106 protein-coding genes, 1 pseudogene and 4 riboswitches (1 of these 111 running past the window's edge) are annotated in these 108490 nt (G+C 42.0%); of the genes and pseudogenes, 22 read left to right on the top strand and 85 right to left on the bottom strand.

Annotated elements, in window-relative coordinates; genetic code table 11:
• Positions 1 to 337: 337 nt before the first annotated feature.
• From M8E35_RS13915 to M8E35_RS13880, 8 genes and pseudogenes are all read right to left on the bottom strand, one after another.
• The gene (locus M8E35_RS13915; protein ID WP_252469773.1) at positions 338 to 709 is read right to left on the bottom strand and encodes a response regulator; all 372 of its coding nucleotides are present in this window, start codon (positions 707 to 709) and stop codon (positions 338 to 340) included.
• Positions 710 to 1103: 394 nt separating this feature from the next.
• Complete coding sequence (locus tag M8E35_RS13910) at positions 1104 to 1550, bottom strand: hypothetical protein (RefSeq protein ID WP_252469771.1); 447 nt, start codon at positions 1548 to 1550, stop codon at positions 1104 to 1106.
• A gap of 68 nt (positions 1551 to 1618) precedes the next feature.
• Positions 1619 to 1891 carry a hypothetical protein gene (locus tag M8E35_RS13905; protein ID WP_252469770.1) on the bottom strand — a complete coding sequence of 91 codons (273 nt, stop codon included), beginning with the start codon at positions 1889 to 1891 and terminating at the stop codon, positions 1619 to 1621.
• A 575-nt stretch (positions 1892 to 2466) separates the two neighbouring features.
• Positions 2467 to 3672, bottom strand: a complete 1206-nt coding sequence (locus M8E35_RS13900; RefSeq protein WP_252469769.1) for an IS110 family RNA-guided transposase — start codon at positions 3670 to 3672, stop codon at positions 2467 to 2469.
• Positions 3673 to 4326: 654 nt separating this feature from the next.
• Entirely contained in the window at positions 4327 to 5148 is an 822-nt protein-coding gene (locus M8E35_RS13895) for a helix-turn-helix domain-containing protein (RefSeq protein ID WP_252469768.1), read from the bottom strand.
• 267 nt (positions 5149 to 5415) lie between these two features.
• Positions 5416 to 6912 (bottom strand): hypothetical protein, encoded by a 1497-nt coding sequence (locus tag M8E35_RS13890; RefSeq protein ID WP_252469767.1) that lies wholly within the window; start codon positions 6910 to 6912, stop codon positions 5416 to 5418.
• Between the two features lie 529 nt (positions 6913 to 7441).
• The gene (locus M8E35_RS13885) at positions 7442 to 7741 is read right to left on the bottom strand and encodes a hypothetical protein (protein WP_252469766.1); all 300 of its coding nucleotides are present in this window, start codon (positions 7739 to 7741) and stop codon (positions 7442 to 7444) included.
• A gap of 27 nt (positions 7742 to 7768) precedes the next feature.
• Positions 7769 to 8573: pseudogene (locus tag M8E35_RS13880) on the bottom strand (lipid II flippase Amj family protein).
• Positions 8574 to 9229: 656 nt separating this feature from the next.
• On the opposite strand from M8E35_RS13880, the gene M8E35_RS13875 reads away from it, so the two are divergent.
• Positions 9230 to 10045, top strand: coding sequence for a DUF3102 domain-containing protein (locus tag M8E35_RS13875; protein WP_252469765.1), 816 nt, complete (start codon positions 9230 to 9232; stop codon positions 10043 to 10045).
• Positions 10046 to 10725: 680 nt separating this feature from the next.
• Here M8E35_RS13875 and M8E35_RS13870 read toward each other — a convergent pair.
• The 13 genes from M8E35_RS13870 to M8E35_RS13810 all read right to left on the bottom strand — a co-directional run bounded on the left by M8E35_RS13870 (position 10726) and on the right by M8E35_RS13810 (position 19840).
• Complete coding sequence (locus M8E35_RS13870; RefSeq protein WP_252469764.1) at positions 10726 to 11046, bottom strand: hypothetical protein; 321 nt, start codon at positions 11044 to 11046, stop codon at positions 10726 to 10728.
• Between the two features lie 139 nt (positions 11047 to 11185).
• Positions 11186 to 11539 (bottom strand): hypothetical protein, encoded by a 354-nt coding sequence (locus M8E35_RS13865; protein ID WP_252469763.1) that lies wholly within the window; start codon positions 11537 to 11539, stop codon positions 11186 to 11188.
• A 145-nt stretch (positions 11540 to 11684) separates the two neighbouring features.
• Positions 11685 to 12587 carry a GNAT family N-acetyltransferase gene (locus tag M8E35_RS13860; RefSeq protein WP_252469762.1) on the bottom strand — a complete coding sequence of 301 codons (903 nt, stop codon included), beginning with the start codon at positions 12585 to 12587 and terminating at the stop codon, positions 11685 to 11687.
• Positions 12588 to 12829: 242 nt separating this feature from the next.
• Positions 12830 to 13321 (bottom strand): PaaI family thioesterase, encoded by a 492-nt coding sequence (locus M8E35_RS13855; protein WP_252469761.1) that lies wholly within the window; start codon positions 13319 to 13321, stop codon positions 12830 to 12832.
• Positions 13322 to 13692: 371 nt separating this feature from the next.
• Positions 13693 to 14085 (bottom strand): type II toxin-antitoxin system HicB family antitoxin, encoded by a 393-nt coding sequence (locus M8E35_RS13850; protein WP_252469760.1) that lies wholly within the window; start codon positions 14083 to 14085, stop codon positions 13693 to 13695.
• A 202-nt stretch (positions 14086 to 14287) separates the two neighbouring features.
• The gene (locus M8E35_RS13845) at positions 14288 to 14620 is read right to left on the bottom strand and encodes a DUF2726 domain-containing protein (RefSeq protein ID WP_252469758.1); all 333 of its coding nucleotides are present in this window, start codon (positions 14618 to 14620) and stop codon (positions 14288 to 14290) included.
• Positions 14621 to 14634: 14 nt separating this feature from the next.
• Complete coding sequence (locus M8E35_RS13840; protein WP_252469756.1) at positions 14635 to 14871, bottom strand: hypothetical protein; 237 nt, start codon at positions 14869 to 14871, stop codon at positions 14635 to 14637.
• Between the two features lie 293 nt (positions 14872 to 15164).
• Entirely contained in the window at positions 15165 to 15533 is a 369-nt protein-coding gene (locus M8E35_RS13835) for an aspartyl protease family protein (RefSeq protein ID WP_252469754.1), read from the bottom strand.
• 18 nt (positions 15534 to 15551) lie between these two features.
• Positions 15552 to 15797, bottom strand: coding sequence for a hypothetical protein (locus M8E35_RS13830; RefSeq protein WP_252469752.1), 246 nt, complete (start codon positions 15795 to 15797; stop codon positions 15552 to 15554).
• Between the two features lie 240 nt (positions 15798 to 16037).
• The gene (locus M8E35_RS13825) at positions 16038 to 16673 is read right to left on the bottom strand and encodes a class I SAM-dependent methyltransferase (RefSeq protein WP_252469750.1); all 636 of its coding nucleotides are present in this window, start codon (positions 16671 to 16673) and stop codon (positions 16038 to 16040) included.
• 95 nt (positions 16674 to 16768) lie between these two features.
• Positions 16769 to 17938, bottom strand: a complete 1170-nt coding sequence (locus M8E35_RS13820) for a YibE/F family protein (protein WP_252469748.1) — start codon at positions 17936 to 17938, stop codon at positions 16769 to 16771.
• Positions 17939 to 18050: 112 nt separating this feature from the next.
• Positions 18051 to 19538 carry an alkaline phosphatase gene (locus M8E35_RS13815; protein WP_252469746.1) on the bottom strand — a complete coding sequence of 496 codons (1488 nt, stop codon included), beginning with the start codon at positions 19536 to 19538 and terminating at the stop codon, positions 18051 to 18053.
• Between the two features lie 131 nt (positions 19539 to 19669).
• The gene (locus M8E35_RS13810) at positions 19670 to 19840 is read right to left on the bottom strand and encodes a hypothetical protein (RefSeq protein WP_252469744.1); all 171 of its coding nucleotides are present in this window, start codon (positions 19838 to 19840) and stop codon (positions 19670 to 19672) included.
• Between the two features lie 280 nt (positions 19841 to 20120).
• Here M8E35_RS13810 and M8E35_RS13805 point away from each other — a divergent pair, with 280 nt between their 5' ends.
• The gene (locus M8E35_RS13805) at positions 20121 to 20213 is read left to right on the top strand and encodes a CooT family nickel-binding protein (RefSeq protein WP_309446473.1); all 93 of its coding nucleotides are present in this window, start codon (positions 20121 to 20123) and stop codon (positions 20211 to 20213) included.
• Here the strand turns inward: M8E35_RS13805 and M8E35_RS13800 are convergent.
• From M8E35_RS13800 to M8E35_RS13765, 8 genes are all read right to left on the bottom strand, one after another.
• Positions 20210 to 20395 (bottom strand): hypothetical protein, encoded by a 186-nt coding sequence (locus M8E35_RS13800; RefSeq protein WP_252469743.1) that lies wholly within the window; start codon positions 20393 to 20395, stop codon positions 20210 to 20212. The two genes, M8E35_RS13805 and M8E35_RS13800, sit on opposite strands and share 4 nt — an antisense overlap.
• A 175-nt stretch (positions 20396 to 20570) precedes the next feature.
• Positions 20571 to 21026, bottom strand: coding sequence for a class I SAM-dependent methyltransferase (locus M8E35_RS13795; RefSeq protein WP_373887452.1), 456 nt, complete (start codon positions 21024 to 21026; stop codon positions 20571 to 20573).
• On the bottom strand, positions 20972 to 21199 hold the full coding sequence (locus M8E35_RS13790) for a class I SAM-dependent methyltransferase (RefSeq protein ID WP_252469741.1): 228 nt from the start codon (positions 21197 to 21199) through the stop codon (positions 20972 to 20974). The genes M8E35_RS13795 and M8E35_RS13790 overlap by 55 nt, the downstream gene beginning before the upstream one ends.
• Positions 21192 to 21875, bottom strand: a complete 684-nt coding sequence (locus M8E35_RS13785) for an anaerobic ribonucleoside-triphosphate reductase activating protein (protein ID WP_252469740.1) — start codon at positions 21873 to 21875, stop codon at positions 21192 to 21194. The genes M8E35_RS13790 and M8E35_RS13785 overlap by 8 nt, the downstream gene beginning before the upstream one ends.
• Complete coding sequence (locus M8E35_RS13780) at positions 21875 to 23962, bottom strand: ribonucleoside triphosphate reductase (RefSeq protein WP_252469739.1); 2088 nt, start codon at positions 23960 to 23962, stop codon at positions 21875 to 21877. The genes M8E35_RS13785 and M8E35_RS13780 overlap by 1 nt, the downstream gene beginning before the upstream one ends.
• A gap of 119 nt (positions 23963 to 24081) precedes the next feature.
• A riboswitch (cobalamin riboswitch) is annotated at positions 24082 to 24266 on the bottom strand.
• A gap of 201 nt (positions 24267 to 24467) precedes the next feature.
• Positions 24468 to 25331: a metal ABC transporter permease gene (locus M8E35_RS13775; protein WP_252469738.1), complete on the bottom strand. Its 864-nt coding sequence runs from the start codon at positions 25329 to 25331 to the stop codon at positions 24468 to 24470.
• Positions 25315 to 26133 carry a metal ABC transporter ATP-binding protein gene (locus M8E35_RS13770; RefSeq protein WP_252469737.1) on the bottom strand — a complete coding sequence of 273 codons (819 nt, stop codon included), beginning with the start codon at positions 26131 to 26133 and terminating at the stop codon, positions 25315 to 25317. The genes M8E35_RS13775 and M8E35_RS13770 overlap by 17 nt, the downstream gene beginning before the upstream one ends.
• On the bottom strand, positions 26130 to 27059 hold the full coding sequence (locus tag M8E35_RS13765) for a metal ABC transporter substrate-binding protein (RefSeq protein WP_252469736.1): 930 nt from the start codon (positions 27057 to 27059) through the stop codon (positions 26130 to 26132). Before M8E35_RS13765 ends, M8E35_RS13770 begins: the two co-directional genes overlap by 4 nt.
• Before the next feature lie 228 nt (positions 27060 to 27287).
• On the opposite strand from M8E35_RS13765, the gene M8E35_RS13760 reads away from it, so the two are divergent.
• The 3 genes from M8E35_RS13760 to tsaA all read left to right on the top strand — a co-directional run bounded on the left by M8E35_RS13760 (position 27288) and on the right by tsaA (position 28929).
• The gene (locus M8E35_RS13760) at positions 27288 to 27755 is read left to right on the top strand and encodes a Fur family transcriptional regulator (RefSeq protein WP_252469735.1); all 468 of its coding nucleotides are present in this window, start codon (positions 27288 to 27290) and stop codon (positions 27753 to 27755) included.
• Positions 27756 to 28135: 380 nt separating this feature from the next.
• Positions 28136 to 28336 (top strand): CooT family nickel-binding protein, encoded by a 201-nt coding sequence (locus tag M8E35_RS13755; RefSeq protein WP_252469734.1) that lies wholly within the window; start codon positions 28136 to 28138, stop codon positions 28334 to 28336.
• Positions 28337 to 28350: 14 nt separating this feature from the next.
• On the top strand, positions 28351 to 28929 hold the full coding sequence (gene tsaA / locus M8E35_RS13750) for a tRNA (N6-threonylcarbamoyladenosine(37)-N6)-methyltransferase TrmO (RefSeq protein WP_252469732.1): 579 nt from the start codon (positions 28351 to 28353) through the stop codon (positions 28927 to 28929).
• Positions 28930 to 29044: 115 nt separating this feature from the next.
• Here the strand turns inward: tsaA and M8E35_RS13745 are convergent, their stop codons facing one another.
• Positions 29045 to 29869, bottom strand: a complete 825-nt coding sequence (locus M8E35_RS13745) for a manganese catalase family protein (RefSeq protein ID WP_252469730.1) — start codon at positions 29867 to 29869, stop codon at positions 29045 to 29047.
• A gap of 210 nt (positions 29870 to 30079) precedes the next feature.
• Positions 30080 to 30189, top strand: a riboswitch (cyclic di-GMP riboswitch).
• Between the two features lie 67 nt (positions 30190 to 30256).
• Between M8E35_RS13745 and M8E35_RS13740 the strand changes: the two genes are divergently transcribed.
• The 3 genes from M8E35_RS13740 (at position 30257) to nhaB (M8E35_RS13730) (ending at position 34335) form a co-directional block, all read left to right on the top strand.
• Complete coding sequence (locus M8E35_RS13740; protein ID WP_252469728.1) at positions 30257 to 30433, top strand: hypothetical protein; 177 nt, start codon at positions 30257 to 30259, stop codon at positions 30431 to 30433.
• Between the two features lie 314 nt (positions 30434 to 30747).
• A complete protein-coding gene (nhaB, locus tag M8E35_RS13735) occupies positions 30748 to 32268 on the top strand; it encodes a sodium/proton antiporter NhaB (protein WP_252469726.1) in 1521 nt (506 codons plus the stop codon).
• A 117-nt stretch (positions 32269 to 32385) separates the two neighbouring features.
• Positions 32386 to 32490: riboswitch (cyclic di-GMP riboswitch) on the top strand.
• 321 nt (positions 32491 to 32811) lie between these two features.
• Entirely contained in the window at positions 32812 to 34335 is a 1524-nt protein-coding gene (nhaB, locus tag M8E35_RS13730) for a sodium/proton antiporter NhaB (RefSeq protein ID WP_252469724.1), read from the top strand.
• A 190-nt stretch (positions 34336 to 34525) separates the two neighbouring features.
• Here nhaB (M8E35_RS13730) and M8E35_RS13725 read toward each other — a convergent pair whose 3' ends face one another.
• From M8E35_RS13725 to amrA, 6 genes are all read right to left on the bottom strand, one after another.
• The gene (locus M8E35_RS13725; protein ID WP_252469722.1) at positions 34526 to 34816 is read right to left on the bottom strand and encodes a CC/Se motif family (seleno)protein; all 291 of its coding nucleotides are present in this window, start codon (positions 34814 to 34816) and stop codon (positions 34526 to 34528) included.
• 70 nt (positions 34817 to 34886) lie between these two features.
• Positions 34887 to 36326, bottom strand: coding sequence for a carbon starvation CstA family protein (locus M8E35_RS13720; protein ID WP_252469720.1), 1440 nt, complete (start codon positions 36324 to 36326; stop codon positions 34887 to 34889).
• A 159-nt stretch (positions 36327 to 36485) separates the two neighbouring features.
• Positions 36486 to 37295 carry a LytR/AlgR family response regulator transcription factor gene (locus M8E35_RS13715; RefSeq protein WP_252469718.1) on the bottom strand — a complete coding sequence of 270 codons (810 nt, stop codon included), beginning with the start codon at positions 37293 to 37295 and terminating at the stop codon, positions 36486 to 36488.
• On the bottom strand, positions 37292 to 39049 hold the full coding sequence (locus M8E35_RS13710; RefSeq protein ID WP_252469716.1) for a LytS/YhcK type 5TM receptor domain-containing protein: 1758 nt from the start codon (positions 39047 to 39049) through the stop codon (positions 37292 to 37294). The genes M8E35_RS13715 and M8E35_RS13710 overlap by 4 nt, the downstream gene beginning before the upstream one ends.
• A gap of 110 nt (positions 39050 to 39159) precedes the next feature.
• Complete coding sequence (gene amrS, locus M8E35_RS13705; protein WP_252469714.1) at positions 39160 to 40194, bottom strand: AmmeMemoRadiSam system radical SAM enzyme; 1035 nt, start codon at positions 40192 to 40194, stop codon at positions 39160 to 39162.
• Positions 40187 to 41452 (bottom strand): AmmeMemoRadiSam system protein A, encoded by a 1266-nt coding sequence (amrA, locus tag M8E35_RS13700; RefSeq protein WP_252469712.1) that lies wholly within the window; start codon positions 41450 to 41452, stop codon positions 40187 to 40189. Before amrA ends, amrS begins: the two co-directional genes overlap by 8 nt.
• Positions 41453 to 42081: 629 nt before the next feature.
• On the opposite strand from amrA, the gene M8E35_RS13695 reads away from it, so the two are divergent.
• Entirely contained in the window at positions 42082 to 42462 is a 381-nt protein-coding gene (locus M8E35_RS13695) for a RidA family protein (protein ID WP_073030511.1), read from the top strand.
• A 59-nt stretch (positions 42463 to 42521) separates the two neighbouring features.
• Here M8E35_RS13695 and M8E35_RS13690 read toward each other — a convergent pair whose 3' ends face one another.
• The 22 genes from M8E35_RS13690 to M8E35_RS13585 all read right to left on the bottom strand — a co-directional run bounded on the left by M8E35_RS13690 (position 42522) and on the right by M8E35_RS13585 (position 69781).
• On the bottom strand, positions 42522 to 43319 hold the full coding sequence (locus tag M8E35_RS13690) for a methyltetrahydrofolate cobalamin methyltransferase (RefSeq protein WP_252469711.1): 798 nt from the start codon (positions 43317 to 43319) through the stop codon (positions 42522 to 42524).
• A 75-nt stretch (positions 43320 to 43394) separates the two neighbouring features.
• A complete protein-coding gene (locus tag M8E35_RS26735) occupies positions 43395 to 44204 on the bottom strand; it encodes a methyl-accepting chemotaxis protein (protein WP_302049525.1) in 810 nt (269 codons plus the stop codon).
• 84 nt (positions 44205 to 44288) lie between these two features.
• The gene (locus M8E35_RS13680; protein ID WP_252469710.1) at positions 44289 to 45155 is read right to left on the bottom strand and encodes an isocitrate lyase/PEP mutase family protein; all 867 of its coding nucleotides are present in this window, start codon (positions 45153 to 45155) and stop codon (positions 44289 to 44291) included.
• Between the two features lie 151 nt (positions 45156 to 45306).
• Complete coding sequence (locus M8E35_RS13675; protein WP_252469709.1) at positions 45307 to 46731, bottom strand: glutamate mutase L; 1425 nt, start codon at positions 46729 to 46731, stop codon at positions 45307 to 45309.
• 38 nt (positions 46732 to 46769) lie between these two features.
• The gene (locus M8E35_RS13670) at positions 46770 to 47909 is read right to left on the bottom strand and encodes a 2-methylaconitate cis-trans isomerase PrpF family protein (RefSeq protein WP_252469708.1); all 1140 of its coding nucleotides are present in this window, start codon (positions 47907 to 47909) and stop codon (positions 46770 to 46772) included.
• Between the two features lies 1 nt (position 47910).
• Positions 47911 to 49758, bottom strand: a complete 1848-nt coding sequence (locus M8E35_RS13665) for a cobalamin-dependent protein (protein WP_252469707.1) — start codon at positions 49756 to 49758, stop codon at positions 47911 to 47913.
• The gene (locus M8E35_RS13660) at positions 49758 to 50267 is read right to left on the bottom strand and encodes a LeuD/DmdB family oxidoreductase small subunit (protein WP_252469706.1); all 510 of its coding nucleotides are present in this window, start codon (positions 50265 to 50267) and stop codon (positions 49758 to 49760) included. The genes M8E35_RS13665 and M8E35_RS13660 overlap by 1 nt, the downstream gene beginning before the upstream one ends.
• Positions 50251 to 51477: a 3-isopropylmalate dehydratase large subunit gene (locus M8E35_RS13655; RefSeq protein ID WP_252469705.1), complete on the bottom strand. Its 1227-nt coding sequence runs from the start codon at positions 51475 to 51477 to the stop codon at positions 50251 to 50253. Before M8E35_RS13655 ends, M8E35_RS13660 begins: the two co-directional genes overlap by 17 nt.
• Before the next feature lie 20 nt (positions 51478 to 51497).
• Complete coding sequence (locus M8E35_RS13650; RefSeq protein WP_252469704.1) at positions 51498 to 52919, bottom strand: L-serine ammonia-lyase, iron-sulfur-dependent, subunit alpha; 1422 nt, start codon at positions 52917 to 52919, stop codon at positions 51498 to 51500.
• A 26-nt stretch (positions 52920 to 52945) separates the two neighbouring features.
• Complete coding sequence (locus M8E35_RS13645; RefSeq protein WP_252469703.1) at positions 52946 to 53833, bottom strand: NAD(P)-dependent oxidoreductase; 888 nt, start codon at positions 53831 to 53833, stop codon at positions 52946 to 52948.
• A gap of 33 nt (positions 53834 to 53866) precedes the next feature.
• On the bottom strand, positions 53867 to 54445 hold the full coding sequence (locus M8E35_RS13640) for an amino acid synthesis family protein (protein ID WP_252469702.1): 579 nt from the start codon (positions 54443 to 54445) through the stop codon (positions 53867 to 53869).
• Positions 54432 to 55304 carry a UPF0280 family protein gene (locus M8E35_RS13635; RefSeq protein ID WP_252469701.1) on the bottom strand — a complete coding sequence of 291 codons (873 nt, stop codon included), beginning with the start codon at positions 55302 to 55304 and terminating at the stop codon, positions 54432 to 54434. Before M8E35_RS13635 ends, M8E35_RS13640 begins: the two co-directional genes overlap by 14 nt.
• A 674-nt stretch (positions 55305 to 55978) precedes the next feature.
• A complete protein-coding gene (locus M8E35_RS13630; protein WP_252469699.1) occupies positions 55979 to 57466 on the bottom strand; it encodes a ferredoxin family protein in 1488 nt (495 codons plus the stop codon).
• Positions 57467 to 57502: 36 nt separating this feature from the next.
• Complete coding sequence (locus M8E35_RS13625; RefSeq protein ID WP_252469698.1) at positions 57503 to 58663, bottom strand: amidohydrolase family protein; 1161 nt, start codon at positions 58661 to 58663, stop codon at positions 57503 to 57505.
• Positions 58664 to 58748: 85 nt separating this feature from the next.
• Positions 58749 to 59747 carry a xanthine dehydrogenase family protein molybdopterin-binding subunit gene (locus M8E35_RS13620; protein WP_252469697.1) on the bottom strand — a complete coding sequence of 333 codons (999 nt, stop codon included), beginning with the start codon at positions 59745 to 59747 and terminating at the stop codon, positions 58749 to 58751.
• Entirely contained in the window at positions 59744 to 61018 is a 1275-nt protein-coding gene (locus M8E35_RS13615) for a xanthine dehydrogenase family protein molybdopterin-binding subunit (protein ID WP_252469696.1), read from the bottom strand. Before M8E35_RS13615 ends, M8E35_RS13620 begins: the two co-directional genes overlap by 4 nt.
• Positions 61011 to 61505, bottom strand: coding sequence for a (2Fe-2S)-binding protein (locus M8E35_RS13610; RefSeq protein WP_252469695.1), 495 nt, complete (start codon positions 61503 to 61505; stop codon positions 61011 to 61013). The genes M8E35_RS13615 and M8E35_RS13610 overlap by 8 nt, the downstream gene beginning before the upstream one ends.
• Before the next feature lies 1 nt (position 61506).
• Positions 61507 to 62382, bottom strand: coding sequence for an FAD binding domain-containing protein (locus M8E35_RS13605; protein ID WP_252469694.1), 876 nt, complete (start codon positions 62380 to 62382; stop codon positions 61507 to 61509).
• A 194-nt stretch (positions 62383 to 62576) separates the two neighbouring features.
• Complete coding sequence (locus M8E35_RS13600) at positions 62577 to 64034, bottom strand: trimethylamine methyltransferase family protein (RefSeq protein ID WP_252469693.1); 1458 nt, start codon at positions 64032 to 64034, stop codon at positions 62577 to 62579.
• Positions 64035 to 64265: 231 nt separating this feature from the next.
• Positions 64266 to 64901, bottom strand: a complete 636-nt coding sequence (locus M8E35_RS13595; protein WP_252469692.1) for a cobalamin B12-binding domain-containing protein — start codon at positions 64899 to 64901, stop codon at positions 64266 to 64268.
• 945 nt (positions 64902 to 65846) lie between these two features.
• On the bottom strand, positions 65847 to 67373 hold the full coding sequence (locus M8E35_RS13590) for a BCCT family transporter (protein WP_252469691.1): 1527 nt from the start codon (positions 67371 to 67373) through the stop codon (positions 65847 to 65849).
• Positions 67374 to 68173: 800 nt separating this feature from the next.
• Entirely contained in the window at positions 68174 to 69781 is a 1608-nt protein-coding gene (locus tag M8E35_RS13585; RefSeq protein ID WP_252469690.1) for a sigma-54 interaction domain-containing protein, read from the bottom strand.
• Between the two features lie 458 nt (positions 69782 to 70239).
• On the opposite strand from M8E35_RS13585, the gene M8E35_RS13580 reads away from it, so the two are divergent.
• The gene (locus M8E35_RS13580; RefSeq protein ID WP_252469689.1) at positions 70240 to 71565 is read left to right on the top strand and encodes an MFS transporter; all 1326 of its coding nucleotides are present in this window, start codon (positions 70240 to 70242) and stop codon (positions 71563 to 71565) included.
• A 232-nt stretch (positions 71566 to 71797) separates the two neighbouring features.
• Positions 71798 to 72313: a hypothetical protein gene (locus M8E35_RS13575; RefSeq protein ID WP_252469688.1), complete on the top strand. Its 516-nt coding sequence runs from the start codon at positions 71798 to 71800 to the stop codon at positions 72311 to 72313.
• Between the two features lie 97 nt (positions 72314 to 72410).
• On the opposite strand, the gene M8E35_RS13570 is transcribed toward M8E35_RS13575, so the two are convergent.
• Positions 72411 to 72839, bottom strand: a complete 429-nt coding sequence (locus M8E35_RS13570) for a universal stress protein (RefSeq protein WP_252469687.1) — start codon at positions 72837 to 72839, stop codon at positions 72411 to 72413.
• Between the two features lie 198 nt (positions 72840 to 73037).
• Entirely contained in the window at positions 73038 to 73466 is a 429-nt protein-coding gene (locus M8E35_RS13565; RefSeq protein ID WP_252469686.1) for a universal stress protein, read from the bottom strand.
• Between the two features lie 277 nt (positions 73467 to 73743).
• On the opposite strand from M8E35_RS13565, the gene M8E35_RS13560 reads away from it, so the two are divergent.
• On the top strand, positions 73744 to 74007 hold the full coding sequence (locus M8E35_RS13560; RefSeq protein WP_252469685.1) for a hypothetical protein: 264 nt from the start codon (positions 73744 to 73746) through the stop codon (positions 74005 to 74007).
• A gap of 12 nt (positions 74008 to 74019) precedes the next feature.
• Here the strand turns inward: M8E35_RS13560 and M8E35_RS13555 are convergent, their stop codons facing one another.
• The 6 genes from M8E35_RS13555 to M8E35_RS13530 form a co-directional block, all read right to left on the bottom strand.
• A complete protein-coding gene (locus M8E35_RS13555) occupies positions 74020 to 74232 on the bottom strand; it encodes a hypothetical protein (protein ID WP_252469684.1) in 213 nt (70 codons plus the stop codon).
• 79 nt (positions 74233 to 74311) lie between these two features.
• On the bottom strand, positions 74312 to 74833 hold the full coding sequence (locus M8E35_RS13550) for a DUF2179 domain-containing protein (RefSeq protein ID WP_289710826.1): 522 nt from the start codon (positions 74831 to 74833) through the stop codon (positions 74312 to 74314).
• An 89-nt stretch (positions 74834 to 74922) separates the two neighbouring features.
• Positions 74923 to 75462, bottom strand: a complete 540-nt coding sequence (locus tag M8E35_RS13545) for a permease (RefSeq protein WP_252469682.1) — start codon at positions 75460 to 75462, stop codon at positions 74923 to 74925.
• Positions 75459 to 75938, bottom strand: a complete 480-nt coding sequence (locus tag M8E35_RS13540; protein ID WP_252469681.1) for a permease — start codon at positions 75936 to 75938, stop codon at positions 75459 to 75461. Before M8E35_RS13540 ends, M8E35_RS13545 begins: the two co-directional genes overlap by 4 nt.
• A 269-nt stretch (positions 75939 to 76207) precedes the next feature.
• Positions 76208 to 76855 (bottom strand): hypothetical protein, encoded by a 648-nt coding sequence (locus M8E35_RS13535; protein WP_252469680.1) that lies wholly within the window; start codon positions 76853 to 76855, stop codon positions 76208 to 76210.
• A 64-nt stretch (positions 76856 to 76919) separates the two neighbouring features.
• On the bottom strand, positions 76920 to 77771 hold the full coding sequence (locus tag M8E35_RS13530) for a PaaX family transcriptional regulator (RefSeq protein ID WP_252469679.1): 852 nt from the start codon (positions 77769 to 77771) through the stop codon (positions 76920 to 76922).
• A gap of 310 nt (positions 77772 to 78081) precedes the next feature.
• Between M8E35_RS13530 and M8E35_RS13525 the strand changes: the two genes are divergently transcribed.
• The 4 genes from M8E35_RS13525 to M8E35_RS13510 all read left to right on the top strand — a co-directional run bounded on the left by M8E35_RS13525 (position 78082) and on the right by M8E35_RS13510 (position 81626).
• Positions 78082 to 78774 carry a response regulator transcription factor gene (locus M8E35_RS13525; RefSeq protein WP_084110300.1) on the top strand — a complete coding sequence of 231 codons (693 nt, stop codon included), beginning with the start codon at positions 78082 to 78084 and terminating at the stop codon, positions 78772 to 78774.
• Positions 78767 to 80599, top strand: coding sequence for a HAMP domain-containing sensor histidine kinase (locus tag M8E35_RS13520; RefSeq protein ID WP_252469677.1), 1833 nt, complete (start codon positions 78767 to 78769; stop codon positions 80597 to 80599). Before M8E35_RS13525 ends, M8E35_RS13520 begins: the two co-directional genes overlap by 8 nt.
• 44 nt (positions 80600 to 80643) lie before the next feature.
• Positions 80644 to 81114 (top strand): HAD family hydrolase, encoded by a 471-nt coding sequence (locus M8E35_RS13515; RefSeq protein WP_252469676.1) that lies wholly within the window; start codon positions 80644 to 80646, stop codon positions 81112 to 81114.
• 92 nt (positions 81115 to 81206) lie between these two features.
• On the top strand, positions 81207 to 81626 hold the full coding sequence (locus tag M8E35_RS13510) for a YueI family protein (protein ID WP_252469675.1): 420 nt from the start codon (positions 81207 to 81209) through the stop codon (positions 81624 to 81626).
• 67 nt (positions 81627 to 81693) lie between these two features.
• Here the strand turns inward: M8E35_RS13510 and M8E35_RS13505 are convergent, their stop codons facing one another.
• Positions 81694 to 82770 (bottom strand): radical SAM/SPASM domain-containing protein, encoded by a 1077-nt coding sequence (locus M8E35_RS13505; RefSeq protein ID WP_252469674.1) that lies wholly within the window; start codon positions 82768 to 82770, stop codon positions 81694 to 81696.
• Positions 82771 to 82860: 90 nt separating this feature from the next.
• Positions 82861 to 83787, bottom strand: a complete 927-nt coding sequence (locus M8E35_RS13500; RefSeq protein WP_252469673.1) for a LysR family transcriptional regulator — start codon at positions 83785 to 83787, stop codon at positions 82861 to 82863.
• A gap of 279 nt (positions 83788 to 84066) precedes the next feature.
• Between M8E35_RS13500 and crcB the strand changes: the two genes are divergently transcribed.
• The 3 genes from crcB to metA all read left to right on the top strand — a co-directional run bounded on the left by crcB (position 84067) and on the right by metA (position 87275).
• Complete coding sequence (gene crcB / locus M8E35_RS13495; RefSeq protein WP_252469672.1) at positions 84067 to 84441, top strand: fluoride efflux transporter CrcB; 375 nt, start codon at positions 84067 to 84069, stop codon at positions 84439 to 84441.
• A 249-nt stretch (positions 84442 to 84690) separates the two neighbouring features.
• Positions 84691 to 84797: riboswitch (SAM riboswitch) on the top strand.
• A 134-nt stretch (positions 84798 to 84931) separates the two neighbouring features.
• Positions 84932 to 86224 carry a homocysteine synthase gene (locus M8E35_RS13490; protein ID WP_252469671.1) on the top strand — a complete coding sequence of 431 codons (1293 nt, stop codon included), beginning with the start codon at positions 84932 to 84934 and terminating at the stop codon, positions 86222 to 86224.
• 127 nt (positions 86225 to 86351) lie between these two features.
• Complete coding sequence (metA, locus tag M8E35_RS13485) at positions 86352 to 87275, top strand: homoserine O-acetyltransferase MetA (RefSeq protein ID WP_252469670.1); 924 nt, start codon at positions 86352 to 86354, stop codon at positions 87273 to 87275.
• Between the two features lie 521 nt (positions 87276 to 87796).
• On the opposite strand, the gene M8E35_RS13480 is transcribed toward metA, so the two are convergent.
• The 13 genes from M8E35_RS13480 to cooS form a co-directional block, all read right to left on the bottom strand.
• Positions 87797 to 88351 carry a DUF2284 domain-containing protein gene (locus M8E35_RS13480; protein ID WP_252469669.1) on the bottom strand — a complete coding sequence of 185 codons (555 nt, stop codon included), beginning with the start codon at positions 88349 to 88351 and terminating at the stop codon, positions 87797 to 87799.
• 16 nt (positions 88352 to 88367) lie between these two features.
• Complete coding sequence (locus M8E35_RS13475; RefSeq protein WP_252469668.1) at positions 88368 to 88703, bottom strand: DUF6951 family protein; 336 nt, start codon at positions 88701 to 88703, stop codon at positions 88368 to 88370.
• A gap of 57 nt (positions 88704 to 88760) precedes the next feature.
• Positions 88761 to 90191 (bottom strand): MFS transporter, encoded by a 1431-nt coding sequence (locus M8E35_RS13470; RefSeq protein ID WP_252469667.1) that lies wholly within the window; start codon positions 90189 to 90191, stop codon positions 88761 to 88763.
• Between the two features lie 46 nt (positions 90192 to 90237).
• A complete protein-coding gene (locus M8E35_RS13465) occupies positions 90238 to 91095 on the bottom strand; it encodes a methyl-accepting chemotaxis protein (protein WP_252469666.1) in 858 nt (285 codons plus the stop codon).
• A gap of 133 nt (positions 91096 to 91228) precedes the next feature.
• Positions 91229 to 92593, bottom strand: a complete 1365-nt coding sequence (locus M8E35_RS13460; protein ID WP_252469665.1) for an MFS transporter — start codon at positions 92591 to 92593, stop codon at positions 91229 to 91231.
• Positions 92594 to 92831: 238 nt separating this feature from the next.
• Positions 92832 to 92975, bottom strand: coding sequence for a hypothetical protein (locus M8E35_RS13455; RefSeq protein ID WP_200797925.1), 144 nt, complete (start codon positions 92973 to 92975; stop codon positions 92832 to 92834).
• A 20-nt stretch (positions 92976 to 92995) separates the two neighbouring features.
• On the bottom strand, positions 92996 to 94150 hold the full coding sequence (locus M8E35_RS13450; protein WP_252469664.1) for a uroporphyrinogen decarboxylase/cobalamine-independent methonine synthase family protein: 1155 nt from the start codon (positions 94148 to 94150) through the stop codon (positions 92996 to 92998).
• A gap of 1 nt (position 94151) precedes the next feature.
• Entirely contained in the window at positions 94152 to 94790 is a 639-nt protein-coding gene (locus tag M8E35_RS13445) for a cobalamin B12-binding domain-containing protein (protein WP_252469663.1), read from the bottom strand.
• A gap of 111 nt (positions 94791 to 94901) precedes the next feature.
• Positions 94902 to 95714, bottom strand: a complete 813-nt coding sequence (locus M8E35_RS13440; RefSeq protein WP_252469662.1) for a methyltetrahydrofolate cobalamin methyltransferase — start codon at positions 95712 to 95714, stop codon at positions 94902 to 94904.
• 393 nt (positions 95715 to 96107) lie between these two features.
• A complete protein-coding gene (locus tag M8E35_RS13435; RefSeq protein ID WP_252469661.1) occupies positions 96108 to 97958 on the bottom strand; it encodes an ASKHA domain-containing protein in 1851 nt (616 codons plus the stop codon).
• Positions 97959 to 98014: 56 nt separating this feature from the next.
• Positions 98015 to 98713, bottom strand: a complete 699-nt coding sequence (locus M8E35_RS13430; RefSeq protein WP_073030540.1) for a GntR family transcriptional regulator — start codon at positions 98711 to 98713, stop codon at positions 98015 to 98017.
• The gene (locus tag M8E35_RS13425) at positions 98706 to 99386 is read right to left on the bottom strand and encodes a cobalamin B12-binding domain-containing protein (protein WP_252469660.1); all 681 of its coding nucleotides are present in this window, start codon (positions 99384 to 99386) and stop codon (positions 98706 to 98708) included. Before M8E35_RS13425 ends, M8E35_RS13430 begins: the two co-directional genes overlap by 8 nt.
• A 376-nt stretch (positions 99387 to 99762) precedes the next feature.
• On the bottom strand, positions 99763 to 101682 hold the full coding sequence (gene cooS, locus M8E35_RS13420) for an anaerobic carbon-monoxide dehydrogenase catalytic subunit (protein ID WP_252469659.1): 1920 nt from the start codon (positions 101680 to 101682) through the stop codon (positions 99763 to 99765).
• Positions 101683 to 101896: 214 nt separating this feature from the next.
• Between cooS and M8E35_RS13415 the strand changes: the two genes are divergently transcribed.
• The 3 genes from M8E35_RS13415 (at position 101897) to M8E35_RS13405 (ending at position 104498) form a co-directional block, all read left to right on the top strand.
• Positions 101897 to 102244 (top strand): YggT family protein, encoded by a 348-nt coding sequence (locus M8E35_RS13415; RefSeq protein ID WP_252469658.1) that lies wholly within the window; start codon positions 101897 to 101899, stop codon positions 102242 to 102244.
• A 308-nt stretch (positions 102245 to 102552) separates the two neighbouring features.
• On the top strand, positions 102553 to 103827 hold the full coding sequence (locus M8E35_RS13410; RefSeq protein ID WP_073030544.1) for a PocR ligand-binding domain-containing protein: 1275 nt from the start codon (positions 102553 to 102555) through the stop codon (positions 103825 to 103827).
• Between the two features lie 11 nt (positions 103828 to 103838).
• Entirely contained in the window at positions 103839 to 104498 is a 660-nt protein-coding gene (locus tag M8E35_RS13405; protein WP_252469656.1) for a cobalamin B12-binding domain-containing protein, read from the top strand.
• A 312-nt stretch (positions 104499 to 104810) separates the two neighbouring features.
• Here the strand turns inward: M8E35_RS13405 and M8E35_RS13400 are convergent, their stop codons facing one another.
• From M8E35_RS13400 to mtgB, 4 genes are all read right to left on the bottom strand, one after another.
• Positions 104811 to 105470: a DUF1638 domain-containing protein gene (locus tag M8E35_RS13400; RefSeq protein WP_373887451.1), complete on the bottom strand. Its 660-nt coding sequence runs from the start codon at positions 105468 to 105470 to the stop codon at positions 104811 to 104813.
• 111 nt (positions 105471 to 105581) lie between these two features.
• Entirely contained in the window at positions 105582 to 107075 is a 1494-nt protein-coding gene (locus M8E35_RS13395; RefSeq protein WP_252469654.1) for a glycine betaine uptake BCCT transporter, read from the bottom strand.
• Positions 107076 to 107285: 210 nt separating this feature from the next.
• Positions 107286 to 107933, bottom strand: a complete 648-nt coding sequence (gene mtgC / locus M8E35_RS13390) for a glycine betaine-specific corrinoid protein MtgC (protein ID WP_252469652.1) — start codon at positions 107931 to 107933, stop codon at positions 107286 to 107288.
• Positions 107934 to 107967: 34 nt separating this feature from the next.
• Positions 107968 to 108490, bottom strand: the 3' end of a protein-coding gene (gene mtgB / locus M8E35_RS13385) for a glycine betaine--corrinoid protein methyltransferase (protein ID WP_309446472.1). Its footprint extends 908 nt past the window's final position; 523 of the gene's 1431 nt are visible here — the last part of the coding sequence; its start codon lies off the right edge, out of view — the gene reads right to left on this strand; the stop codon is at positions 107968 to 107970.

The raw sequence follows: 108490 nt of genomic DNA, 5'->3' as shown, positions 1-108490 counted from the left end.
CCCTCATTATAAGTAAATAAGCACAAGCATCCAACCCGTAAATTCGGATCGTTTACTTGTGCTTTTATAGTACCAATTGGAAGTTGGCTTTGTGGCGCAACATAGAAAAATGTATAACGTTCAGGGGTTTATGCACGGTCATATTAATTGCGTAAACCGTGTGATGTATGATGGAGCGCGCCTAACAGAATCGACTTAGCCCCCGAGCTTGTCGTGGTAGTTATTCGAAGTAATAAGAGAAAAGACCTCTCTCATAGCTTTAAATTGTGAGGAGGTTTTCTTCTATATCAAATTATGTACAAGGAAACTAAGAAAATATGAAATAAGATTAATCACTTTAATAAGTATGAATCAGTAAGCGAATGGATTCAACCATCTTGTTTATGTCAAAAGGTTTTGACACGCAAAAATTGATAAGACCTTTTTGTTGTGCCACTTTTATATCCTCTTGTTCGGAATATGCAGAGATCATTATTATGGGCAATTCAGGAAACAAGTCTTTTACTTTTTCAGCTACCTTAAGACTGTTCATCCCAGGCATTTTTGAATCTAGTAAAATAACCGAGGGAACACATTTGTGGAATTTTTTAATTGCTTCTGCACCATTGGAGGCAACTTCAACCTGATAGCCGTTGTTCATTGATACTTCTTTGAGCAAACTTCTTACTCCTTCGTTGTCATCGACAATCAAAACTAGGTCACTAGGCATAGAAACCAGCACCTTCCCACAAACAACTTATAAAGTATGTATAAGTTGTCTCTTCTCCACTTAATTCAGAAGTCCTTTAAGTTCATAATCAAATATAATTATCATGCACCTCTTATAATCAAATGAAAGTGTCAAAGAGTGGCTCAAATCTGTGCCACAAGGTACACTTTTCAGTTCACTTATAGCACTTTCATTAATACGTTTATATCAAGGCTTCTAGAATACTAAAATTCGTAGCTGAAGGTTACAAACTTAATTATGAAACGCACTATATCAATCATTGACCATTTGGAGCAGAAAAATATATAGATCATAGTCATAACTTAAAGCTAACTATTACGTTTTCCTGCTTTATCATTCCTTCTGGTATATTATAACAGTATTATCAGAAATTCTATTTCACCGAACTATAGACCCATTTCTTTACAAGAAGTGCTAATATTATTCCAAAAATTGCAGACGTAGTAAAATTTGATATTGCAGTATAGGTCGGAATAATTATCAAATCAGGTATTTTAAAAAGAAATGTAATGAAATAGGTAAATTGAAACGCTCCTATTCCCATCACCATGCCCTTGAGTAAATAATGTTCAAACCCGAGTAGAGGTAAGGCATAAGCAAAAATGATACCGATGGTAGCATTTATACCCAACTGATTAATCAATGCAAAAAGTCCATCTAGAATAGTTACAGGCTTATGTCCATAAATCATTATTGATGTCCAATCGAGATAACGCAAACTTGTGACACCTAAAATAAAAATTGTTAAATTTAGGGTATTTTGGACAGTACCTGCCACTAAACCAGAAATCATACCATAATAGAATTTATCTTTTTTCATCTAGACCTCCTAGTATTTAGGCTTAAATTGGATTTCTATTGCAATATATGGAATTGTCTTAGGTTGGATTACAAAATGGTGTGATGCTCATGAGCAGAAAAAAGATAGAAAATATAAATTCCTCCTAAAAATCCATTCAAAATAATAAAAGAACCAAATGCTGCGATAAAATCTAATTGTCTTTTGTTGACTGTCCTAATACAAGTTGACTCATTGATTGATTCGAGCCATGTTTGTTTAGCAAAGAGCAGAATATAGAAGGAGAAGAAGTTCCAAGCAAGCATACATAAGCTCGCAATTATTCCAGCTATTGCCCCTCTTATCAATCTATCTTTAAACAAAAACGTCACCACCTAATTGTTTTATAAACAATAGTTTTTCTTCTAAACTTCTTTTATGCAAAACTTGATATCATGGCCAAAAAATAACAAGTGGAATCTTTAATCTTAATAATCTTTAATATAGGTCTTGCCCACCACGAATTAAAGGCCCTACCAATCCATATTACACCACCATAGTTTTTCGAAGCGTTTACCCCGAAGAAATATTGACTATTTAGTATCATTACTCAGTATCTAAGGATTATGCGTTTAGTCTACCGTATATATAATCAATAGCCCCAGATTCGTCTGGAAATCTATTACAATATTCTACCTATTAGGTGCGAAATAAGAATAATTAGAAGTTTAGGGTATAGGTCAAGGCTTGAATAACATGCGTTTGCATTAGTCCATTAATTTAAATTGACAAGTAATACCTTCAGCAACAGACTCACATGAAAAACTTAATTTCTCCTCGGGAACATTCCAAAATTTTAAAAGTCAACCATAAATTTCAGGAAATATCAATATAAATATGAGTATAGCAAAGCTGACCAGATACCGAAAGACAACTGGCCGGTTTGAACATTGAGTCATCAGGCTGCAGCATAAACCGCTTTCACTCTAGCATAGTAGATACGTAGGAACTTGTTTAACGCGGCGATTTTGGCAACTTTTTTTGGTTTCCCTTCATTTTCTATCTTAATCATATACTGGTAAACAGCGTCATCTTCAGACGGCTTGCTAATCATTATGTACCTCATGATTTCGTATCCTGTCTTACGCAAAGAAGCTGAGCCACGTTTAGATATGCTTCGCTTTGTAGCTGTGAAGTTGCCTGATTGAAACGGTGGTGCATCAAGACCGGCATAAGCAATGACGGCTCCGGCACTATGAAAGCGTTGTACATCTCCTATCTCTGCTATAATCCTTGGTCCGAGTATCTCACCTACTCCGGGCATTGCCATGACAATATCATATTCCTTCAGCGACTTTGCCAATGCTCTCATCTGTGCTAGAATACTCGCAAGGGTCGTGTCTATCATGTGCAGGACCTTAACTGCTTCCTCTACGAGCATTTTGGTCGATGGCGTAGTGGAAGACAAAGTGGGGATGCCATCCAGTGCAAGTGCGTAGATTTTCTTCGCCTTTTCCGTGCTGGCTCGGTATCCTTTTCTTTTTGCCCAGCTGTTATAGTTATTGATGTATCTGGCCTCAGACATACGCGTGATGTTGTCAAAGTGCCAGTATTCCTTTACAAAGTCGCACAATTTATCCCGATCAGGTACGTCAGAGCGATTCCAAAGGAGCGTTTTTATCCCCGGCATTGTTCGATCCAGCAGATTTGTAAGCGTCTGTTTCGAATGAATACGCATAGATATGTAGCTTAAATATTGGCGGTTGAGTGTTTTTAACTCATCATACACATCAGCCGTTGGCGAGTAGTCTACAAGATGATACCAGTGATCTATACCAAAATTCCCTATCTTAATGGCATCAAGCTTATCTGTCTTGCCTTTGCGGATCGCAACATTAACGTACTTGCTCATTACCAGCGGATTAATAACCGATGTAAAAATACCATGCTCTTTCAGATACGCTAATACTGGGTAATGGTATGCTCCAGTCGACTCCATAACGACACGGGTTTCCTCTGTAAGTGTGTTGATCTGATTTACCAGATGTTTCAAGTCGCTTTCCGTGTGTTTCACCTCAAATGGTTTATGAAGCACCTCCCCATATGGTTTCATAAAACAGACTGTACTTATTCCCTTTGAGATGTCAATCCCGACACTGATCATACTACTCCTCCTAATATTTGTTGGCGTCCATCCTCGCTTATTACCATTCATATTGGTTAGTTACACGAAAGCCTTATCGGTTTCAACCTGCTTAATCGAATGCACATAATAAGGGGATAGCTGACAGATTATCCAACGGATGCGAAATCCAATGCGAAGTACGCCAGGCCATTTCTCCCCTTATTATATTTAAATAAGCACAGGCATCCAACCCGTTCATTCGGATCGTTTGCTTGTGCTTTTATAGTACCAATGAGAGATTGATTATTTCTACTACTGCTCTATCTATATAACTAATCATCAATCTTCCAGCTAATATTCAAATTACATTAAACATATTATTAAGTGTTGTCGTTCATTTGTATTACTATTATCTTTTAGTATTGAGATGTATTTAGAAAAATCGTCTCTTATCTTTGTTAAAAATAGACGCGGATTAAATGCGGGAAGTCACAAGGATAAGTTGTGAACTCACCCCATAAGGCAGACTGAATACGGAAAACACTTCATTTCCGAAGCCATTTGGAAATGAAGTGTTTTGACATATAAACGACGATGAAAACGGCGAAAGTTGTATCCAAAATGAGACGCTATGAATAAAAGCTTAGATTCCACTGCGCTTACAAGCTCACCGCTAATTGGAAATTAGTTTATTTAGCACACTTTAGTTGCAAGAATGGTATCCATACAATGCTTATGTGGTACGCCCGAACTATGACAATCGAATATCTTCTCTTCCATGAAGTCGATTTGCCAATCCTTATAAAACCCAAACAATTCTCCCGATTTCCAGAAGCTCTCGGTTAATTCCCAATCTGGAGGTGTAGGAAGAAAAGATTTCTCTACAAAAACATTAAATATATTGATTGCGCCAACATTGGTATGTGATTGTATGTTCTCAAAGAACTTACCTCTAAACTCCAAAGGAATATATTGTAGAACTCCACTGCCATATACGATATCAAAATTATTTCCTAATTGATAGTCCAAAATATTGGCGTTAAAGAAATTCACCGATACATTACTTATCTGAGCAAGTTTTATTCCTTTATCAATACCATTCTGTGCAATATCAAAGGCGGATACTTTATAGCCATTCTTAGCAATGAATACGGAAGCCTGACCTTCGCCACATCCAATATCCAATAAAGTTAAGGGTCTTACCGGTGGCATCTTTTTTAAAACTTCATAGCAACCGTCCCATACTTGGTTTCCCCAATAATAAGTTTCCGACTGATAATGGTCTTCATACTCTGTTATTTTGATTTTCTGAACTCTATATCCTAACAACATATCAATGCTTATTTGGAAAATTGATGCTAATGGAGGCAATAATTCAATATCGGGGTAAGCCAGTCCGTTTTCCCATTTTGATACGGCCTGAAAAGAAACGCCTATTTTTTTTGCTAATTGCTCCTGTGTTAGATTGCTGGCTTTACGGTACTTTAGTAAATTGATTCTAAATTCATTATCCATTTTGACAAACCTCCTCTGTAAATATTTTAATTACTACGAAACTTTTATACAATAACTCATTTTTCGAAATGACTTACTATTTCAACCATTGGTTGAAATAATGATTAGCTTATTATTTTCCACCATCTTAATGCAAGTATCGACTGGTCTATTTTAGGCATGTGAAGCAAAAAAGCAGGTCGGCTCCTTGCTTCGGAGAGTCGACCTGCGCTACAAACTGGAATTTATCAATCCATTATGCTTATAATCTCTTAGATTAGGTTTATATCAGCTCCACCGTAACATCTTCGCGTCTTTTTTCACCATGCGCCACTCCACATCGTCCACCGGCTCAAAGTGCAGTGCGGAGCAGGCTACATGGAGCTTGCCTTGGCCGCTACCGCCGAAAATGATGGCAGTCGAACCATCTGATCCGCCAATGATGGCGACGCAAATGCTGCCCGATGCCTGGGGCTCATTGGGATTGGTGCGCTTCTGCCGAGGTTGGTCGGAACGAAGGCAATCAGTGACGGTGAATGCACCATCAGACAGATCCGGCGAGAGCGTATAGCTCATCACAGTATAGTGCATCGGGAACTCCTGATTTTGGCTGCCAAAATGCTCACGAGACATTTCCTTCCGCTCATATTCCTGCACGGTCAGCGTATGCTGTGCGCCGGTGGTCGGGTGTGTAAACTTGATGGGCTCACCGGGCGCTGGTACATGGAAGTGCGGTCCCGACATAGCGACAGGCTCCTGCACCAGTGTTACGCTGAGCGTCGTGATCTGCGGTTTGCGTTTCTTCGTCCAAGGAACAGCAGAGCGCCAGATTGCCCAGCCATAGGCAGGATCAAGGCCATAATGCTGGGTCACGCTCTTGGCCTCAAGGCCGTTGCCCTCTGGGAAGCAGGGATTCCATGACAAGCCGCAGCCATGAGAGCCTGAAAGAACAGTCCCGTTCAACACAACTTTCGGATTTATATTGATGGCCAGCGGATTTTCTGCGTCGATCTGCATCCGCTGTTCATCGGTAAAGTCGCTTCCATTGTTCTCAATAGAGAGATTCCACTTGTCCATAAAGGAACGGATGCTCTCAGCTGGAACCTGTATGCAAAAGTCCACGACCAAGCCTTTACTGCAGGTGTAAATCGCTGGGATATGCCAGACTTCATCGTCCCAGACAAACTGCCTATCGAGAGAAATTTCCTTGCCGGCTCTTTCACGTCCATGATGCCCCCAAAAGTTGCCGTCAAAGTAAACCTTCCATTCGGGTATCTTCGGCTCGACAGGAACCCACTCATAATAATCTTCCGTATATTTGAGGCGACTGTAATCAAACTCGGCCTGCAGCTCTTTGATATAAGCAAAGGGCTGCTCCCTAGGCGCGAGCAACATCTTCTCCCGAATGGCATCCAGCACAGCCTGCTGTTCACCGGTGAGAGGATTGTGCTGCAGGAAGGCGTCAAACTGCGCCTGATCCCAACAGTATACCTGCTCCAGTGCCGCAGCATCGCCGCAAGCCAGCAGGAGCCCCAGGAAGTCCATAAAATCTCTCGCCACCGGATGCACATAGTTTCCCTGTGTATTCATCGGGCTGACGGCAAACACCATCTCGCCAAAGCCACGCACGAAGCAATAGTGGATACCATCCACACCGGCCCAGCCGATCACTTTCGCACCCTTGGGCGTGCAGAAGTAGTTGCTTTCGCTCTCGCTACGCTCCAAGCCAACGCGGGAGCCGTCAATATTCAGTTTTAGATATCTTTCATAAGTGGTTGCCATCATGACCTCTCATTCTATGTATTCGCTGACTAATCGGGATTTATCGCAATGTAAGATTTAAGAATAATAATTTAAAGCAAGATTTAGTATCTGATACTGCTTTAATTTCTAAAAGAAATTTTTTCAACTGAATAATAAAATAAGCTAATACCAAATTCTCATCCTGAAGCAAAACATGCCATTCATTTCTGCCGTCAATATCAATTTCATCATAGAGCCACCATGAATTTTCTAATGAAGAGTCTTGTTTTATATATTCGCACTTTCTTACAATTTAACAATGATTGACGTCAAGTAAATTCCACCAATATCCTTTTTCTCTGTCTACGAACCTCATAAATCTCTGGAAGTTAGACGATGGCCAAGCCCCAAATATAAACATGCACTGAACATTAATTTCTGGAATTTCCATTGCTTACTACGGTATTCAAACGGGATAACCAGCTTAATGTCATTCTCATTGCTGTAATCTATGTTGTCTTTACTGGAATAAGCCTTGTAGGAGCTTGGCGGCAGGCAGGGGATATTTCTGTTACTCAATATAAATAGTCCACTTACCGCATTTATTGCACCAATATATAGCGAAGTCTAATGTATCGTCAGCTGCATCTAAATCGAAAGTGAACATTTCTTTATCTTTAATAAATCCTATATTCCTGCGCCAGACACTGAAGCTTTCCGCTTCACATTGCGGACACTCAGAATCACATTTCCCAACATACTTAAAATCATCAATTGTTATCCTGTTATCTTGTAAAAATTGAACGATAGCTTCTTCATAGCCTACATCTGAAAGCTCCATGAAATCTTCTAATTTCAAAAATTCGCTCATGCTTAACCCTCCTGTTAGATGATGTCGTCACGACCCGTAAAAACTAGCTATAACTTTTGCAGCTGGCAAAAACATTATCTGTCCAAGTAACGTGCCAATTAGTTTGGTTGCAATGAGTAAAACTACTAGTGCCTTTACGTCCTCGTACGGTCTGTTTCCTCTTAACGCCTGGTCAGTGATTATAGCAGATTTGGGGTCAATGAACAAAGTTAATAAAATTGTAGCTAGTCCATTGATCATTCCCGATGAACCAACAGCTGCTATCCTCTGGTGCTCAGTAACCAATATTGCAGAATAGTTCGCAGCAAGAACCCCTACTGTATAAATCCCTGTAACCAATGCATTAATAATAAGCAGTCTCTTAGGAATTTCGCGATACCTGAGTCGCTGCAACATCGTTTTAGTTGGTCTCGTTGCACTTTTCATCATTCGCTTGAGGTTACTTACTTGCAATGCTTCGACCACTAAAGACGGAATCGATCCAGTGGTTTCTAGCCGTTTTACTGCAACATCAAATACCCTGAGAAATGTTGGAATCAGAAGAATACCAAATAATGAACCTATTGTTGAAGCAAAAATCACTTTACGCATGTCGTTAATTGGGTCAATACCATAGGAAATGCGTGCATCGATAATACTACCAATTAATGGGGCCTGAAAAGTATTGGCAGTACGTGAGACAAGTACGAATAGGTTGAACAAAGAAAATGACAAGGCAAACTGTGGCAAACTGTCCACTTTTTACCGAGTTCAGCCTAACCGAGTAGGAAAGCGTATCAATAAGGTGGATTACAAAAGTTAAGACCAATAATTCTAATAGAACTTTTTCCACTGAACCACTTCCCTTCTCCGAAATGACGATTTCATCGTCACGTCCCGTGAATTCCCGAAGTCTGGTTACTACTTGCATTTACTCTCAGATTTTAGGAACACTCTGTTTAACCGATGAACCATGCCCCCATATTCAGAGACGACCACGGATGGTAGTCCGCGCATGGGGTCTTTCCTAACGTCCCGAGGGTTTGCGACGCGTCCCAACCACTTTCATCTTTGCTAAGTGTCTAAAAAGCTCCGGTTATCCGATTAAGTAAAAACTCCTATTACTGTAGGAAAACTCTACCGAAAAGTTAATGTAAGTTTAGAATTTGTAAACGACAAACGCACTCCACCTGCCGTGCGGGAATCGACAATGTAGGTTTCAACCGTCTCATATTCGTCGAAAGGTGTTCCAAACATTAAAGATTATTATTTCGTCCCCATATCCATGGACGAGGGTAACCACGGCTGGACAAAGTGCATATAAATATAGAGAACCCCTCTCCGACCAGTCAAAATTCAAAACAAGAGGGAATCTTCGGCAAACAGACCCTTGATCTTCTGCAGTCTAAGGTCCGCTCTTATAGCCCAGAACCCAGCTATGCTGCCGGGAATCTTATGAGAGCTTTTCCTTCAGGAAAAGCTTAGAGATAAAAAGAGGAGATCAGAGATATGAGTAATATACTAATCGACCGGACGCCGCAGGTCATCGCGGCCGAGATTAACAGCATCAAAGATCAGACCGGAAAAATGCTGCTTTACAGTGCCATCGAGATCGGCCGCCGCCTGACGGAGGCCAAGTCCGTGGTCAATCATGGTGAATGGCTAGAATGGCTGGAGAACACGGTGAGTTACTCCAAGAGTACCGCCGAAAACCTGATGCGCATTTTTAAAGAGTACGGGGCCAAACTGCCCGGCAACCAGGACGGCAGTTCAAATTCCCAAACGTTTGGGAATTTGAGCTACTCCCAGGCGGTGATCCTTCTGGGGATTCCGGAGGATGAGCGGGAGACATTTATCTCCGAAAATAATGTAAGCAATATGTCTGCCCGGGAGCTCAAGCAGGCCGTCCAAGAAAAGGATCAGGCCCTCAACGAAAAAGCAGATTTGCAAAAAGCCCTGGATGAGCAAACGGGCGTAGTCACGAAAATAGCTTCTGAGCGCGACGAGCTGAAGAAACAAGCCTCAAGCCTCAAGTCAGTTGTTAATAGTAATAATGCAACTATTCAGACCTTACAAAAGCAACTGGACACGGCCAAGAAAGGCGACGTGTCCGCCGAGAAAATCGCCACACTGGAAAAGGATCTCAAAGCCGCCCGGGTCAGGCTGTCAGCCAACAAGGTGGGCTTTTACTGCAACAGCCTCTCCAAACAAGCCAAAGAATTGTTGCAGGAAATGAATAGGCTAGGCCCGGCAGACCCGGATGCCTATCAGAACTACAAAGCTGAGATAGGTAAGATCGCCGGGACACTTACTGAGGGGCTGTGAGGCATCAGCTGCCGGTAAGAAAATCATATGGGACTGCCAACGAAGTCATCTTCGCAAGCGGTCCCAGGGTGCTGTGATCATCAATCGTAAATTCCCAGCTTCTCTTTCAAGGCTTCCCGCAGTGTCTGAGAGAATTTATATTGATTTTTTTGGCCATATTATCCAGCCACTTGGGAATCCGTAAGCTTCCTGTATCTGCTTCAATTTCCTTGCGTGCATTTCCGCAATACGTTCTCCCCTTTTGGCCACCTGACGGTTTTCCTCCAATGTTGAAGGCTCAGAGGACACCCCGGCTATCCCATTCATTCATCAGCTCTTTACCTGCTCTAGCCAGTGACTTAATGCGTCAGATCACCCTCGAGCTTGTCCCGGTCCGCTTTGAGGTGGGAAAGCTCCTCTTGTTTCATTGCCAGCTGGCGGACAAATCTAAGCAATAATTTCCTTTCGTTATATACTGTTAATTGAGTTTTAGCCTTAAGTGAGAAAGATTGAATTCCCATATACCCCTACTGCTGTCGACACGTTTCAGTACAACAGGAGATTCATGATGTTCTATGCATTTAAAACCAAATATTATTCTTTAAGCACGGATTCACTTATCGCTGGCTTTTTCTATCTATGAACATCATAAATCTCTAAGAGTTATCCGATGCCGCGGCAAAGTATTTCTAGAGTTTACACTATATTCCATTTTGAGTATTGCTCTCGAAATATCTAAAGAGAATAATCAATAACTCACACAATACTTTCCACAATATCGAAAGAACAACAAATGTTACAACTCCACCCAATACACCCAATGGTGCATTATTTATATCTTGAAAACTAAGGATGGGTTGCCCATTATAAATACTTTGTACTTCTTCAGAATAGGTGTTGGTTAGATAAATGAAATTACCCAGAAAATAGGAAGGTACAATTAATGGTATCAATCCCATATAGAACAGAATGGTAATTGCTCGGAATGATGTTGTTTTCCCCAGAATAAAAAGATTCCTCATAGGCTGTCCTCCTTCAGTCAAATATTTACTTCAATATGCTTTATGAATTAGTTATTAATAAATATTAATTATAAGATATTATCCAGAAGCTATGGATAATCAGAAGTCTATTACGGTTCAATTTATCGTTTAATTTCTCCTAGTACAATCCTGTACCCGACATCCGTAAAACAATACGTGTTATAGGTTCTAATGCCTCTTCAAAAGTATCAAACTCCATTTCGCCAGTTACTGTACCTCTCTCTTGATAATAGAAATACCATTTTCCGTTTTCCTCGTAGAAACGAATTCCATCAAAATATGAATTTCTGGTTAGGAACGTTCCGGTCGGAAAGCCATTTTGCCTAACATAATGTACGACCTCCTCAAGGGACACATCAAACACCTCGGAGTAATTGCTATACACCATAGAGGACACTCCCAATTGTTTGCAAGCATATTTAAGTGGATTTCCTGCTAATAGAATTTTTACTTGTACTTCTTTTGGATCCATTATTACTTCCCCCTACGCCGCCACGAAATTATCGAACCCTATTCAATATAGATTTGTGAAGTTCAGCTAAAACTAGAATCCTGCGACAAATGAGAAATAATACGACATATTAGTGTAACTTTTTATCCTATTAATCTCCGTTCAATTATGTATGAGATAATTTTGGAAACATGAATTGCTTGCTTTTAATAAATTGCAGATCTTTTCCCATTGCAAACAGAGTGTCCTCGCCTACAAGCAATATTGTTTCATAAGAAAAAGTATCTTGAGGGGTAAAGAAAAGAACTATTCTTTTTACGCTCTCATTTATTAATGGTTTCAGTATTCTGTTTAATGAAATACTTTCAGTGCAAAAAACATCCATTACTTCCATTGTATTTTCCGTAAAGTCTGCAATTACAACGGCATCATAATTTTCTAAATGGTAAACGTTATGTTTCATAAATAAGGTGCAATAAAACATAATCAGTTCTGCATTATTGCACATAGAAACTATAGAAACTGGAACGGCGTGCATTACCTTGTCAATTACGAAGCTTCTATTGTTCTCATCAGACATATTTAACTTTTTGACAGAAACATTTGCATCTGTATGAATTGAGTCTTCCTTTTTTACACATTGATATTGCTTTAATTCTTTAAATCCGAACTTAGGATAAAAATTCAATACGGAGTTATTCGCAAACAAGTATATTAAATCGCATTTGTCCCGATAGTCAGCAATTGCTTTATTTGTCAGTACTCGTGATAAGCCTTGCTCTCTGTAATCGGGATTGGTCATCACGGTTCCCAGTTGGATATACCGCTTTTCTTCTTCATAGACTCTAAAATTCATTATATTAACGGACACATTTGAAACAATCTTATCTCCATCTATCAACGAATATGGTATATACTGATTTTTCCAATATCCGTCTTGATACCACTGTTCAAAATTGAATCCAAATATTTTTTGTGTTAAATCATTTAAACTCTTTCTGAGTTCGTTATTTTTCCCGTATCCAATAGCAAGTCGATACTCTTTCCCATTGATGTTTATATATTCCATGTGAATGCTCCCCCAACGTGAATATAAATAATTTTTACTGCGCAATATTCTACGAATGTGCTTTGAACCTATGCTTTTGGAAACTTCCAACTATTAAGAATAATTGGAAGCTGAGCAATAAATTGAATTCAGATCCTATAAATTAGGGTATGTCAATAGCACCATCGTTTAAGGTTATGTATTCCCGCAGCGTCTTTCAACATTCCAAACCTTTCGTCATCTTTTTTATGCAACGGTTGGGGTTATCCCACTTTGAAAATCAGACAGGTGCTCACCCCGTGAGCATATAATTCATCATTTCCGCCCTTTATGCGGCCTTCTACAGTGGCTAGTTTTCGTCCTATATGGATGATCCTAGCCTCACAGCGTACTAGTTTGCTTTCAGCACTGACCGGTTTGATAAAATTCACTTTAATCTCAACTGTCGAGCAGGTTATGTTCTGTGGGAGCGTTGTAAGCACCGCGGCAGTCATTGTGGTATCCAGCAGCGTGGAAAGAATTCCCCCATGAACGGTGGCAAAAGGATTATAGTGGTGCTCTCCAGGATGAAGTTCAAATGCCGCAAAGCCATGGTCGACGTCTTTGATCTGGTACCCGATCAGTTTTGCAACCGGAGGCGGGCTGATTTTACCGTCCCTTATGGCCCTCAGATAATCCAGTCCAGAAAGGGATGACACCGCATCCCTTTTGTTTATTTGAGGATCGTCCCAGACGATGGTTCGCTTTCTTTCCATATCCATAAAAACCCCTTTCATGGACAAAATCAAAAGGTTCGTTATTTCATTTTCGTCGATTTACTATGGTCTTTGTTTTGGACAACTAAATGAGTCAACGATTATTTCTTTTCCCATTTAAGGAAAATTGCGTTAATTTAGTATACTCCATAATATCATTCCCGTCATTAAAGTTATGTGCAGCACAAAAAAGGAGTCGGCCCTATATTCTAGACACGCAGGCCATCCAAAGCAGAACCTGCGGGAATATCTGTAGAAAAGGCAACACCTCCTGCTCAGCAGCCGGGAATAGTAATTTAGTCCGAGAAAGATAATTAGATGGGACTGCCAACGAAATCATCTTCGCCGGCGGTCCCAGGCTTCTGTGATCATCAATCGTAAATTCCCAGCTTCTCTTTCAGGGCTTCCCGCAGCGTTTGAGAGAAGTTTATTTTGTTTTCTTTGGCCATATTATCCAGCCACTTGGGAATCCGTAAGCTTTTATTGATTAGTTCGGTGTCAAATATACGCCGGATTTCCGCCAAATCCACTTCTATGGGAATCGTCGCCCTCTGCGTCGGGTTTGAAAAATACTCGTCCTGGGGAATTGGCTTTTTATTTTTTTCCAGCTCATATAGATAACACCCCAGCGCCTTCCAGGCCTCAATAAAAGCTTCCTGAAAATCCTTTCCTTCAGCACTGCAGTCTGGCAAATCCGGAAAGTAAACCTTAAACGTTTCGCTTTCTTCATCCTTCCAGATAAAGGACGTGAAAACATACTTCATATTTATCCTCCCTTGTTGAAATCTCCTGTATTTGCGCCAGACAGGGATGACTGTCTGCCTTGTACATTATATGAAGGGAGGAACAAATGTGTTTTCTGGTTTCTCTATCTTTTATCCGCTAAAGGCTTTATCTTTAAGGCGTTTCTTCATAACCCGGCCAATACATCTTGTCCATTTGTTGAATGTCTGCAGGATTTCCTGATTATCTGTCCTTTAGGTTCGTACTGCTTTCAAAATCCAGCCGGTTTCCAATTTTACCTTCTTCCCCGCTGCCATTAGTGGGCAGCCTCAAAAAACAAAACTCATATTTCCGCAAAATCTCATCCTTCATGGCATCCTTCTCCAGTTGTGAGGGATTATTTTCATGAAAAGCAAATCCATCCACCTCGATAATCAGAACAGCTTGCTTATCCTGCTTATGGAAAATGACAACGTCAACGGATGCTCTATTGTTAACATAGCGTAGTTCCCGAGGGGTAAGCTTCTCCATACTTTTAAAGAGGTTTTTCACCATGACCTCCGTGGTAAAGCTCAAATTATCATACTGCTTTATACTTCTTCAAGTTCTGTTTCATCCGCTGCATTCTCTATTCTTTGCTGGAGGGGAATGATCTGGTCGTCGCAAGCTATTACAGATACCGCTCTAAACTCCAACCCTTTAGCAAGGTGCAATTCTCCCACTAAGTGTTCTAACCCTAAAAGCACACCTAAGAATATGCAAATTATACTAAATCCAATATACCCGGGAATTGGTCTATAATTTCTACCTACCCATACTTTGATCATAAACATCGCCCATGAACCAGCTGATAAAAAACCGAAAAGAACAACTATACAAAATATAGGTCAATATCTTAGAATTTCTCTTCATTGTACGCTCCTCTCTAATTTTCACTTTAAACTTATATCTCTAATTATTAGGATCATGTCTTTAAGTGGACTAAGGTCGTTTCAGTGAATTTTAATCAATGGCTTTTTCTCTGTCTACGAACCTCATAAATCTCTAGAAGTTACACGGAGTTAGGTGCCCCGTAAACCAGAAGCCGCCATAGACGGCGGCTCCTCAAATATCTCCTTGGCTATATGCATCTAATGTTAATGATAATTTTCTTAGATCTATCAGCACCTAGCTCCATAAGCAAATCCAGCCCTAACAGCCCATTAATATTGCCTTGTGGGTCAATAACTCCAAAATCCATTTTAACTTCTTCTAAACTTGCCTCACCCAATTTGACTTTTACGACATTTTTAGAGAAAAAATTATGTAGACTTCCTCCAACACCATAAAATGAATTCACGCTGTCTTCTAATTCAGCAAAAATTCCTATATCTTCAACTGCATCCGGGGATATTATTGTCTCTGCAGCTCCAGTATCAATTACAATATTTTCAATTACTTTTGTATTCCCCACGAAAAGATATTTGGATAGAGGTAAACAAAAGCCCATCCTGAAACTTCATATTCATTAGATTGCTCCTCTAAATCCAAATATTTGTTTAATCTTTACTTCAAGCTTTTCTTTTCCAGTGTGATAAACTAGTTCATCGTCTTTTGTACGTACTAACTCTCTTGTTGCTTCCCTCTCATCATCAAAAGCCTTCACTACTGCCAGATCATCAATGTACCGTACATTATCTTCAATATGAGCCTTTAGTATCTGAATTTTCACAAATCTGTTAGGATATATTTTTCTAACTTCCTCCCATTTCATTAAAATACATCACCTCGTTAATGCAATTTAATCCCATTATACCATGTTACTTACAATCAATGAATCATCTTGTAAAGCCAATCCAAATATTAGGCATGGATGCACGTCCTCCTGCTATCCTATGAGTATAACGCCCTAAATACTACAAAACCCTTTAGCAAAAGCGACCAACTGTAACATATTGGTCGCTTTTGCTTAATTCGGTATGATTTTTTAGTCTTGACAACTCCATTATAACTGTCAGTCCGCATGATCCGGTACGACAAACCGAAAAATATAAGCCTGCTCGTACTCATAAAGCATGCGATGAGAAATCCTTTGAAAAAAACGGTCCGGCTGAGACAGTTCAATAAAACTGTCCGGAATCAACCGCCAAATACCTACAGTGAAGCCCTCTTGCAAAAAAGCATTGGCAATGTCGTCCAGATCATGCAAGATCATGGGTACAGAACCATTCTGATCAATCTTCTTCTTCATCTCCGGCAGGCTGGGATTCCCGTTATAATCCGTATAGGTGGCATAGTATACACCTCCGGGCTTTAAGGCTTTTTTGATTTTCCAGGCATGCTCTTTCAAGTCCGAAATTAAGTAGATGACGGACATACTAAAGGCTAAATCAAAGTGGTTCTCGAATTTTTCCGGCGTAGTGGTTGCCTCATAATAAAGGGGCAGACTCCCCTTGCGCTGATTGGCCACCTCCACAGACTGACGGGCCAAATCTACCCCAATCCCATTCTTAAAAGGGCGCTGCCCATAGAGATAGCGCAAAAAACCACCTTGATTGCACCCTAGATCCAATACGGAATAGCTGCTTAGATCTTTTTCAGTAACCATGTCCAGGATCTTATGCCAAAAGCGCAGATGCATATCTTCCATCGGCTGCTCCCCTTGGGAGGCATCCTGCCACCAAACATCATATAATTGGTCTTTTTAAGCTGGGGAATAAGCTTTCCTGGGCTAAAGACAAAGCTTTACACAGGCCTCTTCGTCAAAAGGATTCCCGAGGCTAGGGCTGTAAAAGGAGCCACTGCCACAAGCCCGAAGCTTCCCACAATAGTGTGCATAATCTCCATGGAGACATACTTTAAATTAAAGATGTCGACAACCGGCGTTCCTTGAGCCATGAAAAACATCAGCAAGGAAATATACCCTCCCGTGTAGGCGAACAACAAGGTTGTCGTCATGGTTCCCACCACGGTCCTGCCTACGTTTAGCCCGGAGAGTATGGCTTCTGCCCTGGTGATATCCGGTTTATTTTCCACCACCTCATGAACAGCGGCGGCAATGTCCATAGCCAGATCCATTACCGCACCTGCTGAAGCGATAAAAACTACGGCAATTAAGATCTGGGTCAAATCTAAATGTGCGTATCCTGCATAGAGCAGGCTTTCGGAATAAGGCAGCACTGCACCATGAATTTTAAAATTGTTGCCAAAAATGATGGCCAAAATAGTGGTGAGCAAAGTTCCTGAAAGCGACCCCAAGACCGCTGCCATAGATTGACGGTTCAGCCCCCCCACCATAAAAATAATGATAGAAGTAGCTGTCACTACAAAATACAAGGAAATAATGATGGGATTCCACCCTTTAAGAAGCAAAGGGACCAGCAGTTTCCAAATCATTAAGACCGTCATTAAAAAAGACAACAGAGCTTTTGCTCCGGTCCATCGCGCAAACAGAATCATGAAGACGGCAAAAATCCCGATGAGAATGCTCTCCAAATTAATGCGGTAATGATCAATCATCGTGACATTTCTAATGTTTTGGTCAGTATAGTCAATGACTGCCAGGGCTTTGTCTCCTTCAGTGAAGGATTTATCCATTTCAAGTCTGCCCGTGAACCGATTGTGAGCAAAGGCTTGCTGCCCTTTAAAGGGACCGTCCAGAACTTCTACTTGACAAACCTGTTCCCCTTCAAAAACAAAACTTACAGTCTTGGAAAGGTTATCGTTATTAACCTCCAATACTTTAACCACTGCCCGCATACTATCCGGATAGGTATTCTCTTGGAATCCCGTTGGCAGGAGAAGCAAAGTTACTACAAAGATTATGACAATAAGGTTAAAAATAAGTTCTCTTAAGGGTATTCTTTTTAGATAAGCAGCTTTCTTCTCTAAAGTCTCAAGAAGTATTCTCTGCAAAACATTCCCTCCCGGCAATTACCAAGGTATCAGTCCTGAGCGGTTTTGACCCGCTCAGGACTGATACCTTATTTAAACAGCTGATTTATGGATTTGACTTCTTTACAGGCGATTACTTCGCCCGTGCGCTTTTGGTGATCGAAGATAGTTTGTAATAAATCTTGGTATTATCATAGTACCCGCCAAACATCTCTGAACCGGTACCTACGGCATAAACCGGTACGGGTACCCCTGTATGGGAATAGGAGGAGAAGCTTAGTCCGGCTTTGTTATTGATGATATGAGAGAGAGTCACAGATAAGGGGTTATAAGTTCCATAAAGGACACTTTCTTGATCATTTGAAGGTTTTGTATCCGCTGACATAAACTTGGCAAAAGCGTTGTTCAACAAGGATGATTCGTAAGAAGTCAGAGTCGCTATATCTAAGCCATAGGCCGCTTTAATCTTATCGCTTAAATCTTCCAGCTTTGGAGTAGCAGGATTGGTTTCTTTGTACTGTTTACTGATTTTGTCAAATTCCTGATAAGACATGGTTACCGGCTGAAGCTTCTCGAAATGGGTGCTGTAACCTGTCAGAGAATAACCAATGGTCATACCGCCGCACTCGTGGTCAGCCGTGACAAGAATCAACGTATCCTTAGGATGGGCATTGTAGAAATCAAAAGCAACTTTCACAGAATCATCAAAGGCGATGGTATCATAGATGGAAGCTGTGGCATCGTTGGCATGGTTGGCCCAGTCGATTTTTCCCCCTTCCACCATCATAAAGAAGCCTTTTTTATTATCCAATACTTCAATTCCCTTTTTGACATAATCAGCCAAGCTCAGTTCCTCTGCCTCGCGGTCGATTTCATAGTCTAAAGCTGTTTCATAATTGTCCGGATCAATGGCCACGACTTTGCCTGAACGGTTATTTATAGCCTGAATTTCTTCTTTAGTATTGGCTATGGTATAGCCTGCTTGCTCAACAATCTCGTATATAGGTTGATCCGTTCCTTTAGGCCCGATTTTTTGATCAAAATCCCCGCCGCCAAAATAATCAAAGCCACTGGCTGCCAGTTGTTTTCCAATTTCATAGGCATCATTTCTATTGGCCACTTTGGCATAGTAAGCTGCCGGAGTAGCGTGGGTGATGGGAACGCTGGTTACAATGCCAATCCTATAGCCTTTGGCCTTCAAATCTTCCGTGATGGGTGTGTAGGCCTTGGTTTTAGTCTCATCCATGTTTATTACGCCGGACAAAGTTTTTTGACCTGAAGCGAGAGAAGTAGCAGTTGAAGCAGAATCGGGAATAAAGGAAGAAGAATCCTGAGTCATAAGGGCCCCGTGAACAGGATACTTAGTGAAGCTCAATTGCTCAGGAGCGAGCTTTCCAGGCAAAGATTTTTCACCCAGATACATTTCAGCGCTGCTAACCTGGGCATAGCTCATGCCATCTCCGATAAACATAAAAACATATTTTGGAGTTTTTCCTTGATAAACCTCCTCCTTCGCTGACTTTGCTATCCCTAGGTTCGGCTGGGCAGCCAAAAGGGATATAAGTACTGTACCAATAACGACTATAGACGCGATACCTTTGGAATGGTTTCTTTTGAACATTCCTATTTACACCTCCGAAAATTTTTCTTAATTGTACAACACTAGTATTAAGCGCTAATTACGTTTTTGTAAGCTTACTGTTATTTTTTTCTATTTTAGCCAAAAAGAAAATGCGCCGGTCTAGAGAATCTCTATCCTCTCACCAACGCATCAATCCCATCTTCATTCAATTCTCTACGGAAGCAAATCCCGTTGTTTGCCGCCCCTAAGCTTTCGCCAACCCTTGCATTCATTTCGTCCCAGTCATTTCCCTTAACCGGCTCATGCTTTCCTTCCAGATAAGCAATAACCCTGTGGGGCATCCTCCAAGGTGATCTCTTCAAACCCCGCCTCAGCAAAGATGGACTTCATCTCCTTCTCCTCCGGCAACAGACAGTTCCGGACTGCACCACCCAGAGACACATGGAGATTATTAATATACTCTCTGCTGTGGGGATGCATTACAGTAACTCGCTGTGTGGAATAGAATAATCATGAAAATACAATAAAAAGGGCCATGGAGGTCTTGACTTGACATAAAGTCGAGTTAGATTTACCATGGCCTTTTTTATTGAGGGAGGATGATTGTAATGTGTGAATCTAATGGACATACTTGGCAGACAGATGTTTGTTCCTGCCAGAATCAGAGCTATGACTTTGCTCAACCACAGAATTATTGTTGAAAAATTACCTTAGAAGTCTCTCTTTCTGGACGAACGCGACAGTTCCTCTAGCTCATCTTCAATATCCATAAGCTGCACAATCCACCGAGAGCGTTGTTCTCTTTCCGACATGAATCTCCCTAAAATCTCGCCTTTTTTATCATGCAACGATTGTCTGCGATCTTCTGTCTCCTGCATTCTGGTTCTTTGTTTCATGGCCTAACCCCTCCTGTTTATTAAAAATTCAAATAAATTAGGTTAAAAGAACCATGGGGCTGACTACCTCTCAATGCCAGACCTCCATGTCTTAATATTTTTACTATTTTGTAATATTATTATTCTACAAAAAATTCAAAATACCTTCTTTATTCTACTATTTTTTAATAAAGAGTTATTTTGTGGCACAAATAGCGAACATTGGAGTTGGATGGTACAAGATTTGTTGAAAGCCGCAACGCCGAAATGCACCATGATCCCATAGTGGCCGCCTTTCAAGGGATAACGGCATTTTCCGAGCAATTGCGTCACTTACTGGCTGCTTGGAGATGATTTTGTCTTGATAACCTTTTTTGATAGCAAGGCGCCGGTACTTATCACATTGTCGTTGCAATTCCGGATTGTTAAGGCGTAGGTACCAATTAGAGTCAAACACCAATACCCTACCGGCGGGTTTTAAAAGTCTAAACCATTCCTGATACACTTCCTTCGGGTGAAGCGAAAGTCCCATGGAATTTCTGGAGACAATCACATCAACACTTTCATTGGGCAGATCAATAGCATGAGCCTCAGCTTTCAAAAAGCGTATGTTCTTTCCTGATGCCTCAACGTTTTTCCGAGCTTGTTCCAACCTATCTGGAGCGGATCTATTGCTGTAACTGAATAATCCAGCCCGGCTAATAATATTGCTAAAAAGCCATCTCCAGTTCCGACATCTAACACCTGAAGGTTTTCCCCTCGCCCAACATATTTAATCAACAATGACTCCCAAGCTTCTTTTTTACGGCAAGTTAGATCAGCCAACTTCAAAACCTCGCAGGAATAAGGCACAGTTTTTGTTATTGTACATAATCAAATTTCTTAAATCCCGTTTTTTCTTAGATGCTTTTGGAAACTCTGTGTCCTTACAGTTCTGAACGACATAATTTGAAGTGATTTCAAAATCTAATATTATGCAGGGTATATCATCAGCTTCAAGATTAGGGCAAAGTGTGGTTCTAAACTCATGCGCAAGCCCGCTGTTTTGGATGATTTCCACACTTTCTCGAATTAGCGATAGCTCCAACCCACCCATCCCTGTAATTTCTTCATATTTATTAAGAGGAGCCTTCAAGTCCATGGCAATAAAATCCAGCAGCTCATCAGCGATCAAGGTTCTCAAAATATCCGGATTAGTTCCGTTGGTATCTAGCTTTACAAGGAGCTTCATGGCTTTTAATTCTTCGACAAAAACCTTAAGGTTACTTTGCAGTGTCGGCTCTCCTCCGCTAATAACTACTGCATCAATCATTCCTTTTCTTTTAGAAAGCCACTGGAAAATTTCTTCAGGTAAAATACCCCTGAAATCTTCCTTAGCTTCTATAAGACTGGCATTGTGGCAATAACTACATCTTAGATTACAACCCTGGGTAAAAACTACAGATGCTATCTTGCCGGGATAGTCGACAAATGATGTCTTCATAAATCCTGCAATCTTCATCAAACCGCCTCCCCAATCACGAATTTTTTCCTTAGATTATATTCTTCCTTTTTGCCAAGATTGTAGTTTTTAACGGGTCTAAGATATCCTGTCACTCTAGACCAAACTTCAGCTTCAGCCCCACATTCAGGACAATTAAAATGCTCTCCACTGATGTATCCATGAGAATCACAGATACTGAAGGTGGGAGTAATGGAGATATAGGGAATCTTATGCCTGTTGAAGATCTTTTGGATAAGCCTCTTGCAGACCTCTGTATCCTCAAGGGCATCTCCTAAATAGAGATGCTGAACCGTCCCCCCGGTATAAAGAGATTGGAGCTCATCCTGTAGCTCTAAAACCTCAAAAATATCTTCCGTATAACCTACGGGAAGTTGGGTCGAGTTTGAATAATAAGGAACTTGCTCACCTGCCGTAATGATTGAATCGTACTTTTTAGTATCCAGCATGGCCAGCCGATAAGAGGTTCCCTCTGCAGGGGTAGCTTCTAAATTATAGACATTGCCCGTCTCCTGCTGAAACTTAACCAGCAGTTCCCTCAAATAATTCATCACACTAACTGAAAACTCTCGGCCTTCATTCGTTTCAATCCCTTTTCCCATGAAGTTAAGTAAGGCCTCATTCATACCAACAATACCGATGGTACTGAAATGATTATGCCAATATTGACCGGTTCTCTCCTTGGCATGTCTCAGATAATAGCATGAATAAGGGTACAGTCCCTTATCTGATTGCTGTTCAATCACTTTTCGTTTGATTTCCAAAGCCGTGCGCCCGATTTCTGCCATATGTTTCAGGCGTTCCATAAACTCCCCTTTTGTCTTGGCTAGATAGGCTAATCTGGGCAGGTTAATTGTAAATACACCGATGGAGCCTGTGAGAGGGTTGCTCCCGAACAAGCCTCCGCCTCTTTTTCTGAGTTCCCCCGTATCCAACCTTAGCCTGCAGCACATGGATACAGCATCTTCCGGCGACAAGTCCGAGTTTACATAATTGGCAAAGTAGGGAATGCCATACTTACAGGTAATTTTCATGAAAGCATCTGCCACAGGGCTGTTCCACTCAAAGTCATTGGTAATATTAAGGGTTGGAATCGGGAAGGTGAACACTCTCCCCTTAGAGTCTCCTTCCAACATCACTTCACAGAAGGCCAGGTTGAACATATCCAGTTCCTCCTGGAAATCTCCGTACTTATCCTCCCTATATTGACCACCGATTATGGCATGCTCATCCTTCAAGGTGGAGGGCACCCGAATATCAAAGGTAAGGTTAGAAAAAGGGCATTGAAATCCCACCCGTGTGGGAACATTGATGTTAAAGACAAATTCTTGCAAACACTGTTTGACTTGGGCAAAGGTTAATTGATCCTCCCGAATAAAGGGAGCACAAAAGGTATCAAAGCTTGACCAGGCCTGAGCTCCCGCGGTTTCACCCTGGGTTGTGAAGGTAGAATTAACGATTTGTCCCAGGAGGGATCGTAAATGTTTAGCAGGGCCGCTTTCAACCTTGCCCGGCACTCCTCCGAATCCATCCATTAGGAGTTGACGTAAATCCCAGCCGGCACAATAGGGCCCGAAAAACCCCAGGTCATGGATATGGCAATCTCCACTTTCATGAGCTTCTCGAACCTCTTGTGGATAGATCTCATAAAGCCAATACTTTTTGGTGAACACCTCTCGGATATAATTATTTAGTCCATTAATACTTTTTTGAGTATTGGCATTCTCCTTAATTTGCCAATCCTTATCCCCCAAGTAGTCAGAAAACATGCCAATGGTTGCCCCGATCAAAGCATCCATTTCACGGCTGTTTTTCCTTTTCTGACGATAAAGAATGAATGCTTTGGCAGTCTTGGCATGTCCATTTTCAATGAGGACTTTTTCAACGATATCTTGGATTGATTCTACATCCGGTTGCTTGTCCATATAATTTCTTTGCAAGAGTACTACAACCTGCCTGCCTATTTCCTCAGCACGCTCATAATCTGATCCTCCACAAGCAGCAGCGGCTTTAAAAATGGCATGCACTATTTTCTCTTGCTTAAAAGTCTCAAGTCTTCCATCTCGTTTAATAATTTCTGATATCATCCTTCAATACCTCCGATTCTTCCCATTTAAAAAGCCTCTTGACGCTGAGCGCCAAGAGGCTGTGTATATCCCTGAATACAACACTTACTTATGGAACCCCCCTATCGCTCGTAGAGTTATTGGTTCATTAAACAAAGGCAGGTCTTCTGACTTTGGTTCATTAATGCTTCACGCCTTCCCGGTATGTACCAGTGGCCAATATGAAACATCTCCCCATTACAGTGGCGGGACCGTGCAGGACTTTTACCTGCTTCCCTTTTAAGCTGTACTCGCAGTACTTAGCACCTTTATTTTCCATTATTCAATTGCTATAATGTTATCGTACATTAGCCTAATGTGTCAACCATTAAGTTTATCTTACCATAGTGCATATCGGCATCCTATGCCATGTGCAAAAGTGGGGGTGTGAAAACAAAGGACATTCCTAAGTTTTAGGACGGCCCCTTACACATAATAGCTACAGGTCTCCCCTTTTAAAGCCTTTTAACGATAAGCGCCAAGGTCTTTAGCCTTGCCCAAGTCTTAATTTCATGACCAAGGTAAGTGCAAAAAATCCCGATGTAATCAGCACAATTGTTGCCCCGGTAGCTGTTCCCCAAAAGTAGGATAAGATTAACCCTGACAGTCCTGAAATAAGAGCAATCAGAACTGAGTAGATATGATATTGTCTCATGTTTTTAGCGATATTTCGCGATGAAGCTGCCGGTATGATCAAGAGAGAACTAATAATCAGGATTCCTACCCATTGTATAGAAATTGTTACGATAACCGCCATTATTATGGCAAATAAATATTCATACTGTTTAACTCTTATCCCTCTGCTCCGTGCCAAAGATGGGTTCATACTCGACAGCAGAAGCTTATTAAAAATCACGACCCATAATGAGATAACTAGTACGAAAACAATTCCAAGTGTCAATAAATCTGATGGGCTAATATTTAAAAAATCCCCAATCAGGTACCCTGAATATTTGTTGAAACCTCCATTGCGAGTAAGTATGACTAATCCCAGGGCGACTGCAGTGGAAGAAAAAACTCCAATGATCGTATCAGTGGAAGCCGTATTTGCTTCCTTAACTACAAGAATAGCTATTGTCATCAACACTGAAAAAACCAGCATTGACCAAATTGGTTTAATCTCCATGAAGGGGAATACATTCCCCACTATGACTCCAATTGCAATACCTGTTAGGGCGGAATGACCTAAAGAATCCGAAAAGAAGGCCATTTTATTATTGACGATCATTGTACCCAACAAACCGAAGATTGGAGTTACCAATAAAACTCCTAAAAGTGCATTCTTCATGAACGCATAATGCATCCATCCAAAAGGAAGTAATAAATCTACTAAGCTATACCATAAGTGCATTGGCCACCCTATCCTTCTCAGCCTTTTGGAAACGTTTAGACCAATCTAAACCAAAGGTTTGAATTACTTTTTCATTAGTAAAGACTTCTTCTGGAGTCCCGCAACATTCAATCGTTTTATTATTAATGAAGGCCACACGATCCGCATACTCTGCTACCAAGTTAAGATCATGTGAAACTAAAATAATGGATAAATCATAGTTTTTGCGCAGGATTGAAACTGTTTGATAGAATAGTTCCAATCCTTTCTGATCAATCCCTGATACGGGTTCATCCAATAGTAGGAGATGCGGAATTGGATCAAGGGCAAGTGCTAATAAGACTCTTTGTAACTCACCGCCTGATAACTCACCTAACCGTTTATTAATTAAGTGTTCCCCATGAGTTCGAGCTAGGCTTTCTCTAACACGTTCTCGTATCCTTTTTGGATAACTAAACCAAATTGGAAGATTGGTATGTGCTGCAGCAAATAAGTCAAGGACACTGGTTGGAGAAGTAGAATCTAACTCGAGTTTTTGTGGAACATAACCTATAGATGGTCTTGTTGTTCCATTATTTTTCGCATCAAGAAATTGGAGTTCACCAGTATGAGAAATATCCCCTAGAATAGCCTTCAAAAGCGTGCTTTTGCCGGCACCATTGGGACCAATAACAGCTGTCAAATCTCCACAATGAATGTGAAGATTGACATCCTTTAATATTTCTACACCGCTGCGTTTAACCCCAAAGTTATTAATTTTGGTACAACATAAATTACATTCACAAGTTTTGCATTCGGAATTGACACATTTAGAATGATTCATTTCAGCGCCTCTTGTAAAGTTATTAGATTACTCTCCATTAGATTAATATAAGCATCTGCCTCCATTGGCCCCGTTACAATTGGATCAAGTGTATAAACTTTAGCCCCCGTCTCTTCGGCAATGGTATCGGCTGCTTTGACAGGATATTGGGGTTCAGCAAATAGAGCCTTTATCTCGAGGCTTTTAACCTGTTCTATGGTTTCTTTCAATTCTTTGGCACTAGGTGCAGAACCTGGTTCACGTTCAATAACCCCTACTGTATTCAAGTTAAATTCCTTTGCAAAATAAGGAAAGGCCTCATGGAAAGTAACAATATTACGTTGTTGTACTCCATCTAAAGTTTGATGCATTTTAGTTCTTAGCGCTTCAAGCTTCAAGATATAGGCTTGGGTATTTTCCTGGTACTGTGAGGCATGAGCGGGATCCAAGGAAGCAAGTTGAGCTCCGATGGTTTTAACTTGGGTAATGGCATCGGTAACACTCAACCAAACATGGGGATTATCTCCTTCATCTCCGTCTCCTTGGATTAAAGAAATACCTTGACTTGATTCAATGACTTTTAGATCTGGAATTTGACTTATAACTTTATCCATAAACGATTCCATTCCTGCCCCATTAATGACTAGGATTTGAGCACCCTCTAAATTCTTCATATCGTCAGGGGTAACCGCATAGTCATGCAGGCATCCGGTCGTAGGCTTAGTCAAACTTACAACATTCACATTAGGGATATCCTTAGTAATATTTAAGGTAAAAATATACATAGGGTAGAATGAAGCTGCTATAGTTAAAGAGCTTTCGGTCTTAGTATCAGTGTTCTGACTGACAGTAGGCTTAGCCTCGTTGTTTGTCCCACACCCACTTAATACCAATACCAGAACGCTAAATAATACCACCCAGACAAGTTTTGACTTCTTCAAATACATTTACCTCCTTCGCCAAATGCAACTGCCTTGCATTTGCATCTTCTAAGTAGATTATACTCTATTATTAATAATTGTAAACCATTATTTTACTTCTTAATCATATATAAATTTATCAAAGTAGTGCATGGTACTGCATTAAATTCCTGAAAAAGTAATTAACTGAGTAAAAATATTGCTAAAATATAAAAAAGGATTAAAATGGACATAGAAAGCAATTGAAGAATAGGAATGATCTTGTTGGACGAAAACTCAAAGTATAAAGAATTGCTGAATCGTGAAGGTATTAAAAGCACTCGCCACAGAAATGCTATCCTTGAACTCCTGGAAGAATCTGAATTTCCACAAACTGCAGAACAACTATTTATAACCTTACGAGAAAAAACTGCCTCAATTGATTTATCAACTGTATATAGAACGCTTGATACCTTTGCCTCGAAAAACTTAGTCATTAAATCCAATAGAGTAGATGACGGTAAAGCGTTATATGAACTAAACCACAATGAGCATAAACACCATATTTTATGCGTGGGATGCCACAAATTAATTTCGATTGAAGACTGTCCTATTGGCGAATTAAAGCAAACTCTAAAAAATAAGATAGATTTTGACATTACAGGACATAAACTGGAGATCTATGGCTATTGTCATGATTGTAAAAAATATAAACTACCTCCTGGAAATCATGACAACTTGTAAATCTCTCTATTTTAAAAGAAGTTTTTACTTTTGTTTAGATTTGCAGGAAATGTTTTTTAGCTGGCGAATAAATTATAAACCGAAGTAAGATATATTCACAAAATAATTAGTACAGAAGGCCTAGAAGTCTGCCAGGATAGCTCAATAGTCTTTTTTACTCTTTTGGAACTCGGCTTGAGACAAGGCGCTGGCATGGCTTTAGTTGAAATTATACTTACCATGGGATGGCCGCGTGCCCCTGTAGCCAAGACTCGAACAACGATGTTCGAAGTTAGTAACACTGCCATAATGGCAAGGTCGTGATGGCGAGAAGGGACCTTCAGAAAGTATGTAACGATAAGTCATACTTCTGTCTAAGACAAAAAGAAGGAGTAATCTATATGTGTGAAGCCAATGCCTATCTTAAAGATGGCGAAAACGAAGTTATGTTCATGGAATCAGTCGATGTTATTGAGCCCTACGAAAATGGCCTAAAGCTTATCGACATTTTTGGAATGCAGAAGTTTATTCAAGCTAAAATCAAAGATATGACCCTTCTTAACCATCGAATTGTATTGGAAAAAGTCGATACCCAACTGTAAGAAAGGGGCTTCATATGTCCATTGCATTTCAATCGATCGGTACAATTCATACACCTTATTTTTCCTTAAATGCCCCTCATCAATCGATCCCTAATGCACCTGGTGATTTCTGGATTACATTACATCCGGACTACGCCTCTGCCCTTGAAGGTTTGCGAACCTTCAACTATATATATGTTATATATCACCTAAATGAGGCGACCTCACCCATAGAACTGCTTACCAGATCCCCTTGGGCTCCTGAAATTGAAATCGGACTCTTTGCCAGCCGTTCTGCAAATAGGCCCAACCCCTTGGGCCTGAGTATTGTTCAGATAAAAGAAATACGCAATAATGAATTAATTATTTCTGGAATTGATGCCTATAATGGAACTCCCTTAATTGATATTAAGCCGTATATTCATTTCCTCGACAGCAAAGAGGACGCAAATAATGGCTGGTTAGACGCTCTTCCTGAAAGAAAACATGCAATGGCTCATGCTCTTGGGCTTTCTCATAACCACCAAACAGTACAAGATGACAATCAGCACACTCATGATCATCACGATCTCTTACATAGACAAACTAAGCATCTTCACAATCATAACGATTAAAATAAACTAGCTTTTCTCAATTTAATCAGCTCTAGGTTAACCCCCAAAAAATATAGAGACTGATAATTATCAGTCTCTATATTTTTTGGGGAGGACCTAAATTCCCAGAGGGGTATTAATGTTGGTTAGGAGTAGGATTGGGATTTGGAGTAGGTTGAGGTTGAGCATACTGCGGGTTATTTCTCGTATGGTCATTATACCCTGGCTGAACTTCCTTGGCTCCCGCTGGTTGAGGATCTTTACCATACTGTGCAGGACCGCCATACTTTTCATTAGGGTTCTCTTCATACGAAATCTCGTTTCCTTGGTTCCAAGGGCCTCTGCTATCTCCCGTGCCTGTCGACATATTCATATACTTCTTGGAGAAGTCAGAATCACGGAAGTCTTTATTCACTCCGCTGCCTTGCAGAGTATTGATCGCTTGCATGAAGGAGAAGTTATGTGATTCCTCACGACTTAACAGGAAACGGATCATGTCTTTAACCCCTGCGTCGTCTGTTTGTTGGAGAAGACGCTCATAAATCAGTTTCGCACGAAGTTCAGCTCCGGCGTTTGACGTAAGATCAGTGTATAGATCACCTGTTGAGTTAATGTAGTTAGCCGTCCAAGGTTCTCCACCGGAGTTAATTAGAAGTGGGCCACCTCCAAGCAGGGCCATATGATTAGCCGCGAAATCTTTAGGAATGCTATCGACTGGACCAATCAGCATGCCGAGACACTCACCCACCATTTCTAAGTGGCTTAATTCTTCAGCTGCGATGTCTTGCAATAAATCCCTAATCTTTGGATCATTGCATCCTAAACTCTGAGAAAAATATTGCATGGCTGCTTTAAGTTCACCGTTGCCACCGCCAAATTGTTCAAGTAATAGAACTGCAAATCGGGGATCTGGCTGATCGACATGTACGGTATATTCCATATCTTTTACATGCTTAAACACCTGAATAAAACCTCCTTTTAATATTGTGAAATGAGTAAATAACGCATTTTCAATACCTAGTATCTGATTAATGGTTGGTTTTTATCCGTGATATTTATCGTGGGTTTAATGTCGTTCTGTGTCCCAAATATTTATATATTGACGATTCCATCGTTAGTTGTTATACTACAAATGATTATGTCATAATATTTTAAGAAACTTAATAGTCTAGTTCGGTTGGAGTAAACTTCACGAAAGGGAAGGACGCTAAAGTCATGGGTCTAAGGCTTAAATTCGAAAATATACTTTTGAAGATAAGCTATGATTGCCAGTCTACAGCAAAGAACTTCTCAGGGGAGAGCAGTCTTTTTTTAATGCTACTCTCTTTTTATTTTTGGGAAGGATATCTTGAGCTTAGTCATCTTGGGATTTACCCTGCATTCGATTCTCCATCTAGAAACGGCTACCATCGCCCTCAGCGGAGCTATGCTCTTGATCTGGGCTCGCGAAGAACCGGAAGAGGTTCTCTTGGCTAGCGTTTTTACAGGAGTAATTATATTTAAGGGGGGTAAAGGAGGTAATTGAACATTGACTTAATTGTGTAATATTTCTTTTGACCTACGGACTTATTCTTACATCGCCCAGTAGTTGCTCTTGTGGAGCAGGATTGTTGACTTTGCTGGTCTACTCATTAGGAACTAGCAATCGACGCTTTTATTATTAATTCAAACAAGTTTATTCCCGCTACCCTCGTGTGGAGCGGTACGCAGGTTTAGTAACGATGCTTTAACCCAAAAATGGCAATAAGGCAAAGTACTATAGTAAGTGGACTGACCTGTGAATATTTACAATGTCTTAAGGCAAATATAGAATTTTTCATTTTTGGAGGAGTGAATCAAATGGGTATCGGACAGGATAGGAAACAGATAGGTATCGGACAGGCACTCAGAGCAAATTTTCTGGGTCACGCTCCGACCTGGTACAAAACAACAATTCTTGCTTTTCTGGTGTTGAACCCTATTTTGATGTTTACCGTCGGTAAGTACGTTACCGGTTGGGTGTTGATTGTCGAATTTATCTTTACCCTTGCAATGGCGCTAAAATGTTATCCGCTCCCTGCAGGTGGACTTCTTGCCATCGAAGCCGTTGTGATCGGCCTTACTCACCCCCATTCGATCTATCACGAAGTTGAACTGAACCTGCCGGTTATTCTGCTCCTGATGTTCATGGTTGCCGGGATTTATTTTATGAAAGAAGGTCTTGTGTACCTGTTTACCAAGATCCTTACCAAAGTACGCTCTAAAGTCGCGCTTGCATTCCTGTTCTCTATATTGGGTGCAGTTCTCTCCGCTTTTCTGGATGCGCTAACCGTAACGGCGGTGATTATCGCCGTGGCTTATGGGTTTTACAACATCTTCCACAAGTTTGCTTCCAGCCATGTACACGAAAATTATGACGTCAGTCTCGACCATATTATTCATGACAAATATCATGAGGACCTGGACCAGTTCCGTGGTTTTCTGCGCAATCTTATGATGCATGGCGCTGTGGGTACTGCCCTGGGCGGAGCAACAACACTGGTTGGTGAACCGCAGAACCTACTCATCGGCTCCATTATGAAATGGGACTTCGTCGATTTCTTTTTAAACAGCGCACCAGTGTCTATCCCTGTACTGATCGCTGGTCTTCTCACAGCCATTACCCTTGAAGCCACCAAGTTTTGGGGGTACGGCTATCAGCTTCCTGATTCTGTTCGAAAGGTTATGGAAGATGACGCAAAAGCCAAAGATGCTGCCATGGATACCCGCGGACGTTTACGCCTGATTGCTATGGCTGTATGCGGCGTCCTACTGATCTTCTCCTTGGCGTTGCACCTGGCAGAAGTCGGTATTATTGGTCTGATGATTATCATCCTGCTTACCGCTTTCAACGGGGTTATTGAAGAAGGGCGCATCGGTCATGCGTTTGAAGAAGCCATGCCGTTTACTGCGCTGTTGATCGTATTTTTCTCCATCGTTGCGGTTATTCATGACCAGCATCTGTTTACGCCAATCATTCAGTGGGTTCTGCACCTGGAAGGACAGGATCAGCTTGTCGCTTTCTTTGCGGCGAACGGTATCCTTTCGGCAATCAGTGACAACGTATTTGTTGCTACCGTCTATATGACCGAAGCACAGAAAGCCTTTGAAGCTGGGGGCATTGCCTTGGATCATTACAACAAGATGGCAGTTTCAATCAACATGGGTACAAACATCCCTTCCGTTGCTACACCAAACGGTCAGGCGGCGTTCCTGTTCCTGTTGACCTCTGCACTTGCTCCGCTGATTCGCCTGTCTTACATGGAAATGGTGAAACTGGCTCTGCCATACACCGTTGTTATGTCTATTACAGGTGTCCTGGCAACAATGTACCTGTTGTAATCCTAAAAGGATTATGCCTGTCTTATTGCTAATGCAGATATTTACCACTTACTTCGTTATTATTAAGTCATCCTAAAGAGCAGTCTAGTATAGTATCGTACAACTAAATACTCGTAAACACGGTTGGGGTAAACTTCGCGAAAGCGAAGGACGCTAAAGTCATGGGTCTAAGGCTGCTAATTTCACACATTGGAATTACGCTAGGATCGCCAGATTACAAGTAGGAACTTCTCAGGGAGAGTAGTCATCTTAGGACTACTCTCTTTTTATTTTGGGAATGTTAAACAAATAATATTATATGGAGGTGCATTAAAATGCTTATTTGTCTTAAGCGTCTAATAACGTCATTATCGTCTTATTAATTGTTTTATAGCCATTTTAATTGCTGATCTTTAGAGGTCGATCCCATCCCCTTCCTTTTTCAGCCAAATTACCATGAGTAATATTGGCGGCACAAAGGAGACTGAACATTGACTTATTATTGTAGTATTTTTTCAATGTTATTAGGCGAATATAGAATTTTTCATTTGAGGAGTGAATTAAATGGGTATCGGACAGGATAGTAAACAGATGGGTATCGGACAGGCACTCAGAGCAAATTTTCTGGGTCACGCTCCGAACTGGTACAAAACAACAATTCTTGCTTTTCTGGTGTTGAATCCTATTTTGATGTTTACCGTCGGTAAGTACATTACCGGTTGGGTGTTAATTGTCGAATTTATCTTTACCCTTGCAATGGCGCTAAAATGTTATCCGCTCCCTGCAGGTGGACTTCTTGCCATCGAAGCCGTTGTGATCGGGCTTACTAACCCCCATTCGATCTATCACGAAGTTGAACTGAACCTGCCGGTTATTCTGCTCCTGATGTTCATGGTTGCCGGGATTTATTTTATGAAAGAAGGTCTTGTGTACCTGTTTACCAAGATCCTTACCAAAGTACGCTCTAAAGTTGCGCTTGCATTCCTGTTCTCTATATTGGGTGCGATTCTTTCCGCTTTTCTGGATGCGCTAACCGTAACGGCGGTGATTATCGCCGTGGCCTATGGGTTCTACAACATCTTCCATAAGTTTGCTTCCAGCGAAAAAGTATACGACACGTATGACATCAATCACGATCATATTGTTGATGACAAATATCATGAGGACCTGGACCAGTTCCGTGGTTTCCTGCGCAATCTTATGATGCATGGCGCTGTGGGTACTGCTCTGGGTGGAGCAACAACACTGGTTGGGGAACCGCAGAACCTACTCATCGCCTCCATTATGAAATGGGACTTCGCTGATTTCTTTTTAAACAGCGCACCAGTGTCTATCCCTGTACTGATCGTTGGTGTTCTGACCGCCATTACCCTTGAAGTCACCAAGTTTTGGGGGTACGGCTATCAGCTTCCCGAGTCTGTTCGAAAGGTTATTGAAGACGACGTAAAAGCCAAAGATGCTGCGATGGATACTCGCGGACGTGTACGCCTGATTATTATGGCTGTATGTGGCGTTGTGCTAATCTTCTCCCTGGCGTTGCACCTAGCAGAAGTCGGTATTATTGGTCTGATGATTATCATCCTGCTTACCGCTTTTAACGGGGTTATTGAAGAAGGGCGCATCGGTCATGCGTTTGAGGAAGCACTGCCGTTTACTGCGCTGCTGATCGTATTTTTCTCCATCGTTGCGGTTATTCATGACCAGCATCTGTTTACGCCGATCATTCAGTGGGTACTGCACCTGGAAGGACAGGATCAGCTTGTCGCTTTCTTTGCGGCAAACGGTATCCTTTCTGCAATCAGTGACAACGTATTTGTTGCTACCGTATATATGAGTGAAACACAGAAAGCGTTTGAAGCCGGAGGCATTGCACTGGAACAATACAACAAGCTGGCAGTTTCAATCAACATGGGTACAAACATCCCTTCCGTTGCTACACCAAACGGTCAGGCGGCGTTCCTGTTCCTGTTGACCTCTGCACTTGCTCCGCTTATTCGCCTGTCTTACATGGAAATGGTGAAACTGGCTCTGCCATACACCATCGTTATGTCTATTACAGGTGTCCTGGCAACAATGTACCTGTTGTAATCAACAATCACTTCTTCAGTGGGTGTTCCTTATTCTACGTCACCGGAGTCTCGGTGTTCAGCTTTAGCTGAACGAGTTCACTCGTTATTTTTAAGTCTAGTGACTAAAACTCCTATACCCAAACGTCAAAAGTCTAAAATCAAAAAAGGATGCTCAATTATATTTGATTGAGCATCCTTTTTTACTTTAATTAATATACCCTAAGAGTCTTCCACTTAAATAAACCTTCTAAAACCACTTCATAGTGTTTATCTTTCTTGATAATAAACGGGTCATAGAAGATCTTGATCCCGTCTTGTTCTTTCACTCCGAAATACCCTTCTTCTTGGGGCTTTCCCAAATGTGCTCCGACAAAGACGATGTTTGTGCAACATCCAGTTTGAGGCGCTTCATCGATGGTAAGGATTCCACCATGTTCTTTGATATATACAATGGCTTGTTCAGATAAATCAACCTGAAGGTCTACTTGGGGCATGACCATTCTTATATCTCACCCCTTTCACCTAAAAACTTTTAGAAACTGCACTCGTAAATACCACGTTGAGCTAAATTTACTTCGCAGAAGCAGAAACAATTTTATCCGTCTCCGATTTGCGTTCTTTACTCACTTTGCTGGCAAAGAGTACCGTAATTCCGGCGGTAATTAGGAGTCCGACCGGATAGGAAATGCTAGTCGCTAGACCGAACCCTTCCGGAGCTTGTAAGAGATAGGTGAAGGTGACTGCCGTCATGAAGATGGCAGGAATTGTGGCAATCCAGTGAAGGCGTTTTTCCCTGACTAGAAACATAGCAGCGGCCCAAAGAAGGATCATCGCTGTCGTTTGATTTGCCCAGGAAAAGTATCTCCAGAGGAAGTTAAAGTCGATTTTGCTTAAGGCGAAAGCAACGACAAACAGGGGAATGGAGATAGCTAAGCGTTTGGAGACAGGCTTTTGGCTCATTTTAAAGAAGTCAGCGATAACCATTCGAGCACCGCGGAAGGCAGTATCTCCAGAGGTAATCGGGAGAATGATAACTCCGATAATAGCGAGCGTTCCACCGACAGCTCCAAGCATAGTAATAGATACGGTGCGGACGACTCCAGCGGGTCCGCCCGCTGCTAAGGCTTCTTGTAAACCACCCGTTCCACCAAAGACTGCCATTCCAGCTGCAGCCCAAACAAGCGCGATAGCAGATTCTCCAATCATCATGCCATAGAATACTTTACGGCCGTGTTTTTCATTTTGGACTGTGCGGGCAATAAGCGGAGATTGGGTAGCATGGAATCCACTAATTGCACCACAGGCGATGGTAATGAAGAGTAAAGGCCACATAGGTAAATTTTTAGGATGAAGATTACTCAAGGTCAGTTCAGGAATAGGATATCCTTTAACGATCAAACCTACACCTACACCAACAGCCATGATAATAAGCAGGAGTCCAAAGAGGGGGTAAATTTTTCCGATAATTTTATCGATTGGTAAAAGCGTGGCCAAGATATAGTAACCAAAAATCACAGCAGTCACGACACTTAAACCAATCCAAGACGGTGTTAGGGTAACAATTAGGTTGGCAGGACCGGCAACGAAAACAGTTCCCACGAGAATCAAGAGTACCACAGAAAAGACATTAACAAATTGACGCATACCTTTGCCAAGATACTTACCTACAATATCTGGGAGCTGTGCGCCACCGTTTCTCACGGAAAGCATACCACTGAAATAGTCGTGGACTGCACCCGCAAAAATTCCTCCGAGAACGATCCAGAGAAAAGCGACCGGACCCCATAAAGCACCCGCGATCGGTCCAAAGATGGGTCCCAGACCAGCGATGTTTAAGAGTTGAACCAGACTTCCTCTGTTTGAGTCCATAGGAACATAGTCGACTCCATCCGTTTTGGTATAGGCTGGAGTTTCAAGGCTTTCATTGATTCCAAAAACCTTTTCTACAAACTTACCATAGACCATGTAACCAATGATAAGTGCTACAAATGAAAGTAAAAAAGTAATCACAAGAATCCTCCTCTCAGATTTAAAACTAGAATAATAGCTGTTCAACTGACTGACCTTAGTTTAAATCATTCAAGGAGGACGATGTGAAATTACAGTCTACAATGTCGTATATGATGTCTGAGAGTGAGTTTTCAAAGTGCGTTTTGTAAAAGCTATGAATTAAATCTCCAGAAGATCTTTTAATGCTTTGACATAGGCTCGGCTCACTGGTACTTCAGAACGTTTTTCGTCATTTAATATTAGAGTGTACGCTCCATTAAACCAAGGGACTAATTCCTGTACAAAGTTTAAATTCACTAAGTAGCTTCGGTGAGGTCGGAAAAAAGGATAACTTGCTAATTTTTCTTCGAGTGTTTGTAGGGTGTACTTAGTTGAATACACTTTACTAGACGTTTTGATAAAGACATCCCTAGTTTCACGATAGACATAGAGAATATCTTTAGGATCAATTAAAATGACGCTTTCTTCCCCTTGAACTGCAAGTTTTGAAATTTTTGGAGCCTGAAATTGACCAGCGACCGTGGATACACTATCTTCGGCAATTTTTTTGAGGAGTTCCACCAGCGAATTATTGAGTGTTTCATTCTGCGAATCGAGTTTAGAGTCCCCTACTCTTTGTCGAATTCGTTCAACTGTTTTTAAGACACGTTCCTCATCAAAAGGCTTCAGCAGATAATCAATAGCATTGACTTCAAAGGCTTGAATGGCATGTTTATCATAAGCTGTTGCAAATACAATCATTAAAGCTGGATCCTCTTCAAGCAATTTCCTCGCCACGGTTAAGCCATCAAGATTAGGCATCTGGATATCTAAGAAGGCTACATCAGGCTTAAGAGTCAGGATTTTTTCTAAAGCTTCAGCGCCTTGGGTTGCCTCTCCCACAATCTTGATATCTCCGCATTGTTTTAAGAGATAAATCAATTCATCCCGAGCAAGTGGTTCATCATCAGCGATAACTACTGAAATCAAGCTATTCCCCCTCCCTGTTGCAGTGGAATTTTAAACCAGACGCACGTTCCCTGCTCCAGTTCACTGTCAATGTGAAGTTGGGATTCCTCGCCAAAATGGTACATTAGACGCTGGTTCACATTATATAGGGCCATGCCTGTTCCTTCTTGAGATTCGATTTGAGTGTGGAGTAATTTTGAAATTCGTTCTGGGGAAATTCCAATTCCGTTGTCCTTCACAGAAACGAGGGCACACCCTTCAACTTCTGTTACATGAATGATAATTTCGCCGTTTTTTTCAAGCCCTTTTAATCCATGACGTATTCCATTTTCGACGAGAGGTTGAAGGGTAAGTGGCGGTAGAAGAACATTTTCCAGCAAAGGATTGATCTCAAGTTTGACACTTAAACGTTCTGTGAAACGAGCTTGTTCGATATCCAGATAAGCAGAAGTATGGTCGAGTTCCTGCCTTAATGTAATGAATTCATGAAGAGAGGCGTTTAAGTTCTGTCTGAAAAAGTTTCCAAGTTGAATGAGAATTTTACGCGCCATATTGGGTTGGGTGCGGACGAGAGCGACAATAGTATTTAAGGAATTAAACAGAAAGTGTGGGTTAATCTGAGCTTGGAGTGCTTTGATTTCAGCCTCTCGGATAAGTTGAGCATGGTTCTGCGCGTCCACCACTTCAAGCTGATGCGAAAGAAGTTTACCTAAACCTTGAGCTACTTCTTCATCTACCGGTTTAATCTGTTTGGCATTTGAAAAATAGAATTTCAAAACTCCAATCACTTGATCTGACTTTTTTAGGGGCACAATGATTGCTACCGCAAGCGGACATCCTTTTTGGGGACAGTGAATTTCAGCTAAAGATTTGGGTATGTACAGTTTTCCGGTTCTGAGCACTTTCTTTGTCGCATCAGTCAAAACCGTATGTCCCGGCAAATGATGATCATCCCCTAACCCGACATGGGAGAGGATCTTTTCATGATCTGTAATTGAGACGGCGGAAACACCTGTTGTTTTTAAAAGAAGCTTAGAAATTTGGGTTGCAGATTCTTCAGTAAGTCCTCTACTGAGATTGACCAGCATTTGATCTGCAATATGGAGGACTTTTTGAGCTTGATTAGCTTCAATACGGTCCTCTTCGTGTATGACAGTCCGTATAATTACAACAAAAAGTGCGATTCCTAAGCTATTTGCCAGGATCATCGGAAGGGCAATAACTTGAACCAAGGCAACTGCACTTTCCCAGGGTCTAGCAACGAGAAGGATGATCAGCATTTGGGATGTCTCCGCAACAACCCCTGTCATAAATGCTTTTGACGTAGGGAGGATTCTGCGATTCCCGATCTTAAGATAAACAAGGCCGGCAATTAAGCCTTCCGCCACTGTGGAAATCCCACAAGCTAACCCAGTAAAGCCACCGAGGAGGGTTCTGTGAATACCAGCGATCAGTCCTGCTCCAAGACCAACCCAAGGCCCCCCTAAAAGTCCGCCGATTACGACACCAACGACCCGCGAGTTCGCGAGAGCCTCTTCAAAGCCGATTGCTTCTACGCGGGGAATCCAAAGAAGAGAGTCCGTACTGGGCCGAATCGAAATCCCTGTATACGTGCCGACGATTCCGAATAACCCAAATACTAGCGAAAGTTGGATGATCGTCCAACGATCGAGCTTATGATCGATGAGGTTACGAAACGTCGTTAGCCGAGTTAGGATAAAGGCGATGGCCACGATCAGCCCGATATGTTCAATCATTAGGAATAAGAGTTGCACAGTTAGGAGGCTCCTTTACATTTTATCCACTCTTAAACTATCACTTCTGAATTGTGATTTCAATTGATCAATTCCGAGACTCTCACTTCTTGTGGGTGTTCCTTATTCTACTAGTTTTTCATGCCAACCCCGAAAATGCCCTCTCCACATCTTGGGCAGCACCCTTGATTCAAACGATTAAGCAAGACAGGTTCGCGCTGAATCACAGCCTCACCGCACTGGGGACAAAACGTCGTACTGCCGCCTCTAATATTTCCCAAATATACATAAGGAAGATGTTCTTTGGCAATATCCCATGCTCGCTCCAAGGTCTTTCGATCTGTTGGCGGAACCGCTAGTCGATAAGCCGGATGGTAGGCACTCAAATGCCAGGCCAGCGGAACATTAAGCTGGCGCAGCCAACGCGCCAATTCGGTCAGCTCTTGAGGACTGTCATTTGCCCCTTGAATGACAAGTGTCGTAATTTCCAGATGAACCCTGCCAGCCAAACGCTCAACATTATCTAATACCCACGCCAGTTTGCTCCCACAATAGTGTTGATAAAAATCTTCTGAGAATGCTTTTATATCAATATTGACCGCATCCAACCATGGAATCAGCTCCTCTAGATAGCGTGGTGAAATAGTTCCGTTACTAACTAAAACTACCTTCCCTCCTTGTGCTCGTACAAGGGGGGCGGTATCTCGGATCATCTCAAACCACACGCTCGGCTCTGAATAGGTAAAACACAGCCCTAATGACTCCTTTTCCTGCAAAGAAAGTTCTACCAGCTCTGGAGGAGTAACCTTTCTTCCAACTTTATGTTGTTGTGAGATCTCATGATTTTGACAAAAGGAACAGCTTAGGTTGCAGCCAAAACCCCCAACGGAGAAAATCCAAGAACCGGGATAAAAATGATAAAGGGGTTTTTTTTCAATCGGATCCATATTCCAGGCCGCCACTTCACCATATGTTTTAGATACAACCTCTCCTTCTCGGTTTTCCCTGACATGACACCGCCCTGACTGACCATGTCGCAATTGACAACGTTGGGGACACAGCAGACAACTCGCATTATAGGATTCCGTATGCTCCTTAATCGTCTCATGTTGCTTTTCTGTGTTACTTACCTTGTTTTGATTACTTATATTAGTTTCATTATTCATAATGCCTCTTAACCTCAAAGCGCCAAAGTTCCACCGAGTCTCCTGCTGGAATCCCCGCCTTTTGTTTAGCAATATTAATTTGATCTGAAACCGTATCGACCCCTTCTAAATGGGGGAGTAAAAGTCCGCTTCTGCCACGTTGGCGAACAACAACACCATACTTCCAAGGATCCAACCCTTCAGGTCCTGCAATTTTCTCAAGTTCCCCCAGAACATCTACCGTGAAACTTATGGTATCCAATTCCTCGCTTCGAACAGGACGAAAACGTGGATCTTGGGTTCCGGCAGCAATCGCATTATGTTGAATTTCTAACGCTAGATTTTCCTGCCAGGGTTCAGTGGTTCCAATACATCCCCGTAAATTTCCGCCTTGTTTTAGCGTGACAAAACATCCCCTCCGTCCAGTCAACTCGGGTGTGGACATGTCCGCTAAGTCCAATAGCTCAGAGCCCCCCTTCTTTAAAAAGGTGGTTAGGCAACGTCGCGCCCACCGTGGCAAAGGTGAAGAATGATATAAATCTGCCACCAGATATCCTACCCCAAACGGCCCTTCATAAGAAAGCACTTCAGGTGCTCCCTCTTTAGCTGCCAGCGCCAAGCGGAGACTCCGATACCCACATTCCCCAGCTTTGTCGATGAGGGCATCCGACAAATTGTCTATTTTCTTAGAATCCCTCTGAAGAGTGTTTACCACGAATTGGTCAAATTCAGGTCCTGCTGAATCAAAGCCATAGGGTCCGTCCTCTTTCAAACGATGGGAGAGATCCCCACTAGCCACAATAGCATAGCGTCCGGGTAAATCCTCGAGGATTTGTCCTATACGCTCACCATACTCTTCCGGCCGTTCCAAGGGCATTCCTAAGAGAACAACCTTTCCTTTCCACCCTGCTTTTTGTAAAAAATAGAGGGGCACAAATGCGCCATGATCGATAGAACCCTGTATCGAAACAACTCCCGAGAGATTTTGAAATTGTGCCATAACCACTAGATCACTCTCAAAGGACAAACTGACCTGAGCTGCCCCAAACTGAGCAAAACTCCCTTGAATAATATTATCCACTGCGAGAGTCATTCCATCCTTGATAAGAGGGGCATGGGGTGAAACCAGGATTACCGTCTCAACCTCCGCTTGAGCTATGCGCCGTGCAACTTCCTGATAGGCGTCTAAGCTCGCTTGACATTTACGTTCCTCTCCCCGACCCACCTCTGGAATTAGGAGGGGCGGGTGTGGAACAAATATTGTATAAATTAAACTCATGATAAACACTTCCTTTTTGAAATATCTTTTATATCTTAATATCCGAAATACCGCTTTTTCACTTTGTGTTCTTGCCTAGTTCACAAATATCCTGCATATATTTATTTGTCATTTAGGCTATACGCTACAAAGCCTCATGCTACCTTAATTAAGTGAAAACGGAACTCGAATTGAAGCCCCTGATCCATAGAATTCCTGTCCCAATGGCTCCACCCAACGCATCATCTGTATATGTCGATTTTTTTAATGCCCGATGTAACTTATCATGGTCTCCGGAGTCTAAACTATCTGTCCCCATACTTTACCCCTTCGTTTTCGTTTTTCTCCAAAACTGCAACTGAAGGAAAATTTTCTTATTCAATAGCTAGGGTTCTCCTTTTACAACCCTAAAATACTTACTCAAATTCCCCCTTAATTTACAACATTGAGTTTTGGAACTCCAAGTCTTCTTGATGACGTTGATAAAACTTAACTAATCGGGCAAAACTAACCTAAAGTATTCCTCTGCTACCTAAAATCCCAATATCTTGCTTGATTTATTCTTGTAAAATCAGGTATACTTAAATTTAGTTGGTCATTGCAAAAGAGCTTTATGCTAATACATAACAACTTCAAGGAGGTAGATCACCATGAATAAACAAACTCTCAATACTCAAAATGCACCTGCGGCTATCGGACCCTATTCTCAAGGGGTTAAAGTAGGAAACTTGATTTTCACATCCGGACAGCTCCCTATCAACACTCAAAGTGGAGAATTGGTCGCTGATATTGAAGGAGCAACTAAACAATCTTTAGATAATGTCAAAGCCATTCTAGAGTCTTCAGGTTCTTCTATGGACAAAATCGTTAAGACTGTAGTTTTTCTAAGAGACATGAATGACTTTGCTGCTATGAATACCGTATATGCCACCTATTTCCCAACTAATCCACCTGCCCGTTCGGCTGTTCAAGTTGCACGTCTGCCTAAGGATGCTATTGTTGAAATTGAAGCGATTGCTCTCGCTGAATAATGAAATTGTAAAGGCTCCATGAAACGCTTGCGTTTTCATGGAGCCTTTTATTGTCTAAATTAGAACTCGAACTGTTTGTTTCGAAAGGCCTTAAGATACTTGACACAATAGTCATCCCTACCTGCCAGCGCCTCAGCCGTGATCAAACTAGCCATCATCATCTTGTCCAAGGGATTAATAATGAGGCCATCCAACCCTTTGCCAATCGCCATAATGGCAAAGGCATGATTCATGAATTTCCGTTCCGGCAGACCATAAGATATGTTAGACAATCCGCACATCGTATGGACCCCTTTAAACTGAGTCATAATCGCTTCGACGGAATTTATAAATTCCACGGCAAAGGTGCTGTTTGTAGAAATTGGTTGTACCAATGGATCCACATAAATGTGATCGAGCGGTACATTGTTTTTGACGAGTCCATTAATGAGTTTTTCGGCAATTCTTAGTCGGGCATCCATAGTTTCTGGCATGCCTTCATCACTCATACAAAGTGCCACAACTCTTAAGTCCGTTCCAGCAACTACTGGAATCAATGCATCATAACGATCTTTTTCCAAAGAAATAGAGTTAATCATCGCAACACCTTTGTGTACAGACAAGGCCGCCTCGATAGCCTTAGGGTCAGGACTGTCAAGGCAACAAGGGGCATCGACAACCTCCTGAACAGTTTTCACGAGCCACTGCAGGTATTCCGGCTCCTTGCCAACAAAAATACCAGCATTGACATCAATGTAATCCGCTCCGGCTTCGAACTCATCCTTTGCTACCTTTTGGATATACTCAACATTTTGGGTTCTGATGGCCTCACCAATGGCCTTCCGGCTAGCGTTAATCAATTCTCCTACAATCAACATTTCTTTTCCTCCTTAAATTAAATAAAGAACAAATTAAACACGGCTTATGCCTTAATATACACATTAAGCCGTCGGTTATCTTCGGGTACCTATCTCAACAAGCTTTTCAGCCAAACTAGCAATTTGCCCCAGAGCTAATGACAGTTCAGCAGCTGCATAGGCTTGAGACTCAGTAACTGTACCCAATTGACTTATCGCTTCGATCAAGTTAAAGACAGAATTTTGAACAGTTTTTAGGTCGATCTCAATTTCCGTTGTCGAGACTCTTGTGGATTCGGAGAGCTTCCGAACCTCATCAGCAACAACCGAAAAACCCCGACCAAATTCACCAGCTCTAGCGGCTTCGATAGACGCATTCAGTCCAAGGATATTAGTCCGCATAGAAATCTTATGGATTTCGTCCTTTACTTTACCCGTATGTTCAATCTCCTGAAGTACATGGGTAGTCTCTTTATCCATATTTTTCACAGTAGCCGCAAGTTCCTCAGAAGAAGCAGACAAGTTTTCGGCAGAAGCGGATATTTGTTCTACTGCTGCTAAAATTTCCTGACCGGCGTCGGTCAATGTATCATACTTGGCGACTGAAATGTCAATTACGGCACACCCGACTACAATACCGTTTTCCTTGATCGGATAACCTATTCCCACATAGGAAATTCCCAATACCTCTTTAGGTACACGCCTTACAATACGCTTCCCAGTACGAATGGCTTCTTCGGATATTCCACCTATAGGCAAGGGATCACCCACTTTAACTTTCATGTTCAAGTTAGGCCCCGGATACCAAACCAACACTTTCTCTGTATCTAGAATGCATACCGCGACCTCCTCATCATAGAGTTGTTGTAACTCAGTCGCAACTTCTAAAAAGGCCTCGAGCTTCACTAACTTCACCCTCTCAATTCACTTCTCACTTATTTTTCATAAGTCTATAGGTTGATCGAAAAAAGGGGAAATTGGAAAGAGACTCTAACCAATAACGAATCTCGCTTCTAGCTCACGAATTTCCGCCAGACCAATTAGTTCATTAAATTCTGGAAATGGAATCATTTCCGATATTAAGTTTTCTGTCGTACCTGTCTTCATGAGTTCTTCCATTAAATTCTTCATGGCTTGAGCCACCATGTACGTTGAAGCAGTCGGGAAGATGACCAAATCATACCCTAACTTTTCTAATTCTCGAGCCGATAACAGAGGAGTTCGTCCACCCTCTACCATATTTGCTAAAACCGGAACGTTAAAACTGGATGTGATTCTCTTCATCTCTTCAACCGATTCTGGTGATTCAACAAAAATTATATCTGCCCCTGCTTCTTCATAAGCTTTAGCACGACGAACAGCCTCGTCAATTCCATGAATAGTTCGGGCATCCGTACGGGCAATGATCACGAAATCAGGATTTTGCCTCGCTTCGACAGCCGCCATAATTTTGCCCACCATTTCGTCCATCGGAATAACCTGGCGTCCCGTCATGTGTCCACACTTTTTGGGTGCCACTTGATCTTCTAATTGTATAGCGGCTACTCCCGCCATTTCATATTGACGCACTGTTCTCATAACGTTAACAGCATTTCCGAATCCCGTGTCACCGTCAGCTATTACCGGAATATCAACGGCGCTGGCAAAATTGTTTGCCCGTGCTAACATCTCAGTCATTGTCATTAATCCAACGTCCGCTGTACCCAAATGACTTGCCGCTTGGCCATAGCCCGTCATGTAAACAGCCTGAAAACCGGCTTTCTCAATGATCTTTGCTGTTAAGACATCATGTGCCCCAGGGGCAATTAAAATTTCTTTAGCCGCCAGTAAATCCCTTAAAACTTTACCTTTATTCATAATGATTAGCTCCTTAATTCAAACTTTTTGGGAATCTTTTAATGAAAACTTTTGCTTGCTCCAAGCCTTCAGGCGATGGCCATGGATGGCCGAGTGTCCATGCAGCCAAGGATGGCGAGAAGGGACCTTCCAGAAAGTTTGTACTTTCTGGCTAGTATAGAATATTATTTTCTGCTAAGGAAAGCGCTTCATTAGGGTATTCTTCGGCCATAGCCCCAATGGTATATAACTGATAATTATGATCCACCACAAACTCAGGTTTTTCTGGCAGTAAAGAAATTCCTCGATTGGCGAAGGATTTGTGCAAAATTTCCAAGGCCTCTTCTTTTGTCGAATGAGCAAAAATGCCCCCCACTGCGATAACTCTCTGAACTTTACGCAAATCGCGACCGACGGGTGTTCCCGGCACAATACCGAGCACCGGGTCAAAACTCTGGGCAAAATACCCTGCATGTCGCTTAATGGCTATTTCTATGGCGCTAATAGCTAACGCTTTATCAAAGTTTATCTCTTTTTCATGGATGCTGATGTGTTCTGGGTTCTTCTCGAGATACTGTGCATATACTTGGATTTCCTTGGTTAAATCTTCGCCTTCTAAACCAACTTTGGCCAAAACTCCACTTGCTCCAACCGTTTCCACAATGCCTGCAGCACTCACTCTTAATCCTAGATTACCTTCGACCGTTCTGTAAGATAACTGCTTCTCATTCGAAACGACTAAGCCCGTTTCTTCTTTGGATAGGTTTGCTAAATCAGGTAAAACAGAGTGGACATCCGTTGTTGCCCCACCAATATCTATGACTAGGATATCGCCATACCCCTCTTTTTCATGGGTACCCAGAGCCAAGAGCTCTGCCCCCATCAGCACCGCACCAGGTGTCGGAATAACCCGTCCATTCGAGACTATTTCTAGTAAGCGCCCTAAACCTTTAGCCCGTGTAATTTGCCGAATAAATTCCTGATGAATGGCTTCCCGAGCTGGTTTGACTTTCAACTCATGGATCGTTGGCATAACGTTAGGCACCCGAATCGCACGAATCCCGCCAATTTTCAAGATCTCATCCACTTTTGGTTGAGCTTCAGTATTTCCGGCAATAATGACCACACTATGCGTCTTACTGTTAACAATAACTTCGGCATTCTCCAGCAGAGAATCCTGATCTCCACCATCTGTCCCACCGGCTAAGAGAATAATATCAGGCTTGATTTCCTGTAGTACCTCTAAGCGAAAATCAATAGGTGTCTCATGTGAAATAATCTCTAATACTCGGGCACCGGCACTCATTGCCACTTCTTTCGCAGCCTTCGCAGTAACTCTAGGCATATAACCCATCGCTACCATCCGCAACCCACCTGCGGCAGAACTCGTTGCTAACGTGTGGGAGGAAATGACCTCTGTCCACTGAAGATCACGAGCAAGATTATGACAAGCATTGATAAGTCCTGTTTCGATGTTTTCCACAGTCGTCGGAGCTTGGGAACGACCGATAAACGTTAAGTTGGTCTCATCTCGATTGAATGCCGATACCTTGGTATAAGTACTTCCCACATCGTAGACTAAAAGAACTTGGGGCATAATACTTTCACTTCCTTGGCAACCATCATTTCCCTATGCTATCTTGAAATATACACATAACCGTCCATAATGCGACGTGCAGTACGGCCAAAGGCCGCTCTTTCAAGCTTAATCTCGGCACCTTCTTCTTTAGCTTGAACTTCGATATCAATAACACCCGCAGGATGGCCGATCCTAACCAGTGGAGATTTAGAAAGGGTCACTTGGTTTACAATCGAACCCGGGATTTTCGCTGCTGCTCCAGTACAAGTAGTTCCTGTACCTGCATAGGTTTTGTGTATCACTTGCATATACATGAGTCTGGATACAAAATCAACTTGATCAGCCCTAATTGCCTTACCCGTAGTAAAGTCGACATAATCTTGTGGTTCACTGACAAAAGCAATCATCGGAAAGGCGGGACTGTTTTTCAACGCATCTTCTTCGTCTTTAGCCATACCAATCATGGTTGCCGCCTTACCACGGATTTTTTCTAGCAGATCCAGCATTTCCTTATTTCCGTTAATTTGAGCTGGAGTTTCAATCCCTGTAAGCCCTAAATCCTTGGCACGTACAAAAACCATCGGATTGGCAACATCAATAATTGAAGCCTCTAATGTGCCAAAATCTTCGATATTAAGAACATCTACTACCTTCCCGGTAGGTAACATCTTATTAGTTGCAGAACCAACGGTACCGGCAAAGTCCAACATGATTTTTGCTCCAGTGCCAGGAACTCCAGCGATTTTATAGTCACCGCATACTTGGGCTTTACCATCTTTCACTGGAACCTCAGCGACCAAAATTTTACCGGTATTTGTATTGTGAATACGGACCTTCGTGACCGGTTCAACAGCCCTTACTAAACCTTCGTCTATGGCGAAAGGACCCACACCTGACGATATATTTCCGCAGTTTCCCGAAAAATCAACCAGTTCTGTTCCTATACTCACTTGCCCAAACGTGTAATTGACATCGGCATCAGATCGTGTAGAAGGCCCAATAATAGCTACCTTACTCGTTAGAGGATCTGCTCCACCTAAGCCGTCAATTTGCCTTACATCCGGGCTACCAAAAATGGCCAAGATCTCTTGATCTCTTCTTTGTGTATCTGATGACAAATCATTTTCCATGAGGAAAATCCCTTTACTCGTACCCGCCCTTAAAATAGCACATCGTATCCTGAGTTGCTCTGTCATACTATTTCCCTCTTTCGTTCATTCTTTCTTCAACCCATCTAATGACATCCTGTGGATCAGTACCTGGACCAAAGAAACTCTCAACTCCTAGGAAATCGGTCCCTTCGTTTTTCATTTTTTGTTCGATCAGAGCGTGTTCCTCTTCTTTCTCTGCAATCCGCCCTCCAGCCATGAGTACTACATTATCCCGGATTCCAAGTTCTTTAAGGCGTTTTTCTACACGGGGGAATAACGTTAAACCTAAACCTAAGAGATTACTGACCCCAACCACATCCGCTTTGGTTTCTGCAGCAACCTCAGCCACTGTTTCAGGTAAGTTCATTCCCCGTAAATAAATCACTTCATAACCCGCTTGCTCAAACGCCTCACGAATAACATTGATCCCTACCACATGCGCATCCGCGCCAACTGTTGCTAAAAGTATCTTTTCTTTTTTAGTAATCGGCTTCTCATCTTCCACTGTAACCTTCTCAGCAGTAAAGGAGATTTTATCCACAGGAACATCAACGGGACCATATCCCGGAATATAGCGGCGAATTCCGTCTTTCCCGCGGTGGGTTTTTACCCCTCGTTTTAGATCCCAAGCAGCTGCTCTCGGTGAATCGAGAATGCCTTTTTTCCCAGCAGCGACAATGATATCGATAAGCTCTTCATCCCCATATTTAAGCCAAAAATCCGGTCCGATTTCTTCCGGGCTTAACTCCCGAGACAATCCAAAGGTGCTCGCCAAAACAGCCAAAGCCTCTGCAACTATTTCAGCTTGGCGGCGGTCAATTGCCGGATCCTCAATTTTATAGGAAGCGGTATTTTCAAAGACATTTTGCGTTGCCCAAATCGCCTTAGCCATTGATCCTCCCGTCGGAATCCCGACGTTTTCCGCTGCTTTTGGCCGATAGAAGTTTGCTCCTCCTAATTTGGCACTAATCGCCATCCGGGCAAAGTGAGCTTGCTCAGCAATTAGATCAGCCGGAGGGTTCTGGAAAGTCTCAGGGACGACAATCAGAAACTCACTCCACATAAGTTGCCTAAAGGCCCGCATGACAGCTAAGTCAGCCAGTAAATTGATTCCGGCTACATTCATTTGGATACCGCTAAGTGCGCTGGGTAATTCGGCATGGATCGCAAGACCTTCGGCTAATAAGCACATCGCTAGGGCCATACCATCAGTTCCACCAATATTATTAAGGTGTTTATGGGAATCTGTTTGGACAAAAATATTATTTTCAGCACAGACTTGCAGTGCTTTATACCCGTTGAAGACCTTCGTTTTATAATCATGAATACCCCGCCCGCCGAAATGAACATGGATAACGGGTCCGATATCTGTACCATCGAAGCCGGCAATCAGGGAATTAATAATGGATAAGTGCGGTGTATCTCCGGTAGCGTTAATACGTAGGGGATGGTTTGCTCCACCGCCCAGTTCTATGAATTGACGCTCGCCAGCTGGTGTTATGCCACCTTTCCCCCGGGACTGCTCAATCAAATCTGCCCCGTCTAACGGATCAATATGCCGGGTAGCCTCGGAATGCACAAAATGGAAGAGATTTGTATTTAGTTCCTCAGCAACTTTATACATCGCTGATGATTCCTGATAAGTCTCTTCAGCAGAATTACGACCCAAAATAGGATTTTGGATAGGTATACCTGTCTGGGCTGCATGGCGACCCAATTCTGTAATACGGTAACCACTGCGTTCAACCCCATTAACAGTTCGGGGAAAAGGAGCCGGCAAGCCGGTAATAGAACCATCCGGGCTCATTTTAGGCATTTCTACCCCAAAAACCTTTTCGTAAGCTTGAACGCGTTCATAGTCTTCTCTAATGATCTTCTTTGTTTTTTCCTGCATTAAGTTCTTCCCCCCAATTGTTTTCGGACTTTGGCAATAAGCCCACCAGCTTCTAAGGTCTCCAAAACATTGGAAGCTAAAATAGTTCCGCTGATTTTTTCGCCACTCGCACAAAATGTAACCTCAGCAGACACTAGGTCTACCTCAATTTCCTGTCCGTTTTTCACTTGCTGTTCCAGGTCACATACTAGAACCGGCAATCCAATGTTAATCGCATTGCGCCTAAAAATTCGAGCAAAGGATTTAGCGATGACTAATCCAACGCCTGCTTCCTTCAGAGCGACGGTTGCTTGCTCCCGACTAGAACCGCAGCCGAAATTCTCACCTGCTACGATAATATCTCCAGCCTGTACCTTCTTGGCGAAATCCGGAATCTCGCTACCAGCAAGCGCATACTCCTTAAATTTGTCTGCAGGAGCTGCCATTGCATATCCTGGGAAAATCTGATCTGTATCAACGTTACCACCTAAGTTCCATACACGACCGCGAAGCTTACTTTTCCAACTCATCGGCTAAACCTCCTAAAGGCACCACCATACCAGGGGTTACGATTGTTCCAGCAATCGCACTTTCTGCTGCAAGGCGAGGGGATGCGAGAAATACTTTTCCGTCACGATGACCCATTCTGCCAGGGAAATTTCGATTCGTTGTAGAAACAGCAACATCGCCAGCAGCTAAAAGTCCCATATGAGCTCCAAAACAAGGACCACATCCTGGGCTGGTTATCATACCTCCGGCTTCACGGAAGATACGGTTTAAACCTTGATCCTCCATTTGCTGGGCAATATCTACTGAAGCGGGTATTATCAATAATGTAACGCCCTCAGCCACCTTGCGACCCCTAAGTACTTCAGCAGCCACCAACATGTCACTTAAGCGTCCATTCGTACAGCTTCCGATGACAACTTGCGATATCTTGGTTGAAGAGAGGTCCGCCGCTTTGACCACAATACCCGGATTGGGCGGGCATGCTACGCTCGCTGGAATATCCTCAGCTTGGAAGGTATAAACTTCTTTAACCGTTCCTACGGGTTGATCCGGATCTGCAAAATAACTAATCATGGTCCCCATCTCGATACCCATATTGGAAATCGTCATTTTATCATCCATAGTTAGCTGATCCATTAAGCTACCCGTGTAAATAACTCCTTGATCGGTAAATCCTGCCGTCCCGAAATATCCAATCAAATGTAAGATAACATCCTTAGCGTAAACTCCAAGCTGAAGCTTCCCATCGATACGAATCTCACAGACGTCTGGCACCTCTAAATCAATCGTACCGGTGGCCATAGTAGCTGCTAACTCTGTGGCACCAACTGGGATTGCTAAAGCACCATAAGCACCAGCCATACATGTATGGGAGTCTGCACCTATCAAGATCTCGCCTCGTTTTAAACGATGTTTTTCGGCTATTACTTGGTGAATAACCCCTTCTCCTTTGTCGTAGAGTTTAACTCCGTATTCCTGAGAAAACTGTTTAAGAACATTGTGCAAAACTTTAGCCTCGACCGTAGCTGCAGGAATGATATGATCTAGGACAAAGACCACCTTTTTTGCATCAAAAACGTGATTAATACCTATCTTCTTGAATTGTTCCACTGCCATGGGCCCAGTAATATCATGGGCTATAGCCAGATCAACCTTAACCGTTATATCTTCTCCGGCGTGAACCTCTTCTTTCCCTGCTGCAATTGCCAAATATCGTTCTATTTGGTTCACTCTACTTCTCCTCCATTCGATCAATCAACGAGAACAATTCCTAACCGCTTTGCTGCCATGAAGGCTTCCTCTAGGGATGGCCTGGCATTTTTAAGAACCAATCGAGCGCCCCCTCTGTTCAGAGCTTCGACCATTGAACTTTGCTCAGTAGCGGAGACAGTAATCCTTTGCATCTGAGGCTCATCCACTTTTAGTATTTCTATTCTTATCTTTTTATCCTTGACTCTTTGCATGATCTCCCGATAGGCTTTACCGTTATCTGTGCCTGCCCCCAGGACTGCAGCCATAAGAATTCCCGGAACGTTAATTCCACGCCGCGCAAACAATTCTGCATACAATTCGATCTTAACTCCAGTGATTTCCCCTTTCGCCAAGGCATGAGCAATACGACCGGTATTCGTCGGTGATCCTACGGCTTGGCTACTTCCCCCAACCACTGCTTCGCCAAAGGGTTTTACTATTGAATTAGCTTTTTCAGCGAGTACACGGGCTTCTTTTAAGGCTCTGTCCATAGTCACTTCAATGTTTGTCTTTTCTTTTTCCTTAATTGAATCATCTACGAAGTATTCAACCTCAAGGTTCGTTTTAAAGAAAGATTGCATATAATCGTTAACTACAGGAACTATTTGGGTCGCTGAAACCGGGTGTACTGCTGATGCCATGGCAACCATGACGTCGACAGGTACATCGACGGGAATATTTGTATGCATTGCCAGGTTTGCTGCTAAATTGCCAATAACCACGCCGCCACCGATATGAGTGGCGCATAACCCTGATACCATTACCCGAGGAGTGCATGGTACACCAATCGTTGGAGATAACGCCAAAACTATTGCTTTAGCCAGCGCTCTTGGCTGTCCTTTGCGATATTCTACAAATGTTGCTGCGGCGGCAGCAGCCCCAGCCCCAAAGCCTTCCATATTGCAACCCGTAGATGTTTTGCCCGCACGAAAGATAGTTCCTACTTTTAGCATCACAGATACTATACGTGCCAATTCTTCTTTATCTTCAATGATCTCCTGTAGCGCACGGTAAATTCCGGTATAGGTACAAGAATCCCCTGTTCCAGCGCAGGGTTGCAGGCCGCAAGAATGGTTACCAACTTGAGCCGCTAGAGTATATACTAGTATCTTATTGATGAGGTCGTCTTCAAATAAACGATTAGAAAAGTCATTATAAGCTAATTCTTGAGGTGCTTTACCAAGCAAAAAGCTTGAACCGGAGGTAATGCCCACCTCTGCGGCATAAAGGTTGTGCGCAAAGGCGTTGATAACGGCATCGATAACCTCTTCTCGGGTCATAGCATTCTGGGACATTGCTTCGACGATAACAACATCACTGGCGCGTAACTCTAAAGCGTCTGCAATTTCAACAACTTCGCCTAAGGTTAAATTTCCGACTTGATATCCCTTTGCTTGAATTAATTTAATAATTTTCTCCACTTGGCTCACCTTCAGTTTCTTAAGTATTAAGCACGGACTTTAATATTCAACAGATCTTCTAGTGGTTTGATCACAGCCGAAATATCTTCCCGTCCTAGCCCTGCAGCTCGCGCTTGCTCAAATACCTGTTGGGCAACATTCGTTAGCATCATCGGAACTTTGGCCTCTTTAGCTGTTTGGATAGCGAGTTCAAGATCTTTATATTGGAGGTCAATTGCAAATCCTGCCTCAAACTGACCTTTAAAAACGAAGTTAGGCATCTTGGCTGCGAGTGCGTAGCTGTTACCAGAACTAGCGTTAATAATTTCCAGAAGGACTTGGGGGTCCAGCCCCAGCTTTGTTCCTAAGACAAATGCTTCAGCTGCAGCAGCCATATTTACGCCCAACAATAGGTTATTGACGATCTTTACTGCGTCTCCGGCCCCAACCTTACCGACATGGTAAATTTTCTTACCCATAACCTCCAACAACCCTTGATAACGTTCCACAAGTTCCTTCTCGCCGCCCACCATGATGGTTAAGGTTCCTTCTGTTGCGCCCTTTACCCCACCACTTACCGGTGCATCGATATAATTAATCTGCTGCTCTAAGGCTAGCTTTGCCATCTTTTGTGTAAATGTTGGTGCAACACTCGACATATCAATGATCGTAAATCCCGGCTTTGCCCCGGCAAAAATCCCCTGTTCTCCAAGCAGGACCTGCTCTACAATCCCCCCATTAGGCAACATTGTGATAACAACATCGACCTCTTGAGCTAAGTCACGTGGACTCTGTACCCTTTTTGCCCCTTCTGCAACAAGCTCTTGCACCGCTACATCATTCACATCATTGACAAACAACGGATACCCTGCGCCTAATATATTTTTAGCCATTGGTTTTCCCATGACACCAATTCCGATAAAGCCTACTTTCAATGTAAAGCCCCCCAATATTTATACATCGGTTACTTATCTAAGTCCGTCTTCACCTTTAACTTCGCTTTTTTGTAAACCACCGATTCGAGGATGCGGACGCCCTGCATCCGTAACAACTAGCGCAACAACCAACTCATCCGCTCTAGGAGCATCCGCAATTCTCACTTCCATAGCATCGTAGTGTGTACGTACGAAAGCTGCATCTTTGTAATGAACAGGTACATCTAAGCCTGTTCCGATTCCGCCAAGTTTCTTAGCAGAAGGGATAATTGCTTTACCTCCTCCAACCTCATCCCGAAAAGGTTTGCCTAAACGAGGATGTAAAATAGCAGCGGCGTGTTCAAGTTCACCCTTTTCTCCAATAATTGCTCCCTTGCCGTAGCTCTCAACATCTTCTTTGGCAATTCCCAGTGCTTTTACTGCCCGTTCAGCGAGCATCGAACCCAATTGTTCACCGATTTCCATCAGCTCTGTTAAATCTTCCACGTACTGTCCTGCAAATGGATTTTTGATAACGGCCATAGCAGCCGCCTTTCGTGTGGGGTTTACAACAGTCTTTTCGCCATCTTTATGAGTTTCTTCAACGACCGTTACAATTTTACGAATTTCCATCTTGATTTCCTCCTTCAAGTTTTGCTGCTTGACACAAGTTATCAGGTATCATCATCACCAAGTCATCAAGAAAGAGTACGGCACCGTGAATACGGCCTTGAGACTTAAGTTCTATAGCCTTTCGCAAGCCATTTTCCAAAGCTTTCACCTTAGTTTGAGGGCTTAAATCCCCTATCCTAACTGTCACCAGATGACCGGGTATATCCGTATTTGGATCCAATAATTCAGCTGGCAATCTTGAAATGCCCGGATCTTCAGTAAAACAATGATTAGCTATCAGCGTCGCACAGGCATCGGCGACTCGAGCAGTCTTTGCAACAACCGTCACAGCACTGGCGATGCCCTTTGTAAAGCTGCGCCCTCCCAAGCCACTGGTTGCGACTCCCCCAATTCCAGCTTCAGCTGTAAGGTTAAGAATATGGCTATACCCTGAAGCTTCAATACTCGGCGTCAGCCCCAGCTTCGTCTTTTCGTTTCCTTGCAATCTTAGCGCAATATCCCCGCCGTTATTAATCATGACCTTTGAGGCACCTTTTTCCACCAACCAGTCACCTGCTAAGTCCGCAAAAGTACCCGCTACCGCTGCCATGGGCGTTAAGGTCCGATCTCCGGTTTCCAATACAGCCTCGACCATCAACCGTAAAGGCAAGGGATAGACATTAAGATCCGCTTCATTCAATGTTAAAACATCTTTTGCTTGTTTTTGAACTTCGGCCAATTCTGACAGAATCTTGATCACATACTCGGCTGCCTCTTGCAGTTGCCTTGTGATTACCCGTCCATGTGCCTGGGCCATTAACATCATTTGAACCGGTCCATAATTCAGGAAGACTCGATCTTCGGCTAAGACATTAATCATTTGGGAAGACACCTCCTTCACCACGAAGTTCCTTCGGGGATAGCCCCCCATGCCGCTGCCTCAGCACCAGCAGAGGATGAAAACGGGTCGCTTGGGTCGGGCAGTTTCACCCACATCCGTTCACTCAACATTCCGAGGCTCGCCCACGCGCTTGCGCGGGAGCTTCGCCAAACCTCCGGGTAATACCTGGAGTGAACCCGTGGCTGCGCTTCCCCGCCCAAGCTTTGTGGGCCTTACCGCCTCTCCATGAGATTCGTTCACTCCTGTAGGCGAAACTGCCGTTTGGGGTCTGACTGGGCTTTTTTTCAGAGTAGCCCTCCATGCCGCTGCCGTAGCACCAGCAGATGATGAAAAATGCTAACACGTGCAAGATTCCGCGAAACCTAACCAGAGCACCCCCAAAGTTCTGCTTACTCACTCAATAAACTGGCTGAAGGAGCGCTTTTCTGCTAAGCGGATGCGTCAGTGAAGCCGCGCTAAGGCGAGCGCCGACGGTTCGCGTCCCCGTAGCGCGCCGCAGGTTCACATGCAGAAATACCCAGAGGTTCGGACGCGCTCGCGAACCGTCCAGCGAGCCAGCGGCGGAACTCGCAGACGCGTGTAGAAAAGCGCTCCGCCCCAGAGCCCGACAGAACCGTCCCCCTGTCTAGTCTGCTTTTTTCAGAGTAGAGGCTTTAGCTGGAGGAGTCCTCTTGAGACACGATCTCACTCAGCTTCTTGATCGCCTGGATATGGCCACCAATTTCCTTATACTTTTCTAAGGACATCGTATATTCTACCGGAGCTACTGTTGCCGGTGTGGGAACCCAAGTAAAAGCTTTGGAAACTACTTTTTCAACATCGACCATGAAGTTAATTCCCCCACCAGGGAGCACAAAGACTTCAGCACCGCCGATGGTTAATAATGCCTCTCGGTTATGGACAGCCTGTGTTACTTTAAGCGGATTTACCGCCACTCCAGCACGTGCACTTCCACCTGTTCCTCCAACATAGAGAGCGGATACTCGTGCATTTTCACACGTATCGCGGATAGCATCAACTCCACTCTTAACCTCATCGGTCATGGATACTTCAAGCACGGAACCATCTATTTGAACCTCGAATAGGGCTGCCATTCTTCCAGTGGTCTCGGTTACAAGGACTTTCATACCTGGCTTAGCCCTGGACATATCGACCGACTTAATCGCATCTTTTGGATTTTCTATATTAGTTCCACCCCAGCCCTGGCCATGTTCCCCGAAGTAACGTCCCCGCGTACTCCGTCTGGCATTGGGAATGATTCCGCTCCAGCTCATACCGACTGATTCTCCAGCCATATGCTCTGAGAGCAAGCCAACCACATGGTGATCAAGAATGATCGCTTCATCGACAACTTCTTTGAGCTTCGCAGCAAACATCCCAATCGTTGCACTTCCACAACCAACACGCATCTTTGTATCTTCTACCCCGTTGATAATTGGTGGACAACCAACTTGAAGTTCCAGGGTGTTATTCTCAACTTTCAACGTCACTCGTTCTCCATTGGCGATTTCCACAATGGTTCGAGCAACAATAAATCCATCTTTACCTGTAAGAAGATTTGCTCCGCCAATTGAGAGCATTTTAGAACCGTACTCTTCAGTATCAACCATCCCAACAACTTTGCCATTACGCTTAACCTTAGTGCCTTCTTCACCTACAAACAAATTAGTATCGATCTTAACCTTAATTCCACTGTAACTTAAAGGCGCTTCGGTCACGACAGTAACCATCTCTACACCATCAATAGTATCCTGAACAATATGCGGTGCTGGTCGACAGCATGGATAGGCAGTTCCAGCCCCAACTGCAGTAATCAGTGGGCCTCCTGGAATAACATCCGTCACTAGTTTCCGATTACGGATAAGCTGACCTCTATCATTTCTATAGCGTTGGCAAGCTCCCGTGTACCCTTCTAAAACCTCGCATTGTACAGGACAAGAGGTACATTTTACTGCCCCTTCTTTAATCTCACTGATCTCAGCAGCCGCGTTGAAAGGGCATACTCTAGTACAGATTCCGCAGCCAGTACAACTATCTTGAATAAAAGCCTTTTTATCCTGAATAAGGATAGCCTTGTTAGGACATTCCTTACTACAGATACCACATCCCTTACATATCTCACTATCAATCACAACTGCCATGAAGTTCAGTCCTCCCTGTCATCCATTAACTACAGATTACTTTACAGAATAATTACGTTCGGAAGGGGGAGTGTTACGACTCTTGGTAACTTTGATAACTCCATCAACCATTACAAGAGCAACTGCTGGTAAATCACCCGCCTCTAACGCTTCTAAGGCGTTGCTCCCTATTGAACCCATGGGAGCATCCATTATCACCAAGTCGGCTTCTTTACCTTCAGCGATAAGACCCGTCTCCAAACCAAAGACCCGAGCAGTATTGCCTGTTGCCATGGCGATAACTTTCTCAGCAGAAACATTCGTTATAGAAGCTATAAAGCTTATCGTCCGTAAGATTCCCAACGGAATAATACCCGTTCCGGACGGAGAATCATTTCCGAAGATGACTCTATCTAAAGCATCTTTCTCTGCCAATTTACTGACGGTTAAAGCAGCAATCTTCGGATTGCCACATTGTACAATCTCGAGCGTCAAATCAGTAGTGTTAATCAACTTTTCGACTTCGGCAGGAGCAATAGCCGTAGGACCACCATTAACATGGGATACTACCGTAGGCTGGACCGCAATGACATCATCCGCTGTAACAGTTGAGCTTCCTGGAATTGAAGTCCCACCAGTATGCATCGCTATTTTCATACCATATTTTTTGGCCCAATTAACCATTGGTACAGCATCTTCCGGTTTCTTTACACTTCCCAAGCCTACTTCCCCTACGAGCCAAACCCCTTCCTTGGCCATCTCAGCGAAATCGGCTTCCACAAGTCCCTTTTCCAGAATTACCGCCCCACCATGAACTTTTAAACCGGATGAACGTAAGTTTTTGAAGGACTTATGAACCAGTATCGCTAAGGCCTTGGTTCCAGCGGGATCTTTTGGACGTCCAGGAAAGTGAGGTTCACCTGCGGAGATAAATGTTGTCACTCCACCATGTACGGAACCATCCAGATAATCTTGGGTTTTTTGGCGAGGGGTATAATCTCCAATCACCGGATGGACATGAGAGTCGATTAAGCCCGGGGTAACGGTCATCCCTGCTACATCAATCGTCTTTTCCACCTTAAAACCTTCCAAAATATCAGCGTTACCGATTTTGGCAATTTTTCCATCTTGAACAACCATCGTAGTTGCCTTACTGAGCGGTTGTTTAATATCCCCAGTTACAATCATTCCAATGTTTACTAGTGCTATAATCCCCATAAAGTCCCCTCCTCTACGCATCTAGTTAATGACACCACAGCGTCAGTTATCCTTTCTGCCTTTTCCCCAGAAAGTCTCCTTCGCTTTATACTTTCTTACTATCTTCCTGCGCCGATTTTAGTGCTGCCACGACTCTTTCAGGGGTTAGTGGCAAATCATAAATGCGAATTCCCAAAGCGTCGGCAACAGCATTAGCAATAGCCGCAGCCGTCGGCACCAAGGCTGGTTCACCCACCCCTTTTGCTCCGTAAGGTCCGCTAATTTCAGATTCTTCGATGATGATGGTATGAATTTCCGGAACATCTAAAGATGTAGGAATCAGATAGGTTGACATGCCAGGATTTTGTATTTCGCCATCCTTGAGAATTACTTCTTCAAGCAAAGCATAACCTATCCCCATAGCACAGCCTCCCTCAATCTGTCCTTCCACATTTTGTGGGTTGATGGCCGTACCAACATCATGGGCAGCTACAATTTGTTTGACTTCTACTATACCTGTTTCCGTATCTACTTCTACTTCAGCTACCTGAGTGGCAAAAGCATAGGTCGCATAGGGGATACCCTTTCCGGTTTCCGGATCCAGCATAGTGGTAACCGGATTATATGAGCCATGTCCTAGAGTTAAGATACCTTTGCTTCGGCACTTGATAATAATATCTTTTATACTCACGCCACTAGACTCGTTGCTATTCCATATCTCCCCTTGATAGAGGTTTACCGTTTCTGTCGGTAAATTTAATATTTCGGCTGCTATAGCAATAACCTGATCCCGAACCTTTTCGGCAGCCAAGCGAACTGCATTGCCCGAAACATACGTTTGTCTAGATGCCGATGAAGCACCCGCATCTGGCGTTACTTCAGTATCAGCTGATATGATGACGACATCTTCTATACAAATACCTAAGGTCTCAGCCGCAATCTGAGCCAGGACAGTATTTGAACCCTGCCCAATGTCAGCGCAGCCGGTCAACACGATAGCCGTCCCATCATCCAAAAAATCAACAAATGCACCTGAAGGATTGGGGTTAGCTGTATTTCCAATGCCATACCACATATTAGCTAGACCGTACCCACGTTTTTTCATATATTTTCATCCCCCAGGCCAGGCATTACCTGGAGAGCTTTTTCCCAAGCAGCCTCTAAAGTTTTTCCGATACCGATACTAGCATCCAGTTTTTGCTGGGTAGCAGTAACCGCACCTTTTTGAAAAATATTGCGACGACGCATTTCCACAGGACTAATATTTACAGCCTGGGCGACCAAATCCATCTGGCTCTCGCAAGCAAACGCCATTTGCGGTGTGCCGAAGCCCCGCATCGCTCCACTAAAGGGATTATTGGTATAGACACAAGAAGCTTCGATATCCACATTAGGTACTTCATAAGGCCCCGTTGCGTGTACCGCAGCCCTAAGCAAAGTTGCCGGGCCGTAGGATGCGTAGGCCCCTGTATCTCCAACGATTCTAACTTTAACGGCGGACAACTTTCCTTCTTTGTCGGCCGCAGTGGTGTAATCAATGTAGAATGGATGGCGTTTTCCAGTAGAAATAAAAGACTCATGTCGATCATATGCAATTTTCACTGGTCGTCCTAACTTTAAAGCAGCTAAGCCGAGGAAACACTGCACGGAAATATCTAATTTGCCGCCAAACCCACCGCCGGTCGTAGTTTGGATAATCCTTACTTTATTCATGGGTAAGCCCAAGACCCTGGCAACATCACGCCGGTCATAATGAGGATTCTGAGTACCTGCCTTAATCACCAGCAGGTCATTGTCCATATAGGCTACTCCAGCTTCTGTTTCGATATAGCAATGCTCAATACGTTGGGTGGTATAACTCCCAGTAATTATAACTTCTGCTTGTTTCAGGGCTGATTCAACATTCCCTTTTTTTACCCTATAGGCTGAGATACTATTACCCCTATCGTGGATTGCCGGAGCATCCTCCCTCATTGCAGCCTTAACATCGTAAATTGGAGGCAGTTCCTCAAGGGTTACCTCAATCAAGCTCAGAGCTATAATCGCGCTTGCTTCATCCTGGGCCGCCACTAAGGCTATAGCATCCCCTTTGAAGCGTACCTTATTAGTTAGAGCCGGCTGATCTTTGATTATTATTCCGTAGCTATTAATCCCAGGGATATCGGCATGGGTGAAAATTTGTACCACCCCAGGAACCTTTAAGGCTTCACTTACATTTATCTCTTTCACTAAGGCATGGGCTACCTTACTGCGCAATACTTTCAAACAAAGAGCACCCGGGATATTCAGATCTGCTGCATATTGAGCCTGCCCGGAAACTTTTCGCGGTCCGTCAACCCGCTGCACTGACTTGCCGATAATACTATATTCAGGCACGGGAGACACCTTCTTTCGTTTCCTTAATAGATGCTGCTATTTCAACGCCTTGAACAATCTTTGCATAGCCCGTGCAGCGACAAAGGTTGCCCGATATCGCCCTTGCTATCTCCTGTTGGGAAGGCTTGGGCTTGTGATTCAGCAACACTCTTGCAGCTAAGATCATTCCCGGTGTACAGTACCCGCACTGAACGGCACCAACCTCTAAAAAAGCTTGTTGGTAAGGATCGAGTTCTCCATTTAGGGCAAGGCCTTCAATCGTTATTACCTCTCTACCATAAGCTTGAGGAGCAAGAATCAAACAGGAGTCAACCAACTCGTCATCAAGGATGACCGAGCAAGCGCCGCATTCCCCTTCTCCACATCCTTCTTTGGTGCCGGTTAAATGTAGAATATCACGTAAGACATCTAGTAACCGCAATCCCGGATCGATGTCTAGAGCTATTGCTTTGCCGTTAACCTTCATTTCTAAGTGAAATTGAGCCACTTCACACCACCCCCTGTCCACTATCCGAGAACATTTTTTTCAACAAATCCCGAGCGATCCCCTTCACAGCTTCACACTTGTATATGGCTGAAGGCCGAGAACCCAAAACTCGCGTTACTTCACGTTCAGCCTCAATGGCAAATTCGTCGATTAAAGATTCCGATGGACTTTGCCCCACCAAACTATTCTCCAAAACCGGATAACGACGAGGATTTGGCCCGACGGCACCCAAACCTACACGGGCAAAACTAATTTTCCCATTGTCTAAGGTTACAATAATCGCTAGATTCATTCTCGCTATCGCCAAGGCTTTACGGCGGCCTAACTTGATAAAACCAGTTTTACTACCTGTAGATGGTATCTTAAAGGTTATCTCTGTGATTATTTCCTGGGGGTGAATATTGGTTTTTCCGACTCCGCACAATAATTCACTCACAAGTACACGCCGAGATCCCTTAATGGAATCAAGCCTCGCCTGGGCATCTAACGTTACCAAAGCTGTAACCGTATCAGCTGCCGGCGAAGCATTGGCAATATTTCCACCAATAGTCCCTGTAGTGCGAATTTGAGGTGAACCGACTGCAGCCGCAGCGTCTGCCAATAGCGACGCCTTCGCTTGTATTAGGGGGGAAGTCTCAATTTGCGCGAAGGTAGTCAAACTACCTATCTTTATCTCACTGTCGTCCATACTGATCCGCCGAATTTCCGATAACTTAGATAAGTCAACTAGCCCGTTGGCCTTTAGCTCCCCCTTTCCCATCGCCGGAACGATGTCGGTCCCTCCCGCCAAGGGAATCAATTTACCGTTTGATTTTGCTAATAGCTCCAGAGCAGCGGTCAAAGATTGCGGTTGGTAATATTCACTTAGATCTGGCATAAAATCGCATCCTTAATAAAAATAATGGCCCTTGTTGGTTACATCATCCGATCAGTTTTTCATAGTGCAGAAAAATATGCCCCAAAAGGGGATGGGGACCAAGTCTCTCAATTCATTTCGTCCCCATCCTGTATATTAAAAGCTCTACTTCCAGCTTGTCGGAGTTGCTCTTAAGTTAGCACACTTGAGGACCTTTAGTTTTTCTTGCCAAGTTCTTCATCAGCGCGTTTTACGATTGCATCCAATTCTTCAGTTACTTCTTTAGGCAGGTTAATGGGCTGATAATTTCCCTTTATTAATTGATATTGATCTTTAGCCCTCGCGGCAATGTCTTTGCTGCCTTTTCCTACCCAAGCTGTTCTTGAATCGCGAGAAAAGACTTTTGTCCGGTAACCATCGCGGAAATGCTTAAAGGTATGTTTTTTATCCACAAATCCTTCATGCTCGGCTAGTGCTATGACATCAGCCCAATCAACAGCTTCCTCATCGACGATAGAACCGCCCTTCAATTGTTTCACCAATCCGAAAACGTCGTTATCGATAATTAACTGCATAGGATTGATAGCCTTAGCGGTTTCGATCTGACCTGCTCCGCCAAGGACTGAGGCTCCTGCTAAAGCAACCATGTGACTGATGGAAGCTTGCTCAAATCCAGCTTGTCCATCCATAGTGCAACTATCCGTACCCGTACCATAAGTATGGCAAGGGATACCATATCCTTCACTAAAGAGCTGCATGGCCATCATTCTTCCCATAGTTGTGGACATAGAAGCCTGTGTAGTGACAGTTGTCAACATATCCATTTCAAATAACAGCGGTGTAGCCACACATGGTGTTCCAGGCGCAATAATTTGGGCCATTAAAATCATCGCCAACACCTCTGCGCAGGCCATCAGAGCAATTCCTGACGGAGTAATAGGGACATTGGCACCGGCCGCCGGTAAAGAACAAGGTTGAAGCGGAACCCCAGCCTTACAGCATTCGTAAATGATATTCATATCCATATATTTGTACGTCAAGGGAGGAACAGAGCAGCAAATCGCGCTGATAATGGGTCTCTCGCGAAGTTTATCTTTTCCGCCAGCTACAGCAGCGGCCATTTCTATCAAATATTTAATATTATCTGCTTCATAGGGCTGTACCCAGCCATGTTTTGTCGTATTTCGTAAAACAGTATTAAGTGTATGAATATCAATAGTTTCTGCGGGGAAACCTACAGGATTTGTTGATGGCAACGACCAGAAGTTGATATTTTCCAAGGAGTTAACTAACCTTGTCCACTCTGCTACCTCTTCGATCAAAATGTGATGATACTCGCCGTTTTCACTTTCATTAGGATAGAACATACCGCCTGTGCACGTCCTCGTATGGAACAATCCTTGAGGATGAGGAAATTTCAAATCATTTTTAGGGTCAATACCTGCTAAAGTGAACTCACGAGGAACTTGTTTTAAGGCTTCTTCAAATAAGGATTTAGGCAACTTAACTAAGCCAGTGGACTCTGATACCTCCGCGCCCGCTTTTTTTAATATTTCCATTACTTCTGGATGTTCAATTTTAAATCCCTTTGTTGTTAGTAGTGTCTGAATCTTCTCTTTTAAAAATTCGACCTCATCTGTACTTAAAATCCGTATACTCAAATCGCTCGCCATTGTTTTGCCTCCTTGTAATTATTGATGCTTCTATGATCAAGTTGACTGAAGTTGTAGAAAAAACATGGCCGAAAGCAACCTTACTTTACTTCATAAAGCCCATTTCTATGAGCAGTCAATATATCATTCACAATACACCAATATTTTCCTATTAACTATGGGTTTCTGAGCAAATCCAAAATGAAAATGGTATTAATTTACATTAAGCAATAAGGTGTTATAAGTCTCCTACTACTTTGCAACAAGAGCTTTACAGAGATCCGACGCAGAGGCAGCATCTGCAGCAAAACCGTCAGCACCAATGGTATCCGCAAACTCCTGTGAAACTGGCGCCCCACCAACGATTACCTTAACTTTATCTCTCAAACCTTCTTCTACTAACACATCAATCGTACTTTTCATGTTAGCCATGGTAGTAGTTAGCAAGGCTGACATAGCCAATACATCAGGGTTATGCTCTCTAATTGCATCCATGAATTTCTCTGGTGAAATATCTATCCCTACGTCAATAACCTCCAGACCACTACTTTCCATCATAATGCGAACAAGGTTCTTGCCAATATCATGAAGATCGCCTTTCACTGTACCCAGTACCACTTTAACCTTGACTTTCATATCAGCCACAGCAATCAGCGGTTTAACAATCTCAACTCCTGTACTCATACTCCGTGCCGACATAAGAACTTCAGGCACATACATATCACCAGCTTTGAAACGAACTCCTACGACATTCATTCCGGCAATTAATCCCTCGTCGATAATTTTCAAGGGGCTTTCTCCTGCTGCTAAAAGGCTATTCACCTGTTCCTTTACTAAATCTTCATCACCGGAGATCACACTCTGAGCTACATCTGCATAACTAGTCATTATTTTTTCCTCCTAATATTCGCATTTTTATATAGTAGTTATTGAGCTACCGCTAGAATATATTGAAATACTACACCGCCGCTTCTACAGTACTTTAACATTTTATTGATGGATTCCTTAGCCAACAATCCCCTCCTTTACATAATCTCTTCACTGCCGGTAATTTTCATGTATCACCACTGTTTAGCTGGTACAGAATGATACAAAAATGATATTCTTTTTCGCTGATCAGTTAAGCTTAACTTTCTAACTTATTTTCTATGCAATTTGCGTACCAACAAACCACATAGATTAGTTTATTTTTACATTAAGGGACATCACTCCTTTCAAAATAGCCGTAATGGTGCCTTAGGTTAGTTATTACTAATCTAAGGCACCATTGCCTTGAACACTTTTTGAAAATTAAAAGCACTTCAGTATTAAGTTAATACCTATCAACTTAGTTTTTGCAAATTTCATGCCATAATTATATTCCTTAATAACCTTTATTCTGTCTTTTTAAAGCGTATTTACAGGGTATAATGTAATTCGAGCTAATATTTGTAGATAAATGACAGGGGTATCAATTCAATTTTGAAATGGTTTTCTCCCGCTGAAAAGTCAGTAATTTAGAAAAAAATTTCAAGTATGCAATTAATCATTTCATTAATGAAATGATTAATTGCATACTCACCCCTCCGTAAACATGCTCTTAATGCTTGGGGGTGGTAGCGGGTTCCGTGGGTTTCAAGGTATTCCAAGCAGCAGGCTTCCGCATGTTACTGCAGTAACCATAAAAACTGATGGCAAATTTGGTAGAAAAATGGTAGATTTTCGTTACAACACTAAAATTAAACTGCCCTGAGCTAAATAATCCTAGGGCAGTTTAATTTAACAATATAAGGATTCCAATCTACAAAATTTCGAAACTTCGTAATTATTTAAGGCTTTACATTTCCTTATTACTTATTCTTCTACTTTAATTGCATCATCAGTAAGATGCGAACTATCTAACGTACACATTTTGATAATTGAAAACATGACTAAAATTGTTATTATGCCAAAAGGGAAAGCTGCAACTATTGACATTGTTTGAAGGGCTTTTAAGCCACCTCCGATAATTAGAGCAATCGGCAATGTTGCAATTAATATAGCACAGATAAATCTCATTCCTAAGGTAGAATTTGCAGTTCCCTTTGACATAACAACCCCAACATAAATTGAGCCTGCATCTGCAGAAGTAACTAGGAATGTTAACAAGTTAATCAGTACAATCACACTAATTAAAGTCGTAAATGGAAATGCCTCTAGCATTAAATAATAACCCGATTCAGTGGAAGCTTGAACTGCATCCCATAAATTGAGTACACCAGTTGTTTCAAGATGAATACTGGTTCCTCCCATGATATTAAACCATACATACATAATTAGGGAAGGAAAGAACATCCCTCCAAGAAGTAGCTGTCTTACAGTACGCCCTTTGGAAATTCTAGCAAGGAAGCCACTCACAAATGGAATAAAAGCAAGCCACCATGCCCAATAAAATGTTGTCCACCAACCTAACCATCCGCTTTGGCCAACAGAATCATTCCAAAAAGTCATAAATGGCATGTATTGTACGTATTGACCCATACTATCAAAAAAGAGATTTATAAGAAATCTAGATGGACCAAATACGAACACAAATATAGCCACACCAAAGCACAAATAAACATTTATAGTACTTACTCTTGCCATTCCCTTTTCAATTCCCGCAGTTGTAGAGAAAGTATAAAATATAAATATAGCAATCATAACCACTAGGTTAATCGTTAGTGTTGGTTCTATACCTAAAAGCTTTGCCACTCCATATGAAAGCGACAAAACACCCATACCAATTGATGTGGAAAGTCCCGCCACCGTAGCAAAAGCACAAAGAAAATCTATAATCTTCCCCCATGGACCTTTAATTTTATCTCCTAAAAGTCCATAAAGAGCTGAAGATAATGACAGAGGTTTATTTAATCTATAAGCCGCAAAGGCAATCCCTAAACCAACAATTACATACAAAGCCCAACCGTGAATACCCCAGTGGAGAAATGTAATCGCCATAGCTTGGGGTATGGCTTCAGGAGTAGCAGCTTGCGCCAAGTAAGGCGTTTGCATATAGTGAAACAAAGGCTCAGCCGCTCCCCAAAAATAAACTCCTACACCTATCCCGGCACTAAACAACATAGCTACCCAAGTAAAGGTAGAATATTCAGGTTTATCGGAATCCCTACCTAATTTCAACGATCCGTATTTGCTAAATGAAAAACCAAAACAAAAGATAAGTGCCGCTACAACTACAAAAGTGTAAAACCACCCAAAATTTGTTGTAAGAAAAGATTGAATACTATTCCAAAAGGCACCAAACTGATCCGTAAAGAAAACAGCAATTCCGCAGATCGCGACTAAAGCTAAAGTGTTTAGCCAAAATAAAGGCTTATCGTAATCACCCAACAGTTTGTTCATGTTTCTCCCTCCAAATTCATGTTCTAAACTCGGAATAACAATTTCTGAAAATACAACAGGGACTCGATTACTTAGAGAGTAAGTTGTAAGCATGGCATTGCTACAAATGGAACATGTCAAGACCCATCCTTTAATTACAGGACATAGAACAGGATTACCATTCCCAACCACCATTTTTCGGTCTTCTTATAGGCCGGTTGCGGTTTTTAAGAATCTCTTTACCTCCATCTAGATATTAATCCAGAGTACTTTAACATTTTGATGGATTCCTTAACAACAATTCCCTCCTTTACATAATCTCTTCACTGCCGGGAATTTTCATGTATCACCACTGTTTAGCCGGTACAGAATGACATATGCAATTCGCGTACCAACGAACCACATAGATCAGTTATTTTTACATAAGGGACATCTCTCCTTTCAAAATAGCCGAAATGGTGCCTTAGGTTAGTTATTACTACTAATCTAAGGCACCATTGCCTTGAACACTTTTTGAGAATCAAAAAGCAATTCAGTATTAAGTGATTATTTTTAATACTTATTCACTTAGGTTTGCAAATTTCGTGCCATAATTATATTCTTTAAATAACCTTTATTCTGTCTTTTTAAGGCGTATTTAAACGGTATAATGTAATTCGAGCTAATATTTGTAGATAAATGACAAGGGTATCAATTCACCTTCGAAATGATTTCACCCACTGAATAGGTAAATAATTAAGAAGGTGTTTCAAGTTTGCAATGAGTCATTTCATTAATGAAATAGCTCTAAAGATGTTGAGCTTAAATAGTTCTATTATAATTTAGATATGCTCTCGTTCCATCCCATACTCAGTTAGTTTCCGCCATAAGGTCGCTGTACTTATACCTAGAATGCGAGCGGTTTTAACCTTTTTATACTTAGCCATTTCTAGGGCTTTTTGGATAATTAGTTTTTCGGTTCCTGACAAAGCTTCTTTTAAATTAAGCCCATTCCCGATTTCAACAACCACGGATTCTTGCAGAGCTTTTTGGCCTTGCCTCAGGTAAAGCGGCAAGTGTTCAGGTAGGAGTATCGACTCCTCCCGTACCATATTCATTGCAGATTCGATACAATTCTGAAGTTCACGGACATTTCCCGGCCAGGGATAATTTTGCAATATCTTCAATGTTCCGTTGTCAATATCCTCAATAGGTTTACCAAAGGACAAAGCAAATTTATGAACAAAGTATCTGGCTAATAAAACAATATCCCCAACCCGCTCTCTCAGCGAAGGAATTTTCAACTGGACCACGTTTAATCGATAGAAAAGGTCCTGCCTAAAGTTCCCATCCGCAATGAGATCGTTTAATTCTTTATTGGTGGAGGCAATGACCCTAACATCAATTCTCTTAGCTTTGAATCCGCCCACTCGTACTACTTCTCTTTCTTGAAGCACTCTCAGCAATTTGGTTTGTAGGCTAATTTCCATCTCACTAATTTCATCGAGAAAGATAGTACCCCCATTCGCTTGTTCAAAAGCACCAGGGCTTCCTCCTTTCTTCGCCCCGGTAAAAGCCCCTTCTTCATAACCAAAGAGATTACTCTCAATAAGGGAAGCTGGTAGAGCTCCACAGTTTAACGCCACGAACGGCCGATATCGACGCTCACTGGCATTATGAACTGATTGAGCAAACAATTCCTTTCCAGTTCCAGTTTCTCCATAAATAAGAATCGACGAAATACCATTTGCAACGAATTTTGCCATACTCTTTGTTTTGGCTAATACTTCACTTTCCCCTATAATATCTTCAAAACAATAGTTCGCACTTTGAAATTTCTTAACTTCATCATATAATTTTTGATGTTGGCGAACTGCATTTTCATTATTAAATCCGAAACCAATTTTCTCTGTAATAGGAATACGTACAGCCATTGCTCCATTAACAGAAAAAGACTTTCCTACCACAGGCTCCTGGGAAGCCATAGCTTGTCGGGCCTGTTTGCTCACTTGCCCCTTCAATTGGTGTCGCTCGGTTCCATTCGAGTAATAACTTAATAACCGTTCACCCATATCGTTAAAAATTACAGCTTCCCCACCTGCCACTTGGGCGATCATCGGAAGCGCCTTAATAAATGCATCCAGGAATTTCTGTTCTCTTTTGAGCCGTTCAACATTACTGCACGACAAGACATAGTCACCTATTGGCAATGCCCAAGCATCAGCCTGATCTACTATTTGAGAAACACCAATTAACGGACAAGCTTGTTGACCCGCATCTCTCGCTAAATCGTATATCTCTCCATTCAATTTCGTTATTTCCGTTCCGTTCCAATCAACGGTACATAATCGACGTCCTCCAAAGTCAGTAATCGTTGCATATCCACCCATTGATCTTGCCAAAATTGGCAAGATCATTATAAGTTTTTCCAAATCATAATGATTGCTCATTTCAACCTCCACAAATACAATTATTAACAGGCAAGATGACTTAAATAACCTCTGAACTTAGTAGAAACTTATCAATCCAATTCTCTTCGCAATCCAAAAATATCCCCATTTTTAAACCCAAGCAGTCCCGTTTGCTACCTTTATAATAACCGTTCGAACAGGAAAATGTCGAAATATTTTTATCAAAAGAAATCTATTCAATCTCTCATGACCAAGTAATCCATCGGCCAGTTCTACTATACAGGTCACACACTTACCTAAAGACGCTATTCTTAAGATCTAAACAATGCCTTGTGACTACTAATTCGACAAATAGCCTTCCAAAATAACAAATCGAATGATCTCTGCTAATTCCTTTATTTTAGAATTTTGCGACATAATAAGGAAAATGTATTATACTACAGAAAACGTCATACATGTATAGAACATAACAAATTATATTAGAAAGGACGAATGAAATGACCTTAACACAACGCCTAGAAACATTACCCGTCTCTAGATTTCATTATCTCCTATTGATCTCGGCCGGCTTAGGTTGGATGTTTGACTCTATGGACACGGGTATCATTTCCTTTGTCCTCCCCGTATTAATGAAGGCTTGGAATCTAAGTCCAGAGCAAGTTGGTACAATCGGAAGCATTGGACTTGTCGGTATGGCAATTGGGGCTATTCTTTCCGGAACTATTGCGGACCTTATTGGCCGCAAGAAGGTTTTTGCCTCGACTCTGATAATTTATAGTATCGCCACGGGATTATGCGGACTGTCTTGGAACTATGAATCCCTCTTGTTTTTTCGCTTCTTGGTCGGCTTTGGTTTAGGCGGTCAACTACCTGTCGCAGTAACGTTGGTGAGTGAATTTTCTCCAGCCAAACACCGTGGTAAATTTCTTGTCCTCTTGGAAAGTTTTTGGGCTATTGGGTGGCTCTTAGCTGCTCTAGTCTCATATGTCATCATTCCTTGGTTAGGGTGGCAATCTGCATTTTACATTGGCGCCCTCCCTGCCCTTTATGTATTCTATCTATGGAAGTCTATTCCGGAATCACCACGCTATTTAGCCTCAAAGGGTAAATTAGATCAAGCGGAAGCAATTGTTAAGAGTATCGAAATTCAATCAGGTATCGAACGCCCTGCTACGAAACAGGTCCCGCAACATATTTCGAAAACTGGGCCTAAAATGGCAGTAACAGAACTCTTTTCTAGAAGATTCATCAAGAGAACAGTCTTTCTTTGGCTTCTCTGGTTTGGTATAGTCTTCGCCTATTACGGAATCTTCACTTGGCTTCCTTCCCTATTAGCCCTCAAGGGATTCACTTTAACCAAGAGCTTCCAATATGTTATGACGATGACATTGGCGCAAATCCCTGGCTATTTCAGTGCTGCGTATTTGGTGGACAAGATTGGTCGAAAGCCAACGCTGACTATCTATCTCATCGGTACAGCAATTTCCGCCTATTTCTTTGGACTAAGCACGGATGTCCAAACCATCCTTTTAACGGGATCTCTAATGTCCTTCTTTAATCTTGGGGCATGGGGAATTGTCTATACCTATACACCTGAACTTTATCCGACGCATGCTCGGGCCACTGGGTCTGGGTGGGCTGCTGGATTCGGAAGAATCGGAGGAATTCTGGCCCCCATCGTAGTCGGGTTAATGATAGGATCTTACCGGTTATCCTCACAATCTGTTTTCCTTATGTTTTCGACAGTACTAATTCTGACTGCCCTCAATGTAATCATCCTTGGCGAAGAAACAAAAGGCAGGCCCATGGATGAAGACTCTTAGTTAAAATCATATTTTCATTAATAACGCAGTTGAAGTAATAGGGCAACTGCTTCTTAACATTATTTAATTCCACAACAAGGGGGACGGTCTTTTAACATATTAATTGTGTTAAAAGAGCTGTCCCCCCACACGTTTCATCCAATGATTAACTTATATGGAACATTATTCTTAAAAATGCATACCGTGTATTATGAACTCAAGGATTCACACATTTATATAAGGGGGCTTGCCCATGAAATCGTTGATGGGGCAACGGGGTTACTCTCCAACCCAATACAACAGGTTCTCCCCCATGCAACGGCAGGAAACTAAACCTGCTCAGCAGCAGGGGCCCGGGCCATCAATTGACCAACTGCAGAATTCCAGACCGGCTTCCGAATCAATGAATAAGCCGGTAGGTCAACCTATAACTCAACCAGTAACTCAACCGACGTCTCCTATTCAAAAGCAAACAACTTTACCGCAACTTCAATCCTCCTCCGCAACAGCAGAATCGCCTGACCTCTGGCAACAACAGGCTGGAGTTCTTCTGAAAAAATACGGTCCTTCTCTCATGAAGCAATTCGGACCTCCCTTGGCACGCAAAGTAGGACTTCCCATCGCACAACACGTTGGTCCTCCTTTAGCACGCAAAGTAGGAATTCCTCTCATTCGGCGTGTCGGCCTGCCTCTTGTACGCAAAGTATTCTTCCCCCTCGCCAAACGAGCAGGATTTGCCCTCATTCGACGTATGGGCCTTCCGTTTTAGCCCGCCTTACTGGAAGCTTAACTTATACAATTTCTAATTTAAGAAGGCTGTCGACAAATTTGATGTCAACAGCCTTTTCAATGTTCAGCTCATTGCTTTATTTCACGATAAGAACAGGACAGGTTGCTTTTCTCAGGACGCGCTGACTCACACTGCCTAATACCGCTCCGGTTATTGGCCCGTAGCCATGACTTCCCATTACTACCAAGTCGATATTCTCATTGATAACTTCTTCTAAAATTACGGTCGATGGGTGTCCTTGTATCATTTTTTTCTTAAAGGGGACGCCGCTAATATCGATTCCTTTAATGGATGCTTCTAACGTCAGCTTTCCTCTTTCTTCAATCTCTTCTCGCGTAATTTCTATGGTATAAGCTGAATTATAACCCCAATAGGCTTCCGGATTATACGTGACAAACAAAAGCACGATTTCAGACTGGAATTTCCGGGCAAGATCCAAAGCATTTTGTAACGCTCGACGTGAATACTCCGAAGCATCCGTGGCTACCAATATCTTTTTAAACATGCTTCACCCTCCTCCTAATTCAGATCTTTCAACTGTTTTCTAGTGATCTGCCTACTATGAGGATCTGCGGACTTCGTAAACTAAATTACGGCAAAAACAGAATATAATGACTACATCTGAACATTATCATTAATATATATCACTAGTCAATAGCGTACTCATATTGTCTCCATAACTTTTAGCTATTTCAAACCTCATTTACTTAACAATCAGAACAGGGCATTCTGCACGGTGGAGGACATGCTGACTCACACTTCCTAACAAAGAACCCGTAATCGGTCCATAGCCATGGCTCCCCATGACCACTAAATCAATTCCCTCTTTCTCAACTTCTTCTAAGATCATAGTTGCTGGATATCCTTGTACCTTTTTCCTTTTTAAAACGACATCTCCTACATCAATTCCCTCAAGTGTAGCGTCTAAGGCGCGCTCTCCTGATTCGTCAATTTGTTCCTGAGGAACCAAAACGCCATAAGTCACATTATAGCCCCAATACGCTTCCCTAATGTACGTAACGAACAGAAGTTCAACCTCAGCGCCATATTTCTGTGCAATTTCTAAAGCAGTCTTTAGCGCTCGTTGTGAATACTCCGAGGCATCTGTAGCTACCAAAATCTTTTTAAACATAAACTCAGCTCCTAACTATTCAGATTATTTTGCTATGCTTATACACTCTATTCTACACCTACTATTTGAATCCTTCTTAATTTAATAAACATTTTAAAGTTTTGATTTAAAATCAAAATAAAGATAGAAAGGTCTCGCTAGTTTTTGCTTCAAAAAATATATTTTAGGAATAATTTACGCCGGAAACATATATACTCTTTACACGGAACATTTGTTCCGCTAAAGTAAAGTTATGACAGCTAATAGTATATTCTTTAATGTAGGCTAGGTGATATATATGAAGATTTTAATGCAGCCAATCGAAATGATTGCATGGTTTACACTAGAAGGAACCCCTAATCCTATTCGATATAAAATGACTTCCGCTGATGCCTCCAACGCAGTTGTTAAGGTAGACCGAATCTTGACCCGCTCCGAAGAGAAACTTGCCGGTAATCGCATGATTATTTTTCGTTGCCAAAGTGAACTGAACGGGCTATTAAAACTGTACGAACTCAAATATGAGCTAAGTACTTGTAAATGGTATTTATACAAAGCTTAGTTACCTATTTTATCAATTCCACGACTCCCACTTCTTGTGGGTGTTCCTTATTCTACTTCGGTGACGATAGTCTCCGGTACGATAGTCTCCGGTGGAGAGTATCGCCGAAGCCGTGGTCCCAATAGGAATGCCTACCGGCGTAGGATAGAGTATCGCCGAAGCCGTGATCCCAGTAGGAATGCCTACCGGCGTAGGATAGAGTATCGCCGAGCAGCTTTCACCCAAAATATATTTTCTGCCCCTTAGTTATGCCCATACAAACAGCCCCTATGATAGATTCCTACCATAAGGGCTGTTTGCTTCACTATTCAAAAGGTTTAGGCATTCGTTTAATCCAAAATCCGCCTTTGAAATTTTTAGGTTCATAAGAAACAACAAAAGCTTTGGGGCAATTTTTATCGAGGATGTCAAGCAACTTACGTTCATTGCTCCTCTTTGCTAAAACCTGCATCATAAGCCGTTGACCATCTTTACCATCGGCTAACCAAGAAGTAACACCATATCCAGATTCCCGTAATATTGACGGCAATTCTATTTCAACACAATCTACTGTTACCTGAACAGTCACATAACCTAAAGCAATATATTCCTCGATTCGACTGCCGATATATACTCCTAATCCATAACCAGCACAGTAAGCGGCTAGATTCCAATAATTATCAAGATTTTGCAGGACAATCCCCAGCCCTGTCATATAAACAAAAATCTCAACTACAGAAAGAATAGATGCCAAAATCCGCTGCCCTTTTATTACGAAAATCATTCGCAGGGTGTATAAGGACACATAGACCACGTTAATTCCAATGATTGTAAGAATAAGTTCCATCTTAGCCTCCACTTTCAACTTGCTTTAATTTGTCTCCCTATATTCTACCTTTTTAAACCCGCCTTGTCATCGAATAGATTCAATTTCCGTCATGCTACAACATTACCAGCCTGATCATAAATATACTGTTTTTCTTTTTCATTCAATAGCTTTTCAGTGACATAAGCTATTACCATAATTCCGGGTATGTCGATTACAAACCGAGTCAGCATAAACTTCCAGCCCATCGCAGAAGCCTCAAATAAGAGCATCGGTATTTTAGTAGTGGACCAGGCACCAATAAAGATTAAGACATTAGAAAACTTGCTCCCTTTGTGCAGGAGTACTCCTGCTATAGGAAAAGCCGCGTATAATGGCCCGGCTGCAGCTGAACCTAAGAAAAATGCTATCAAAATTCCCACTATCCCCGATTTCTCACCCATCAACTTGATCATTGTTTCTCGTTGTACCCACACATCTAATAGCCCTAATAATACAAATATCGGTGGTATTACCGAAAGCATTTCGACCGTATTGTTCCATGTGATGTTCATTGACTTTTGGCCGACTGATGGATACAAAATGTAAACCAGCATATTAATCACAATCAGTGCCAAGAAGTACTTGTATCGTTTAGCTAGCATTTTCATCTCAACACCACCCCGATTGCTATTGCTGCTATAAACGAAAATACGAAGGCTAAGCTATTCCTAAGTAAGGCTGCCTTTTTGCCAAAATACTTTATCTCCAGAGGGATTGACACGATTCCAACCATCATTAAGGTTGAAATAAATACAGCGATTTGCATAATACCAGCACCGCTTTTCAACAAAGCCGCAGTCAATGGAAATGCTACAAATCCAGGTATTAGGGTAACTGAACCAACCAGAGAAGCCATTAACATCCCCAACCACCCTGATTTCTCTCCGATTAATCCCGAAATAACCTCAGGACTCAAGACTGCCAGCATGATCCCTATAATAACTATAATCGCTAGGAACTGGGGCAGAATATTTTCAAAAGACTTCCAAGCCTTTTTCATAGCTAGTAACGTCTTTTTTCTGTCTTTTACAAATGAAAGGATAAGCAAGCAGGAAGCCACAATGTACATCATAATCGTAAACATGTTCACACGCTCCTCCATAATTAAGAATATTAATTTTATAATATCACTTAACATAATACACTCATCGACTTCCTTGTCAATATCTACTAAAATAACCAAATCCGACGTGTTAATGAACTGATACTTAGTTCTTTAACACGTCGGACCTTTGTCACTAGCAATAGTTAATATCAAGTTTATGGCATAGATAGTGCTATCGACATGCCCCCAAGAAACAGCGTTTCAACATCATTCACCAACTGATAATTGAGATTATCAGTATAGGCACTTTATTCGGCTGCTCTTGAACATAAAACTGTTCTCGACTTCGCATGCAGAATACCCTTAAAATAAATACAACTTGCGTACAAAGCCAAAATTAACAACGTGATATCCAAGTATACTTTAAAAACAAATACTCCTATTACTCCATATACAATACCCATCATAATTGTAATTATATATTGAAACCTACTCACACTAGGTATAATAAGCATTAAAAGTCCTATAGTTGTAAGCAGCGTTGGACAGGGAATAACTCCTACAGGTGAAACCACCAGAAGCGCAAAAGCATTTTCATCGACAAATTCTGGGTACCACAATCCAATGAAAATAAAGAATAGAGCAATAACAATTATCCATTTGCTATCAGCTATTTGAATATTTTCCTTCCTCAAAAATAGTTGTACTAGTGCAGTTAATGCTAATATGCCAAACGTAACAGCATGAAAAGGGTTGCCAAAAACAAGTGCATTGATTGTCACGGATAACAACAGAATACTTACGGTTCCTTGAAATATCCATCGTCTTAAGTTCTCTTTGGTTATCACGAATATTGCAGACAGGGCCATTAAAGCTAGAATATGCATTGAAAAGTTCACCCACAAACTATTGTTCGCCAGCATTTTCAGATAATTTAAAATTTCTTGTGCGTTCATTATTAAACCTCCTCACAATTGGAATCAAACTAAAACTTACTCGAACTTGACTTGAACCTCAAATTTATTCAAACTTCCCTAGATACTTTATCGCAGCTTCTAAAAGAATCCTCCTTAATTCAAGCATTAGTTGTGCTGCTTCATCACCAGCCCATGCAGGGTATAATGTTTTAGGCAATGTCGCATCATCGGTTGCTATAGATAAAAACTCCCAACCAAGAGCATGTAATAATGGCAACGAGTGTCCTCCCTCTACGAACCATTCTTCCTGATATAGTTTTTTAGTTTCTTCAAGCTTTTTATTAAATATCTTTATAAAGTTTTCATAAGATTTCTCTAGTTCCTTAAGATGAAAAACCTTATCCACAAAAGAAATCATATCTTCATTAATTGTCATCTCACCATTCATTTCAACGACTCCGGTGTTCATATTAAATTCAGTTGATATCTTTTGAAGCTCATCGGTTTGACAGTATGGGCAAATCCACGTATTTGCACTTAAGATACCAAATCCAATTTGTTGCAATTTTTCTGAAATAGTTGACCTGTTTGCTTTATTCTCTTCCCTAAATTCCAAATTAACTAAATACCATTTCTTATTCCATGGTTTATTTCTTAAAGCGTACCTTTTCCAAAATTGCTGCATTCCTGCATTCCAGGTGTTGATAGCATCTCTACCACCAGAGTCCAAAGCATAATACACTTCGCTACCATCATTTATATTTATAAGGATGCCTGATTTTACTGTTCTGGAAAGTGACATTCTTGTGGCAGTTTCGCTTTTCCCAAAAGCTTTCATAATTTGGATCAAACTAGATAACTTGATGGTATCCTGATTGTAGTGGGTCAAATAATTATTATAAATGAAAAGTAGTAGACTTGTTGCACTATCGTTCTTGCGTAGAATAACCTTCATATAATACCTCCCCCTCACACATAACATATAACCACTATAATTTATTATATGTTATAACGGCATTATAGGTCAATATATTATGTGTAACATTTATCATAATTTGAAATCTTATTATGGTTCCTAGTTTTTTTCCTAGAAATAAATAAAAAGAGATTCCCTCCCTAATTTTCCATTGTGCCGATGATCTTCATGAACTTCAACACCGTTGTGTGCGCAATATGTTATGTGATCTTACCAATGACACAATTATGTCACAAACATTATTTAGTTTAGTGCTACAATTAAATTAGAAAAATAGGGAGGTGTCATTTTGAACAAGAATATCCTAATTGCCGATGATAATGATGACATCCTGGAAATACTTCATAGATATGTAACCAAGGAAGGTTTTTCACCAATCATAGCCCATAATGGTGAAGAAGCCTTGAAGAAATTTTATGAATTCGCACCCGTGCTTTTGCTCTTGGATGTTATGATGCCAGAAAAAGATGGGTTCGAAGTTTGCAAGGAAATCCGCAGTAATTCGAACGTGCCTATCATCTTGATTACTGCCAAGGGAGATGACGGCGACCGCATCATGGGTCTGGACATTGGTGCAGATGACTACATTGTGAAACCCTTCAGTCCCGGTGAAGTCATGGCTCGCATCCGCGCAGTATTGAGGCGCCTTGATATTTCTGAGGAACAGAGAAAAGATATTGTGCGTCACCCTGGTCTGGAAATCAACATTTCAGATTATAAGGTGACATTAAACGGTCAACTTCTCAGTCTTACAAAGAAGGAAACCGAAATTTTTTGGCTTTTGGCATCCAACCCCGGAAAAGTCTTCTCTCGAGACAATCTCTTAACCAGCGTGTGGGGAGATGATTATTTTGGCGATGCCCGTACAGTGGATACTCATATTAAAAGGCTCAGATCAAAGCTTTCTATTAATGAACCCCTTAACTGGGATATTAAAACCATTTGGGGAGTAGGCTATAAATTTGAGGTGAAGCATGTTTAGGGAAAAAATTTCTTTCAAATTAACTGCCAGCTTTGTTATAATCATGCTCATTTCCATGCTTGCAATTGGCCTGCTATTCATCCAGATGTTCCGCCAATATGCCTTTGACAGTCGGGAAGAAACCATGCTGGTACGCGCTCGAAGCATAGCTGAGGTCATGGCCGAAAACTCAGAGAATTTTGGCCAAATTAGAGGTTTGGCTGGAACAATGCGTTTCCTTGATACGATGGCTGAAGCAAATGTTTGGATTACTGACAGTAAAGGCAACCCCTCAACGAAGTCAGAGATGGGGATGGGGATGGGCAAGGGCAGTGGTAATGGGCAAAAATCCGGTTTTGGAAAAGGTATGGGTCAGGGGCAGATGTATAACTCTGAGCCACTGCCCTTAGAGGCAGAAGCGGTTATTCAAGAGGTTTTAAAAGGTAAAGAATCCGTCAGTGAAAGTTTCAGCAGCGTCTATAATGAAGCTACTCTTACGGTGGGCGTTCCTATCGTTGATTCCGACCACCGAGTTATCGGCTCAGTGTTGCTGCATACTCCTGTAACAGGAGTTACAGCAACCTTGAATAAGGCAGTTAGGATTTTGGCAATCAGTCTTTTTGTGGCACTCCTGCTAGCCATTGGCTTGGGGATTTTCTACTCCCTGCTCTTTACCCGCCCCTTAAAAGCAATGAATTCTACCGCTCTGGAAATCACCCGAGGAAATTATTCAGCTAGAACGGGAATCAATCGTAAGGATGAATTGGGACAGCTGGGTAACTCTCTTGACCATTTGGCTCTAAAACTGGGACATACTATCAACCAACTTTTTCAGGAGAAAGGAAAACTCGATGACATAATTTCGAGTATTTCCGAAGGAATCGTTGCCTTTGACACGACTCTAAAGCCTATAAGCGTCAATACCGCTCTCGCGGAAATAATGAATAGACCCCAACCCTATCTGATTGAAGCTGTGGAAGAGGACCTCAATTCCTTAGAAATTGAGGCCCAGCTTACAAGAGTTATGGAAGATAAGAAACCTGCCCAAGTATTTAAAGACTGGTTGGGCAAAAAGCTTAAGCTTACTCTTTCTCCCATTATTGACAACCACGGAATGGTTACCGGAAGCGTTGCTCTTGTTCAGGATATCAGCCAAAGCGAGCGACTTGAACAACTAAGGAGAGATTTTGTCGCCAATGTATCTCATGAATTTCGAACCCCACTGACCGTCATCCGTGGTTCTGTTGAAGGACTTGTAGATGGGATGGTTGAAAACAGTGAGGATATCAAACGTTACCACCAAAGGATTCTTTCCGAAACACGTGGATTGGAACGTTTAGTTGGAGATCTTATGGAGCTTTCCCGCCTTCAATCCGGCAAAATTATGATTCACAAAAATAGGGTTCATATCTCTAGCCTTCTTGCTGACCTTGTGAAAAGTCTGCAAACAATTGCCGATCAAAAAGAGATTAAAATTCTCTATCAGCCCGAATCAGATCTGCCTCCTTTTCTAGGCGATTATGATCGTCTGCGTCAATTATTTGTTATCTTTTTGGACAATGCAATCAAATATTCGCCCGCTAATACCTTGGTCTGGGTTGAATCAAGAATTATTGAGAACAATACTCTGTCCATTATCATTCGCGATCAAGGGTATGGAATCGCGAATGATGAACTCCCCTATATTTGGGACCGTTTTTACAAGGTTGACAGCTCCCGTAAAGGCCTGGGCACAGGACTGGGACTTGCTATAGCCAAGCACCTGCTCGAGCTTCATGACGGCAAGGTTTCTGTTCAGAGTGAACTTGGCAAAGGTACCGAAATAGAGATTAAACTGCCAATGTAATGAAAACTGCACTTACCATAACTAAATTCAGGGAGGAAATTGAAATGATTCAAGCCGTTATTCCTGGCCGGGAAAATATGAACCTCGAGGTATTAGTCCTTGATTACAACGGAACATTAGCTTTAGATGGGCAAATGTTTAAATCTGTCAGAGAAAGTATCAGCCGCCTGTCACCTTTTCTGGAAATCCATATTCTTACTTCGGACACCTTCGGTACCGTGGTACAGCAATGTGAAGGGTTATCCGTTCAGGTAAAGGTATTAGAGAGCATAGAACACGTCAAAGAAAAAGCAGATTATGTGTTAAAGTTCGGCACTCGTGAAGTTGCAGCTATCGGAAACGGAGCAAACGATCAATTAATGCTTAAACATGCCCGCTTGGGCATTGCCGTCATCGGCTGCGAGGGTGCCTCCACGCAAGCTCTCCTATCTGCCGATTTGATTGTCAATAACATAGATGATGCCCTTGGTTTATTCCTAGAGACCCAACGTCTCAAAGCAACCTTCAGACTCTGAAACACAAAAGGAAAAAAACAGAGTGATCAAAATGCATATCCTCTAGATAAAGGTAAATTATATCAGTAACAAAGACTTTAAAGGAGGCCCACATGGAATCCGAACTTAATGCTGATGTTTTACCCGCTCTGGTTAATAAGGACACATCACTCCAAAGAATAGCTCTAGGAATACATGGTATACCTGAATTAAAACACGATGAAAAAATAAACTATCTAGGCGAATTCCGCGAACGCATCATCCTGCGTTTAACAAAAAAGCAAGTTGCCGAGAAATTAATTTACCCGGAAATTAAGGAAGCCTTGAATCATAAAAAGAGCTCGAAGATGCTTATAAATGGAACCTTGAGTCCTCGCTTTACCGATAAGTACATAGAATTCGCCCGAGCAATGGGGAAATCTTATACTATGATTCATGATCCCGAACTTACCAGTGAGACCGGATTGGTTGTAGTGAGCAATGAAGCAGTTGACATAGAAAATATTGATGTAACAAGCCCCAAAGTCATATGACCTTGGGGCTTGTTACGCTTGAAATACATAAGGAATATCTTCACAATAATCCAATTGAAAGTATGACTTACGGGCAGACTGTTATTCCTCGTCCCCAAAGGCAATCTCCACACGCTGGAGCGTGACCTAAGCAATCCATGTCTGCCCGAAGAACCATGTCACAGCCATCGACCCACTTACAATCAGGACACGATGCATATTCCCCGTGCAGAACATTATAACGATAACTCATAAACTTAGGCGCTGTCCAGATTTCTAACAACGATTGCTGCTCGATCGAACCAAAACTATAAGAATCAATCAGCTTATATCTCCCAAAAACATACTCAGGATAAGAATGGAGAAATCGATAACAGGAAGAAACCTGAGCATCCCAACGTACAACCGCACTTTGTGTCTCTACAAACTTGCAATATCGATCTGTTTTCAACTCGCTTTGGGGCAAGACTACCTCCACACCTTTTGACAGCCCCGCAATCATAGCTGCTCTGAAAATTTTATCCATCTCGGAAGACTTAGCGGGATAATAAAGAGTTTCTGCCAGCATCTCTTCTCTCATGGGGATAACATGGGAAACAAAGATTCGAGTTACTCCCAATTGTGCCGCTTGGCGTACGGTTTCTACCAGATATGGAAGAGTGCTTTTCATAACTAGAAACTCCCATATAATCTCCGGTCCTCCCTTGACACTTTGTTCTGCTATACGACGTGTACTTTCTAAGATCCCTTGTACATTTTGATGGCGAATGGAAGCAAATGTCTGAACATCTGTCGTATCAACCGACAAAATTATCTTTGCTACTTTCCGAGAAACTAGAAAATCGATCAATTCATCATCTAACGTAGTCCCATTCGTAGTCACAGAAACTTTATACCTAGAAGCGAATAGTTCAACGGCTTGTCGAAAATTATTTGCAATCGTCGGTTCACCAATCCCTCCAAGGATTACCTCCTGTAGATCAGGGAAAACTTTCGCCTCACCGGCAATCGAATTCAAGACTTCTGTCGACATATCCCCCATGGGTTCTTGCCACTTCTGTCGGTAACACATTTCGCAAGACAAGTTACAACGGTTGGTTAACTCCAGGTAAAGACGTTCAATAGAAGGCGCAGGATGAAAAACTAAGTCAACCACATCTTTCATACTATGTCACTCCCCTCAACTCTGAGCCCTTTCGTTATACTCTTTACAAAAAAGCTCAGTAAACTCAGACAAACAACTATTAGAATCCAATTAAATTACGATTCCTTTTTTACCTAATTTCCTCCATGTAGTAGACTCCAGGGTCAAAAGTTGCTCGGTGAAGACTTCCATGGCCTCGGAGGTTTCGTGATTTTTCGGTCCTATTAAGTAAAAAGAACGAGTCAGGGGATTTCCTTTAATTCTGATCGTCTTTAATTCCTTCGCATTTAACTCTTTGCGCACAATCCAACGTGAGACGAGTGCAATTCCTAATCCAGCTGTAACCGCCTGCTTAATGGCTTGACCACTTCCAAAGATATAAGATTTTCTGGCCTTGATTCCCCATTCTTGGAAGAGTTTATCGCTGAACGCACGAGTTCCAGAACCGCTTTCTCTGAGAATCCACACTTGGTCTTGGAGATGCTCATGCGTAACAATGGGTAGCCTTGCCAAGGGATGTTGGTTCGGTACTAATAAAATAATTTCATCCTCCATCAATGGACGGACGAGAATATCTGAATGATGATCGACTTCTCCTTCCACAAGGGCAATGTCTAAAGAGTTAGCTTGAACCCCCTGGATTATCTCTCTCGTATTAGCGATAGACGTTTCAATCTCTACCTTCGGATATTGAGCGGCAAATTCCGCCACTACAAAGGGCAAAATATATTCTCCGATTGTAAAGCTGGCTCCCACCTTCAAATTCCCTGTAAGCACATTTGAAATCCTCTTGATTTCCTGTTTAGCCTTTTCCTGCAAAAGCAAAATTTGTTTAGCGTATTCATAGTATATCTCGCCCGATTGCGTAAGTTCCAAATGCTTTGAGGAGCTGTTAACAAGCTTTGTGCCGAGTTCTTCTTCCAAGCTCTGGATTTGCGAACTGACATTGGGATGAGATAGATAAAGTTCCTCTGCCTCCTGAGACAAATCCTTGTTTTCAACTATAGTAACGAAGATTTTTAGGGGATCATTAATCACAGATTACACCTCAGTTTTCAGTTTCTAGATCTCAGCATTTAATAGATTTGTATAATAATACTTCTTTTCTAACGATTCCACAACGTCTCAACAGATAGCTTTCCTTTCCTAAGTAAAAATCTTACAAGAACCTGATGATGGGAGCCATGGTTGTTAACCTTAGTTTTATGTATTATTATAAATAAAGAAAAACTATTATTCTCTGCCTGTTCTAATAATATAATAACTCCATTCAATTTTAAAATACCTTTTCAAATTTAACAATAAGAGGTTAAAATAATGCAAACTGTACTTGTCATTGCTGTGGGAGGTGCACTCGGGGCTCTTTCCCGCTATGGCCTTGGAATGTATCTTTCAAATAGATGGAATCAAGGATTCCCGCTTCATACATTTTTGATTAATATCATCGGTGCTTTTCTCTTAGGCTTCTTGCATATATTATTTGTAGAACGACTAAACGTCAGCCCTCTCTGGCGCCTGGGAATCGGCGTCGGTTTTTTAGGTGCCTTTACGACATTCTCCACCTTTGGTTTTGAAGTGATTTCCTTACTTGAAGGTGGAAGTCTTTTAACGGCAGGTTTATATACCTTCCTCAGCATCATCGTAGGTTTTTCTGGGGTAGCACTAGGAGTGGGCTTAGCTCGTTTACTCTAAATAATGCCTTTCAAACACAATTACATTGTTAGACATGGGCTAAAACATGGGGACGGTTCTCTTGTCCAAGACAAAGGGACCGTCTCCCCTGTCACATGTCATTAGGAACAGTCCCCTGGCATTCAATACCAGACTCATTCATCAATTATATATAACACGCCCAAATTAGCAATAACTGTATGTTGACACAGACCTAAATTTGATTTATAGTAAGCTATATTCCAAACAAAACAACTGAATATAGAATTTCTCTTATCAAGAGTGGCGGAGGGACTGGCCCAATGATGCCCGGCAACCGATAGCATAAGCTATGAGGTGCTAATTCCAACAGAACCCTAGGTTCTGAGAGATGAGAGTAGCGTGTTAAATAACATCACGACCGCTTCTCTTGAAGTGGTCGTTTTTATTTATCAGAACTACTGTAACAATACTCCTCTCGCAAATTTAAACTCAATCGTATCTCTCTAAAAAATTATTAGGAGGATTTATCATGACTGAGAAACGACAACTAGGTATCGAAACTATTTCCTTACATGGAGGGCAAAGCCCAGATTCTGCGACAAATTCGCGCGCTGTTCCAATCTATCAAACATCCTCCTTTGTCTTCAACGACACGGACCATGCTGCCAATTTATTTGCCTTAAAGGAGTCTGGCAATATCTACACTCGAATCACGAACCCTACACAAGACGTCTTTGAGCAACGCATTGCCTTGCTCGAAGGAGGGGTCGGTGCACTTGCTACCGCGTCCGGCCAAGCTGCTATAACCTATGCCCTGTTAAACATCGCCCAAGCCGGGGATGAAATAGTGGCCTCAAGCTCTCTTTACGGTGGCACTTACACCTTATTCGCCTATACATTCGCTAAGCTTGGCATCAAAGTCCACTTCGTTGATGTTGACAAACCAGAAGAATTCCGCTCCAAAATTACAAAAAACACCAAGGCACTCTATACTGAGACCATCGGAAATCCGCTCATTAATGTTGCCGATCTTGAGAAGATCGCTAATATTGCTCATGAAAACAGTCTTCCCCTTATCGTTGACAATACCTTTGCTTCACCCTATTTATGTCGACCCATCGAATACGGAGCGGACATCGTAGTTCATTCTGCTACTAAATTTATTGGCGGACACGGCACTTCCATTGGAGGAGTCATTGTCGACTCTGGAAAATTCAACTGGAGCAACGGCAAATTCTTGGGACTGAGTCAACCGGATCCTAGCTACCACGGCATTATCTTCACAGAAGCCTGCGGTAATGCGGCCTATATCACCAAAGCCAGAGTATCCTTGCTCCGCGATACAGGAGCCTGCCTTTCCCCTTTTAACTCGTTCTTGTTCTTGCAAGGATTGGAAACACTCCCCTTGCGCATGGAACGCCATGTCGAAAACGCAAAAAAGGTGGCCGAATTTCTCGATCAACATAAATTAGTCACTTGGGTTAACTGTCCTGACCTTAAAAATAACCCCTATCATGCACTTGCTCAAAAATACTTGCCTAAAGGCTCAGGTGCAATCTTTACCTTCGGCCTTAAAGGCGGCCTAACCGAAGGTAAGAAGTTCATTAATAGCCTTAAACTATTTTCTCACTTAGCCAACATTGGGGATGCCAAATCACTGGTTATTCATCCTGCAAGCACCACTCATCAACAGCTTGATGAAGAGTCCCAGCGCAGTGCAGGAGTCTCACCCGATATGATTCGCCTATCCATTGGAATAGAAACTATTGACGATCTGCTGTATGATTTGGATCAAGCCCTAGCGGCCAGTCAACAAGTATAGGTTCAAACAGCGCTAAGTTATTCTCACAGTCCTTCACAAAAATATACGGGCGAACTCGATGTGCGCCAACTGTATCTTGAATTTCGAAAGCCGTACATCGAGCTGACGCCTCAAAGGGGGGTTCTCCATGCCTATTAAAATACCTGAAAATTTACCCGCTTTAGACATATTGCATCAAGAAAACATCTTTGTCATGGGGGAAGAACGCGCCTTTCACCAAGATATCCGTCCTTTGAAGATTGTGATACTCAACCTCATGCCAATTAAAGAAACTACCGAAACACAACTTTTGAGACTGCTCGGCAATTCGCCCTTACAAGTTGATATTGTGCTTTTGCGTATTGACACACATATATCTAAAAATACGGCACAGGAACACTTAGATTCCTTTTATAAAAATTTCGCTGAGATTAAACACCAAAAGTTTGACGGTATGATTATTACAGGAGCCCCCGTTGAGCATTTAAAATTTGAGGAAGTCACCTATTGGGAGGAATTTAAAACAATCCTGGATTGGACAAAAACTCATGTAACCTCTACGCTTCACATCTGCTGGGGAGCCCAAGCTGGTCTGTATCATCATTACGGTATCCCTAAATACCCTCTCGCCGAGAAAATGTTTGGGGTTTTTCAGCACAATGTTAATAAAAGCGGTTTGAATGGAATGCAACTCCTCCGAGGCTTTGACGATGTATTTTATGTTCCCCACTCTCGGCACACCGAAATCAAGCGTTCTGACCTTCAAATACACCCAGAATTAGAGATTCTATCTGAATCTGACGAAGCAGGTATTTACATCGTCGTATCCAAAGACGGAAGACAAGTCTTTGTAACGGGACATTCAGAGTACGATACATTAACCTTAAAAGAGGAATATGATCGAGACATTGCTAAAGGACTTTCTATTGCTCTTCCAAAAACTTATTTTCCAAATGATGATCCTACTAAAACGCCAATTCACAATTGGCGCTCGCATACAAGCTTACTCTTCCAAAACTGGTTAAATTACTATGTCTACCAAGAGACTCCCTATGATTTAGGCGGTCGTTAACTAACGATGATTTAAATCGATATCCAAATAGGGGTCGTGCTCAAACTTTTAGCACGCCCCTATTATTTAGGAACTCGTTAAACATTGTTGCCATTATGCCACTATTTCAGGTCATAAACTCTTTTTACCGCTTCTTCTGTATTTTACAAATAAATATATAAATATTACATATTAACATACCTATTGAAAAGCTCTTTCTTCATAATCTTTCCGCTATAGTTTTTGGGGAATTCAGTTAGAAATTCTACAACCCTTGGAGCTTTATAGGCCGCCATGCGTTCCTTGTTATATTTATTTAATATTCTGAATATTTTTATTCTTATTTAGCTATAAGATTATGGTATTACTAAGTCAACGGGCTCTTCGCGCCGAAGGAAATCCTGTGGGCGGTTGACACGGTGTACCAGCGAAGATGCCTGTACAAAAAACAACGGTTGCCAGACAATGGCAACCGTTGTTTTATTTAAGTATCTTTCTCACAGGTGTCGGAATTAGAAATTCGCATCTGTGAAAAAGCTTAATTAACTATTAAATAAGATCAGCGCTACATAGGAAACTGTATTTTTACCATTATAATAAGGTATTCCAGAGGTTTTTACCAAGTCCATTACGTCAATTCCATTTGCTTCAACTGACGACACTGCCTTATCGGGAAACTGGCACTTTTCTCCCGCGAGATAGGCACACTTTGTACAATAAGTACAGGGACCGGCATTCAACGGGAGGATTTCTTTAAAGTTGTAGTTATTTTCCATACACTCAAGTATTTTTCTGAATATTTTCGTATGATTGGCCCCTCCCTCCATCATGCCTTTCCAGTCAAGAGAACTTGCTATTGGGTGGACAGTCTGGAACAAAAGACCCTGCTTAAATCTTATGGCCCTCTCTTTCAAATCTTTGATAGGACCCACTGCAGGAGGGCACATCCAGTTTTTATTGTAAGATCCACAGGAATTCTGTTCACACAGCTTTCTGAAATCCTCATTAAACTTGATCTCAGCCACTTCAGCAACTGAAGCATGAGTTGCATTTAAGGCAAGGGCGTCCTTGACTAGATCATTTACAACAGTTTCCATTCAATTGCCACCTTTTCTACTTCGTTACGCTTATGCTGGCGTTTTGGGGCAATGCCATACCAGCCGCCACTTCCACGGTTTTTAGAATTCCTGAAACTCCCGGGCAGCTTGGATGGGGGCTATATTTGGCAAAAACTTCATAAACCTTTCCTGTATGAAGTTTATGCAGAATTTCCTTGTAGGCATCAACCTCAGTCAACTCTTTGGCAATCTTTTGGTAATTAGGACAATCGCTTGTTATCTCCAGTTTTATCATCTTGCTTCTTCGAGAACTTGACTGACTGTCATCGCTCACCGCCTTGACATTAATGGTAAAACCACAGGCCCCGCAGTGAATAATTCCTGTTGCCATCTTAAGTCCCTCCAATGCTCTGTTAATGCAACTCTTCTTCATTCCTAAATTCAAACCTTACACCTGCTTGCTATTATCCGCAAGTTTCGTACTTACTCCCATAATCATTATACAGCTGATACCCATTAGAACACCATCTAATATCAAGGGCGTTCCCCAACTTCCTGTGCTGTCTCGAATGGCTCCCGAAATTACTGGCGATAATACTGCTCCAATTTCAGACACAAGATTCAGCATTCCGAAGGCTGCTCCGCGTAAATGAACAGGAGCAATTTCTGAAGTAAGGGCGTGGGCAACCGCTTGCAACGCAAAAAAGATTAAACCTGAAACAAAGAGAATGACCGATTGCACTACCATATCATTTCCTCCGGACATGACATAGGCAGCAAATACAAAGATAAAGACCGTTAAAAGTGCTTCCATCGCAATTAAGACATTACGACGACCATTAGTTTTATGGGCTACCATATCTGAGATTTTTCCGCCTAAAGGAAAGCCGATTACCCCAGCTATAGCATTAAACGAAATAACCAACAGTGCAGACGCTAGAGTACCACCGCCAAAATCCTTGATTACGGCGCCCCCCCAAAAGCCATAAAACCAGAGATGCCATAATATCGCAATATAAGAAATATAAATAAGCACAAGATTTTTGTCCTTTAATATCGGGCTAACTTCATGCCCTTTCTTAATAAAGATAAAGGCAATTAATACAAACGCTAAACAGGTTAAGATAACTGCAATCATCACATCATTTAAATGCAGAGCATTTGTTATGAAATAGACAGCCATAATGGCCACCAAGAATACAACAGCATATTTAAGCAAATTGAATAAGGCCTTGCCGAAGTTCTCAGAACCGATTTTCCCTTGAGGTTTTAGAGCCTGACGAATAAAGACTGCAGCAATAATTGTAACTGTCCCCAAGATAAGAAAAGGCGCTTTCCAAGCATTGACGCCCATCGAAGGTTGGGCCCACTCAATTAAGTATACTGTTCCTACCAAGGCAGCAGACAAGCCCACAGTAAGTCCGCCCATAACCACTCCCATGCCAAGACCAAGCTTATTAGGCGGAGTCACTTCGGCAACCAGTGAGCGGTCATTTGAATAGAGAACCCCTTCACCAAGTCCGGTGAAAACCCGCAAGGCAATAAAGGCCACTAAGCCGCCGGTTAGTCCCGTTAATAAGGTGGTAATGCCCGCCCAGAAGATACTGATAACAACAATAGTCCTGTACCCAAACTTATCACCAAAGTACCCTCCCGGAAATTGTGTCAGCATGTATCCAGCGAAAAATAGACTTCCCAGCAAACCGCCCAGAGCATGAGGGTTACTGGCTGCTTCTAAAAAACCAACCTTGTTTGCAATCATCCAGGTAACGACTGGGCCCGTCAATGTTCGGTCAGCATAGGAGACTACCCAGCCAATAAAGAGCATTAGCCAAATCGTATGATACCTTTGCCATCCTTTTTCTTTCTGTTCTGCCATGTTAACCATCTCCTCCTACAATCCTTCTAAAATAGGTAAGAAGTAGTTATATCTTCTTCTGTCTGATTAATTCATCCACCGTTTGAATCTTTGCATAATCAGCCAGCTGCTTGGCAATTAAAACAACCTCATCGGCTGTAGCAGCCATTTCTTCAGTCGCCGCTGCTTGGTTTTCCGAGGAAAGGCTTGTTTTATTAATTCCCCCACTTATAAATTGAATCGCCTTTTTGATTTCCAAAAGTGACCCTGCAACTTTTTCAGCCGAATCCTTGCTTAAGCTTGAGAGTTTGCCCATTTCTTTTGCAACAACACTGAATCCTCGGCCGGCCTCTCCCGCTCTTGCTGCTTCTATAGACGCATTTAAAGCCAGGAGATTTGAATGTTTGGATATGTTTTTAATATCCTCTATTATGCTGTCGATCTCGTTTATTTTTTCTTCAGTTTGCGTACTGAATTCATCCATTTCTTTGATAAAAGTTGATAGGTGTTGTGAACTCGAAGCAATTTCCTCAACACCAGCGTTTAATTGTTCCATAGAGGAAAAGAGCTTAGAAGTACCTTCTTCGATTTTTGCTTCTTTTTCGATGCTTTTGGAAACCGATACGATGGCAACAACCTCTCCAGCCTCATCAAACACTGGCGTAAGAAGACCTTTTGCAGGAACTCCAAAGAATCTCGTGGGAACTATCGATGGTAATTGCTTTTTACTTCTCTTGACAAGATTATAATTTTCCATATTTTTAATTGGATCCCCAACTTTTGAAGGCATTTTGAGTTGGCCTGGTGCATAAGCTGCAATTATTTCTTTTCGAAGATCAAACACAATAGTGGTAATATCGTCCTGCATTACTCCGTTTAAAATTGGCATTACATCAATAAATTTTTGTAGATCTTTTTCTTCCATATTTAACTTCAACTCCTATTTAAAGTAACGATTACTTAAGGACGAATAATCGCTTACTGTTTTAAGTGAAATAAGAGAGATGAAGCACAATCATCTCTCTTATTTTTCGAATTGGCATAACTCCAGTTTTGACTTAGGCTTTTCTTGCCGCGATTTCACTTTGCATTTTTGCAAGACTTTGAGGTGTAATTTTATAGAGGAAAATAATGAACATCAAACCTGCAAGCATAATAATCGCTGGAATTAGAGTTAACCCGTTTTTGATAGATTCTACTAGTACTGGTGTAGCCTTCATATTTGCAACAAATCCTGCTCCCGCCAGTATTCCTGTGATGATAACACTTTTTACAAGAATTGCCGTCTTGATTGGAAAACTAATGAGAGACATGATAAATCCTCTGGCATTCTTGCCGGTTTTCCATTCACCATAATCAACCGTCGATGAATACATAACAACACCTAAAGCATCAGGCATGCCATATCCTAAATAGGCGATGAACATGATGATCATGAAGGAAACATAATTCATAGGTAAGGCCCATACCGCCAACAGCCCTACTATAAAGATTGAAAGTGACAAAATATAGACATTTCTCTCACCAAACTTCTTAGCAAGTGGATTTGCAATCAAAGCACCGACGAAGGTAACAACGTTAAGCCCCGTCATGAAAATCGTGATAACAGCCAGATTATTGACAACATATTTAAAATAATAGAACGCTAGTCCAAAAATAACAAACCTACCTAAATATCTGCCAAGTTCACCCAACATCAAGCCCATAAGTGGCGGGTTGACTACGATCTGTTTCAGCATCTCGCCAATAGGCATTTTTTCGGCAGGTTTTCCTGTTTGAGCAGAGGTTCCGTGGAAAGCATAGTCTTTGGTCATAAAGAACAAGGAAAAATAACAAGCAATCATGACAATTCCCGTAATTATAACGGTTAGCGTATATCCCGTGGCAGGGTCTTTTCCTTCGCCAAGGGCTAAGATCATCTTCATACCGATTAAGGAAAAGGCGATAGCACCTAAGGAATTAAACATCCCCCTGTTTGTCGACATAGCAATTCTTTCTTCTCGTACAGTTGTCATGGAGGAATTCAAGGCAACATGTCCAGCATAAAAAATATTCCAAATCAAATGACTGACGACAAATCCGACGGTAATAATAATAGCATTCATTGTTGGAGAGCCGATTTTTGAAAACTGTAAAACAAAGAACAATGCAGCAAAAGGTGGTCCTACAAGCAGCCATGAACGGTATTTACCCCACCTCATATTGCTCTTTTCCAAAAGGACCCCTGCAGTTGGAACCCATAAAATATCAAAAATACTAGTGATCAGTAATACTGTACCAACCAGAGCCATAGGCAGCTTGGCGAAATCTGTTAAAAATGCCGCGAAATAGAATACCTCCATGTTTACAAATAACTGGAATCCAAAGGAAGGTAATCCGTAAAGATTAATAACCGACTTTTTTAATCTCTTTTCCGTCTCCATAGTAAATCTCCTCTCAAACTCAATTTCTTTAGCCAATCAGCTTTATTCTCTTTATTTCCCCTCTTCGCACCTCCTTCTGTAGATCTGGATTTATTTACCAACTGGGAATATTCAGAAATATTTTAGACCAAAGGAGGGCAACATCCGGCCTCGACAAAACATTCTTTTGCAGCACGTGCATAATGGTTTCCCTGCGAGTCCGCTGTTGCCCTTTAATCAGCCTTAATATGAGATTGACTTACAATAACAAATCCATGATAAACGTAAACATTGCATCTTCATACTTCTCGATCTTAGGTGCGATTGCTTGTTGAGGCTTACCCTCTAATTCTGGGTGCTCTGCTAAATATTCTTCCCAAGTGACATAATATTTCGAATCCATTTTATCCTCTCCCCCCAGTTTTAGTAGGTTCCGTTTTCATGAACATAATCCAAGACAGCTTTGAGATTTTCTACAACCGGACCGCTGGCTTCCAAATGAATAATGCTTTTATCCGCTTGCCACCAATATCTTCCTCCTGGAGCGAGGATATCTAATAATTCTTTGGCCTTATCCACACACTGTTGCTTAGTCCCAGTTTGCAACAATGTCACTGGATAGAGCCCTGAGATGATGTGTTTTTTGCCCAGTTTTTCCTTAATAACTTTTGCATCTCCGTATTCAAACCTCATAATTGTGTTTTCTGGCAATTCATACAGATAATCGAGGTATCTCATCCAGTCTTGTTCCACAAACAACTGGACATTTTGACCCATACTAGCCAATGTCTCAACTAGCTTCTTGAAGGTCGGCCAGTATAGTGTTGCAAAGTCCTTATCACGCAAATAGGGCGCCATGTGAAGCGGAATAAACGTATACCCTAACATTGACGGATTCGGCAGAGTACCCTTCTTAATCATCAAAGGTAATACAGCTTCACAGGCTGCCGCCACCTTATCAGGATACCGTCTGACATCACCTGAAATCCCTTTGAAACTTCTCAGAAAGTCAGCCATGAAATCAAAGGGAGCTTCTGTCAGAGCACCAATCATTGTAGCAAAGCCATATTTGGCATTCATTTTCCCCCTGATTGCTCCCAGATAGGCCAGATCATCGGATTGTGCTCGCATCGCCTTAGCTAACGTCATAGCCACTTTGCCAGGTTCCCCGTTAAACCCCGTGTATAACCGAGGCAAAATCGTTTCGACAATACAATCATAAGGGGATGCTATAAATTGGTCATATTCCTCAGCCAGCATGCCCACGACATCGGGATGCTGCATGAATCCGCTGGAACTCATGACGATAGGGGTTGACCCTAGAATTTGATAGTGTGAAGGAATTCTGATGGAACCGCCAGGATAAGTGTCGGTGTAGAAATCTTGACAAAATTTATCGTACACTGGCTCTAATTTAGTTAGATCCCATTGACACTCTGCCAAGTCCAAACCGGCATGTTGAATAGCAAAATCTTGGGTTGCCGGGTTGCTGATCGGTACTCTTTTTGGAGTTTTTCCGCTGAATAGATCGCGGAAAATCTGATTTCGTTCATTCGTCCTAGCTGCAGCATCCGTCATCTTATTTCACCCACCCTTGACAAGTTTTCAGCCCTTCAGCAGCGTTCGTTGTGAAAGCGTCCGCGCCAATTTGCTTACAGGCATCTTCATTGACAGGATTCCCGCCAATGATTATTTTTACACTGTCCCTTAAGCCAGCTTCGTTTAACGCATCAACCGTATTTTTCATAGAATCGATAGCAAGGGTCAGAACTCCGCTCATCCCAACGATTTGTGGTTTAACCTCTTTCACTTTCTCGACAAACGCACTGGGTGAAACGTCAATTCCTAAGTCGTAAACGTCGAAGCCTGCTGCTTCTGCCATACTCCCGAAAATATTCTTGCCAATATCGTGTAAGTCTCCTGCAACAGTACCGATAACGATGGAACCGAATTTTTGGGTAGCAACACTGCTTAGAACAGGTTTTAGTAAATCGATCGTTTTCGATAGTAATTCCCCGGCAAAAATCAAGTCACCAACGTAGTATTCGTTCTTTTCAAACAACTCTCCGACAATCGCCATCCCCTGTTGACAAGCGAAAACAACCTTCTGGGCATCTTCACCGCTGGGGTTTGTAGCTACGAAATCGTTAATCATCGTTAAAATCGTGTTTTCGTCAAGGTCTCCTACTGCTTGAGTTAGTAACTGTAAATCGATCATGATTAAACCTCCTCTAATTTTAGATAACTTAACTATGCGAACTTAGAGTATACCTAGATTTAACTGTATATACAAGATTAGGCAAAAAAATAGTTCTCTTTATCCGAAATCTTAAGCGTCCGTTTTTAGAGGACCTATCTTGTTTTTGCGGTAAGCATTCAAGTAATTTCTACAAAATCGATCTTTACCCAGTAAAGCATCTGTTATATATAGCGTTGTCACCAAATCCCGATTACAAGGATCTAAGATGGCAGAATCCATTCCTGCGTCAATCGCTAAGGTTAAGAAGTGTTGATTAACCACTTTTCTTAAAGGCATTCCAAAGGATATATTGCTTAACCCAGAAGTTACTTTAATAGCAGGGTATAAGGTTTTAACTTCTTTTAAGGTTTCGACAAAGTTCAGCAGCGATTGATTATCTGCAGACAGTGCCATTACAAGCGGGTCAATGTGGATCCTGTCAGGGCCAATATCATACGTTAGAGCCTTTTCAACCAAGACCTTTGTGATTTCCACCCTTGTTTGAATGTCCTTGGGGATTCCCCTGTTATCACATGTCAGTGCAATAACTTCCCATTTCGTCCCTTTAATAATCGGATAGATTATCTCGCATTTTCCGCCTTCTTCTGATACAGAGTTGATCAATCCAGGACGTTTAGCATAAGGGAAAACTTTTTCAATAACGTGCGGATTTGGACTATCGATACATAAAGGAGTATCCACTGCGTTCTGAATAATATCCATCATCCATAATAAAGTATCTACTTCAACATCTGGTGAAGTGCTGGCACAGACATCAAGATAATCTGCACCTGCTTCTGTCTGGCGTATGGCAAGGCTTCGAATAAACTCTTCATCCTTTTGCTCAATGGCCTTTTTAACACTTGGTATAGTTCCATTTATTTTTTCGCCAATAATAATCATTTGAGGCCCTCCTCGCTTCATATCTACTCCTGTATATACATGTCTTATGGGGTTATATTAACAATATTCAATTTACTTGTCAAATTATCTTTTTCACAAGTCACTCAATTTTAACTCTTGTTACAATTTAAAATCTTGATTCAAATTACTTTTAACCAATGGACATGCATTTAGAGGAAACTTAATGGCACCAGGCCATAGGCGCCTTGCGATTCTAACAACTAAAATGAAGATTTTAGTTGTTAGAATCGCGACCTTGAAGCATGGAGAGAGACTAATATAACCATGTTCAAACTATGGTTTGTTCCGTTGGATGCAACTAAAAAGGAAAAGAAGCAAAGAACTTTGTCAGTCCCTTGCTTCATTAGGTAATATATCGTTATTTTCCATGCCTTATTGGATTTTAAAATATGTGCATTCACCGAAAATACTATTAAATCTAGGATAACTGCCCAACTCAACAAATTTAACAGCCTCAGCAATATCCTTCGTTCTACGGAATTCACTTGAAGAAAGTAACGCCAATTTTGAGCCAGTGCCAGCTGCATTGCCAATCATTCGAATTTTACTTTCCAGTTCAGGGGGAATCAACCCTATAACACAGGCACTATGGGGATTCAAGTAGTTTCCAAAAGCCCCGGCCAAGAGGACTTCTTTAATATCTTGGGCTTGAATGCCATAGGTCTCCATTAAAACTCTGACCCCTGCCGCCATTGCTCCCTTGGCCATCTGAAGTTCTCTGATATCTGACTGAGTAATCATAATAGGTCTGCCGTGTCCGGTTATACCGGCTTCAGCAAGCAAAAATGCGCCTTGGCCTTCAAATTGTACGAGATTTTCCTTAAACCTTTGGGCCGCAGGATTTGTTAGTTGGTCGAAGGCTAAGATTTTTCCTCTCTTATTAAGAATACCAAGCTCTACTAATCCCGCGACAGCATCAAGCAAAGCAGAACCGCATATTCCTAAGGGTTTCCCTCCCCCTATCACGGAATACTCAAGCTTGTCCCTATAGTAAACATGGTCGATCGCCCCCGCGGCACCCCTCATCCCACTGCTGATTTGGGCCCCCTCAAAAGCAGGGCCTGCTGCAGCTGAACAGGCAACTATTTTTTCTCTGGAACCAAGGGCAATTTCACCATTAGTGCCAATATCTATAACAAGCTTAATATCTTCACTCTGATCCAACTCGGTGGTCAACAACACTGCAACTGTGTCGGCCCCTACAAAACCAGCAATATTTGGCAACATAAACACTTTTCCAGCCTGATTAATGCTTATTTCAAGTTCCGAAGCATCTAATGCCAAAGGTTCACTCAGGGCAGGCACATAAGGGGATACTGCAATACTCTGAGGATTTATGCCTAGAAAAATATGATGCATACAAGTATTCGCTGCGATAGAAATGGCATAGATGTCATTCCTCAAAACAGACGCTTTTTGTGCCGCTTCATCAATTAGTTTATTAATAGCCTCAACCACAGCCCTCTGCAGTTTTGTTAGACCATTTTCTTCATGGCTCGCAAAGGTGAGCCGCGAAATTACATCTGCCCCAAACACGGTCTGGGGATTAAGGGTAGAAACCACACTTAACTCTTTCCCAGTATAAAGATCGAGCAGATAGCCCACAATGGTAGTTGTACCAATATCGAAGGCCATTCCGAGCATCGATTTCTCAGAATCCTGCGGTTCGATTCCAGCTACTTTACTTTGATACATAACTGCCGTAATCCGATTATTGGCACCTCTAATGACATCTGGCATCTGCCTTAGAATAGAGACTGTTGTCTCTAATTCACTCTCCTTGTACCCTTGTCTGACTAAGCTTTCTATCAAGCGACGCCAATCAGAACTCTGAGTTTCACGCGAAGGCTTATCGACTTCAATGGGTACTTTGAGGAGCAGTGGTTCAATCTTGGAAGTTCTTTCACTGGCAGCTATTAAGATATTGTGTTTAAGTTTATTTTGGTTTGGAAGCTCCACTATTAGGTCATTGTGCACAGCAGTTAAGCACGCTAAACGAATACCTTCGTCTAATTCCTTCACTTGAAGTATTTCTTGTTCCCTAGTAACCGGTGTCGTCAATCCCTTAGAAACTTTGACCCGACATTTTCCGCAAGTTCCTCGTCCACCACAGAGAAAATCAAACTCTAAACCGGCTTCATTCATAACTTCCTTGAGTGTGCTGCCATCCGCCGCTTCTACTAATACATTGCCAGGCTGAAAAACCACTTTATGATATTTCAAGAAAGCTCCCTCCACCCTGTGTCATTAAACTCTAACCTTGCACTTTGGACTCCGGATTAATCACTGCTGCCTTGCAATTTTATATAGTCTCCCCTATAACTAGTGATACCTATGCCAATTGGCTTGTTCTCATTGTTATAAAGTTTCTGCTCAACCACTAATAAGGCAAGATCATCATAAATATTGAGATATCGTTTAATCTCTTTATTAGGTATCTGAGCACTAATACTAATTCTTTTCTTTAATGCAAAAATGGGCATACTATTTGAGACCATTTCCTGAAATGTCGCTTGTTCAATTTCCTTTTCTACAATAGGCATCCCTTTACTATATAGTAAATATTTTACATCATAAGCTACGGGACTTCCTTCTGTATAGAATAACCTCCGAATCATAATAACATGCTTATTTCTGGTAGTTTGCAACTCATCTGCTAACTTTTCATCGGGCATAATAATTGACACTTCTAACAGTCTGGCGTTATCAACACTATTAATAGGGTTATTCATCTCATCATAATGTAAAGTATATTTGTTAACTTCTGGTTTTTGGACGTAACTGCCTTTACCAGGAACAGAATAGATGTATCCCTCACTTGCTAAAATAGCCAACCCTTTTCTAACCGTCATTCGGCTGACCCCATATTCTTTACAAAGTGCGGTTTCAGGAGGAACGGTATCACCAGGCTTTAATTCTGCGCTGTTTACTTTTTTCTTGATGTCTTCAACAATTTTGATATAAACCGGATCAGCCATTACCTTCTACTCCTTGTCCATTACCAACGTTCATCCATTCCCTGCATAATTTAGCCCCTACTGAAGCATCTGTTGCAAACCCATCTGCACCAATGAACCTAAAAGCTTCTTGTGTAAGATGATTAGCACCTATAATGATCTTAACTTTATCTCTAAGGTGTGCTTCCCTCAAAGAGTTTACGACTTCTCTCATTTCATCTACAGTGCTCGTTAACACACCGCTCAGCGCTAAAATATCCGGATTATGTTTTTTAACATTTTTTACAAAGAGCTCTCTCGAGACATCTACCCCCAGGTCGATCACATCAAAGCCATTTGCTTCTAACATATATCTGAAAATGTCTTTTCCAATATCGTGTATATCTCCTTTAACAGTGCCTATAACAATCTTTCCGGTTTTTTTATTGTACTTCGCATGGAAAAAGTCAGTCATTTCTTCTAGTTCCAATACTTGTCTAAAGATAAGCCCTGCCATGATCAAGTCTGCGATATAATAGTCTCTGCAGTCATAGAGTTTCCCTACCCTCTTCATCCCTTCATTCATTAAATCAAGCAGGTATAGAGGGTCAATCCCTTCAATTAAGACTTCCTTAGCCAATTTAAGAGAGTTTTCTTCGTCTAACTGTTCCACACATCTGACTAATGATTCCTTTATTTCGCCTAAGTCTTTCATCTTTTCCCTCCCCTAAACCATATTACGGCTTTGCAAGCTTAAATAATGCCTGTTATATTTGATGTTATATATACAGGTATAACAGGAATATTCAAATTAAATCTTATAATCTAAAATTTGTTTTGTCAAACGTTCGACAAAGATTGCAAAATTTGTTCAATCTTTGTTAGCATCATTTTTTTATTTCAGCAAGGCTTTGAGGGGTAATTTTATAAACATATAACAAATAACAAACCTACACCAATAGAGATTGCAGGATATAGGGTTATTCCGGTTTTATAATGAAGAGGCACCTCAATATTATTTGAGGCGCCCCTTTTTCTAGTCGATTATGCTTTGAAGATTCTTAGCCTTGGTAGAAGGTTTACTTAGCTACTTAGTTATTGCTCAATCCCAGACCTTTTCTCTTCTCAATAATGTGAGCTTCAATGTTATTGGCGACTTCTACCGGATCATCTCCGAGAGCGACCTTCCCTCCGGTTAGTCCCTCAACATCTTGGGTCAATAATTTAACGAGTTGAGGCGCGCCTGTCACAAAGGGAGTCGGCGACAAATGAGTGTACGCACCGTATGCCACAGCAAATACTCCATCAATTGTCGCTTTTTGCTCCATCCATTCAGGTGCAGTTACTGCAATAGGCAATTGAGGAACGTCGACATCTAAATGATCTGCCAGCGCTGTAACGAGCATCGAGATTCTTCCTGTATCCGTACAGGTTCCAAAACTCAAGACCGGCGGGATTTTTAAGGCACCGCATATTTCTCCTAAACCGCTGCCCGCCAATTTAACGGCATCCATGTTACAAAGCCCGGCCACTTCCAAAGCATGATTGCCGCATCCAGCAGATACTACCAAGATATCCTTCTTGATAAGTTCTTTAGCGAGATTCACCGTGTTCCAATCTTGAGGACCATTTCTGATAGTTGAGCAACTCACTAAGGCGACAACACCCTTAATTTTTCCAGCGGCAATGACATCCACCAATGGATCAAGTTTACCGCCAAGGGCCTCCAAAACGGCTTCTGTGGAGAATCCCGCAATCGCCTTTTGTATAATTTTAGGGACTTTTGCAGTAATTTTCCCTTTACGCTTTTTGAAGTTTTCAATACCTAGCTCAATGAGTCGATCGGCCATGGCGTCCGTTTCAGCAGGATGATACGGAATTTTATGTTGAAGACCCGGTATACCAATGATCGTGCTGACTGCTACCAAGGTTATTTGGTATTGTTCTGCATACATATCAATAGCCGGTGGCGAACAGTTCTCATCCATAGCCAGGACATCTACGGTTCCTGTAGCTAAGAGAGGCTCTATAGTCAACCAATTCCCCATTAAACCCACAAAAACATCATCCACCGGAAATCTCTGAACTAATTCTTGTCCGGTTTCGATGGACCCGACGATTCTTAGCCCTTTCGCCCCAGCCGCTTTAGCTCGCTCTTGAACTTCCGCCATTTTAGCCTTTTGGATAGTTGCAACGCCAGGCCAAGGTTGGTGTCCATTAAACACAATATTAACGTAATCCGGGTCCATGATCCCCAGATCAACATTGACTTCGTGTGGTTTAGGCGTACCAAACAAAATATCCTGAGTCATTTCCAGCCCAATTTGGGCATTATAAATTGTGGAAAGCCCTAGGCGCAAGGCTTTGAGCGCGAGCGAAACATAATCTCCATCGACATTAGTCAAGCAACTCGCGACACAATTTTGCTCCTCGTGAAGAGCTCCCGCTGGATAGATATGTAAGTCCTTCCAGACCTTTTTCCGCTTCTTTGGAGCAAAGGCTTCAACCATGAGATTCGGCTCTTCTACACCAATGTTCATTTGGGCATTGAGCAGATCAGCTAATTGTATGGCCATCTGGTTAGTATCCTGATTCGTGTTGAGTCCAAGCTTTTCACACATCCATTTAAGTTTATTGACATCCGTAATTTTAAATGGAGTTTTCCCTTCTCCTGTGGCCTTAAGGGTCCTGAATGCTTCATAAGCATGATGGCTGTAGGTGCCTGCTCCCATAATATTTTGAAGCAACAACTTTCTCATAGCCATAGCATCAGGTCCGATTCCACAAACCCCTTTATCCTGACCAGTCTTCTCACTGATTCGGCAAGGTCCCTGAGCACATTGTTGACAAGTTAAGCCTTGAAGACAAAATTTACAGCGAATCTTTTCCTGCTCAGTCCAACGATCGAAGGAGTTGGACATACCGTCTTCCCTGATTCTTCCTATCATTGCTTCAACTGAATCATGGTAACTTATTCGACCCTCAGTCTTTTCCAATATGGTTTCAGACATTACCTATCCCCCTTTTATAATTACTATTGAAAGTTTGCTCATCTGCCGTGCTAAATATGTACAGATCTGTAATCTGTAAACTAAATAAAGCCTTCTTCAAATCAACTGATTCGGTTGCTATTCTGGCATTAATTTCCTGTTCAATTCGGCTGTAATAGTTCGCTATAAAATTTGGAAAGATAAAATCAATAAATAGATTATGGAGGGATAATAAATGAACGAAAGTACGGATATAAAAATAAACCACCCCAATTTGAAAGCAAAGAACATAGTATACTATATCTTGGGTGTTCTGGAAGTGTTATTGGCCTTTCGTCTAGTCTTCAAACTTCTTGGTGCCAATCCTCAAAGTCCTTTTGTTTCATTTATATATTCAGTATCACAAGCATTCCTATCCCCTTTTACTGGTATTTTCAGGTCCGCAGTCACCAAAGGGATTGAGGCTCAGTCCATTTTAGAGCCAACGACGATTATTGCTATGATTGTTTATGCAATTATAGCTTGGGGAATTGTTAAGTTAATTGAGATTAGCAGACCTCATCACACACCAGAAAGTCGTTAATTAAGAAAAATAATTTAAGATCAACTATTTAGCATAGGGTCTTAATATTAAGCGCAGCCCGTAACAGTTTTTAATTGTTACGGGCTTCAAACTCTAATCAGCTAAAAGCGTTAAATTTTTTAGAAAGCAAAGAAGATGCCATCGTAATAATTAGAATTACACGTACCTCACGCAGATTTGCAGTATTTTCTATCTGCATAATCTAAAGGATTTATGTGCTTTGCGTCGAAATATTATAACAGTTCTAATTTTTTATTTATCCTTTAAGCTATTCCTTTAGTGATTAACAACAAATTGAGGAGACTGCTATGCCTAAGAGAAATATTGAAAGTTTTCTTGATCCTCAATACTTAGAGGAAATCCTCGCCAGTTTTTCTAAGGCTACAGGGCTGCACATTGAAGCCGTAAATAGAAAAGGAGAAACGCTTGCCATATTGGGTAATAAAAGCAGAAGCGATTTTTGTCAGTTTATCCGAAGCCATAGTAAAGGGGAAAAGAAATGTTTAGATTCATATAAAGAAGCAACTTTAGAATCAGCCAAATGGAATGAGCCCTATTTCTTCCGTTGCCATGCCGGACTTATTATATGGGCCGTCCCGATTATAGTAGATAGTGTATTCCTAGGAAGTATCATATGCGGACAAGTATTATTGTGGAAACCTGATGAATTTTTTCTTCAACAATTAAAGAAATCCAATTCTAAAAATATGGACTTTGATACTTTGCAACAAAAAGTAAAAGAACTCCCCATATCCTCTCCTGAGCAGTCCCAAGCTGCGGCAGACATGCTTTTTGTGGTGGTAAATCATTTGGTGAAACGAAACATTCATACTATGGAGGAGGAAAATGCTTATCATTTAGAACGCCTTCAAATAAAAGCTGATCTGGAAAACAGAAAGAAGAAAAACGCTGCGGAGTTTACAGACTATGGAACCTATTTAAAGAATGAAAGGCGTTTCCTAAGTTATATACGGCTTGGTGATAAAACCAGGGCCGAAAGTACTTTGAAGAATTTATTAACTGACCTCTTAACTAAGACCGCCGGGGATAAAGCTACTATTAAAATACGGGTGCTTGAATTGGCCTCCCTGTCATCGAGGGCGGCCGTCGAAGGAGGAGCTGATGCTGAACAGGTTATGGTTAAACTTCAGGATTTTAATAATGAGATTAACAGCATTGAACGCATAGAAGAATTCTTCTTCAAAGTCCATAAGGTCATAGGTGAATTCCTGGATGGGATTTTTAAACTCGCAGACAAGAAGCACCTCAGCTTAGTTAATAACGCCCGAAATTTCATTATGGAAAATTACCATAAACCACTGACACTTAAAGCAACTGCCGATCATCTCTTTATTAGCCCATCCCATCTATCTCGTTTATTCCGCTTAGAATTAGATTGCACTTTTAATGATTACCTGACTAGAGTCCGTGTTGAAAAAGCAGTAGAACTGATGAAGAAACCAGAGTTCAGTGTTGAACAAGTTTCTAAAGCAATAGGCTTTAAAAGCCAAAGTTATTTCGCTGAAGTATTTCGGAAATATATTGGCGTCACCCCACTGATCTATAAAAATAGCTTATTTTAGGAGCGATTCAATTGATATTTGATGATATTATCTATTCAATTGCTGAAGGTGAATCTGAGGATACGATAGAATTCTGCAAACAAGCTTTAGCACAAGGATATTCTGCCAATTCTATTCTTGAAAAGGGACTAATTACTGGTATTAACATCATCGCTGAAAAATACCGCACGGAAAAAGTTAATGTTCCGGAAGTTTTAATGGCCACCAATTCAATGCATGCGGGCCTATCCGTTATTGAACCAATCTTGACTGCCCCTGCCAAAAAAGGGCTTGGTAAGATAGTCTTGGGTACCGTCGCAGGAGATTTACATGATATTGGCCTCGGCATTGTCAAAACCATGGCTATGACAACCGGCGCCAAAATTATAGATCTTGGGGTTAATGTTACTCCTAAGAAATTTGCCAGTGCTGTTCGCAAGGAAAAGCCTAATATTCTAATGATTTCGGCCTTATTAACCACAACCATGTCTGTTATGAAAGATGTGATTGATGAACTGGAAGCTCAGGGACTACGCAACGGGATAAAAATTATAGTAGGTGGAGCACCCATAACTGATGCCTTTGCCAAGGAAATTGGAGCAGATTATACATTTGAAGATGCATTTGAATTCCGCAAGTTTTTAAAGGAAAATCTAAGTAAACTGTTAACCTCCAAAAGAGGCAACTCATAAAAGAATGCATACCCCTGAATAAATCATAATTAACTAAAAGAACTACTCTTGTTTTGCAGGAGTAGTTCTTTGCATATAAGCTTCTTTTTCGATAAATAAATTTTATCAATTCCGAGACACCCACTTCTGGTCTTCAAGTGGGTGTTCCTTATTCTTCTTCGGTGACGAAAGCCTCCAGTGGAGGGTTTCGCCAAGCGCCTTTCCCAATAGGAACACTTGCCCACTCCTCAAGCTTCTCCCCTAATATGATTGATTCGTTCTTTCCGGGTAAGAGTCCTAAAGTCACGATCTGGCTCGATCTTTATTTCCATTTTATGTTCCTGCTAATATTTCCAATGTAATAACTTGGCCCGCATCGACATAGATGGATTCCGGGACCTTTATTCCTTTGACAATTGAGGTGAGGAGACCTGTATCCCCCTCAATCTCTCCGACTTCCCACCCAAAAAAGTCAGCAATCTCCTGAACTTTTTTTCTGTATCGTTCAAGATCCTTTATCCCGGGAGTCTTAATGAAGATTGCTTTTTGATAACTGCCATACAAAGTTTTAATCAATTTACGCGCTTTCTTTTCACCATATTTCTCTTCATATTCGCAGTATTCCGCTAAGGGAGTTCGCCCATAGTCCAACCATCCCTGGCTAAAATAATAAGTGAGAGAATTCTCCTTGAATAATTCCATATGCCTGGCAGTTGATCCTAACATTAGGCCAATACAATCGTGTGTCGCCGGAAATAAAAGTGGTATACGCGGTGACAGCAACCCAAGCATTGAATTAGAGCAACGTCCATAAGTAAGTATGATCAAATCATAGTCCTGGCTCTGATTAATTATTTCCTGCAGTTTAGCATGTAACATATCCGGTCGGGCGTGGTAACTGTAATCTAGAAATTCACAATCCATTCCCTGGTTAAGTCCTTGCGCATGGATTTCATTCATAGTTGACTGGCAACCAATCAGCTTAATTCTCAACTGCATCATCCTCCACAACAAGCTTGCTCAATCCATAGAATCTTAACCGCATAAGAACACCCAGGCCTCCACAACCCAGGTGTTCTTTGATTTGTATCAGGACTTTCCGACTTAAAGCTTCTCCTGACCAAGTGCTTTGTAAATGCTAAAGCACATGGCTATCATGATCAACATGAAGGGGAAGGCCGCGACAATAGAAACTGTCTGCAAGACCGATAAAGCTGCAGTGCCGCCGCCGACTAAGATCAGAATGATGGTGAAAGACCCCTGTATGATACCCCAGAAGCTGCGTAATCCCTTGCCAGGGTCCATGTCACCGTTGGAAGTCAACATAGCCAGTACATAGGTTGCGGAATTCGCAGCTCCAACAAAACAGGCAACGATGAGGAGAATTGCCAGAGGAGCGGTGATTGAATATAAAGGTAACTGTTGCAACATGGCGAACAAGGCGGTAGTATAGTCTGTTTTAACCGCAGCTTGAATGGCTCCATTGGAGAGCTTATCCAGGTTGAAGGCTGCACCGCCGTAAATCGACAGCCAGATCATGGAGAATCCAGAAGGCAATAAGGTCACTGCCAACACAAATTGGCGGATGGTACGACCCTTGGAGACACGAGCGACGAATTGTCCGACGAACGGAGCCCAGGCAATCCACCACGCCCAGTAGAACACAGTCCAGCCGTTTATCCAGTCTATATTGCCCATCCACAGGGTCTGTCCGACAAAGTTTTGCAAGTAGGCTCCAAGAGTATCTGTAAAGTTGTTCAGGATAATAACCGTCCCCCCGAACAAGAAGATAAATACCATGAATCCAATCGAAAGCCATATCTTAATGTCGGCAGCAATCTGCATAGCCTTGTGCAGGCCGGAGATTGTGGCCAGAGTGAAGAGCAACGTCATTAATGCGATGACTATTGAAACGGTCGTGGGCGTTGCCTGAATTCCCCAGATATATTGCAACCCTGTGGCTATCTGGTTAGAGCCGAGACCTAAGCTAGTGGCTACACCAAACACGGTGGCAAACACTGCCAAGATATCAATCGCTTTGCCGATAGGCCCGTAAATCCGGTCCCCAATCAAAGGATAGAAAGCTGAACTGACTAGGAAGGGCAGATCCTTGCGGAATTGGAAGTATGCCAGAGCCAGACCCCCAATGGCGAAAATCACCCAAGGGTGGATTCCCCAGTGGAAAAACATGATGCGCATGGCTGTACGCATAGCCTCAGGGGTACCCGCTGTATCCATCGGCGGGGATAGGTAATGCATCATTGGCTCGGCAACTGACCAGAACACAAGCCCGATACCCATACCTCCTCCGAACAACATAGAAAACCACTGAAAGTTACTGAACTCAGGCTTGTCGTCGTCTTTTCCCAGCTTGATTTTACCAAAACGACTAAACGCTATTCCGAAAATGAAAATCGTAAAAAAGGCGACCGCCAACAGATATAGCCATCCGAAATCAGTCGTCAAAAATGCGAACGAAGCACTAGCGACTTTACCCATTTGTTCAGGAAGGAACATGCCGAATATTACGAATAATACGATGATGACTGAAGAGATATACATAACAGTACGGTTATTTGAGCTTCTACTATTTGTCATGAATAGCACTACTCCTCTCGTAAACTTTACGTCTGATGGATTAGTTTTTGTATCCTAGTCCTGGTGCGTGGAGTCGCCAGTCTATAGAATCACTCTGTCACCGTTTATAACCGAAAGTAATCCTAGGGACTTTAAAGAATTGTGTTTTATTAAGGTCCCTAGGATTTAACTTCGTTAGGCATTCTGCTATTGAGCTCTCTGAATTAAAATTTATTTTGCCAGCATACGGTCTGCAAGCGCGACCGCTTCGTCGGCAGATTCAGCCCATCCGTCGGCTCCGATCTCATCTGCATAAGCCTGGCTGGTAGGACCTCCTCCAATGAAGACTTTGAACTGATCCTTAAGATTATGCTCTATCAAATAATCAATAATCTGCTTTTGCGCGCTCATCGTTGTTGTCAAGAGGGCACTCGCGCCAATTATGTCCGCTCCAACTTCTTGAGCCTTTAAAACAAAATCTTCGGCTTTAATATCAGTACCAATATCAAAAACCTTATAGCCTGCTGCCGTGAACATCGCTCCTGTTATATTCTTACCGATGTCGTGGATATCCCCTTCTACTGTTCCCAAGACAATCTTGCCTTTACTTTCCCCTTCGCTCATACCTAATTTAGCTATTTCAGGCTCAAGTAGACCTAACCCGACTTTCATTGCCTCAGCAGACATCATTACATCCGGCAGAAAGACTTCCCCTGCTTTCCATAACTCCCCTACAACTTCAATTCCTTTGATCAGGCCTTCTTGCACGGCGTCAACTGGGTTAATTGATTCATCAATGACCTTTTGGGAAAGTTCCTCTACTATATCTTCATCCCCATCGATAATGGCTTGCTTTAATTCTGAAAATAGTTCATTCATTTGATTTATTCCTCCTATTTCTCATTTATTTAGTTCAAGATCGTTGAGCGATAAACTCTAACAATTTTTTATCAATGTTCTCGTCAAGTGCGGGTGGTACGTAATTAGCCAAAACCTCTTGCCACTGTTTATGGGCCCTTTGGTTTGTGTCCAATTTTTCCTTGGACCAAGCATCAAAGGCGGCACGGTCACTTAACTGAGGTGTGCGAAACTCTTTTTTATGGTTTTTTCGGGTATGTTTCTGCGTGAGGAAGTGTCCGCCCGGTCCGACTTTAGCAATCGCATCGTAAGCTAAACCGTCCTCATCAAAGTTGAAGCCTTTCAAATAGTGCAAGAGCATCCCTGCCATTTCATCGTCCATCATAAATTTTTCATAGGAAATAGCCATGAAATATTGTAAAATCCCCGCAGTATGAAGAACAAAGTTGATACCTGTTACGCTAGCCGCCATCAGCGTCATCATGGATTCATAACCAGCTTGAGCATCCACAATCTTGGAATCATTCAAACCGCCGCCTGACCGACTGGGAACACCGTAGAAGCGGGCAATTTGAGCA

Origin of the sequence: Desulfosporosinus nitroreducens (assembly GCF_023897015.1) — a bacterium.
Taxonomy (GTDB): Bacteria; Bacillota; Desulfitobacteriia; order Desulfitobacteriales; family Desulfitobacteriaceae; genus Desulfosporosinus; species Desulfosporosinus nitroreducens.
Note: the sequence above shows the minus strand (reverse complement) of the source record. Positions and strands in the feature narration are given on the sequence as shown.

Bases quoted from the DNA above. Each gene is read 5' to 3' on its own strand.
- M8E35_RS13915 (WP_252469773.1), bottom strand. From the start codon at position 709: ATGCCTAGTGACCTAGTTTTGATTGTCGATGACAACGAAGGAGTAAGA.
- M8E35_RS13910 (WP_252469771.1), bottom strand. From the start codon at position 1,550: ATGAAAAAAGATAAATTCTATTATGGTATGATTTCTGGTTTAGTGGCA.
- M8E35_RS13900 (WP_252469769.1), bottom strand. From the start codon at position 3,672: ATGATCAGTGTCGGGATTGACATCTCAAAGGGAATAAGTACAGTCTGT.
- M8E35_RS13895 (WP_252469768.1), bottom strand. From the start codon at position 5,148: ATGGATAATGAATTTAGAATCAATTTACTAAAGTACCGTAAAGCCAGC.
- M8E35_RS13890 (WP_252469767.1), bottom strand. From the start codon at position 6,912: ATGATGGCAACCACTTATGAAAGATATCTAAAACTGAATATTGACGGC.
- M8E35_RS13885 (WP_252469766.1), bottom strand. From the start codon at position 7,741: ATGAGCGAATTTTTGAAATTAGAAGATTTCATGGAGCTTTCAGATGTA.
- M8E35_RS13875 (WP_252469765.1), top strand. From the start codon at position 9,230: ATGAGTAATATACTAATCGACCGGACGCCGCAGGTCATCGCGGCCGAG.
- M8E35_RS13870 (WP_252469764.1), bottom strand. From the start codon at position 11,046: ATGAGGAATCTTTTTATTCTGGGGAAAACAACATCATTCCGAGCAATT.
- M8E35_RS13865 (WP_252469763.1), bottom strand. From the start codon at position 11,539: ATGGATCCAAAAGAAGTACAAGTAAAAATTCTATTAGCAGGAAATCCA.
- M8E35_RS13860 (WP_252469762.1), bottom strand. From the start codon at position 12,587: ATGGAATATATAAACATCAATGGGAAAGAGTATCGACTTGCTATTGGA.
- M8E35_RS13855 (WP_252469761.1), bottom strand. From the start codon at position 13,321: ATGGAAAGAAAGCGAACCATCGTCTGGGACGATCCTCAAATAAACAAA.
- M8E35_RS13850 (WP_252469760.1), bottom strand. From the start codon at position 14,085: ATGAAGTATGTTTTCACGTCCTTTATCTGGAAGGATGAAGAAAGCGAA.
- M8E35_RS13840 (WP_252469756.1), bottom strand. From the start codon at position 14,871: ATGATCAAAGTATGGGTAGGTAGAAATTATAGACCAATTCCCGGGTAT.
- M8E35_RS13835 (WP_252469754.1), bottom strand. From the start codon at position 15,533: ATGGGCTTTTGTTTACCTCTATCCAAATATCTTTTCGTGGGGAATACA.
- M8E35_RS13830 (WP_252469752.1), bottom strand. From the start codon at position 15,797: ATGAAATGGGAGGAAGTTAGAAAAATATATCCTAACAGATTTGTGAAA.
- M8E35_RS13825 (WP_252469750.1), bottom strand. From the start codon at position 16,673: ATGGAAGATATGCATCTGCGCTTTTGGCATAAGATCCTGGACATGGTT.
- M8E35_RS13815 (WP_252469746.1), bottom strand. From the start codon at position 19,538: ATGTTCAAAAGAAACCATTCCAAAGGTATCGCGTCTATAGTCGTTATT.
- M8E35_RS13810 (WP_252469744.1), bottom strand. From the start codon at position 19,840: ATGCCCCACAGGGTTATTGCTTATCTGGAAGGAAAGCATGAGCCGGTT.
- M8E35_RS13805 (WP_309446473.1), top strand. From the start codon at position 20,121: ATGGACATACTTGGCAGACAGATGTTTGTTCCTGCCAGAATCAGAGCT.
- M8E35_RS13800 (WP_252469743.1), bottom strand. From the start codon at position 20,395: ATGAAACAAAGAACCAGAATGCAGGAGACAGAAGATCGCAGACAATCG.
- M8E35_RS13785 (WP_252469740.1), bottom strand. From the start codon at position 21,875: ATGAAGATTGCAGGATTTATGAAGACATCATTTGTCGACTATCCCGGC.
- M8E35_RS13780 (WP_252469739.1), bottom strand. From the start codon at position 23,962: ATGATATCAGAAATTATTAAACGAGATGGAAGACTTGAGACTTTTAAG.
- M8E35_RS13775 (WP_252469738.1), bottom strand. From the start codon at position 25,331: ATGCACTTATGGTATAGCTTAGTAGATTTATTACTTCCTTTTGGATGG.
- M8E35_RS13770 (WP_252469737.1), bottom strand. From the start codon at position 26,133: ATGAATCATTCTAAATGTGTCAATTCCGAATGCAAAACTTGTGAATGT.
- M8E35_RS13765 (WP_252469736.1), bottom strand. From the start codon at position 27,059: ATGTATTTGAAGAAGTCAAAACTTGTCTGGGTGGTATTATTTAGCGTT.
- M8E35_RS13760 (WP_252469735.1), top strand. From the start codon at position 27,288: ATGATCTTGTTGGACGAAAACTCAAAGTATAAAGAATTGCTGAATCGT.
- M8E35_RS13755 (WP_252469734.1), top strand. From the start codon at position 28,136: ATGTGTGAAGCCAATGCCTATCTTAAAGATGGCGAAAACGAAGTTATG.
- tsaA (WP_252469732.1), top strand. From the start codon at position 28,351: ATGTCCATTGCATTTCAATCGATCGGTACAATTCATACACCTTATTTT.
- nhaB (WP_252469726.1), top strand. From the start codon at position 30,748: ATGGGTATCGGACAGGATAGGAAACAGATAGGTATCGGACAGGCACTC.
- nhaB (WP_252469724.1), top strand. From the start codon at position 32,812: ATGGGTATCGGACAGGATAGTAAACAGATGGGTATCGGACAGGCACTC.
- M8E35_RS13725 (WP_252469722.1), bottom strand. From the start codon at position 34,816: ATGGTCATGCCCCAAGTAGACCTTCAGGTTGATTTATCTGAACAAGCC.
- amrS (WP_252469714.1), bottom strand. From the start codon at position 40,194: ATGAATAATGAAACTAATATAAGTAATCAAAACAAGGTAAGTAACACA.
- amrA (WP_252469712.1), bottom strand. From the start codon at position 41,452: ATGAGTTTAATTTATACAATATTTGTTCCACACCCGCCCCTCCTAATT.
- M8E35_RS13695 (WP_073030511.1), top strand. From the start codon at position 42,082: ATGAATAAACAAACTCTCAATACTCAAAATGCACCTGCGGCTATCGGA.
- M8E35_RS13690 (WP_252469711.1), bottom strand. From the start codon at position 43,319: ATGTTGATTGTAGGAGAATTGATTAACGCTAGCCGGAAGGCCATTGGT.
- M8E35_RS13680 (WP_252469710.1), bottom strand. From the start codon at position 45,155: ATGAATAAAGGTAAAGTTTTAAGGGATTTACTGGCGGCTAAAGAAATT.
- M8E35_RS13675 (WP_252469709.1), bottom strand. From the start codon at position 46,731: ATGCCCCAAGTTCTTTTAGTCTACGATGTGGGAAGTACTTATACCAAG.
- M8E35_RS13670 (WP_252469708.1), bottom strand. From the start codon at position 47,909: ATGACAGAGCAACTCAGGATACGATGTGCTATTTTAAGGGCGGGTACG.
- M8E35_RS13665 (WP_252469707.1), bottom strand. From the start codon at position 49,758: ATGCAGGAAAAAACAAAGAAGATCATTAGAGAAGACTATGAACGCGTT.
- M8E35_RS13660 (WP_252469706.1), bottom strand. From the start codon at position 50,267: ATGAGTTGGAAAAGTAAGCTTCGCGGTCGTGTATGGAACTTAGGTGGT.
- M8E35_RS13640 (WP_252469702.1), bottom strand. From the start codon at position 54,445: ATGGAAATTCGTAAAATTGTAACGGTCGTTGAAGAAACTCATAAAGAT.
- M8E35_RS13635 (WP_252469701.1), bottom strand. From the start codon at position 55,304: ATGATTAATGTCTTAGCCGAAGATCGAGTCTTCCTGAATTATGGACCG.
- M8E35_RS13630 (WP_252469699.1), bottom strand. From the start codon at position 57,466: ATGGCAGTTGTGATTGATAGTGAGATATGTAAGGGATGTGGTATCTGT.
- M8E35_RS13625 (WP_252469698.1), bottom strand. From the start codon at position 58,663: ATGGGGATTATAGCACTAGTAAACATTGGAATGATTGTAACTGGGGAT.
- M8E35_RS13620 (WP_252469697.1), bottom strand. From the start codon at position 59,747: ATGAAAAAACGTGGGTACGGTCTAGCTAATATGTGGTATGGCATTGGA.
- M8E35_RS13605 (WP_252469694.1), bottom strand. From the start codon at position 62,382: ATGCCAGATCTAAGTGAATATTACCAACCGCAATCTTTGACCGCTGCT.
- M8E35_RS13600 (WP_252469693.1), bottom strand. From the start codon at position 64,034: ATGGCGAGCGATTTGAGTATACGGATTTTAAGTACAGATGAGGTCGAA.
- M8E35_RS13595 (WP_252469692.1), bottom strand. From the start codon at position 64,901: ATGACTAGTTATGCAGATGTAGCTCAGAGTGTGATCTCCGGTGATGAA.
- M8E35_RS13590 (WP_252469691.1), bottom strand. From the start codon at position 67,373: ATGAACAAACTGTTGGGTGATTACGATAAGCCTTTATTTTGGCTAAAC.
- M8E35_RS13585 (WP_252469690.1), bottom strand. From the start codon at position 69,781: ATGAGCAATCATTATGATTTGGAAAAACTTATAATGATCTTGCCAATT.
- M8E35_RS13580 (WP_252469689.1), top strand. From the start codon at position 70,240: ATGACCTTAACACAACGCCTAGAAACATTACCCGTCTCTAGATTTCAT.
- M8E35_RS13575 (WP_252469688.1), top strand. From the start codon at position 71,798: ATGAAATCGTTGATGGGGCAACGGGGTTACTCTCCAACCCAATACAAC.
- M8E35_RS13570 (WP_252469687.1), bottom strand. From the start codon at position 72,839: ATGTTTAAAAAGATATTGGTAGCCACGGATGCTTCGGAGTATTCACGT.
- M8E35_RS13565 (WP_252469686.1), bottom strand. From the start codon at position 73,466: ATGTTTAAAAAGATTTTGGTAGCTACAGATGCCTCGGAGTATTCACAA.
- M8E35_RS13560 (WP_252469685.1), top strand. From the start codon at position 73,744: ATGAAGATTTTAATGCAGCCAATCGAAATGATTGCATGGTTTACACTA.
- M8E35_RS13550 (WP_289710826.1), bottom strand. From the start codon at position 74,833: ATGGAACTTATTCTTACAATCATTGGAATTAACGTGGTCTATGTGTCC.
- M8E35_RS13545 (WP_252469682.1), bottom strand. From the start codon at position 75,462: ATGAAAATGCTAGCTAAACGATACAAGTACTTCTTGGCACTGATTGTG.
- M8E35_RS13540 (WP_252469681.1), bottom strand. From the start codon at position 75,938: ATGTTTACGATTATGATGTACATTGTGGCTTCCTGCTTGCTTATCCTT.
- M8E35_RS13535 (WP_252469680.1), bottom strand. From the start codon at position 76,855: ATGAACGCACAAGAAATTTTAAATTATCTGAAAATGCTGGCGAACAAT.
- M8E35_RS13530 (WP_252469679.1), bottom strand. From the start codon at position 77,771: ATGAAGGTTATTCTACGCAAGAACGATAGTGCAACAAGTCTACTACTT.
- M8E35_RS13520 (WP_252469677.1), top strand. From the start codon at position 78,767: ATGTTTAGGGAAAAAATTTCTTTCAAATTAACTGCCAGCTTTGTTATA.
- M8E35_RS13515 (WP_252469676.1), top strand. From the start codon at position 80,644: ATGATTCAAGCCGTTATTCCTGGCCGGGAAAATATGAACCTCGAGGTA.
- M8E35_RS13510 (WP_252469675.1), top strand. From the start codon at position 81,207: ATGGAATCCGAACTTAATGCTGATGTTTTACCCGCTCTGGTTAATAAG.
- M8E35_RS13505 (WP_252469674.1), bottom strand. From the start codon at position 82,770: ATGAAAGATGTGGTTGACTTAGTTTTTCATCCTGCGCCTTCTATTGAA.
- crcB (WP_252469672.1), top strand. From the start codon at position 84,067: ATGCAAACTGTACTTGTCATTGCTGTGGGAGGTGCACTCGGGGCTCTT.
- M8E35_RS13490 (WP_252469671.1), top strand. From the start codon at position 84,932: ATGACTGAGAAACGACAACTAGGTATCGAAACTATTTCCTTACATGGA.
- metA (WP_252469670.1), top strand. From the start codon at position 86,352: ATGCCTATTAAAATACCTGAAAATTTACCCGCTTTAGACATATTGCAT.
- M8E35_RS13480 (WP_252469669.1), bottom strand. From the start codon at position 88,351: ATGGAAACTGTTGTAAATGATCTAGTCAAGGACGCCCTTGCCTTAAAT.
- M8E35_RS13475 (WP_252469668.1), bottom strand. From the start codon at position 88,703: ATGGCAACAGGAATTATTCACTGCGGGGCCTGTGGTTTTACCATTAAT.
- M8E35_RS13470 (WP_252469667.1), bottom strand. From the start codon at position 90,191: ATGGCAGAACAGAAAGAAAAAGGATGGCAAAGGTATCATACGATTTGG.
- M8E35_RS13465 (WP_252469666.1), bottom strand. From the start codon at position 91,095: ATGGAAGAAAAAGATCTACAAAAATTTATTGATGTAATGCCAATTTTA.
- M8E35_RS13460 (WP_252469665.1), bottom strand. From the start codon at position 92,593: ATGGAGACGGAAAAGAGATTAAAAAAGTCGGTTATTAATCTTTACGGA.
- M8E35_RS13455 (WP_200797925.1), bottom strand. From the start codon at position 92,975: ATGGATTCGAAATATTATGTCACTTGGGAAGAATATTTAGCAGAGCAC.
- M8E35_RS13450 (WP_252469664.1), bottom strand. From the start codon at position 94,150: ATGACGGATGCTGCAGCTAGGACGAATGAACGAAATCAGATTTTCCGC.
- M8E35_RS13445 (WP_252469663.1), bottom strand. From the start codon at position 94,790: ATGATCGATTTACAGTTACTAACTCAAGCAGTAGGAGACCTTGACGAA.
- M8E35_RS13440 (WP_252469662.1), bottom strand. From the start codon at position 95,714: ATGATTATTATTGGCGAAAAAATAAATGGAACTATACCAAGTGTTAAA.
- M8E35_RS13430 (WP_073030540.1), bottom strand. From the start codon at position 98,713: ATGGCTGATCCGGTTTATATCAAAATTGTTGAAGACATCAAGAAAAAA.
- M8E35_RS13425 (WP_252469660.1), bottom strand. From the start codon at position 99,386: ATGAAAGACTTAGGCGAAATAAAGGAATCATTAGTCAGATGTGTGGAA.
- cooS (WP_252469659.1), bottom strand. From the start codon at position 101,682: ATGTCTGAAACCATATTGGAAAAGACTGAGGGTCGAATAAGTTACCAT.
- M8E35_RS13415 (WP_252469658.1), top strand. From the start codon at position 101,897: ATGAACGAAAGTACGGATATAAAAATAAACCACCCCAATTTGAAAGCA.
- M8E35_RS13410 (WP_073030544.1), top strand. From the start codon at position 102,553: ATGCCTAAGAGAAATATTGAAAGTTTTCTTGATCCTCAATACTTAGAG.
- M8E35_RS13395 (WP_252469654.1), bottom strand. From the start codon at position 107,075: ATGACAAATAGTAGAAGCTCAAATAACCGTACTGTTATGTATATCTCT.
- mtgC (WP_252469652.1), bottom strand. From the start codon at position 107,933: ATGAATGAACTATTTTCAGAATTAAAGCAAGCCATTATCGATGGGGAT.